Here is a 114816-nt window from a genome sequence, read left to right as displayed (position 1 = left end):
GATCACTACCAGGCACAGGATGCGATCGTGGCGCCCAAACCATTGCAGCCCAACGGTATACCGCTGTGGATCTCCGGCGGCGGCGAAAAGGTGACGCTGCGCATTGCCGCCCGGTACGGGCACTACACGAACTTCACCGGGGAACCCGACGCGTTCGCCCGCAAGTCCCAGATCCTGGCAGAGCACTGCCATAACCTGGGCACCGACTTCGACGCCATCGTACGGTCGGTCGAGCTGACCGCCGTCCTGGGAACGTGCGACACCGATGTCCAATCGCGGCTGCAGCGGATGCGTGATCGATGGGCAGAGGGCCTGCCTGCAGCCCTTGCTGATTCGATGGTCGCAGGTGTGCCGGACACGGCGCTGGGTACACCCGCGCAGGTGATCGAGCGGATCTCCACACTTCGTGAGCTCGGCTGTGAATACGCCATCGTGTGCTTTCCGGAAGCCGCCTATGACAGATCAGGCATCGAACTGTTCGCCCGAGAAGTGATCCCCGCACTTAGCTGAATGGTCGAGGTCCGCGAAAGTGATGTGCACAATGCCTATATCGGGGCGATCCGAGTGTGCAGAAGTCCCTTGTGGCACTTCATCTTCGAATGCGACGATCCGATTGCGGCCGAACACGGCAAGTCTGGACATACCGGCGCGACATAGTCGCGGAGACACGAAAGGTGTTCGGATGGAACTTATCTCGGTAACAGTCCGCTACTCCGGATTGCTGCGCGAATGCTGTGGTGATACGCAGGAGGACAAAGTCGAGATCCCCGCGGGAACCACCATTGAAATGCTCGCCACCGGCCTGATCTACCTTCATCCGCGTATAGCCCCATTTCGCAAACGCGTCCAGGCATCGGTCAATGACACCGTCTTGCCCTGCTCGACGGCACTGGCCGATGGAGACATCATTACGCTGGCGCCACGCCTCGACGACAGCGCAGAAGAACACTGCGGCAACGTGATCGACCTTCCAGCCGCGGCGGACGCATAGAGCCCGACCTTCTTCCCGGGAGGATCATGTTCGATTGCGGAATTCTCACCGCGATGGGGTACCCCCTTGACCGTCCGGATGCGTTATCAGCGCCGATGCAATTCGACGAGAGAAGTGCGCAGCGGCATGGTCGATTGCGGTCTGATGTCACTGCCGCTGCGGTGGTGATTGTGTCGTTGCTTGTTGTCCTAGGTTTCCTACTGAGAGGGTCAGTTTCTCAATGCGTTTCGGCATATTCATCCCACAGGGCTTCCCGATGGATCTCGTCGGCATCGACCCTGCGCGACACTGGGGGGTGATGCGCGACATCGCGGTTCACGCGGACCGCGGCGCGGCCTGGGATTCGCTCTGGGTCTACGACCATTTCCACACGGTTCTCAAGTCCAACGACGAAGGCAGCCACGAGGCTTGGTCGTTGATGGCTGCCTACGCCGCAATTACCGAGCGGATCAAGCTGGGCCAGATGTGCACCGTCATGAGCTACCGCAACCCCGTATATCTCGCCAAGGTCGCCGCTACCGCCGACATCATCTCTGGCGGCCGCATCCAAGTGGGTGCCGGCGCTGGATGGGTTGAACACGAAGTGTCGTCGTTCCTGCTGTCGCTGCTGGTCACCTACGTGATGCCGCTCGCGGCGTACTTCTCGTTGTTCACTCGGGCCTGGCAGCTGGCGCTGGGTGCCCTGGTTGCCCTGACCGCCAACCAGGTGGAGCCGGCTCCCGGAGCGCGCCGCGATCACCATCGGCTGGATCGGTACCGCGATGGTCTTGGTGGCCTGCGTCTTCTACACCCCGGACATCCCGTACCCAGTACACGAACTTCACCGGTGAACTCAACGCGATCGTCGTGACCAGCACCAGATAGGGAGTCTTCGAGGGCGGCGCCGGCGGCGCGTCGGCGGATTTCTTGCGTCGGCGCAACCGCCGGATCAGCCACGCCGTACCGACGATCATGGGTGGCCAGAGCAGATAGAACTGTTCCTCCACGCCCAGGGTCCAGTAATGCTGGAACGGCGAGGGCGCGCCACCGGCGAAATAGTCGACCTGTTGGACGATGAACCAGAAGTTGGGGACGTACAGCGCGCAGGCGATGGCGTCCTTCAAAGCGCTCTGGGCCTGCACCACGGGCAGCAGGAAGGCCGCGGCGATGGCGGTGATGACGCCGATCGTCGCCGACACCGGCAGCAGTCGCCGCGACCGTGCCCCGTAGAACTTCTTCAGCCCGACGGTGCCGGTGGTGCTTACCTGTTTCCACAACTGCCCGGTGATCACGAAGCCGGAGATCTCGAAGAAGATGTCCGGGCCGACGAAGCCGCCGCTGACACCGGGCATGGAGATGTGCCAGCCGACGATGGCCAGCAACGTGAAACCGCGCAAGCCCTCGATGTCGTCGCGGAATCCGCTCTGCGGTGTGTGCTTCGCCTGCGCGTCCGGCGACGGCAGCAAGCTACGAGCGGAGCTGACGTTCTCGGACTGGCGCACGAGTCTCCACTGTATATAAGTGGGCGCGAATACAAGCCTGAACGGCGGCAAGTGACCAAAGGGTGCCCGAACAGGGCCCTAATGCCCTCGCGGCGATCACGCGCTGAGCGGACCATCTCCCCTGGACAGGAGATGCGTGATGACCAAACCGATTCCGCCGCTCGACCTTTCATGGCTGCTGATCGAGTCACCGGGCAGCACCACCCACGTCGGTGCGATGCTGCTGTTCCAGAAGCCGCCCGGCCGCGAGTCGCTGGTGCGCGAGATTGTGGATTCCTACCGGGCCTGCTCGCCGGCACCGCCGTTCAATTACGTGCCGGAGCTACTGAACCGCGGCGGGCCCCACTTCCGCGAGGTGGACACGTGGGACCCGCACTATCACGTCGAGCACCTCGCGTTGCCCGACGGATCCAGCTATGACGACCTGCTGCGATTGGTCGCCGACCTGCACGAGGCGCAACTCGATCGCAGCCGGCCGCTGTTCCGCTGCTGGATCATCGACGGCCTGCCGGACCGGATGTTCGCGATCTACACCAAGACGCATCACTGCATCATCGACGGCGAGTCGGGCCTGAAGCGGTTGTACGACGGTCTCAACCTCTCCGACGAGCCGACCATCCCCAAACCCGCGTTTGCGCTCGACGCGCCCGCGCCGACGCCGCACCCGCCGACACCGCTGATCGGGCGTATCACCGACTCGATCCGCGGCGCCATCACCCAGGTGGGTGCGCTCAATCAGGTTTCGGTCACCGCGCTGCGCAAGGTGTTCGCCGGTCTGTTCACATCCCACCTCGAGGGCAGCCTGCCGTTCGCGGCCCACCACGCGCCCACCAACGAACCGCTCAAGATCGGGCGCAGCTTCGCCACGCTGACGCTGCCGCTGGACGAGATGCACGACGTCGGCCGCCATTTCGGAGCCACCCTCAACGACGTCGCCGCCAGCATCGTCGACGCGGGACTGCACGCGTATCTGCGCGAGACGGGGCGCGCCTTCGGACACCCGTTCATCGCGATGTGCCCGGTCTCGCTGCGCGACGGCGACGACGCGACGATCGGCACCCGGGTCTCGGCGCTGTTCGTGCGGCTCGGCGAGCCGGCCGCCGAGATGACCGAGCGGATTCATCAGGTGACGGAGTCGGTGGCCGCCGCCAAGAGGGAGCTGGCCGCCATGTCCAAAGAAGCGGCGATGACCTACGCCGTGGGACTGGTCGCGCTGGCGGGCCTGGGCTCCTCCACCCATCTGGACCGGGTCACGCATCCCGCCTGCAACCTGGTGATCTCGAACGTGGCAGGCGCGAAGGACGTCCGCTACCTCAACGGCGCGCGCCTGCTCGGCATCTACCCGGTCTCCGCGCTGGCCGCGTCGATCGGGCTCAACGCCACGCTGGCGTCCTACCACGACAGCATGGATTTCGGCTTCGTCGGCAACGCCGCGGCGATCGACGACATGTCCAGGCTGGCCCACTACACGCAGCAGGCCTACGAAGAGCTCAAGAAGGCGCTGATGACGAGCCCTCGGCAGGATCAGCCTTTGGTGGACACCGAGACGTAGTCGACGAGCATGGGCTGGCCGGAAACCGTTGCGCCGGTAGGACCTCCGCCGAACGCGTTCGGGAAGGACCCGCCCATCGCCACGTCCAATATGAGGAAGAACCCGTGGTGGGTGGCGTTGTTCCAGTCGGTTGCGGAGACCTGGTTGGAGTTGATGGTGAAGTAGTTGTTGCCGTCCAGGTAGTAGCGCAGCTGCTCGACGCTCGTGCTGCGATCCAATTCGACGGCGTAGGTGTGGTAACTCGTTCCCGCGTTCGGGACGGGGTGTTCGCCGGAGCTGATTCCGGTGGGCTCGTTGAACGGCGGCCCGCCTCCCCAAACATTGCCGTGCAGCGTCGACCACACCGAGCCGCGGCCGTTGATGGACTCCATGATGTCCAGTTCGCCGATCCATGGCCAGTTCGTGGCACCGACGGGCCGCGCCGCCTCGCCGAGCGCCCAGAACGCCGGCCAGTAGCCCTGACCGTTCGTGGTGTTGACGTTGGGCTGCTGAATCGACGCCTCGATGCGCATCACCCCGCCCGGCGGCGCCGCGAAGTCGGTGCGCACCGTCTCGATCCGGCCCGACGTCCAATGGCCGGCGGGGTCCCTGACCGGGCTGATCGCGAGGTGGCCGTTGCCGTCGAGATAGACGTTCTGGGTGCTGTCAGTCATCGTCTCGATCTCCCAGGTGCCCCACTGGGGTGCTGAGTTGCCGAATCCATACTGCGTGCCGAGGTCGTAAATCCAATTCGACCGGTTGACGGTCGAACCCGCGGCGCCGGTGAAATCGTCGCGGAAAATTTCCGTGAAGCCGTCGATACCGCCACCACCGCCCGTGCCGCCACCGCCGCCCGTGCCGCCACCGGTGGCACCAGTGTTGCCGCTGACGCCCGCCTGACCGGCCCTGCCGAGCAGGCCGGCCGCGCCACCCGCACCCCCGACGCCGCCGGTGCCACCCGTACCGCCGGCACCGACCGCACCTGAACCGTCTGCTGGGCCACCCAGCCCGCCGGTGCCGCCGACCCCGCCGGCGCCGCCCGTCCCACCGTTGCCGAACAGCAACCCACCGTGACCGCCGACCCCACCCGCCCCGCCGGTGCCGCCGATACCGCCGCCCTGACCCGCGAGGCCGGTGGGGCCGATCAGCCCAGCTCCCCCCGCCCCACCCGTCCCGCCAGTGCCGAACAATCCCGCCGCGCCGCCAGCGCCCCCGGTTTGTCCCGGCGCCCCGGACCCGCCGTCACCACCGTTGCCCCACAGGATCCCGCCCGGCCCGCCGGCCTGCCCGGTCCCCGCGGCTCCGTTGCTGCCCTTACCGATCAACGGGCGTCCTAACAACGCGTTGAAAGGCGCATTGATCACGCCCATCACGTCCTGCTCGAGGGTCTGCAACAACGAGCCATTGCCGGCCTCCGCGACCGCATAAGCCCTCGCCCCCGCACCCAGAGCCTGCACAAGCTGCCGGTGGTATCTCACGACCTGCGCACTGATTGCCTGATAGGCCTGCCCGTACTCGCCCCAGGCCGCGGCAACCGCCGCCGACACCTCATCCGCCCCGGCGGCCAGCAATTGCGTCGTCGGAAGCGCCGCCGCGACGTTCGTGGACTTCAGCGCCGAGCCAATGCCCGCCAAATCCGTTGCGGCCGAGACTAATTCCTCGGGAACGGCCAGAACGTACACCATCAGAAAGGTTCCTCTCTAGGGAAGGTCGAACGACAGCCGGGTCGGCGGCAGCGAGTTGCCAAGGATCAGCACTGAACTCTGGGAGTTCACGTCGTCGAAGGGGAAGCCGTAGGCGAAGCCGTCAATGCTGTTGGCGTGGAAGAACTCTGACCAGTTGTTCCATCGCCCGCCCGTCGGATAGTAGGCATCGACATTGGCCCATTGGTCCGGAGAATTCGCCACACCGCGGTTGAACGCGGCGTTGAGTTCTGCGAGGAACGCCCCCTGTTGGCCGACGCCGACGAACGGGCCATTGGCGGCAAAGGTCTGCGCCGTCGTCGGCATGACCATCGTGTAGCTCGTGGCGCTGCCCCCGTCGGGGGTCAGGTTGTAGACAAACAGGTTTCCGGCGTCGACGTTGCCGGTCACCGTGTAGCCGGGGCCGTCGTACAGGAATGGATGGGTTTGATACGTCGACCAGAAGTTGTTGATGGCAGGGTCGAGCCAGGAGGCCAAGGCGCCGGGCTGAGCGGTGCGCGGGGCGAGAATACGCAGCGGGTCGCCCGTGCCGTCGTTGATGATCAGTGACTGGAACTCGGCCGGGAGGGTGCTCGTGTACTGCTGGAACAGCTGAGCCCGTGACAGCGTGATGCCACGGGTGTCCGAGAACCCGGTGGAATCCTGCGTCAGCGTGAACGAGAACGGCAACCCGAACTGGTCCACCTGGGTTGTGTTGCCGCCAAAGGGAATTGCGCCATATTTGTACGTCAGCTCATACCAGTCGTAAACCGTGTTGTAATTGGGATCGGCAGGATTCGCGGGGTCAAGGCCCGCCCAGCCCATGTTGTCGGGGCTGATACCGATGTACAGCGGCTGCTTCATCGACAGAAATATCCGGCCGCCCTGAAACTCGGACGGAATCGAGAAGTTGCCCGTCTGGTCGAGAGTGAACGACATATTGGCGTAATTCACCCCGTTGTGCGTGAGGTGGTCGGGGGCGTTGGCGGCGTTGTGGTCGATCGCGTGGGCCACGCCGTTCTGGTCGATCCATGACCACTGGCCGGGTGACGTCTGCCCGAGTGCGGTGAGGTAGATCTGGCTATTGGGCAGACCGGTGTTGTTGACGAAAGGCCCGACCGCGAATCCGGTGGAGCCGCCGGTAGCGCCGTCAGCCCCGGTTGCACCGACGACGCCCGCCTGACCGGCGCTGCCAAACAATCCGGGCGCGCCACCCCCGCCCCCTAGCCCGCCGGTTCCGCCCTTCCCACCGGCACCGAACACGCCTGAACTAGTGGGCGGACCCCCGACGCCACCGGTCCCCCCACTGCCACCGGCACCACCATGGCCGCCGTTTCCGAACAGCAGCCCGCCCTGGCCGCCGATCCCGCCGGTTCCACCCGTACCGCCGAGACCGCCCGTCTGACCCACCGCACCGGTCTTGCCGACCAGTCCGACTCCGCCGGCCCCACCTGTTCCGCCAGCACCGAACAATCCCGCCGATCCGCCGGCACCGCCGTTTTGCCCCGCCGCCCCGGACCCGCCATCACCCCCGTTACCCCACAAGATCCCGCCCGGCCCTCCGGCCTGGCCGGTCCCCGGGGTTCCATTTCTGCCGTTGCCGATCAGCGGGCGCCCCAACAACGCGTTGAAGGGCGCATTGATCGCACTCAGGACGCCCTGCTCGAGGGACTGCAACGACGCGACATTGGCCGCCTCGGCGGTCGCGTAAGCGCCCGCCCCCGCGTTGAGGGCCTGCACAAACCGCTGCTGGAACGAAGCGACTTGCGCGCTGATCGACTGATAGGCCTGCCCGTGCTCACCTAGCAGCGCCGCAATGGCCGCCGACACCTCATCCGCGCCTGCGGCCAGCAACGTCGTGGTCGAACCCGCCGCCGCCGCGTTGGCGTTGGTGACCGACGAACCGATAAGCACCACGTCCGAAGCCGCCGCCAGAACCGTCTCCGGCATCACGCTGACAAACGTCATTCCGCACCTCCGAGCAACCATGCCGCAAAATCTTCGAACGAGGATGGCCGGTGCTTTCCTGCAGGTCAACAGGTTCCAGAGAATTGCGACGAATACCTGACGTAGCGTCCTGGGTGACGTCTCACATATATGCTTTGAACTGCGGTTATTAACCGCCAGGACGGCGTTTTTGTCTTACCTTGAGATGAAATTTCTGACGGTCCGGCGCATGCGTTGAAAACGGCCGAGAGCACTTATCTGCGTGCCGCCAGCTAATTACCGATTTGCGACTGCCGATGTCATGAGGGTCGGGTTTCAGGGAGCTTGTGCACCGGAGCCGCTTCGCGGGTGCGGATGCTCAGGGCTTGACGACGTCCGCTCACAGCGTTGGAACGAACCCGCCGTCGATGCGGTAATCGGACCCGTTGATGTTGCCGGCACGGTCGCTGGCGAGAAAGAGCACGAGGTCGGCCACCTGTTCCCGGGTGGTGAAGCGGCCCGTCGGGGTGTCTTCCATAATGTTGGCCAGCACGTCGTCTGCGGGTTCGCCGTTGGCGGCGGCCAATCCGTCGGCCAGGCCCCCCTCGATCCACTTCTCGGTCATCACCAGTCCCGGGCTGATCGAATTGACCCTAATATTCAACGGCCCCAACTCATTTGACAACGCCTTGGCGAGATTGGTGACGGCGGCCTTGGTGGCGCAATAGTCGTAGGTCACCGCGCCGGGGTAATAGGCGTTGATCGACCCGATGATCACAATGGAACCGCCACCGCGACGTTGGATCTCCGGCACTGCGGCGCGGGTGGGCCGCACGATGCCCATCATGTTCAGCTCCCAGGACGCCCGCCACTCGTCGTCGGTGATGCCGACGAAACCCGCCGGGCGGGGAGTGGCGCCGCCGACGTTGTTGACCAGGATGTCGACCCCGCCGCGACGGGCGGCGGCGGCGATCAACTCCTCGCCGCCCCGGGGGCGGGCCAGGTCGACCGATACGTACGTCACGTGACCGGCCTCTTCCAGGGCGAGCAGGTCCTTACCGGGGGTCCGCGACCCGGCCACCACGTGTGCGCCCGCGTCCACGAATGCCTTGGTGACTGCCAGGCCGATCCCCCGGCTGGCGCCCGTAACGACGGCGATCTTGTCCGTCAGATGAAGGTCCATGTCACCTGCTTCGGATAGCCCCGCGTCACAGAATATGTGCGATCGGGCATACCCGGGTGGGTTCTTCACTTCTTGCGATCGGTGTCCCGCGACGGCTGAACGCGCTTCGGTTCGCCCGGCATCTTCGGGTAGTTCGGCGGGTACGGCATGTCGCCCAGGCCGCGCTCCTCGTCGGCGTCCACCATGTCCAGCAGCGCGGCGATGGACTGGGCGTCATCGTCCATCCCGGCCCACGGATCGTCGCGGCGCGCGACGATGTCGGGGACGGTTGCCATCGTGTAGTCGTCCGGGTCGGCGCCTGCCAGCTCGTCCCAAGACAGCGGCATCGACACGGTCGCGACCGGGGTGCGCCGCACCGAATACGGCGAGGCCATGGTGCGGTCCCGCGCGTTCTGGTTGAAGTCGATGAAAATGCGCTCGCCCCGTTCTTCCTTCCACCACGACGTGGTCACCTGCTCCGGGGCACGGCGCTCGACCTCGCGGGCCAGCGCGATGCCCGCCCGGCGTACCGCGATGAAATCCCACTCGGTGGCGATCCGCAGAAACACATGTACGCCGCGTCCCCCGGAGGTCTTCGCGTAACCCGCCAACCCGAGTTCGTCGAGCAGCGGCCGCAACACGTCCACCGCGACCGTCCGGGCCTGCTCGAACCCGGTGCCCGGCTGTGGGTCCAGATCGATCCGCAACTCGTCGGGATGTTCGGTATCCGGGCACCGCACCTGCCAGGGATGCAGGGTGACGGTGCCCATCTGTGCCGCCCACACGATCGCGGCGGGGTGGGTGACCCTCAGTGCGTCCGCGGTCCGGCCGGACGGGAAGGTGACCCGGCACGTCTCCAGGTAGGCGGGATGGTGCTGCGGCACCCGCTTCTGGTAAATCTCCTCGCCGTCGATCCCGTCGGGGAACCGCTGCAGATGGGTGGGACGGTCGCGCAGCGGCGCAAGCATCGGGCCCTGGGACACCGACACGTAGTAGTCGATCAACCGGCCCTTGGTGCCGTTCGAGCCGAGCTTGGGGAAATAGACCTTGTCGCGATTGGTCACCCGCACGGCGATACCGTCGACGTCGAGTTCTTCTGCTGCAGCGGCCATATCCACAGTCCAGCATGCCGCAGGCCAGAATGAAGCAATGGACTTACCCGTCATGCCACCGGTTTCGCCGATGCTGGCCAAGTCAGTCAAGACGATCCCGCCGGATGCGTCCTATGAGCCCAAGTGGGATGGCTTCCGCTCCATCTGCTTTCGCGACGGTGACGACGTGGAGCTGGGCAGCCGCAACGAGCGGCCGATGACGCGCTACTTTCCCGAGTTGGTCGCGGCGGTCCGGGCCGAGCTGCCGCAACGCTGCGTGCTCGACGGCGAGATCGTGATCGCCACCAACCGGGGGCTGGATTTCGAGGCGCTGCAACAACGTATCCATCCCGCCGATTCGCGGGTGCGGATGCTCGCCCATCAGACACCGGCCTCCTTCATCGCGTTCGACCTGCTGGCGCTGGGCGACGACGACTACACCAAGCGCCCATTCGACGAACGGCGCGCCGCGCTGGTCGACGCGCTGGACGGCTCCGGGCCGTCGATCCACGTCACCCCCGCCACCACCGACCGGGCCGTCGCGCAGCGCTGGTTCGAGGAGTTCGAAGGCGCCGGCCTGGACGGCGTGATCGCCAAGCCGCTGACCGTCACCTATCAGCCGGACAAGCGGGTCATGTTCAAGATCAAGCACGAACGCACCGCGGACTGTGTGGTCGCCGGGTACCGGGTGCACAAGTCCGGCGACGATGCGATCGGCTCGCTGCTGCTCGGGTTGTACCAGGACGACGGGCAACTGGCCTCGGTCGGCGTGATCGGGGCCTTCCCGATGGCCGAGCGCCGGCGGTTGTTCACCGAGTTGCAGTCCCTGGTCACCGCCTTCGACGAGCATCCCTGGAACTGGGCTGCGCACGAGGCCGGCGAACGCACGCCCCGCAAGAACGAAGGGTCGCGGTGGAACGCGGGCAAGGATCTGTCGTTCGTGCCGCTGCGACCCGAGCGGGTGGTCGAGGTGCGCTACGACCATATGGAAGGCGCGCGGTTCCGCCACACCGCCCAGTTCAACCGGTGGCGTCCGGACCGTGACCCGTGCTCCTGCACCTACGAGCAGCTGGAACAGCCGCTGACGTTCAGCCTGGGCGACATCGTTCCCGGCCTCGGCGCAAAGTAGTACTCCAGCACGGTGTTCGAGTCGTACGGTAGAGCACATGCGGCCGTCGCAAAGACCGGACGTATCTCCGGTTGCCATACCCGCGGAGCTCCGCGCGCGGGTGATGCCGGCAGTGCTCGACGAGCTGGCACGTTGGGGTGTCGAACGATTCAGCGTGGAAGCGATGGCGGAGCGGCATCGGCTGGATGTTGCGACGATCTATCACTACTGGGGGAACCGTCAGCAACTGATCGTCGATGCCGCGGTCCGCGATGCCGAAGTCTTCCGTTCGACGTTGGACACCGGGTCACTGCGCGGTGACCTGCTTGCCCTCGCCCGCACGCTCGCCGCGGATGTCAACACCCCTATCGGCCGCACCTTCCATCGAGTGATGGTGATGGACAGCCGGGGCGGCCACCACGACGGCGAAACTCGAATGATGTTCTGGCAGAAGCGTTTCAGTGTCCTTCGATCCGTTATCGATCGGGCCCGGGAGCGTGGCGAGCTGCGCGACGGCGTGCACACCGTGGCGGCGATCCAGATCGTGACGGCACCCATCTACGTACGCAGCCTCTATATGGAGGATCCCGTCGACGACGGTTACTGCGTGGCCATCGCCGACCTGGCGTGGCATGCGCTGCGCCGGGAATAACCGTTCTGGGCACCCGCGGCCCTTAAGATGACGAAATGCTGCACGTCTCTGCGCTGTTCGTTCCGCGCACCGCCGCGTTCGACGAACAGGGCGCCATCAATGCCACGTCGATACCCATGGCGTGGTTCCAGGTCGATCAAATGCCTTTGTGGGCAACGGTCCCGGTCGTCCTGGTGGTTCACGCCCCGGCGGGCGGCGACTACGACCCGGAGATCCACGTCGTCTGCAAGGACCCGGCCGGAACTCCCCGAGGATCGCTGCGGGCGGCGTGGCACTGGCCGGACGACGGCAATCGCGCCTCCAAATACCGCTGCTTCACGCAGGAACTCTCCTTCCCGGTGGAGACTGAGGGCGAGTACACCCTCGGCGTCTACTACGACGCCGAGGGCAAATTCGAGCTGTCCACACCGGTCCCGATGTCGATCCTGTTGGCCGAGACGGGGCAGACGGGCGAACCGAGCGCCGAAAATTTCGGCGAGCCTGCCGAATAGGCTGGCGCGCGGGCGGATCGCCCTTAAGATGTCGTGATGCATGTAGCCGCTTTGCTCGTGGCGGGCTCCGCCAACATCGATGATTCCGCGATCGACGCAACCCGGGTGCCGATCACCAGCTATGAGGTCAACCAGACCCCGGTGTGGCTGACCGTCCCGCTGGTGCTCGTCGTTCACGCGCCGTCCGGTGGGGATTTCGATCCGGAGTTGTTCATCGTCTGCAAAGACCCGGCCGGGACCATCCGGGGCACGGTCCGCTCGGCCTGGCAATGGCCGGACGAGGACAAGCCTTCCAAGTACCGGTGTTTCACGCCGCAGCTGTCGTTCGCGATTGAGACCACGGGTGAATACACGATCGGCGTCTACGACGACGCCGAGGCGCTGCGGCCGATCGCCACCCCGATACCGCTGATGATCAACATGGCCGGGGGACGTCCGGGACGCAACGGCAGCTGAGCCGCGATCGTCACCCCCGCGGGGTGACGATCGGCTGCTGCCGCGGTTCGCCCGCTGACCGCGCGTGCGGCAAGCGGGCGGCCGCTGTGGCTTCCAGACCGGCCGGCGACGCACACCCGGGCAGCGCAGTACACACGAAGCGCCCGAACCCCAAGTGCCGCAATGCCTCCCGGCCGCATCGCCTACCGGCCGCCCCGCGGTCGGCCATCACTTGACCGCGGGGTCCCTAATCCTGTTGCGCTCCAGGGCAATTCGAGCGGTGAAGCCTAGTTTCCGCCCTTACCTCCGTCGGCACCTGCGCCACCTGCGCCACCGCTGCCACCGGTAGCACCGACGGGTGCGGTGCCGTTGGTGCCGGGGTTGGAGGGTTGCCCGGTGCTACCAGCGCCACCGTCGGCACCGCTGCCGCCGTGTCCACCATCGCCACTGCCACCACCGCTGCCGCCGGAGCCTCCGGTGCCTCCGGTCGCGTCGCCGCCGTCACCGCCTTGGCCGCCGGCGCCACCCTTGCCTCCCGCCGCGCCAGCGCTGCCGGAACCGAGTGCGGCGTTGCCGCCGTCGCCCCCGTCACCGCCGTCACCGGCGTTGCCGCCGATGCCGCCGACGGCTCCGGCGTTGGCGGCCGCACCACCCACACCGCCATTGCCGCCGCCGCCGCCGGCACCGCCCACGCCAGGCACGAAGCCGCCGGTTGAACCCGGGGCACCGGTGCCGCCGATACCGCCTTCACCGCCGCGGCCGCCTGCGCCGCCCGTGTTGCTCACCGTGCCGCCGGTGCTGCTGCCACCGGCGCCGCCGTTACCGCCACCCCCGCCTTTGCCGCCGGCGGGAGAGGTGCTGAACGGGGTGTTCAGGTTGCCGCCGTTGCCGCCCTTTCCGCCGTCACCGCCGGCGCCGCCGATCTCCACCTCATCACCGACTCCGCCGCTGCCACCGTTGCCGCCGTTGCCGCCGACACCGCCGGTCAGCCCGGCCCCGCTGATGTTGTTGTCGGCAGCGTTGCCTCCGTTGCCGCCGCTGCCACCCGCGCCGCCCGCGCCGCCGACAGGGCTGACCAGGCCTCCGGTGCCGGCGTTCCCGGCGTTGCCACCGTTACCGGCGTTGCCGCCCGCCCCGCCGTAGCCTGCGGTTCCGAAGCCGTTGCCGCCGTCGCCGCCGCTACCGCCGGCGCCGCCGGCCCCGCTTGCCCCGGCGGTTGCCTTACCGACTGCGTTGCCACCATTGCCGCCGGCCCCTCCGGCTCCCCCGCGACCCCCTGCGTCACCGGCTGCACTGAAGGTGGCGTCATTGCCGTCGGCACCGTTGCCACCGGCACCGCCGGCACCACCGGCGCCACCGGCGCCACTGGCGGCTTGGCCACTGCCCGTGCCGCCCCTACCGCCGTTGCCGCCGACGCCACCGTTGCCACCGTTAGGTGCGGTCACGTTGCCGATCCCAACATCGGTGCCACCGTCGCCACCATTACCGGCGTTACCGCCGGCCCCGCCGGCCCCGGCGACACCGAGTTTGCCGTAGCTGACCCCGCCGTTGCCTCCGGCCCCGCCGTTGCCGCCGTTGTCGCCGGCGTTGCCGGGGTTGCCTGCGCTGCCGTTCGAGCCGTTACCGCCGGCGCCACCGTTCCCGGCGGTGCCGCCGTTCCCGCTTCCACCGAAACCGGTCCCGTAGTAGCCGGCGTCACCACCGTTGCCACCTCGTCCACCGTTGGGCGCGTTGGTGCCACCCGTCCCGGTGTCGGTGCCGCCGTTCCCGCCCCTGCCGCCGTTGCCGCCGTTGCCGGCGTTGCCGCCCTTGCCGTCGTTGTCGGTGGAGCCACCGCCGTTGCCGCCGTCACCGCCGGTGCCACCGGCCATACCCGCCTTGCCGGCGCCGCCGTCGCTGCCGTTGGTGCCGTCGCCGCCGTTACCGCCGTCGCCGCCGATCGAGCCGCTGCCCGCCTTCGACCCGGTGCCGGCCTTCCCGGCGTTGCCGCCGACGCCCCCATTGCCGCCGTTGGGTGCCTCAGTGGCGGAAACACCGGGGGCCCCACCGCGGCCGCCGTCACCGCCGTCGCCGCCGGCGCCTGCGGTGCGGCCCACGCTGTTGGCGCCGGTGGCGTTGCCACCGTTCCCGCCGACGCCGCCGGCACCGCCTTTCACGCCGTTGGCTCCAATACCGCCGGTGCGGCCGGACGCGCCGGTACCACCGGCACCGCCGTCGCCGCCTGCGCCCCCACTACCCGCGATGTCACCGCTGCCCGCCTGGCCGGCATCCCCGCCCCGACCACCGTCACCGCCAGCAGCGGCGGCGGTGGACGAGCCGGCCGGGGTGCTCGCCCCGCCATCCCCGCCGCGACCACCGTTCCCGCCGTCGCCTGCGTTACCCCCGACACCGCCCTTGCCCAGGGCTGCGCCGCCGCTGCCACCGGTGCCGCCGCGACCACCGTTCAACCCTCTGGTGTCGGATGGTGCCGCCTGGGCGTCGGCGCCGTCGCCGCCGCTGCCGCCGTTACCTCCGATAGCGGCTTTGCCGTCTTTGGCACCTATGCCATTGCCGGACCCCGCCGCGCCGGTTTGACCGCCGGCGCCGCCTTGGCCGCCATTCGGCACGTCGGTGGTGGTGCTGGGTCCCGCTTGACCGCCGTTGCCGCCGTTGCCACCGTTGCCGGCGTTGCCGGCCTGACTGTCGGCGCCGTAGGTGAAGCCTCCGGAGCCACCACGCCCGCCGTCACCACCGCCGCCACCAACTGCGCCCGCGCCGCCGGCACCGGCGTTGCCACCGTTGCCGCCGGTGCCGCCGTTACCGCCGGCGGCGAAGTTTCCGCTCGCGGTCCCGCCATCACCGCCGATTCCGCCGTTGCCGCCGTTGACCCCCGGGTTGCCGATGGTGCCATCGATGCCGTTGGCGCCGTTACCACCGTTACCACCGTTGCCACCAATACCGCCGTAACCCGCGGTGGCGCCGGTACCGGCGCTGCCGGCGTTGCCACCGTTACCGCCTCTGCCACCGTCCGGTGCGTTCGCCGCACCGTTGCTGGCGCCCCCATTGCCACCGTTACCGGCGTTACCGCCATTACCGGCGTCGCCGCCGACGCTGCCCTTGCCGGTCGCGTTGCCGCCGTTGCCGCCATTGCCACCGGAGCCACCGTTCGCACCATTGACGCCGATGTCGCCGTCGGGCCCGTTGGAGCCATCGCCGCCATTGCCGCCATTGCCGCCGTAGGCGCCATTGCCGTTAGTGGTGGTGCCGGTACCGACCTTGCCGGCATCGCCGCCGTTTCCGCCGTTACCACCGCCCGAGCCGCTCAGGCCGTTGCCGCCATTACCGCCGGCGCCGCCGTCTCCCGCGTTGCCACCGATACCGCCGGGACCTGAGGCATCGCCCCCGGCGCCACCAGCGCCACCAGCGCCGGCGCCAGCGGCGAGAGTGCCGTTTCCACCGTTACCGCCGAGGCCACCGTCACCGCCGGACCCGGCGGTGTTCGTGGTGAGGCCGCCGGTGCTGTTTCCGCCCGCGCCACCGACCCCTCCGGCACCACCGGCGCCGGCCCGTCCGCCGTTGTCGTTGGCACCGTTGCCGCCGTTGCCGCCGTTGCCGCCGGAGCCGGCTGTCTCGGCTCCGTCTCCGACGCCCGCGTTCCCCCCGGCACCACCGTTACCGCCCGCGCCACCATTGCGCTCGGCTCCGAACACACCGCCGGCACCACCGTTACCGCCGGCACCACCGTTACCGCCGGCACCACCGGCGGCGCTGATCGCTCCGCCGGTCCCGGCTTTGCCCGCGGCGCCGCCGGCACCGCCGTTGCCTCCGTCACCGGGGCCACGTGCGGGACCCCTGGCGCCGTCGCCCCCATTCCCCGCGTCACCGCCGTTCCCGCCGGCCCCGCTGGCGCCGTTGGTGCCGCCGACACCGGAGTTTCCACCGTTGCCACCGGTGCCGCCCGCACCGCCGTCACCGCCGCTGTTGACCCAGGTCGAGGAACCTGACGTTTGGTAAGCAAGTCCGTCGGAGCCATGGCCGCCGCTACCGCCCGACCCGCCGACGCCCCCGTTGCCGGCGGTGGTGCCGGTACCGGCATTGCCGCCGTTGCCTCCGCTGCCGCCCGCGCCACCGGCCGGTGCGTAGCCCGAGGCGGCAATGGCATCTTTGCCGCCGTCACCGCCATTGCCTCCGCTGCCGCCCGCGCCGCCGCTGCCACCGACGCCACCGGTGCCGGGCGCGTTACCTCCGGCGCCACCCGTCCCGCCCTTGCCGCCGGCGATGCCCGGATTCGCCTCGGCGCCCTTGATGCCGTCGCTGCCGTCCCCACCGGCACCTCCGTCGCCGCCGATTCCGGCCTTGCCGATGGCCCCCCCGGCGCCGGCCTTACCTGCGTCGCCTCCGCCGCCGCCGTTGCCTCCGCTGCCGCCATTGGCGCCGCCGTCGCCTGCCCGGCCGCCCGCACCTCCGTTGCCCGCGTTACCGCCGACATTGCCCGGTTGGCTGAAGGCCGCGCCGCCGCTGCCGCCGGTGCCGCCCTGGCCGCCCTGGCCGCCGGTGCCACCGGCAAAGCCCGGGCCGCCGAAGGTGGAGTCGCCGCCGGCACCACCAGTGCCGCCGGCCCCGGCATTGCCGCCGGCGCCGGCCGTGCCACCGGTGCCGGCCGTCCCGCCCGCGCCACCGTTGCCACCCGCACCACCAGCGCCACCATTACCCGCCGGAATCAAATCTGGGAGCTTGGCGGTAGAGAAGGGAGTGCCAGCGCCACCAGCGCCACCCGTGCCGCCGGCGCCGCCGGCCCCAGCATTGTTCTTCGAAATTCCTCCGGTGCTGGCACCGCCGGCCCCGCCACTACCGGCGGCCCCGCCGGCGCCGCCGTTAGCGGCGGCTTGCGGCGACGCGCTCTGCGTCCACGTGCCGCCGGCACCACCATTACCGCCCCGCCCACCCGAGCCGGCGGTTGCGGCGTTGTCGCCGAATCCACCGGCGCCGCCAACCCCGCCGTTACCACCCGCGCCGCCGGCGTAGCTCGAATTAGCCGCAGCCGCGCCGCCGTTGCCGCCCGCCCCACCGTTGCCGCCCGCCCCGCCGCCGGCGCTCGCCACCCCGCCGCTGCCGGAGGTGCCGGCCGCCCCGCCGTCGCCACCCTTACCGCCGGCCCCGCCACCGCCACCGGTGGTGCCATTGCCGCCGTTGCCCGCGTCGCCGCCTTTACCGCCACCGCCGGCAGCACCGTTGACCCCGCCGGGCCCGGAATCGCCACCTCGACCGCCGACCCCGCCGGCCCCACCGCCGCCACCGCTGTCGCCGGCCAGACTGCCGGTGCCGTTGGCCCCGTTGGCGCCGTTACCGCCGGCACCACCTTGTCCACCGGCACCACCGTTGCCCGCGGCACCACCGCTGCCGGTGTGCCCGCCGTTACCCCCGGAACCGCCGGCGCCACCGACGGGCGCCGCGACACCGCCCACACCGGTATCGGCGCCGGCGTTACCGCCCGCGCCACCGGTACCGCCGGCGCCACCATGACCCGCAACCCCACCGGCACCAGCGCCACCACCGGCCCCGCCGTCACCGCCACTGCCACCGGCAAAGCCGGCCACTCCGGCAGCCCCGGCAGCACCGGCTCCGCCGTCACCGCCGACACCGCCGGTACCGCCGTGGCCATAGCCGCCCGCGACACCCCCGCTACCGCCTGCACCCGCGGCGCCGCCGGCTCCGGCGTTACCCCCGACACCTCCGGTGCCGCCGGCCGCACCAACCGCATTGACCCCGGCGCCGCCGCTGCCGCCAGCACCGCCGGTACCGCCGTCACCACCTACGCCACCGTTGCCGTTGATCCCACCGAAGGTGCTCGCACCACTGCCTCCGGCGCCGCCGAGCCCACCGGCCCCGCCGGCCGCACCTGGCCCGCCGACCACACCCGCGCCGCCGGATGTGCCCACTCCGCCTGCGCCACCCTTGCCACCCGCGCCGCCAACTCCGCCCTGACCATTGATGATGTCGTTGTCGATGCCACCGGCGCCGCCGTTGCCACCGGCGCCCCCGGCCTGGCCAGGCGCGCCTGCAGCACCGGCCCCACCGGCTCCACCATTGCCCGCGACCCCCTGCTCCGAGCCCGCACCGCCGTTGCCGCCGTTGCCGCCGCGCCCACCCGGGGTTATCGCATCACCGCCGGCACCACCATTGCCGCCGTTACCCGTCAGACTGCCGGCCGCTCCCCCGTTGCCGCCCGCCTGCCCAGGCGCACCCGAACCACCTCGGCCGCCGTTACCGAACAGGATCCCGCCATCACCACCGTTCTGCCCCGTCCCGTCCACCCCGTTCGCGCCATCGCCGGATATCGGCCGCCCGAGCAGGAACTGCGTCGGCGCGTTCACCACACCCATCACGTCGTTCAAGAAGGGTTGCAGCGGCGATGCGTTGGTTGCCTCAGCGCGCGCGTAGGCCGCCTCGCCCTCGGCGAGCGCCCACACCATGCGCTCGTGAACCTTCGCCGTCTGTGCGGTGATGGACTGGAACTCCTCGCCGAAACCGCCGAACAGGCGCGCGATCGCCGCCGACACCTCGTCCTGGGCCGCCGCGGCTATCGCGGTCGTCGACGGGGCCGCCCATGCGGTGGCCGATCTGATCGCCAGGCCGATGGCAGATAAATCCGTCGATGCTGCGGCAAGAGCTCCGGGAACTGCGACGAGGTAGGAAGACACGTGAACTCCAAAAATTATGTATTCAAGTCGGGGCGGACGGGGTTGCGGCATTGCATGGGTAACGAATCCCAGCAGCTATACAGAATCGGCAGTTGTCCCCTGAAAGACAGCTGCATTCTGTCGCGGCTCAAACATTCATCACGCCACCGGGCACTTTTATACAGGCATACGAACCCTCTTGCGCAGCGATGTGCGAAAAACTCCGTGAACCCATGTCGCACTGTGCAATCTGCACAGTGTGGGTGTGCAGTGTGCCCCGAAATCGCGAGTTGTGTTTCTCGGATCGGCTGCCGCGGCGGAATCCGTTGTCCGGCCTGCGTTTGTCCGCAGCGGGGCAGCAACCATCGACGCGTCGGCTGCCATCGGCGTTCCTATTTCGGCCGCGAGAAATCCGCTCCGAAATGACCACTAGTGAGTTCGCTGAAATTGACCTGAGCAATATCAGGATTTCGAAAAATAACCGCGGCGACAAGGCTTATGGGCACGGTAACGGAACCAGCACGTACTTACCCGTGAATTATGTCGTGGAAAACCCCGGGCTCCGTCCCACCACGCACCGACATCGGCATTTCCCCACCGGCGGAAAGCCGCAGCGAATTCGAAGTTCGGGCGCCGGCAAGGCGATGCCATCCGATTGACCTCGGAAATTGCGAATTCTCCGTGGTCCATCCGCACCGCACGTCCCGGCAGTGACGGTGCCGCAAATTTTCTCGACTGCCGCACCTCAATGCCATACCTTCATCCAGAAATGGCACAGCGGTCGGTGGTGGTCAGCACCCCTCCGACAAGCCCTCCAGGCTCGGGTGTGACATCAGCCGATCCAGGACGACCCGCTGGCCCTTGAGCAATTTGTCGCGCGCCTGCGCCACCGAAAACCAGCCGACGCGGTCCACCTCGGGAAACTCTCGCATCCTGCCCGAGCCGCGTGGCCACTCCATCTCGAAGGTGTTGCTGCGCGCATCTGTGACGTCGAGATCGGCCCGGACCGCGAAGGCCGTCACCACCTTGCCGCTGGGTTGCTTGACCGGTCCGAAGTCCAGGCGCGGGCCGGCGGGCACCGCCAAACCCAATTCCTCGGCGAACTCACGCTGCGCCGCCACCCACGGATCGTCGCCCGCGCCGTACTCGCCTTTCGGGATCGACCAGGCGCCGTCGTCCTTGCGCGCCCAGAACGGCCCGCCCGGATGCGCGATCAGCACCTCGACCACACCGGCTCGCTCCCGGTACAGCAACAGTCCGGCACTCAGCTTGGGCACCGGTTAGACCCCTACGGCCTGCTCCAGATCTTTCAGTGAGGTCTCCAGGTGCGCGAGCAACCGCTGCAGGTGCGGCACGCTGCGACGGCAGCCGACCAGACCGAAGTCGAGGTTGCCGCCGTTGTTGACCAGGGTGATGTTCAGCGCCTGACCGTCCGGGATGTTCGACAGCGGGTAACTTCCGTCGAGCTTGGCGCCGCCGTAGTACAGCGGGTCGCCCACCCCGGGCACGTTGGAGATGACGATGTTGAACGGTGGCGGCACCGCGGAGAGGAATCCCGGCACCCCAGCCAGCGTCAGCGGCGCCATATTCAGCGCCGACAACGCCATCACCTGGTACGACGGCAAGTCGGCAAGCACCTTCTTGTTGCGGCGCATCGACTCGGCGATGACCTCCAGCCGATCGGCCGGGTCCTCGACGTTGGTCGCGAGATTGCACAGGATGCTGCCCACCTTGTTGCCACCGCTGTCGGCGTCGGCTTCCGACCGCAGGCTGACCGGCACCATCGCCACCAGCGGCGTGTCCGGCAGCGCGTCCTGGTCCATCAGGTAGTAGCGCAGGGCGCCCGCGCACATCGCCAGCACGGCGTCGTTGACGGTCACGCCCGCGGCCTGCTTGACGCCCTTGATGCGGTCCAGCGAATAGGACTGGGCGGCGCACCGCCGGGCCCCGCCGACCTTCACGTTCAACATGGTGTGCGGCGCGGCGAACGGCAGCGTCAGCTGCTGCTCGAGCAGCGCGGCGCGCGCCAGCCGCAGCGTCGAAGGCGCCACTCCCACAACCGATCCCGCCATCTTGACCAAGGCGCTCAGTGGGTTTGACCCGCCGCCGTCGGTCGGGGGCTTCGGCGGCCGGGACGGTCGCGGGAGGTTCCACATCGCCTTCACCTCGGTGTCGTCCGGGTCGGTCGACATGGTGCGCTGCATCAGCTTCACCGCCGAGACCCCGTCGATCAGCGCGTGGTGCATCTTCGTGTACATGGCGAAGCGCCCGTCGTTGAGTCCCTCGACGACATGCAGTTCCCACAGCGGGCGGTGCCGGTCCAGCAGGCTGGTGTGCAACCGCGAGGTCAGTTCGAGCAGGTCACGCACGCGCCCCGGCGACGGCAGGGCCGAGCGCCGGACGTGGTAGTCGACGTCGACCTCGTCGTCATAGGCCCAGGCGACCCGCGCGATACCGCCGCCGATCGTCGCGGGGTGCTTACGGAACGTCGGCTGAAATTCGTCGTTGGCGATCAACTTCTCGTAGAACTCCCGGACAAATTCCGGACCCGCCCCCTCCGGCGGCTGGAACAGCGACAAACCACCTACATGCAGCGGATGCTCCCGAGATTCGGTGAACAGAAACATCGAGTCGGTGGGCATCATCAGTTCCATGCCCGCTATTACACCCCGAGATTCCGGTGCAAAGCGAAGGTGTTCTGAAAATCGGGGACGTTAGTCCCCGGTGGACACGGACCACGAGGAGGTGGCTATCAGCTCGCCCCGTTCCAGCCCGGCAGCGCGGTGTTCGTGCACGAGGGCATACTCCGGCGTCGACACCATGTCCATGAACGCTTGCGGAGTCGGGTACTCCACGATGAGAATGGCATCCCACCATGGCTTTTCGCCGACGCCGATGACGTTGGTCGGCGAGTTCCCGCCGTAGCGCACGACGCCACCGACCCGCGCCAGCAAGGGCGCGACCTTTCGGGTGTATCGCTGATAGGACTCCAGCCCACCCGTGGCCTTGAACTTCAGCAGATTGACCATCAGCACCGGGGCGTCGGCCGGCCGCGCCGCCAGCGCCGCGATCTGCTCGACCGAAGTCTCGGCGGTAGCTGTCATCTCAAATCCCCTGTCGTGTAACGAATTCTGGCTCCACCATGCGCCGGTCGGCATTTCCTTGTCTTGACATACCAGGACATCTTTTTGACAATTCGGGACATGTCGGTGGTGCGCGGGACCGCGCTCTCGAACTACCCGCGGCTGGTCGCGGAGCTGGGTGGCGACCCGGCCGCGCTGCTGCGATCGACGGGCGTCCGGGAACAGGATGTCGGCAACTACGACGCGTTCATCCCGATCCGGGCCGTCATCAGGGCGCTCGAAACGGCCGCTGAAGCCACCGCCACACCCGATTTCGGCCGGCGGCTGGCTCACGGCCAGGGCATTGAGATCCTCGGTCCGGTGGGGGTGGCGGCGCGCACGGCGGCAACGGTGGCTGACGCACTGGCCATCTTCAGCACATTCATGGCGGCCTACAGTCCCGCGATCGTCCTCTCCATCGCGCCGCTGACGGACCCGAAACTGTCCTTCATCGCGCTCGAGTTCCGGCTCGACGAGGCGATCGACTGCCCGCAGACGATGGAACTCGCTCTGGGCGTCTCACTCGGGGTGTTCCGACTCCTGATGGGAGCGGACTTCGCCGCCGTCTCGGTGCATCTGCCGCATGACCCGCTGACGCCGAGATCGGGCTATGCCCGATATTTCGGTACCACGCCCCACTTCGCCGAACGCCGTGGCGGCTTCACGGTGCGCACCGCCGACCTGGCCCGGCCGCTGAACCGTGACGACCTCGCCCACCGCGCCGTCGTCGACTACCTGAGCAGCATCACGCCCCTGGGCGCCGGCATAGAGGAATCGGTGCGCACCATCGTCCGGCAACTGTTGCCCACCGGGGCGGCGAGCCTGGAAGTGGTGGCCGCCCAGTTTCACTTGCACCCGAAGACGTTGCAGCGCAGGCTCACCGACCACGGCACCACCTTCGCGGCACTCCTCGACGAGGTACGCAAGGAGACCGCCGACCGCTATCTGCGCACCACTGGCATCAGCCTGTCGCACCTCGCCCGGGAATTGGGCTATGCGGAGCAGAGCGTGCTGTCACGCTCGTCGAGGCGGTGGTTCGGCACCGCCCCGGCGTCCTACCGCAGCCAGCTCAGAGGCCGACCGCCCGCTGCAGTTCCTTCAGTGCCGTCTCGAGGTGACTGAGCAGCCGCTGCAGGTGCGGAACGCTGCGGCGGCAACCCACCAGCCCGAAGTCGAGGCTGTCCGCCGTGCTGGTCAGCGTGATGTTGAGGGCCTGGCCGTTGAGCGTCAGCGACATCGGGTAGTTGCCGACCAGCCGGGCGCCGTTGAGGTACCGCGGCTCCCGCACCCCGGGCACGTTGGAGATGCAGACGTTGAACGGCGGCGGCGTGGCCTTGGCCAGGCCGGGCAGCGTGTTGAGTGCGGCCGGGCTCAGCAGCAGCAGCGACAGCGCCATCGCCTGGGCCCGCGGGAGTTGCGCCAGCACCTTCTTGTTGTCGCGCATCGAGGTGTGGATCGCCTGCAGGCGCTCGGCCGGGTCATCGAGGTGGGTGGCCAGGTTGCACAGCACTGCGCCAACCATGTTGCCGCCCAGATTGTCTCGCTCGTTTCGCAGGCTGACCGGCACCATCGCCACCAGCGGCGTGTCCGGCAGCGCGTCGTACTCGTCGAGGTAGCCGCGCAGCGCACCGGCGCACATGGCCAGCACGACGTCGTTCAGGCTCACTCCCGCAACGTCTTTGATCTCCCTGACCCGATCCAACTCCCACGACTGCGCGGCGCACCGGCGGGCTCCCCCGACAGCGACGTTGAGCATGCTGCGCGGCGCCCCGAACGGCAACGTGAGTTGCTGCTCGAGCAGAGCCGCGCGCGCCAGCCGCAGAGTCGACGGGCCCAGTCCCGCAACCGAACCCAGCGCAGAGCCGGCCTGTCGCAGCAGCCCGGGTGATTTCCGGTCGCGGGGCGCGCGCCGCGGCGCCGGGGACCACGCGGTGCGAAAGTCTGTGTCGTCGGCATCGGTGTTGAGCGACTGCCGCATCAGCGTCACTCCGGATACGCCGTCCACCAGGGCGTGATGCATCTTGGAGTAGACCGCGAACCGTCCGTCGCGCAGCCCCTCGATCACGTGCGTCTCCCACAGCGGGCGGTGACGATCAAGCAGATTGGCGTGCAGCCGCGAGGTGAGGTCGAGCAGGTCCCGGACGCGGCCCGGGGCGGGCAGGGCGGAACGGCGCACGTGGTAGCTGAGGTCGACGTCGTCGTCGGTCGACCACCCGAGGTTGGTCAGCGCCCCGTGCCACGAGCTGGGGCGCTTGCGGAACAGCGGCGCGATCTCCTGGGACTCGAGCATCGCCCGGTGGGTTTCCCGCGCGAAGGCGCGGCCCGCCCCCTTGGGTGGCTCGAACAGCTGCAGAGCACCGACGTGCAACGGGTGTTCGCGCGATTCGGCCGACAAGAACAGCGCGTCGATCGGTGACATCAATTCCATGGTGTGCTCCTCCGTCCCACGGAACACACTGTGCGTCACACGGCCACGGGAAGTCTTGACAGCAGAAGACAAATTCTTGACATTTCAAGACAAGGGCTGGCCGCGACGGCCGGTTATCCCACTGGCGTGACGCCCGCGGTGGACAGGGTGAAACCCCGGCCCGACCCGACCGTGCACGTGACACCGTTCGTATCCGAGCGGCAGGTGAAGGGGCCGACGCCGGCACTCTGCCCATAACCGAGCACCGGGGTGCCCTGTCCCGCATTGCCCAGGCAGGACTCGCCGTCGCAGGTCTTGAACGCCCCGGTGGGAGTCATGCGCACGGACCGGGGCGGCGCATCGGACTGGCAGTACGCCTCGTCGGTGATGCCACTGCCGCGTTGATAGTTCAACTCGCAGCCGATGTTGCGCGACGGCAGCAAAAACGAACACCACGTTGACGTGCAGACCGGGTTGTCGGCCGTGGCCGCAGGCATGCCGAGGCACGCGCCGACGACGATGATTCCGAGCGTGGTGACTGTGGCCCGATTCGTGGCTCGATACATGGTGGCCCCCCGACCCCAACGGCTGGTGCTTACGCAAGCTAACAGATCCACGGTGCCCGGGTGGCGGCTTTCGCGGGATAGGAGGTGACAGTTACTGTCAAGAAGTCATGATCTGCCACCCTGCTAACCGGAGGTGCCGATGGGGAGCGCGACCAAATTCCGTGTCATTCAGTGGGCCACCGGTGGTGTCGGCAAGGCCGCCATCGAATGCGTGCTCAACCATCCCGAGCTGGAGCTGGCCGGGTGCTGGGTCCACAGCGCCGACAAGAACGGGGTCGACGTCGGACGCATCCTCGGCACCGACCCGCTGGGCGTCACCGCCAGCACGAGTCTCGACGAGATACTGGCGATCGATGCCGACTGCGTGATGTACAGCCCCCTGGTTCCCAACGACGAAGAGGTCATCGCGATCCTGCGGTCCGGCAAGAACGTCGTCACCCCAGTCGGATGGGTTTACCCCGACATGGCGAACCCGCGCGTCCGGGCGATCGCCGACGCGGCGACCGAAGCCGGGGTCACGCTGCACGGCTCGGGCATTCACCCGGGCGGCATCACCGAACGTTTCCCGCTCATGGTGTCGTCGCTGTCCTCGGCGGTCACGCACGTGCGCGCCGAAGAGTTCTCCGACATCCGCACCTACAACGCGCCCGACGTGGTGCGCCACATCATGGGTTTCGGCGGCACCCCCGAAGAGGCGATGCAGGGCCCGATGGCCGGACTACTCGAAGCGGGCTTCAAGCAGTCGGTGCGAATGATCGCCGACACCATGGGTTTTCGTATCGATCCCAATATCAGGACGATCCAGGAGATTGCGGTCGCGACCGGCGACATCGACTACGAGCCGATGACCATCGCGCCCGGGACGGTGGCGGCACGACGGTTCCGCTGGCAGGCGCTGTCCGACGGAGAGCCGGTGATCACCGCCGCCGTGAACTGGCTGATGGGTGAGGACAACCTGGAGCCGGCGTGGGAGTTCGGCGATCAGGGGGAACGGTTCGAGGTGGAGATCACCGGCGATCCCAGTGTGAGCCTGACTTTCAAGGGCCTGCAGCCGCAGACGATCGCCGAAGGGCTGCAACGCAATCCGGGTGTGGTCGCTACCGCCAACCACTGCGTCAACGCCATCCCCTACGTCGTCCCCGCCGATCCCGGCATCAAGACCTACCTCGACCTGCCGTTGATCGCCGGCCGCGCATGACAGCTGTCGTGGGTGACGTCTCGTTCTGCCACCTCGTCGTCGGCGTCACCGACATGGATCGCGCCCTGGCCTTCTACCGTGACGTGCTGGGTATGGAGGTCGTCTTCGAATCCCTGATCTCCGGCGAGCCTTTCGACGCCGTGCTGCACGCGACGCGCAAGCAGGAGGGCCGCGTCGTCGGTGGCCTGCTGGGCGGGTTGATGCTCGAACTGCTGTCGCTGGGGAAGTCGTCGCCCACGCCGGCCCCTCGGGGAGTCACCGGGATTCACAATTTCGCGCTGTCGGTCACCGATCTCGACGACACGCACCGCCGGGTCAGCGAGGCCGGCTACCCACCCGAGCAGAAGCCGTTCGAAATCGGCGGAGTGCGAATGTTTTTCGTCAAGGATCCGGATGGGACCACGGTGGAGTTCATCGAACTTCCGGGTGGGGTGCGCAGCACCTACGAGATGCATCGCGGGGTGCCGCTGCGACTGGGGCCGGCGCAATGACCACGAGCTACTCGCATCCGGAATCGCTGCGTGGGCACGTCGCGATCGTGACCGGCGCTGCCCAGGGCGTCGGCAAGGGTGTGGCCGCCGCGTTGCTCGAGCGCGGCGCTTCCGTGCTGGTGGCGGATATTCTCGCCGACAAACTGGACGCGACGGCCGCTGAACTCGGTGAGATGGGTCCGGTCGAGATGGTGGTCGCCGATCTGCGCGACCCGGACAGTGCGCAGCGCATCGTGGCGGCCGCGGTGGACGCGTTCGGCACCGTGCACGGATTGGTCAACAATGCGATTGCCACCAATGAGCCCAAAAGGTTCGTCGACATCACCGTCGACGACCTGGCTCTGGGCTACGAGGTCGGACCGCGGGCCAGCTTCCTGCTCATGCAGGCCGTGCATCCGCTGATGGCCGCCGCCGGCGGTGGTTCGATCGTGAACCTGGGTTCGGGCACCGGCACCGGCGGTGAACCCAAGTGGGGTGGGTACGCGGCGGCCAAAGAAGGCATCCGCGGGCTGTCCAAGGTCGCGGCGCTGGAGTGGGGACGCGACAACATCCGGGTCAACGTCATCTGCCCGTTCGCCGAATCCGACGGCGTCAAGCTGTGGAAGCAGTTCGCGCCCGACGATTACGCCAAGGCGGTGCGGCGGGTCCCGATGAAGCGCATCGGCGACGTCCGCACCGACGTGGGCGCACTGGTCGCGTTCCTGCTCGGCGCCGATGCGACGTTCATCACCGGACAGACCATCCACGTCGACGGCGGAATCGGCTGCTTCCGATGAACCTGCGCGACCGCCAGCGCGCGCAGGTCCGCGCCGACATCAGGCGGGCAGCGTTCCGGCTGTTCGTCGAGCGCGGCTATGACACGGTGACCACGGAGGAGATCGCCACTGCTGCAGGCGTTTCGCCGCGCACCTTCTTCCGGCACGTACCGACCAAGGAAGAGTTGCTGTTGGGTCCCATCCGTCATGGCGGTGCCGAGGTGGTGAACCTGCTCGAACAGCGGCCGGACAGCGAGTCGCCGGACGTGGCACTGGTCAACGCCATCATCGCCCGTACGAGGTCATTCGGTGACGTGGAGAGCGAAGAGTGGCGCGATGCGCTGCTCGTGGCGCCCGGATTGCTGAGCAAGGTCACCCTCTACACCCCGGCCGACCGGGAGCGGGCGGTCAAGCTGATCGCCGAGCGGATGGGCACCGACCCCGACACCGACATCCGTCCCGGCCTGTTGGTGCAACTCGGTTTCGCCGCAGGCGATTTCGCCTTCCAGCGGTGGATACGTCAATCGGGGAACTCGCTGGACCGGTATGTCACCGAGGCGCTTCAGGCCATCAAGAGTCCGTACTGGGGTTCGCGATCCTGACCGGCGCGCCGTCCAGCCACGCGACGACGGCCTCGACGGTGTCGGCGTAGAAGGCGGCCAGCATCTCGCGGGTCACATAGCCGAGGTGAGGCGACAAGGTGACATTCGGCAGTCGCCGCAGCGGGTGTTCGGCAGGAAGCGGCTCGGTGTCGAAGACGTCGAGTCCGGCTCCGGCGATGCCGCCGGCCTGCAGCGCCCCGATCAGCGCCTGTTCGTCCACGATCGGCCCGCGGGAGGTGTTGACCAGGTAGGCGTTCGGCTTCATCAGGTCCAGTTCGGGCGCACCGACCAGGCCGCGCGTGCGTTCGGAGAGCACCAGGTGGATCGACACCACATCGGAGTCGGCGAACAAGGCCGCCTTGTCGACCAGGCGCGCCCCGGCCGCTGCCGCCGCCTCCTCGGTGAGGTTCTGGCTCCACGCGATCACGTTCATGTCGAAGGCTCTGGCGTACTTGGCCATTCGCCGACCGACACGACCGAGGCCGAGCAGCCCCAGCGTCTTGCCGTTGAGGGTCATCCCGGTCGTCGTCTGCCATGCTCCCTCGCGCATGCGCCGGTGTTCTTCGGCCAGATGGCGGACCGTCGCAATCATCAAGCCCCAGGCCAGTTCCGGTGTCGCATCTCGGACGGCCGCGAATCGGGGGTGGGCGAAGTTCGACTGCGCGACCAGGACGCCGTGTTCGGTCGCCGCGGCCATGTCCAGGTTCGGCAGGCTGCGGCCGACGATGGTGATGAGCTTGAGGTTCGGCAGCCGCTCGATCAGCGTGCGCGGAAACGCCATCCGCTCGCGCAGCGTGCAGAGCACCTCGAAGGGCCGCAGCTGCTCGGCAGCCTCCTCCTCGCTCAGGTGCCGGTCGAAAACGGTGACAGCCGAACGGTTTTGCACCGGCGACCAGTCCGCCAGCTGCAACGCGACGCTCGCGTAGTCGTCGAGGATCGCCACCCGCGGCTGCGCCATCAGCGCCGGTCCTGATGCGCGGCGGGCAATTGCGGTCCGCGCTGTGGCCCCGGGTAGTGTCGCCATGCCTCCCACATGCTGCGGTGCAAACCGGGCACGAGGCGCGGCACGGGCCCGTCGAACACCTGGGCGACCTGGTCATCGGAGTAGGACGGCCAGCCCGGCGTACCGGTCCGGACGAACTCGATCCAGCGCCGTTGCACGCAATCGCTCATCGCCTGATACCGACCGCGCCCGATCAGGGTGAGCAGCTGAAGAGCCGGCATGTCGGAGCCGAAGACCAACGGCACATCCATGGCATGGATGGCGCCCATCCCGATCACGTGCATGACCGCGGGGGCGAAGTCGATGCGGTAAAGGTAGGTCGGCGCGAATTGGGCGTGTCCCTCGGCGACCGCGATCATCGGTCGCACGAAGAAGCAGTCGGTGGCGAGCCGGGTCACGGCCCCCCGGCTCGGATAGTCCGGGTAGTGAGCCAGCACCCGGGCTTTGGCGGCGGGGTCGGTCGCGGCGAACATGCGGTCCACCCGCGCCGGTGTGGTGGGGACGATATCGACGAACCGCCGCACCGGACCCCAGCCAGCGTGACCCAGCTCGTCGCGCATCGACCCGATCAGCAGGGGCAGCCGCTCAGCCCGTCCGGCGGCGATCGCCGATGTCGGATCCTCGGGCAGGAAGTCGCCGTCGATGACCGGCGCCAGCGACATCCGGCACGGAACCTCACGCGCCGCCGTCAGCATCACCCGGATCGCCGCCTGGGTGATCGCCGGCGCCGGCGCCGAGCGCAGTACTTGCGCGGCCCCATCCGGGTCGGCACCGAGTGCCGCGACACACCGGCGCGCGGTGTCGGCCGCCTGCTGCGGCGTCCGGACCGCATCGGGTACCGGACTCTGCGCGATGGCCCGGTGGAACAGGCCCCGGGAGGCCGGCATGGTGAGGTGGGCGAGAACGGCACTCGCGCCGGCGGACTGGCCCCACAGCGTGACGTTGTCCGGGTCGCCGCCGAACGCGGCGATGTTGCGGCGCACCCACCCCAGGGCGGCCACCTGGTCACGCAGCCCGAGGTTCGACTGAAATTCCTTTGCGTACTGCGAGAAATCGACGAAACCCAGGCCGCCCAGCCGGTAGTTGATCGTCACCAGCACGATCCCGAACTTGGCCACCAGCGGCTTGGGGTCGTGCACGGGCAGGGCGGAGGTGCCCTCGAAATAGCCCCCGCCGTGGATGAACACCAGCACCGGGCGGGGCGTAGTACCCCGATCGACCGGAGCGCAGACGTTGAGGGTCAGACAGTCCTCGTCCTGCAGCTGCCGCTTCAGCAGGCCCAACGGTGAGCTCAGGCGGTGGGAGTGTGCGGCGTAGCCGAACCGGGTCGCGTCGAGTACGTCCGGCCAGGCCGCAACAGGCTCTGGTGCCCTGAAGCGCAACGGCCCCACCGGGGGCGCCGCATAAGGGATCGTGCGCCACAGGTCGACGTCGCGGAAACGACGGCCGCGCACCGTGCCGGACTCGACGGCGACTTCCAGGTCCATCGGCGCACCTCCCTGCCGTGGAGTGTGCCGCATGCGGGCGCGGCTATCCAGCGGCGGGGTGCTGGCCAATCAACGCGGCGCGCGCGAGGGTCTGCTGCGCCATCTTCACGTGTGCGGCATCGACGAGGACGCCGTTCACCCCGACGGCACCACGGCCACCGGCCTCGGCTTCCCGGTACGCCGCGACATTGCGCTGGGCGCGGGCGATCTCGTCGGCACTGGGCGCATAAACCTCGTTCGCGACCGGCACCTGCGTCGGATGAATCGCCCACTTGCCGGTGTAGCCGAGCAACGACGCCCGACGTGCGTCGCGCTGGTAGCCGCTGAGATCGCCGTAGTCGGGATAGGGCGCGTCAATGGCGTCGATGCCGGCGATACGGGCGGCGACGATCACTTTGTTGCGCGCGTAATGCCAGAAATCGCCCGGATATTCGCCTACCGGAACGAAGTTGGTGTCCACCCGGGCACCCTGCGACAGCGAGAAGTCCCCGACCCCGAAGATCAGTGCGTCCAGTCGGGGGCTGGCCGCTGCGATCGCCTCGGCGTTGGCGAGCCCCTCCACTTCCTCGATGAGCACCTCCAGGCGGATCTGCCTGTCGAGCCCCAGTTTCGCTTCGAGTTGGGACAGCAGGACGTCCACCCACCAGACGTCGCGGGCCGTGCGGGCCTTGGGGATGATGACGGTGTCGAGGTTCGTACCCGCCTTGCTGAGCACCTCGATCAGGTCGTCATGGCACCACCGGGTATCCAGTCCGTTGATCCGGATCGCGCGTGCGGTGGATCCCCAGTCGATATCATTCAGCGCAGCAATGGCTTTGGTGCGTGCCGCCTCCTTGAAGGCGGCGGGCACCGCGTCCTCGAGATCCAGGAAAACCAGGTCGGCCCCGCACTTCGCGGCCTTCTCGAACATGTGCTCGCTGCCGGCCGGTACGGCCAGCTCGGAACGGCGCAGAATCATGGTGACCTCCCTCATATCACGCCGCGCCGGCGCAGGTCGTCAATTTCGTTGCAGCTCAACCCGAGCAACTCGCCGTACACCTGGCCGTTGTGCTCGCCCAGACGCGGGCCGAGATGGCTGATCACCCCTGCTGCCGACGAGAACCTGGGCACCGGGGCCTGCACCGTCATCGCACCGAGTTCGGCGTCCGCAACGCCGACGAACACCTCTCGATGCGCCAGTTGCTCGTCGGCGACCAGGTCGGTGATGTCGTAGACCGGCGCCGCGGCCACCTCGTAGGACTCGAAGATGTCCATCGCCTCGGAAAGCGTCCGGGCGGCAACCCAATTCGCTACTACCTCGTCGACCTCACCGGCGCGGGCCAGCCGCCGCTGCGGGTCGGAGAAGTCGGCATCGCGCACCAGGTCGTCGCGCCCGATCGCCTGAAAGACCCTCAGCGCCAGCGCCGGTGAGCTCCCCGACATGGCCAGCCATCGGCCGTCCGCCGTTTGATAGGTGTTGCGCGGCGCCGAGATGTCCCACCGGTTACCCGAGCGCCGCGGCACCAGGCCCAGCTGGTCGTAGCCGAGGAGCGTCTGCTCGAGCAGACGGGCAAGCGGGTCAATGAGATTGACGTCGACGAGCTGACCAGGGCCGCCGTGCACGTCACGGTGGTAGAGCGCCATCATCACCGCGTACGCGGCGTTCAGCGACGCGACACCGTCGGCCAGCATGAACGGCGGCAGCGTCGGCGGGCCGCCGCCCTGCCCGGTGATGTGCGCGAAACCGCTCATCGCCTCGCCGAGCGTGCCGAAGCCCGGCCGTTCGCTCTTGGGCCCGGTCAACCCGTATCCCGTGATGTGCAGCATCACGATCCGGTCGTTGACCGCACGGAGTGCGTCGTAGTCCAGTCCCCAGGTGCGTAACGTCTGCGGCCGGGTGTTGACGATCACCACATCGGCGCGCTGAACAAGCCGGCGCACCAAATCCTGGCCTTCGGCGCAGCGCAGGTCGAGTGTGATCGCAAGCTTGTTGCGGGACAGCGATTTCCACATCAGGCCGACGCCGTTACGCTGATTGCCCCAGGACCGGATCGGGTCGCCGTGCACCGGCTGCTCGACCTTGATCACCTCGGCGCCGAACTCACCCAGATAGGTGGCCACCAGCGGGGCTGCGGCCAGGGTGGCCAGGTCGAGTACCCGCAGGCCGTCAAGCATGGGCGACCGCCGGGCGCTGCAGCCCGAGATGGCCCCGCAACGTCGACGACTCGTACGCAGTGCGGAACAGGCCGCGGCGTTGCAGCTCCGGCACCACCATGCGCACCACGTCCTCGAACGCGCCCGGCAGATGTGTTGCAGCCAGCACGAATCCGTCGCACGCGCCAGTGTGGAACCACTCGGCCATCTGATCGGCGACCTGCTCACCGGTGCCGACGAACCGCGGCCCCTGCAACAGGGTGGCCCGATGTCCCGCCAGGTCGCGCACGGTCACCGTATCGCCCCCGATGTGCGTGCGCAGGTTCTGCACCAGGCCACGGATGCCCGAGGACGCGGCGATGAGTTCCTCCGTGACCGGGTCGTCCAGATCATGTTGCGCGAAGTCGTAATTCATCAGCTCCGACAGCAGGGTCAGCGACGCCATCGGATGCACCAGGTCGTCGAGGAACATCGCCTCGCGCTCCTTGGCGTGCGACTCCGACTCGCCCACCACGGCGTAAGCCATCGGGCAGATCCGCACCGAGCCCGGATCGCGGCCGGCGTCGGCGATGCGGGCCTTCTGGTCGGCATAGTGGCCGCGGGCGACGTCGATGCCCGGGTCGCCGGTGAAGATCAATTCGGCCCAGCGCGAGGCGAATTCGCGTCCGCGTCCCGACGAGCCGGCCTGGATGATGACCGGGCGGCCCTGCGGCGGGCGCGGCACGGTCAGCGGCCCGCGCGCGGAGAAGTAGCGGCCGACGTGTCCCAGCTCGTGCACCTTGGCCGGGTCGGCATAGCGACCGGACGAGCGGTCGTGCAGCACGGCGTCGTCCTCCCAGGTGTCCCAGAGACCGGTCACCACGTCCATGAACTCGTCGGCGCGGTCGTAGCGCTCGTCGTGCCCCAAGTGGGCATCGACGCCGAAGTTCTGCGCCTCGCTGTCGTTGACCGAGGTGACGACGTTCCAGGCGGCCCGTCCCCCGGACAGGTGGTCCAGTGACGCGAAGGTCCGTGCGACGTGAAACGGCGCGTAGTAGGTGGTGGAGTAGGTCGCACCCAGGCCGATCTGGGACGTGGCCTGGGCCAGCACACCCAGGATCACCCCGAGGTCCAGCTTGACCGGGCGCGCACCGTGGCTGACGGCCTCGGCGACCGAGCCGCCGTACACCCCCGGCATCGCCAGCCGGTCGTCGAAGAACATCAGGTCGAAGCAGCCCTCTTCGAGCTGCCGACCGATTTTCGCGTAGTAGGACGCATCGAGATAGCGGTGCTCGGTCGCGGGGTGCCGCCAGGACCCCGCATAGACCGAGGTGCTGCCCGCTTGCATAAAGGCCACCAACGCCATCTTGTCGCTCCGCATGGTGTGGAAATCTAACATCTGATATTTCAGATATCAAATGCTGCGTTTGATATGCTTTGCCCGTGGCTTCCACTGTCGACATCGCCGGCACGGTCCGCGAGCGCGCCGCCCGTGAACTGCGGGACCGCATCCTCACCGGCGCCCTGCCGGCCGGTTCCCGCCTGGACCTCGACGCCATCACCGAAGAGTTCGCCACCAGCCGCACCCCGGTCCGCGAGGCGCTGCTGGAACTGTCCTTCGAGGGATTGGTCCGGGTCGCCCCACGGAGCGGCGTCACGGTGATCGGTATCAGCCCCGAGGACGTGCTGGACAGCTTCACCATCCTCGGCGTGCTGACCGGGCAGGCGGCGGCGTGGGCGGCGCAGCGCATTGAGCCGGACGAACTCACCGCGTTGCGCGCGCTGGCCGACGACGTGGCAGCCCGTTCCGGTGACGACAGCATCGGCGAAGCCAACTGGCACTTCCACCAGAAGATCCACCGCGCCGCACACTCGCCCCGGCTGATGGCCCAGATCAGGCAGGCGGCCCGGGTGGTCCCGACCAACTTCCTCACGCTGTTCCCCGAGCACGAAAAGCATTCGCTGGACGATCACCGGGAGTTGCTCGACGCGTTCGCCGACCGGGACGCCGCGCGGGCGCGGGAGATCGCCGAACGGCACGTCCTGGATGCCGGACGTTCGCTGGCCGACTGGCTCGAGCAGCGCGCGTAAGGGCGGCCACCCGCGGCGCACGACTGTGACTCAGGCGACGACCCGGCGGCGGGTCACGTCGCGCGATTCACGCTCGCGCTCTGGGTAGGGTTCCATGAGTGCCCGAGATCCCCGCGCAGTACCTGCTGTCGGCTGACGCACCGAGTCCGCGCACGCTGATCGACATCATCCGGGCCACCGCCGCGCGTTACCCCGACGCCGCGGCGATCGACGACGGCGAGGTGCAGCTCACCTACAGCGAGCTGATCGAGGACATGAGCGACAGCGTCGCCTGGCTGGCCGCGCGGGGTATCGGACGCGGCGACCGGATCGGTATCCGGATGCCCTCGGGCAGCTACTCGCTGTACACCGCGATCCTCTCCGTGCTGGCCGCCGGCGCCGCCTATGTGCCCGTCGACGCCGACGATCCCGACGAACGGGCCGAACTGGTCTTCCGGGAGGCCAACGTCGTGGCCGTCATCACCGACAAGGGCATCGAGCGCACCCAGGGCGCGTCCCGGGGCTGGCGCGCCGAGGCGCCGCTGCCGCGCGACGACGCGTGGATCATCTTCACCTCCGGCTCCACCGGCACCCCGAAGGGAGTCGCGGTCAGCCACCGCAGCGCGGCCGCGTTCGTCGACGCCGAAGCGCAGATGTTCGTGCGGGACAGCCCGATCGGGCCGGGCGACCGGGTGCTGGCCGGGCTCTCGGTGGCATTCGACGCGTCGTGCGAGGAGATGTGGCTGGCGTGGCGGCACGGCGCGTGCCTGGTTCCGGCGCCGCGATCGCTGGTGCGCAGCGGGATGGACCTGGGACCCTGGCTGGTCACCCGGGACGTGACGGTGGTCTCGACGGTCCCGTCGCTGGCGGCGCTGTGGCCCGCCGAAGCACTGGAAGCGGTGCGGCTGTTGATCTTCGGCGGCGAGGCATGCCCGCCGGACCTCGCCGAGCGGCTGGCGGTCGAGGGCCGCGAGGTGTGGAACACCTACGGCCCCACCGAAGCCACCGTCGTCGCGTGCGCCGCACGCCTCGACGGCGCCGGCCCGATCAGCATCGGGTTGCCACTGCGTGGGTGGGACCTGGCCGTGGTGGACGCCGAGGGCCGGCAGGTCGATTACGGCGAGACGGGCGAGCTGGTGATCGGCGGCGTGGGACTGGCCCGCTACCTCGACGCGGACAAGGACGCCGAAAAGTACGCGGCGATGCCGACACTCGGCTGGAAGCGGGCATACCGCAGCGGCGATCTGGTGCGGCTGGAAACGGACGGGCTGTATTTCTGCGGGCGCGCCGACGACCAGGTCAAAGTCGGAGGCAGGCGCATCGAACTCGGCGAGGTGGACTCCGCCCTGGTCAACCTGACCGGGGTCAGCGGTGGCGCGGCCGCGGTACGCCGGACCGGCGGCGGCACCGCCGTGCTGGTCGGTTACGTGGTCAGCGCCGACCCGTCCTTCGATATCGCCAAGGCGCGCAACGAACTTGCCCAGCACCTGCCCGCGGCGCTGGTGCCGCGGCTGGTGCTCATCGAGGAGCTGCCCACCCGCACGTCGGGCAAGGTGGATCGCGATGCGTTGCCGTGGCCACCGCCGGGCAGCACCGACGCCGAGGAGACGCCTGATCTGGCGGGCACGGCGGGGCGGCTGGCCGAGATGTGGCGGGATCTGCTGGGCGCCACCGTAACCGGGCAGGAGGCCGACTTCTTCGCCCTGGGCGGCGGGTCACTGGCCGCCGCGCAGCTGGTCTCCACCCTGCGGCAGCAATACCCACAGATCACCGTCGCCGACCTCTACGACCATCCCCGGCTCGGTTCACTCGCCGGGTTTCTCGACGAGTTCGGCCCGCCGCCGCAGGTCCATGAGCGCGTGGTGAAGCCGACTCCGCGCCTGACCCAGCTGATCCAGGTCGCGTTGACGGTGCCGCTGGCGACCGTCGCGGGACTGCAGTGGGTTACCTGGCTGGCGTTGGGGAACAACATTGCTCGTGCTCTGCATCTGGTGCCCTGGACCGTGGCGGTGAGCTGGTGGTGGGTGGCGATCGCGTTCGTGTTGTTCGTGACGCCGCTGGGCCGGATGGGCATCGCGGTGCTGTTCGCGCGGCTGTTGTTGTTCAACGTCGCACCGGGCAGCTATCCCCGGGGCGGGTCGGTGCACCTGCGGGTGTGGTTGGCCGAACGGCTCGCCGAAGCCAGTGGTGCTGAAAACCTGGCCGGCGCACCGTGGCTCGTCTACTACGCCCGCGCCCTGGGCGCCGAGATCGGCAAGGGCGTGGACCTGCATTCGGTGCCGCCGGTGACGGGCCTGCTGACCGTCGGCGAGCGCAGCGCCATCGAACCCGAGGTCGACCTGCGCGGACACTGGGTGGACGGGGACGTGTTCCACCTCGGCACCATCACGATCGGTAACGACGCGACGATCGGGGCCCGCACCACCCTGCTGCCCGGTGCGGTCGTCGGCAAGAACGCCGATGTGGCACCGGGATCGGGGGTCACCGACAAGATCAAGAACGGCCAATACTGGAAGGGCTCGCCGGCGGCCAAGTCCGGGCGGGTGAATCACCCGTGGCCAGACGAGCGGCCGGCGCGAAAGTCCTATTGGGTGGCCGGTTACGGGTTGACCTCGCTGGCGCTGGCCGGGTTGCCGCTGCTTGCCCTGGTGGGAGGGCTGGCCATCATCGCGTTCGCCGTCCGGCACACCCGCACCCTGTCGGAGGCGGTGCTGCCGGCCCTGGTGTGGACACCGTTGGCGGCGCTGGCCGGCTTCGTCGCGTACGCGCTGGTGACCGTCGTCGCCGTTCGGCTGCTGTCCATCGGGCTGCGCGAGGGCTATCACCCGGTGCGCAGCCGCATCGGATGGCAGCTGTGGACCACCGAACGGCTGATGGACGCGGCGCGCACCTACCTGTTCCCGATTTACGCCAGCCTGTTCACCCCGATCTGGCTGCGCATCCTGGGCACCCGGGTGGGACGGGGCACCGAGATCTCCACGGTCTTGCTCACCCCCAAGTTCGCCGTCATCGAGGACGGCGCATTCCTGGCCGACGACACCATGGTCGCCTCGTATGAGCTTGGCGGCGGCTGGATCTACGCCGCCGAGACCACGGTCGGCCGGCGGGCTTTCCTGGGCAACTCGGGCATCACGCAGCCGGGGCGCCGGGTTCCCGACGACGGTTTGGTCGCCGTCCTGTCGGCGACGCCCCCGAAGGCCAAGCGCGGCTCCTCGTGGCTGGGCAGTCCGCCGATGCGGCTGCGCCGACGGCCCGCCGAAGCAGACGAGGAGACGACGTTTCACCCGCCCCGGCGCTTGAAGGTGATGCGGGCCGCGGTGGAGATCTGCCGGCTGCTGCCGGTAGTGGTGACGGTGGCGATCGGGGTGACGGTGCTGGGCGCATTGCAGGCGCTGTCGATCACGTTCGGGATCGGCTGGGCGGCGCTGGCCGGTGGAGTGGTGCTGCTGGCCGCGGGTGCGGTCGCCGGCCTGGTGACGGTGGCGGCGAAGTGGGCGCTGGTCGGCCGGATCCGGGCGAGCGAGTTCCCGCTGTGGTCGTCGTTCGTGTGGCGCAACGAACTGGCCGACACGTTCGTGGAAACCGTTGCGGCGCCGTGGTTCGCGCGTGCCGCCGGCGGTACGCCGGTGATGAATCTGTGGCTGCGTGGCTTGGGCGCCGCGGTCGGGCGTGGTTCGTGGTGTGAGACCTACTGGTTGCCCGAGGCCGATCTGGTGGTGCTCGGGGAAGGAAGCACCGTCAACCGCGGGTGCGTGGTGCAGACCCACCTGTTCCACGACCGGATCATGCGAATGGACAGCGTCGTGCTGGAACCGGGCGCCACCCTGGGACCGCACTGCGTCGCGCTGCCCGCCGCGCGGGTGGGCGCCGGGGCCTCCGTCGGGCCCGCGTCGCTGGTGGTGCGCGGCGACGAGGTGCCGGGATCGACTCGCTGGCAGGGCAATCCGGTCCGGCCGTGGGTGAGCCGGAAGAAGGGCCGCAAGAATGCGGCGGACGTCAAGGACAACGCGGCGTGAAGTCCCCGGCGAAGAAGACCACGCCAAGCCAGGCGATGGACCCCTACCTGCCGCAGAACGGCAACTTCGGTTACACGGTGTCGCGTTACGAACTCGACCTCGAGTACAAGGTCTCGATCAATCGGTTGTCCGGAACCGCCACCATCACCGCGGTGACCTCGGCCGAGTTGGGGGAATTCACCCTCGATCTGTCCAGCGCGCTGTCGGTGTCCCGGGTTTCGGTCAACGGCAAGCGCGCCGCCCGCTTCAGCTGCCGCAGCGGCAAGTTGCGCATCGCGCTGGAGTCGAAGTTGCCGACCGGCGCCGCGATGTCGGTGGTGGTGCGTTACGGGGGCAACCCCAAGCCGCTCCGAACCCTTTGGGGCGACGTGGGATTCGAGGAGTTGACCGACGGCGCCCTGGTCGCCGGGCAGCCCAACGGAGCCGCGTCCTGGTTCCCCTGCAACGACCACCCCAGCGCCAAGGCCGCCTTCCGGATCCAGATCAGCACCGAGAGCGGATACCGCGCCATCGCCAACGGCAAGCTGGTGTCGTCGCGGGCGCGGGCGTCGCAGACCGTGTGGACCTATGAACAGCCGGAGCCGACGTCGACCTACCTCATCACCCTGCAGATCGGTGTGTACGAGTCGGTTCGGCTGGCCAGGACTCCGGTCGCGATCCGCGCGGCGTTGCCCGAACGCCTCAAGGACAACTTCGACCACGACTTCGCCCGTCAGCCCGACATGATGGCGGTGTTCATCGACTTGTTCGGGCCCTATCCGCTCGCCGACGGGTACACGGTCGTGGTGACCGACGATGCCCTGGAGATTCCGCTAGAGGCACAGGGCATTTCGATCTTCGGCGCCAATCACTGCACCGGCAACCGGGGCAGCGAGAGACTGATCGCCCACGAGCTGGCGCACCAGTGGTTCGGCAATTCGGTGACCGCGCGCCGGTGGCGCGACATCTGGCTGCATGAAGGGTTCGCGTCCTATGCGGAGTGGCTGTGGTCGGAGCGCAGCGGCGGGTCCAGCACCGTGGCCCTGGCCCGGTATCACCTCGGCCAGTTGCGGCAGAAGCCGCAGGATCTGCTGCTCGCCGATCCCGGGCCGCGGGACATGTTCGACGATCGGGTCTACAAGCGCGGCGCACTGACCCTGCACGCGCTGCGCGGACAGCTGGGCGACGACAAGTTCTTTGCGCTGCTCAAGGATTGGACGACCCGCTACCGGCACGGCACGGCGAGCACCGAGGACTTCACCGGGCTGGCGGCCAACTACAGCGACGAGTCACTGCGGCCGCTGTGGGATGCGTGGCTGTATTCGACCGAGGTCCCGTGATCACAGGTTAGCCAGGTCGTCGGGCACGTCCACCGCGTGCTCCTGCAGCACCTCGAGCGGAACCACGTCCAGCGTGCGCTCGTGGGTGGAGGCCAAAACCACCGGCGCGGCGCAGCCGTCGTTGTGGGCCCGTAGCCAGTTACGGGCCGTGACGCACCAACGGTCGCCGGGCAACAGCCCGGGAAATCGGTACTCCGGCACCGGCGTTGACAGGTCGTTACCGATCGATCGCTGGTGCTCGAGAAACTCGGCGGTCACGACGGCGCAGATGGTGTGCAGTCCGCGGTCTTCATCGCCGGTGGAACAGCACCCGTCCCGATAGAAGCCGGTGACCGGATCGGTGCCGCAGGGTTCCAATGGGCCACCCAGGACGTTGCGATCAGGCATGGCCTCAGTATCGCGCGTTGCGCCGTTAAACCCCAGCGCACATCGCGACACTGCGCGCGTCGACGAATTTCGGCGGCGGGAAGCGCTGCGGTAGGTTCAGCGGCGTGATACTTACGGGCGCTTTCCTGGCCGACGCGGCCGCCGTCGTCGACAACAAACTCAATGTGTCGGGTGGGGTGCTGTCTCGATTTGCGCTCGGCCCCGACCGCTCGGCCCGCTTCGTCCTGGTGGTGCTGACCCAGGCGGAGCCCGGCAACACCGATCGGACGCTGAAGATCGAGATGCGCCCGCCGACGGACGACGACCCGATCCGGTTGGAGTTCGAGGTGCCCGAAGCCTCGGTGGCCGAGTTCCCCGGGTTCGCGTTCTTCGAGCTCCAGCTGACCTTGCCCAGTGACGGCCGGTGGGTTCTGGTGGTGACCGGGGGCACCGGGGCCATTTCGCTTCCGGTGCTGGTCACCGAATTCACGCCGCCGCCGCAGGGTCCGGCGTTCGGGCTCTAGAGCGTCAGGTCAACGCGGGCAGCACCCGGTCGGTGAGTAGCTGCACCGACTTCCACGCCTCCTCGACGGGCATTCCGCCCACCAGGGGGTGCAGCACGATCGGGCCGTAGTAGTCCGCGGCCCGCACTTCGGCGATCAGCTGCTCCGGCGTGAGGAACCGGTAGCGCCCGGAAGCTTTGACCTCCTCGAGCGTCTGAACTCCGGGCAGGTGCATCAGCGATCGTTCGTCGGCCGACCACCCGCCATATGTCACTGCCTCCCAGAGGATGTGCCCGCCCAGTTCGGCCCAGGCCCGGTCCGGGTCCTCGTGCAGGTAGATCATTCCCCTGTTGACCGGACCCGGCATGATGACGAACGGTTTGACACCGGCTCGGGAGCACAGTTCGCGATAGTGGTCCGCCACGTCGGGCAGGTGATCGGCCAGGCTCAGCGGCAGCCCGAATCGGGCCGCGCGCCGCGCCGTGGCGAGCGAGCCTCCGCCCACGTACAACGGCGGGTGCGGCCTGGTCCAGGTTCCGGTGCAGACACCGTCTTCGGTGCCGGCCCACCGGGCCAGCATTTGTTCGACCAGGGCGTCCATCAGCTTGCCGCGCCGGGTGAAATCCACACCGAGTGCCTCGTATTCGACGGTGCGGTAGCCCAGGCCCACCGTGGTGTGCAGCCTGCCGCGACTCATGTTGTCGACGAGCGCGATGTCTTCGGCGAGGCGGACCGGATTCCAGAGCGGACCCAGCGCGCAGTCCACGCTGGCGATCATGGTCGTGGTCCGGGCCAGGAACAATGACGCGGCCATGATCGGGTTGCAGCTCCAGCCGTGCCCGGTCGCATGGTGTTCGTCGACGCTGACCGTGGTGATCCCGTGCGACTCACCCCACTGGGCCAGTTCCAGTGCGGCGTTCAGCAATTCGCTCTGTCTGCGCGGATTTCCCTGCGGCGAGGCGAAATTGAACCGCAGCACGGTCAGGATCATGCCGGTCACAGAGCCTGGGACTGCAGGAAGGCGGCGAAGTCCGGGAACAGCGCTCGGTCGACGATCTCGATGCGCGTGCCGCCGGCGTCGACGTAGTAGGCGAACATCGCCAGCGTCGAGCCCGGCACATCGGTGGTCATTTCGAAGGAGAACCCATTGTCCTCCAACGCTTTAGCGGTCTCGGTGAGGTTGTCGGCGAAATAACCGAGATGATGAACGGCGTTGCCGGGGGCCGCCACCCAGGGGGTACCGGGAACCTCCTGGATCAGTTCCAGGTACGGGGCCTGCAGCGAGTAGGTGAAGTTGGACGTCAATTCGCGGGTGCCGGCCCCGGTGCGGAAGGGCAGCGTGTAGCGCATGGGCTTGATCCACCGGTAACCGGCCAGCGCGGTGAACCGCGTCATCGCGGCGTCGAGGTCGGGTACCACGATTGCGGTGTGGTAGAGGTCCTCAGGCCGAAGTGCGTGCGCCATATTCCGTCCTCAGATGCAGTCCGATGCGCCGTCCACGACGAACACCGCACCGGTGGTGTAACTGCTGTGTTCGGTGCATAAAAAGGCTACCGTGGGCGCGATCTCGGAGACCGCCCCGAAGCGTCGCAGGGGGACATGCGCCAGTTCGGCCTCCACCAGTTCGGTGACCGAATGCATGGGTGCGGTCATCGGGGTGTCGACAGCGCCCGGCGCCACCGCGTTCACCCGGATACCCTGGGGCGCCCACTTCACCGCGAGGTTCCTTGTGACGCAGATGATTCCGGCCTTGGCGGCACCGTAGCCGGGCACCAATGGGACGGCGCGCAGTGCCGACATCGAGGCCAGGTTGACCACGCTGGCCCCACCCGTTGCCGTCGATGCTTTCAAGGCGCGGCGCAGCCCGACCGTAAGCCGGTACGGTCCGGTCAGATTGAGCGCCACCGACGCTTCGAATCCGTCCGGCTTGGATTCGTCGAGTCCTCCCGGGAAGTTCGCTCCCGCGTTGTTCACCAAGACGTCGAGTGCGGTGAATCGCTGGGCCAGCGCGTCAACGGAGTCCGGGTCGGTGATCTGCAATTGGTGATAGGTCATGCCGGACAGGTCGGCGTCGTACTCGCCCGCGCTGCCCCTGGTTCCGGTGATGCTCACCTCGGCTCCGGCGTCCCGGAACAGGGTGGCGATCGCGTGACCGATGCCGCTGGTACCTCCGGTGATGAGCGCCGTGGTGCCGGTGAAGTCGAAGCTGACCCGTGCGGTCATGAGTTTCTCGCTATCTGTTTCTTGAGCCAGCTTGTTTCCCAGAAGTTTTCACTGGCCGCCAGCAGGTCTTCATGCGCCTGCCTGAGCACCTCGCGCGCACCGGGGTGATCGCGGGACACCAGCTCGGCGAGGTGGATCGCGTGCAGCGGCCGCCCGGCGCACAGGTGACCCCGCGCGCGGTCGACCAGCGCGTCGGCACCGGCGAGTTCGACGATGTCGGCCGACACTTCGTCGAACCCGACCGGGTAGAGCTCGGTGGTCGAGCGGTGATGGAACCAACCGGAATAGTTCTCCCAGATAGCCCGCACGTCCCAGGCGACCTTGCCGTACCCCTGGCCCACTTCGGCGTCCGCGGGCAGCGTGATCTCGCGCATCAGCTGGCCCACGTCCTTTCCGGCGTTCATGCCGGCCACCGTTTCATCATGAATGTGCCTGATGGCGTCGCGCAGCCGCGTCAGCTCCGCGTCGATACGCTCCGCGCCGGCGATCGGGTCAAAGTGACCGGTGACCAGTAACTCGGGCCGCAGCTCACGCACCCGTTCCACCGAGGAGATCGCCGTCAGTGCGTCGCGGTACCGGTCGCCGCGGATGGTGACCAGGTTGGGAATGTGTCCGAAGATGGGTCCGAAAGTGTTCCCGCACAGGCAGATCCGTTCCTCCGGGAGCCACACCACCAGCGAGTCGGTGGTCTCGCCGCCGGGCACCGAGATCAGTTCCAGGCGGCGGCCGCCGACCTGAAGGGTGAGCGTGTCGTCGAAGTCGAGGTCGACGGTGGGAACACTCTGCCCGGGCAGCTTCCTGGTGCCCAGCCGCTGCTGAATGGCCCGGATGCCGGTGGCCAGTGTGTCCTGGAACGCGAACGCACTGCGGCTGGCGCGATAGGGGATGAGCCGTTCGTTGTCGTCGCGCCACAGCTTCCAGTTCGCCTGTGCGACAACGACGGTGTCAGGATCGCGGATGCTATCCAGGCCGCCGACGTGGTCGACGTGCCCCTGGGTGAAGATGATGTAGCGCACCGGCGAGGCGTCGACAGCATCGAAATTGGCCCGGTGTACCGGGCCCTCGAAGCCCATCCCGGTGTTGACGATGACCCGGCCCTCGTCGGTGGTGAGCAGGTAGGCGTTCGACAGGCCCGGCGAGCACCAGATTCCGGGGGCGATCGGCTCGGCGCGGTCGGCGGATGCCGGACGCATGGCATCGGCGCCCGGGCGGCTGCGGTACACCGGTTCGGTTGTCACAGGGTCTCCTTCACTCGGCGCGGACGTCGAACCTGTCGAAGTAGAAGTCGAATCGCTGACGCAGTTCGTCGGGCGAGATGCCGAAGTGGCGCTGCAGGTCGTATTGGATCCGGCCGTGCTTGCCGCGCGGGTTGCCGTCCAGGTACTTCTGGAAGTGTCGCTGCACCTTGTCGGTCAGTTCCGCGCCGGCACGCCGGTAAAGCTCGGTCAGCAACGGCATTTCGTTGCCGTTGAGCTGATGGAAGCTGATGTCGATGCTGCGTTCGGCCGCAACCAGCTCGCGGTCGCGCACGCACGCACTGAGTAAGCGGTGCACGCGGTCGCTCCAGTAGTCCAACAGCCAGGCGGGGTCGATGCTGGTCCGGCGCAGCCGGTCGGAGTAGGCCATCATGGTGATCGCCGATTGGATCACCGCGACGGGATCGCGGTGGGTGAAAGCCACCGTGGCGTCAGGAAAGGTCGCCATCAGCGGGCCGAGTTGCTCGCAATGCTGCGGGCTCTTGAGCACCCAGGTCCGCGGACCACGCAGAAACGTCAGTGCCTGCAGCACTTTTCGCAGGTACCGGTAATGCCGGTGCTGGTCCAGAGTCAGGTAGTAGTCACGCCAATCGGGCACTCGCGCATGCCATTCCAGGACGTAGGCGGCCAGGTCCAGATCCAGGATCTCGACCTCCTCCTCGATGGCCTCCGGGAAACGGTCGTGCATGGCCGCCACGACGGGCGCGCTGACCATCAGCGCGTCGTGTTCCTGCTTGCACCGGGTGTATCGCGGATCGACGCCGAAGATGTCGGGCCCCTCGCCGACGGCCGGGATCGGCTCCTGGCTCTCCCAGTACGGCAGCGCGCGCCGGCGGGGGTCGGCGGCGATGAGGTTCACCAGGTGGGTGGTGCCCGAGCGTGGCATTCCGACGACGATGATCGGTTTCTCGATCGGGATCGACTCGATCTCGGGGTAGCGCTTGATGAGGTCGGTCAGCGACAACCGGTTGCGCAGCAGCCGCACCACTCGTTGCCGCAGCGTGGAGCGGGAGAGTTGACGCAACCCGTCGTCTCCCTCGATGGCCGCGACGTGCACTCGCAGCCGGTCGGTGATGCCGTCGGTGTCGTCGAGGTCGTCCGCCCCGGCCTGGCCGCGGGCCTCGGCGAGCATCGTGTCGATGTCGAACTCGACGTGGCGGCTCTCGGTGAATTCCAGGATCTGGCGCTGGACGTCGGTCAGGCGGGGCGACGTCAGGTCGTCGAAGTCGATGACATCAGCGTTCGTCGATCCAGCGCCGGCCTCCACCGATCACCTCCCGCCCTTGCGTTGTCGAATATTCGATATAGCATTCGAAAATATGACAATCACGGTAGATGCAGACACGTCGCGCCGTCAACCCGCGTCTCCCCCGACAGAACGCGTGGTCGCCATCATGGAACTGGTGGGATCCCAGCCCGGGCGCAGTTTCTCCCTGGCCGAGATCTCCCGCGAACTGGGGATCAGCCGCGCCACCGGACATGCGATCGTCACTACCTTGGCCAGCCACGACTGGTTGGTGCGCGACGCTGCCGGCGCCTACTCGCGCGGCCCGGGCATCGCGTCGCTGACCGAGGCCGCCGACGAGCGCATCTACCACGGGATTCTGCATAAGCTCGCCGAATCTAGTTGCACGCAAACGTTTTTGGCTCGGCGCGAGCAGAACAGCCTGGTCGTGATAGACAGCGCGGGCGAATCACCGTCGGGCATGCGGATCGATCGGCAACTGCGCATGCCCTTGGTCGCACCGTTCGGCCGCGACTACGTCGCCTGGGGCTCCGCCGGTGCGCAGCGCGCGTGGCTGCAAGGCGTGGGCAAACCCTCGACGGCGTTGTCACGCCGAATGTCCACGGTGCTCAACGAGATCCGGGAACGCGGTTATGTCATCGAACGACTCAGCCGCGAGTACGTCCGCGTCTACACGGCGCTCCGGGCGCTGGGCGCTGACAGTGAACCCGACGCCATCACCGCGCGACTTGCGCGGGCATTCGCCGACCTGACGGTCATCGATGTGCTGTCCTCCGAATTGACCGGCAACGCGACGCACAATATCGCCACCATCTCGGCCCCGGTCTTCGACGCCGACGGTCTCGTCGCCATGTCGGTCACTGTCGCACCATTCGCCGAACTCACCGGCGCCGAAGTCCGTCGCCTCGGCGAGCTGGTCCGCGCTGCGGCCGAAAACATCGGGCAACACTTCACACAGACGCGGTGAGCGGTACCCTGCAGCGGGAATCGCGTCGCCCCGTTCAACAAGAAAGGCAGCTCCGGTGCTCGTCGTCACTACCAATGACATCCCCGGTTGGGAAATCCAGCGCGTCTGCGGCGAAGTCTTCGGTCTCACCGTGCGGTCCCGAAATGCCTTCGCGCAGTTCGGTGCCGGCTTCAAGTCGATGTTCGGCGGCGAGCTGCAGGGCATGACCAAGAACCTGGCCGAGAGCCGCAATGAAGCGATGTCCCGGCTGATCAACGAAGCGCGCGCCAAGGGCGGCAACGTCATCGTCGCGATGCGCTTTGACACGACGGAGCTCGGTGACGTGTGGACCGAGATCTGTGCCTACGGGACGGCGGTACAGGCCGTGCCGGTCACCGATGGCGCCCGCTACACCGCCTCACAGCTGGGGTACGGCGGCGGCGCCCCGCAGCCTCAGCAGTAGCCGGCCCGGACGTCGGCGGTGCTTATCTCGGGCGGGAGCGGTAGTTTCACCCAGTGATAGTCGGGGCCTTTCTGGCCGAAGCTGCTTCGGCGACGGACAACAAACTCAACGTTTCGGGCGGTGTGCTGCTGCGATTCGCCGTCGAGGCCGATCGGCTGGCCCAATTCCTGCTCGTGGTGCTGACGCAGGCGGAGACCGACAGCCCGGAGCGGCGCGTCGACGTCGAGATCCGCCCACCGACCGATGACGAGCCGCTGAACATCGAATTCGAACTACCCGAGGCAGCCACCATCGCCGAGCTCGGGTTCGCGATCTTTCCGATTGAAGTCACTCTGCCGGTCGACGGCCGCTGGGTTCTGGTGGTGACCGGCGGAGCGGGCATGATCTCGCTTCCGCTGATCGTCAGTGGTTAGGTAGAGCCGATGGGAACACCGAATTACCCCGGCAACCCCGAGCAGCAGCCACCCTGGGGACAGCAGCCCTACGGCTACCAGCCACCCCAGCCGCCATACCAGCCTGGCCAGCCACCGCCGCCCCCGCAGTATCCGTCCGTCCCCCAATATCCCGGCTATGGGGGCTACGGCGTCGATCCGCAGGCGCCGTTCGGGCGGGATCCGGCCACCGGGATGCCGCTGTCGGACAAGTCCGCCACCACCGCCGGACTGCTTCAGCTGTTCTTCGGTGCGTTCGGGGTCGGCCGCTTCTATCTGGAGTCCACCCAGATCGCGGTCATTCAGTTGTGCCTCGGCTTGGCCGGCCTTGTCCTCACCGTCCTGTGCGGCATCGGCATCTTCATCTTGGCCGGCGTCGGAATCTGGGGCTTCGTCGACGCGATCATGATCTTCACCGGCAGCGTCACCGACAGCTACGGCCGCAAACTGCGCTAGCTCGCTGATGTCGAAAGTGACGGCGGGATAACAATTTCCACCCTCAAATTGTCGCGGCCCGGTATGCCGCGGGACGTGTGCTGCGTTCCGAACTTACCGTCGCTGGGTGCAACGCCGAACCGCTCTGAAGCTGCCACTGGCGTTAGCGGCCGCCACGGCACTGACCCGGACGCCGCGGGCGTCCGCCGAGGCGGGCCGCTGGCCGGCCGACCGTGCGCACAACTGGTATCAGGCGCAGGGGTGGCTGGTCGGCGTCAACTACGTCACCTCGACCGCGATCAACCAGCTCGAGATGTTTCAGGCCGGCACCTACGATCCCCGGCGCATCGACAACGAACTGGGAGCGGCGCGGTTTCACGGGTTCAACACGGTGCGGGTCTTCCTGCATGACCAGCTCTGGGCGCAGGACCGGGCGGGCTTCCAGGGTCGGCTGGCCCAGTTCGTCGGCATCGCGGCGCGGCACGGCATCAAGCCGCTGTTCGTGCTGTTCGACTCCTGCTGGGATCCGTTTCCGCGGGTGGGTCGGCAGCGCGCGCCCACACCGGGCGTGCACAACTCCGGGTGGGTGCAGGGGCCGGGCGCCGAGCACATCGACGACCCGCGCTACGCGGCTGTCATGCAGGATTACGTCACCGGTGTGTTGAGCCAGTTCCGCAACGACAACCGGGTACTGGGTTGGGACCTGTGGAACGAACCGGACAATCCCGCGCGCGAGTACCGCAAGGTGGAGCGCAAGGACAAGCTGGACCGGGTCGCGGCCCTGCTCCCCCAGGTGTTTCGCTGGGCGCGCGCGGTCGATCCGGTGCAGCCGCTGACAAGTGGGGTCTGGCAGGGCAATTGGGGCGATCCCGGTGCGCGCAGCGCCATCGCCGGCATTCAGCTCGACAACGCCGACGTGATCACATTCCACAGTTACACCCCGCCGGGGGAATTCGAGGGCCGCATCAACGAACTCGAGCCGCTGGGGCGCCCGATCATCTGCACCGAGTACCTGGCTCGCTCACTGGGCAGCACGGTCGAAGGCGTGCTGCCGATTGCCAAGCGGCACAACGTCGGTGCGCTCAACTGGGGACTGGTCGCCGGCAAGACCCAGACCTATTTTCCGTGGAGTTCGTGGGACCATCCGGCGACGGCGGTACCCAAACAGTGGTTCGCCGACCTCCTGCAGCCCGACGGGCGGCCGTTCGCCGACAGCGAGGTACAGACGATCCGCAAGCTGATCACCGGGCGGGAACGCGAGTGATCAGCCCGGCAGATCGAGCGTCCCCATCGGCCGGTTGTAGGCGGATTCAACCATCGGGCGCCACTGCAGTTCGTGGATTCGCTTGTTCTCGGCCGATTCCAACCGCCAGGTGACCATCGGCAGGTAGTACGTGGCCGGTGCGCCCAGAATGTAGGTGGCGTTGCCCTCGACGTATGACTTGTTCCCCGGGTCGGTCAGGCTGAGCTTGCTGTAGTCCAGATGCGGGCCCCGCAGTTCACCGGTACCGCCGACGAAGTTGGAGGCCACTCTGTTGAAACGCGCCACCGAATTCGCCAGGTCACCCGGGCAGTCCGCCCAGAAATCGTATTGCCGGATCAAGACTTTCACCGTGTAACGGGTGTCGGCCGGGAATCCCCTGCCGCCATACGCCGCGTTGCATCCGCTGTTGGAGATGAAAGTGCAACCGCCGTATTTGTTCTCCGGGTCACCGGTGAGAATGAACGTGACGCTTGCGGGATCGATATCACTACCGGGGCCGTACCGGCGCAACCAATCGTCCTCCACCTGAGCGCCTTCGCTGTGACCGAGGACGATCTTGCGGCCCGCCGTGGAATGCAGGAGCTGATTGAGGATATCGGCGCCCTGATGGACGAAGTAAGCATTGGGCAGATTCGTATAAGGGACTTTGACTTTCACATTGGGTGCGGCGAAAAGCTCGCCACGCAACCAGTTCGACGGTAACGGGAAAAAGGCGGGGTTGATCGTCAATACTGTCGCAGCGACGGATTCGTCTGCAGCCCTGGCTTTTACCGGCGTCATTGCGGCGGCAACGACTATTGCTGCCAATGCGATAGACGTTATCAAGCGTCTCACCGGCGCCACCCCATGCGGGCATATATATCATCGCGGGCGTCAAAATCTTTGGGGCGACTGGTGAATCGTGACGGGAATGACGCCGGGCCGCGATCTTGCGCCGGTATCGATGCCTTGCCTTCCGCGCGATCAGGCGTCACGGTTTAGGCGGCCCGGCGCGCGTGAATCCCCTTGTCGCAATTCCGAGCGAGAGGGGTCCCCACCGTGTGCAGAAGGCGGCGCTGAACCATGGCCGACATCATCGACCTCATCTACGCCGATCACGACTGGATTCGGCGTCAGTTCTTCCGGCTCGACGACGCGAGAAGCGACGACGACCTTGCCGCAATCTGGGCCGTTCTCGGTGCCCGCCTCGACGTTCATGCCGAGGCAGAGGAAGCGGTGTTCTACCCGGCGCTGCTCAAACACGGTGGCCATGACCATCCCAGCAATCCCGAAGGCGACCCGGAGGACGAGACCGAGGACGCCATTACCGATCACAACGCGATTCGTGATGCCGTCCGTCGGTCACGCCGGCTCGAGCCGGGCAGCTCCGAGTGGTTCGAGGCCGTTCACGAGGCCCGCGAGCAGAACGGTAAACACCTCGACGAGGAAGAGCGGGAGGCAATGCCGGACTTCATTAAGAGCGCGTCGCTCGAACTCAGGAACGAGCTGGCTCTGCAATGGATGCGGTTCTACGCCGAACGCGAAGCGACCACCGGCGTCGACAACCGCGATAAGGACGCGACCGAGTACATCGATGAGCATTCGTGAGAAACCCCGGCCGGTGGCGGGGTTCCGCACAGCTGAATTACGGATGGTCTCCGATTCGGCAATTGGTGAGATTGGCGTCGCAGCGAAGGCCGACCGGGGGCGGCGGCTTCGGTGGCGGGTTATCTCCGTCCCAGATCGCGTTGGACACATTGCCCATTCCGCCGAGGAGTGCTCATGGATGGTTCCTTTCTCTGTCGGACTGAGATGAGCCTCGGTGGTTTGCGGAGTTCTCGCGTTTGACGGATCGGGAAGAGCGTCAGCCTCCTTTTACTTTCGCCGGTCGATGGGAACTGCCTCAGCCATTCAGACCTGGTTGGCCGGGGTTGCCGGAATCGGAAGGACTTCCGCCCGCGCCCTTCCCACCGGGGCCACCGGCCCCGCCGGCGCCGCCAAAGCCACCGATGACTCCCGTGCCGCCGTTGCCGCCATTTCCGCCGTCGCCGCCTGATCCGCCCAACTTGCCGTTGCCGCCCAGGCCACCGACTCCGCCCGTACCACCGCCACCTCCGGTGCCCCCTGCGGTGGCGGCACCACCATCACCGGCTCGACCGCCGGCTCCACCGGGGCCACCGACCGTGAAGAGATTGTCACCGTTGCCGCCGATGCCGCCGGTGCCGCCGGTGCCACCGACACCGCCGACGCCCCACTCTGTTCCGCCACCGGTACCGCCAGCTCCACCAGCGCCAGCGGTCCCGCCGTTGATGAAGATCGCTCCGCTGCCGCCGTTGCCGCCGGTGCCGCCCTTACCTCCGGCGCCGCCGACTCCGTTCCCGAATGCGAAGCCACCGTTGCCGCCCCGGCCGCCGACAACGCCGGTCTGGCCGCCAGCCGTCGTCGGGTGACCCGCGTTACCACCTGCCCCTCCGACGCCGCCGTTGCCGTATGTCCCGGTTGCTCCCGTGGCCCCGCCATCGGTGCCGGTACCACCTGCCCCGGCGAAACCACCCGAGCCGCCGGTGCCACCGGCACCGCCAGCCTGGGGGTTGATTGCATCACTGCCCGCCGCACCGGCACCACCGGTACCACCGGTGCCGCCCGCGCCGCCCTTGCCACCATTGCCGCCGCCGACCCCGTTCACGCCGGCGCCGCCGGCGCCACCCTTTCCGCCGTTGCCGCCTTGGGAGCCAAAGCCGCCGTTAGCTCCTGGGCTTCCACCATTGGCACCCGCGCCGCCCGTGCTTCCGTTGCCGCCGTCGCCGCCGGTACCGCCGTGGCCGTCGATGCCCGCGGCGCTGGCACCGTTGGAACCGGCCGACCCGGCCGCACCGCCAGCGCCGCCGTCGCCGCCATTCTGACGGATGCCGCTTGGGGGCAGCACGGAGTCACCACCGCGGCCCCCTGCGCCGCCGTAGCCACCGTCACCGTTACGTCCGCCGATACCCCCTCCGGCACCACCGTTACCGCCGGCGCCGCCGACGCCGCCGGTGCTGCCACCTGGGACACCAAAACCGCCGTTGCTGCCATTGGCGGCAGCTCCGCCGATGCCGCCGCCGCCGCCGGCCCCACCGTCACCCGCGATGCCGGCAGCACTGGTCGCTTGTCCGCCGGTGCCACCGCTCCCACCGGCACCGCCATTAGCGCCCAGCGTTCCACTGCCGTCGATACCCGCGCCGCCGAACCCGCCGGCTCCACCGGCGCCGCCGTCACCGCCGTTACCTGCGCCGCCCGACAAGTTCGTGCCTGCTGCGCCACCGGCGCCACCGGTGCCTCCGGCACCACCGACACCGGCCACGCCGTTGCTTGAGCCACCAGCCCCACCCAGCCCGCCGGCACCACCTGCGCCGCCGTCGCCGTTGACGCCCCCGGGGCCGCCGGCGTTGCCGCCAGTACCACCGGCACCACCGGTGCCGCCCTTGCCACCGGCTACACCGGAACTGAACCCGCCGCTGAGGCCGTCGCCGCCCTTGCCGCCCGTACCGGCATTACCGCCATCACCGCCGAGACCCGCCGCCCCGGCACCGCCGCCAGCCGCGCCCCCGACACCGCCGTTGCCACCTGCGCCACCAGCACCGGCCGTGGTCAGGCTCAGGCCACCCACGCCGCCCGCCCCGCCGGCCCCGCCATCGCCACCGTTGCCGTTGACACCCCCGGCACCGGCGCTGCCACCGGCGCCACCGGCGCCACCGGCCCCACCGGCAAATCCAGCCTGGCCTCCCACGCCAGCTCCGTTATCACCCACACCACCAGCACCGCCCGCGCCGCCAGTGCCGCCGGTACCGGCGTTGCCCGCTATGCCGCCGGTGCCGCCGCTACCCGCGGCGCCCCCTGCACCCGCATTACCGCCTGCGCCACCCGTGCCGCCGTTACCACCGGTGACGAATTGACCGACTCCGCTGCCGCCGTTGCCGCCCTTGCCGCCGATGCCGCCGTTGCCACCGATGCCGCCACTGCCGTTAGTGCCGCCGGTACCGGCACCGGCGTTGCCACCGGCCCCACCAGCACCGCCCTGGCCACCCGCGGCACCCGCATCGCCGATGACTCCGGCCCCGGATCCGGCCGCCCCGAAACCACCCGCACCGCCGACACCACCAGTGCCACCAGTGCCGCCGTCACCGGACTTGCCGGCCGCACCGGTCACCGAACCGGCACCACCGGCACCCGCTGCACCGCCCTGGCCACCGGCGCCACCGTCGCCACCCTGACCGCCATAGAGGCCCTGGTTGGCACTGTTATCAATCCCGGCCGCACCCGCGCCGCCGTGACCACCCACACCGCCGGTGCCACCAATACCGCCGGCGCCCTGGACCCCGCCGGTCCCAGCACCGGCAGCGCCACCGACACCACCGGCACCGCCCTGACCACCCGCGGCACCCGCATCGCCGATGACTCCGGCCCCGGACCCGGCCGCCCCGAAACCGCCCGCACCGCCGAAACCACCGGTGCCGCCGGTGCCACCCGAGCCGGACTTACCGGCCGCACCGGTCACCGACCCGGCGCCACCAGCTCCGGCGTCACCGCCGACTCCGCCGGCGCCACCGGTGCCGCCGGCCCCACCGACCACCCCAGCCAACCCACTGTTATCCCGGCCGCCGCCGCCGAACCCGCCGGTGCCACCGACACCACCGTCACCACCGGCCCCGCCGGCGCCCTGCACCCCGCCGGTCCCGGCACCCGCAGCGCCACCCACACCACCGGTGCCACCCGCCCCGCCGGCGCCACCAGCAAACCCGGACCCGCCCTCAGGGGCCCCACCAATACCGAAACCACCGGCCCCGCCGACACCACCAGTGCCACCGGCGCCACCAGAGCCCGACTTACCCGCCGCACCGGTCACCGACCCGGCGCCACCACCCCCGGCGTTACCGCCGACACCACCAGTGCCGCCGGTGCCGCCGACCCCACCAGTGGCGCCTTGCACCGCGCTATCGATACCGGCCCCGCCGGTGCCGCCCTTACCGCCCACACCGCCATCACCACCGAGACCACCAGCGCCCTGGACCCCGCCGGTCCCGGCACCGGCAGCGCCACCGGCACCACCAAAGCCGCCCTGGCCACCCGCAGCACCCTCACCGCCGGTGCCGCCGCCGGCCAACCCGGCCGACCCGTAGCCACCCGTCCCGCCGACACCACCAGTGCCACCGACACCACCATCACCGGACTTGCCGGCCGCCCCCACGGTCGAGCCGGCGCCACCGGCACCCGCGGCGCCACCGACACCGCCGGCACCACCGTCACCACCCTGACCGCCGTAAAGACCCTGATAGGCGCTGTTATCGATGCCGGCAGCGCCCGCGCCTCCCGTACCGCCCGTACCACCTGTGCCACCGATACCGCCGGCGCCCTGGACCCCGCCAGCACCGGCACCGGCAGCGCCACCCACACCCCCGGTGCCACCAGCCCCGCCCGCGGCACCAGCAAACCCGGACCCGCCCTCAGGGGCCCCACCAATACCGAAACCACCCGCCCCGCCGACACCGCCAGTGCCACCAGTGCCGCCGTCACCGGACTTACCCGCCGCACCGGTCACCGACCCGGCGCCACCGACCCCGGCGTTGCCGCCGACGCCACCCGCACCGCCGGTGCCGCCGACCCCACCCGCAGCGGCTTGCACCGCACTGTTATCGACACCGGCGCCGCCGGTGCCGCCCTTGCCGCCCACACCGCCATCACCACCGAGACCACCAGCGCCCTGGACCCCGCCGGTCCCGGCACCCGCAGCCCCACCGGCACCACCAAAGCCGCCCTGGCCACCCGCAGCGCCCTGACCACCGGTCCCGCCGCCAGCCGCCCCGGCCGCGCCGAAGCCACCGGTCCCGCCGACACCACCAGTGCCACCGACACCGCCATCACCGGACTTGCCGGCCGCCCCCACGGTCGAGCCGGCGCCACCAGCACCCGCGGCGCCACCGACACCGCCGGCACCACCGTCACCACCCTGACCGCCGTAAAGACCCTGATAGGCGCTGTTATCGAGCCCGGCCGCACCCGCACCGCCGTGACCGCCCACACCACCGCCGCCCCCGGCACCACCAGCACCCTGGACCCCGCCGGTCCCGGCACCCGCGGCGCCACCAGCACCACCGGCACCGCCTTGGCCACCGGCGGCACCCGCCTCTCCGGTGCCTCCGGGCGTGGCCGCATTCGCCCCGAAACCGCCGGCACCGCCGCCGCCACCACCACCGCCGGCACCACCGTTACCGGACTTGCCCGCCGCACCGCTCACCGAGCCGGCGCCACCAGCACCGGCGTCACCACCCTGGCCACCGGCTCCACCAGTGCCGCCGATGCCACCGGCCACCCCGGCCAACGCACTGTTATCCGCCCCGGCGCCCCCGGCGCCCCCGCCGCCACCGACACCACCGTCACCACCGACACCACCAGCACCCTGGACCCCGCCGGTCCCGGCACCCGCAGCGCCACCGACACCACCGGTGCCACCGGCCCCGCCCGCGGCACCAGCAAACCCGGCCCCGCCCTCGGGGGCCCCACCGATACCGAAGCCACCGGCCCCGCCGACACCACCGGTGCCACCGGTGCCACCGGAACCCGACTTACCCGCCGCACCGGTCACCGACCCGGCGCCACCAGCACCGGCGTCACCACCGACACCGCCGGCACCACCGGTGCCGCCGATGCCACCGGCCACCCCGGCCAACCCACTGTTATCCCGCCCGGCGCCACCGAACCCACCGGTGCCACCCACACCACCATCACCACCGGCACCGCCGGCGCCCTGCACCCCACCGGTCCCGCCACCGGCGGCGCCACCCACACCCCCGGTGCCACCCGCCCCGCCGGCGCCACCGGTGAACCCGGACCCGCCTTCGGGGGCGCCACCGATACCGAAGCCACCGGCCCCGCCGACACCGCCAGTGCCACCGGTGCCACCGGAGCCGGACTTGCCGGCCGCACCCACGGTCGAGCCGGCGCCACCGACCCCGGCGTTACCGCCGACCCCACCCGCACCGCCGGTGCCGCCGACCCCACCCGCAGCGCCTTGCACCGCGCTATCGACACCGGCCCCGCCGGTGCCGCCCTTGCCGCCCACACCGCCATCACCACCGAGACCACCAGCGCCCTGGACCCCGCCGGTCCCGGCACCCGCAGCCCCACCGGCACCACCAAAGCCGCCCTGGCCACCCGCAGCGCCCTGACCACCGGTGCCGCCGCCAGCCGCCCCGGCCGCGCCGAAGCCACCGGTCCCGCCGACACCACCGGTGCCACCGACACCGCCATCACCGGACTGACCCGCTGCACCCACGGTCGAGCCGGCGCCACCAGCACCGGCGGCGCCACCGACACCGCCGGCACCACCGTCACCACCCTGACCGCCGTAAAGACCCTGATAGGCGCTGTTATCGAGCCCGGCCGCACCCGCACCGCCGTGACCGCCCACACCACCGCCGCCCCCGGCACCACCAGCACCCTGGACCCCGCCGGTCCCGGCACCCGCGGCGCCACCAGCACCACCAGCACCGCCCTGGCCACCCGCGGCACCCACCTCACCAGTGGCCCCGGGCGTGGCCCCAACCGCCCCGAAACCACCGCCACCACCAACACCACCAGCGCCACCGGCACCGCCAGAGCCCGACTGACCCGCCGCACCGGTCACCGACCCGGCGCCACCAGCCCCGGCGTCACCACCGACACCGCCGGCACCACCGGTGCCGCCGACCCCACCAGCGACACCGTGCACCGCACTGTTATCCACACCCACGCCACCGGCACCACCGGTGCCGCCCACACCGCCGCCGCCCCCGGCACCACCAGCACCCTGGACCCCGCCGGTCCCGGCACCCGCAGCGCCACCAGCACCACCGGCACCGCCTTGGCCACCGGCGGCACCCGCCTCTCCGGTGCCTCCGGGCGTGGCCGCATTCGCCCCGAAACCGCCGGCACCGCCGCCACCACCACCACCGCCGGCACCACCGTCACCGGACTTGCCCGCCGCACCGCTCACCGTGCCGGCGCCACCAGCACCGGCGTCACCACCCTGGCCACCGGCCCCACCGGCCCCGCCGATGCCACCGGCCACCCCGGCCAACGCACTGTTATCCGCCCCGGCGCCCCCGGCGCCCCCGCCGCCACCGACACCACCGTCACCACCGACACCACCAGCACCCTGGACCCCGCCGGTCCCGGCACCCGCGGCGCCACCGACACCACCGGTGCCACCGGCCCCGCCCGCGGCACCAGCAAACCCGGCCCCGCCCTCGGGGGCCCCACCGATACCGAAGCCACCGGCACCGCCGACACCACCGGTGCCACCGGTGCCACCGGAACCCGACTTACCCGCCGCACCGGTCACCGAGCCGGCGCCACCAGCACCGGCGTCACCACCGACACCGCCGGCACCACCGGTGCCGCCGATGCCACCGGCCACCCCGGCCAACCCACTGTTATCCCGCCCGGCGCCACCGAACCCACCGGTGCCACCCACACCACCATCACCACCGGCACCGCCGGCGCCCTGCACCCCACCGGTCCCGCCACCGGCGGCGCCACCCACACCCCCGGTGCCACCCGCCCCGCCGGCGCCACCGGTGAACCCGGACCCGCCTTCGGGGGCCCCACCGATACCGAAGCCACCGGCCCCGCCGACACCGCCAGTGCCACCGGTGCCACCGGAACCGGACTTGCCGGCCGCACCCACGCTCGAGCCGGCGCCACCGACCCCGGCGTTACCGCCGACCCCACCCGCACCGCCGGTGCCGCCGACCCCACCCGCAGCGCCTTGCACCGCGCTATCGACACCGGCCCCACCGGTGCCGCCCTTGCCGCCCACACCGCCATCACCACCGAGACCACCAGCGCCCTGGACCCCGCCGGTCCCGGCACCCGCAGCCCCACCGGCACCACCAAAGCCGCCCTGGCCACCCGCAGCGCCCTCACCACCGGTCCCGCCGCCAGCCGCCCCGGCCGCGCCGAAGCCACCCGTCCCGCCGACACCACCAGTGCCACCGACACCGCCATCACCGGACTGACCCGCTGCACCCACGGTCGAGCCGGCGCCACCAGCACCGGCGGCGCCACCGACACCGCCGGCACCACCGTCACCACCCTGACCGCCGTAAAGACCCTGATAGGCGCTGTTATCGAGCCCGGCCGCACCCGCACCGCCGTGACCGCCCACACCACCGCCGCCCCCGGCACCACCAGCACCCTGGACCCCGCCGGTCCCGGCACCCGCAGCGCCACCAGCACCACCAGCACCGCCCTGGCCACCCGCGGCACCTACCTCACCAGTGGCCCCGGGCGTGGCCCCAACCGCCCCGAAACCACCGCCACCACCAACACCACCAGCGCCACCGACACCGCCAGAGCCCGACTGACCCGCCGCACCGGTCACCGACCCGGCGCCACCAGCCCCGGCGTCACCACCGACACCGCCGGCACCACCGGTGCCGCCGACCCCACCAGCGACACCGTGCACCGCACTGTTATCCACACCCACGCCACCGGCACCACCGGTGCCGCCCACACCGCCGCCGCCCCCGGCACCACCAGCACCCTGGACCCCGCCGGTCCCGGCACCCGCAGCGCCACCAGCACCACCGGCACCGCCTTGGCCACCGGCGGCACCCGCCTCTCCGGTGCCTCCGGGCGTGGCCGCATTCGCCCCGAAACCGCCGGCACCGCCGCCACCACCACCACCGCCGGCACCACCGTCACCGGACTTGCCCGCCGCACCGCTCACCGAGCCGGCGCCACCAGCACCGGCGTCACCACCCTGGCCACCGGCTCCACCAGTGCCGCCGATGCCACCGGCCACCCCGGCCAACGCACTGTTATCCGCCCCGGCGCCCCCGGCGCCCCCGCCGCCACCGACACCACCGTCACCACCGACACCACCAGCACCCTGGACCCCGCCGGTCCCGGCACCCGCAGCGCCACCGACACCACCGGTGCCACCGGCCCCGCCCGCGGCACCAGCAAACCCGGCCCCGCCCTCGGGGGCCCCACCGATACCGAAGCCACCGGCCCCGCCGACACCACCGGTGCCACCGGTGCCACCGGAACCCGACTTACCCGCCGCACCGGTCACCGACCCGGCGCCACCAGCACCGGCGTCACCACCGACACCGCCGGCACCACCGGTGCCGCCGATGCCACCGGCCACCCCGGCCAACCCACTGTTATCCCGCCCGGCGCCACCGAACCCACCGGTGCCACCCACACCACCATCACCACCGGCACCGCCGGCGCCCTGCACCCCACCGGTCCCGCCACCGGCGGCGCCACCCACACCCCCGGTGCCACCCGCCCCGCCGGCGCCACCGGTGAACCCGGACCCGCCTTCGGGGGCCCCACCGATACCGAAGCCACCGGCCCCGCCGACACCACCAGTGCCACCGGTGCCACCGGAACCGGACTTGCCGGCCGCACCCACGCTCGAGCCGGCGCCACCGACCCCGGCGTTACCGCCGACCCCACCCGCACCGCCGGTGCCACCGACCCCACCCGCAGCGCCCTGGACCGCGCTATCGACACCGGCCCCACCGGTGCCGCCCTTGCCGCCCACACCGCCATCACCACCGAGACCACCAGCGCCCTGGACCCCGCCGGTCCCGGCACCCGCAGCCCCACCGGCACCACCCGTGCCACCCGCCCCGCCGGCGCCGCCGGTAAACCCGGCCCCGCCCTCCGGGGCCCCACCAATACCGAAGCCACCGCCACCACCGACACCACCGGTGCCACCGGTGCCGCCGGAGCCCGACTTACCCGCGGCACCGACCGTCGAGCCGGCACCACCCACCCCGGCGTTACCGCCGACACCACCAGCACCACCGGTGCCGCCGACCCCACCAGTAGCCCCCTGCACCGCACTATCGACACCGGCCCCGCCGGTCCCGCCCTTACCGCCCACACCGCCATCACCACCGAGACCGCCGACGCCCTGGACCCCGCCGGTCCCGGCACCGGCAGCGCCGCCGGCACCACCGGCACCGCCCTGACCACCCGCAGCACCCACCTCACCGGTGCCTCCAGCCGTGGCCGCATTCGCCCCGAAACCGCCGGCACCGCCGCCGCCACCACCACCACCGACACCGCCCGAGCCGGACTTACCGGCCGCACCGCTCACCGAGCCGGCGCCACCAGCACCGCCGTCACCACCCTGGCCGCCAGCACCACCGGTGCCGCCAACCCCACCGGCGGCGCCTTGCACCGCACTGTTATCCACACCCACGCCACCGGCACCACCGGTGCCGCCCACACCGCCGCCGCCGCCGGCCCCGCCCGCGCCCTGGACCCCGCCCACACCAGCACCTGCAGCGCCACCGGCACCACCAGCACCGCCGTGGCCACCGGAGGCACCCGCATCGCCGGTGCCTCCGGCCGTGGCCGCATTCGCCCCGAAGCCGCCCGCACCGCCGCCACCACCGGCGCCACCGGTGCCACCGGCGCCCGACTTACCCGCCGCACCCACGGTCGACCCGGCGCCGCCAGCACCCGCGTCGCCGCCGACACCACCGGCACCACCAGTGCCGCCGACACCACCAGCGGCCCCTTGCACCGCAGTGTTATCCACACCCACACCACCGACACCACCGGTGCCACCCACACCACCGCCGCCACCGGCACCACCCGCGCCTTGAGACCCGCCAGCACCGGCACCCGCGGCGCCACCGGCACCACCGGCACCGCCGTGGCCACCGGCGGCACCCGCATCGCCGGTGCCTCCGGCCGTGACCGCATTCGCCCCGAAGCCACCCGCACCGCCGCCACCACCAGCGCCACCCGTACCACCCGAACCCGACTTACCCGCTGCACCGGTCACCGACCCGGCGCCACCAGCACCGGCATCGCCACCCTGGCCGCCGGCACCACCGGTCCCGCCGGTCCCGCCGGCCACACCGGCCAGCGCGCTGTTGTCCACCCCCGCGGCACCGGCACCGCCATGACCACCCACACCACCGCCGCCACCGGCACCACCCGCGCCCTGCACCCCGCCAGCACCAGCACCCGCGGCGCCACCGGCACCACCAGCACCGCCGTGGCCACCGGCGGCACCCGCATCGCCGGTGCCTCCGGCCGTGGCCGCATTCGCCCCGAAGCCGCCCGCACCGCCGCCACCGCCAGCGCCACCCGTGCCGCCCGAGCCCGACTTACCCGCCGCTCCGGTCACCGACCCGGCGCCACCGGCACCGGCGCTGCCGCCGACACCGCCGGCACCACCGGTTCCGCCGACACCACCAGCCACCCCGGCCAACGCACTGTTGTCCACACCCGCGCCACCGACGCCACCGGTGCCACCCACGCCACCATCACCACCAGCCCCGCCGACTCCCTGTCCGCCGGCGTTACCCAGCAGCAGGCCACCCGAGCCACCTGCGCCCCCCGCCCCCGCAGCGCCTCCCGCGCCGCCGTCCCCGCCAGTGCCCCCGGCAATACCAAGCCCAACGCCACCGCCGCCAGCACCGCCGCCACCACCTGCGCCGCCAGCCCCGCCGGCCCCACCCGTGCCACCCGCGCCGAACAACAGCGATCCGCTGCCACCGCCGACACCGCCAGCGCCACCACTGCCAGCCACGCCACCCGTACCGCCCACGGCGCCTGGTGCTGCGCTATCCATGCCAGCCCCACCGTGGCCGCCGACTCCGCCGGCGCCGCCGGCCCCACCGGCCCCGAAGAACAACGAGCGCGCCACACCACCGACGCCACCGGCCCCGCCGTTACCGGCGATGCCGCCCGAGCCACCACCGATACCCCCGGCGCCACCGACACCGCCGGCGCCGCCTGCACCCCACAACCAGCCGCCGCTGCCACCGGCGCCACCAACTCCGCCCGCCATGCCGACCGCACCGGCGCCACCGGCGCCACCGACACCGCCGGTACCGACGAGGCCGGCAGCACCACCAGCTCCGCCATTGAGTCCTGTTGATCCGGACCCACCATTGCCGCCGTTGCCCCACAGGAGACCGCCGGCACCGCCGGCCTGCCCTGTTCCCGGCGCTCCATCAACACCATTACCGATCAGTGGACGACCGAGTAGCGCCTGAGTAGGAGCGTTGATTACCCCCAAGATCTGCTGCTCTACGGCCTGCAGCGGCCCCGCATTAGCCGCCTCAGCCAACCCGTATGTACCCGCGCTCGCAGTCAGCATCCGGATGAAGTCGTCATGGAACACGGCCACCCGCGCGCCCGCCACCTGATACTCCCGACCAAGCGAACCGAAGAGCTCCGCGATCGCCGCCGACACCTCATCACCCGCCGCCGGCAGCACCTCCGCCGTCGCCCCCCAAGCCGCCAGGTTGGCTTGCCTCAGGCCCGCACCCATCGTGGCTAGATTTCCAGCAGCCGCACTCAGGGAATCCGTAGAAGCGAAAACGAAAGACATCAGACAACCCCTTAGTCGCGGCCAGAATATGAAGAGACGAGGCCAGGAGAAATGGCACTCAGAGCGCACCCTACTCATGATTTTTTAGTTGCGATATAGATCACAAGATTTTCATCTGTGCTGCTAGATAGCCATGTTATGCACTATCTTTTCGAGCGTCTCAGATGAGCCGCGGATGTCTTGGGTGGGTCTTTTGTGACCGATTTCGGCGCCACCAAGATTGGCGATTTGCCGTATTCATTGAGCCTTGTTTGTCGCCCGTGAGAGTAATTTTTATCAAATACTTTGGAAATGTCGCGGATACGACATTTCCGTCTCAAGCCTCGCGGGCGCCCCGTTTATATGAGGTGCGCACGCAGAGACGCTGCGTCGGGTCCAGGAACCTCACCCTGCTCGGGAGGACTGGTCGACGCGGTGGCCGGCATGGGGGGGACAGTGATGGCGTGTCAGCAAGCCGTCGAGCTGACGTAGCTACGACCGTCGACACCAGCCGAGTCCCGGATCAAGCGAAGGGTAAGTGTTCACGACACAGTGATAGACGAGGTCATTGGTGACACCTGGGCAGACGACGGATGAGCCGCGTCCGCAGCTCCTAGCACCACCGCCGAATTCGGACTTCTGGCCGCCACCTCACCGGCTCCGAGCCCTGCTCGGTGAAAACCCATCACCCTGAGCAGCCAGCCCATCGACCCGGCCACAGGGACGGGCCTCACCAACAGAAAAACCCCGGCCGATGGCCGGGGAATCTGTAACCGATGACGCGACTCATCACATGGCGGTGGCGGAGGGATTTGAACCCTCGGACGGTTTTAGCCGTCACACGCTTTCGAGGCGTGCTCCTTAGGCCGCTCGGACACGCCACCGCCGAGCAGCTTACCGAACCACCCGCCGCTCACCCCAATCGCTGCCGGGCGAAGAACTCCTCGAGCGGCGCGGCGCACTCCGAGGCCAGCACCCCACCACGAACTTCGGGCCGATGATTGAGCCGGCGATCGCGCACCACATCCCACAGCGAGCCGACCGCGCCGGTCTTGGGCTCCCAGGCGCCGAATACCAGCCGAGCCACCCTGGCCAGCACCAACGCCCCAGCGCACATGGTGCACGGTTCGACGGTGACCGCCAGCGTCGCGCCTTCCAGCCGCCACCCGTCGCCCAGCTCGCGCGCGGCCTGCCGCAACGCCAGGATCTCCGCGTGGGCGGTGGGATCGCCGTCGGCTTCGCGGGCATTGACCGCCTGAGCCAACAAGGCCCCGTCGGGTCCGACGACGACGGCGCCGATCGGCACGTCACGAGGTCCGGCGGTCCTAGCGACCGCCAACGCGGCGCGGATCAGCTCCTCGTCGGAAGCCATCACCGACCGGCGAATCACCGACCGAGACGGTCGATCACCGCCGACAGCTGCTCGGCGAACCCCATCTCGCGAGCGATGCGGCCGAGTTGCTCGTCGGCATAGAGGTCGGTCTCGTCGAGGATGACCCCCAGCACCGCCTCGGGCAGCCCGATATCGGACAGCAACCCCAGGTCGCCCTCCTCGAACGGTTCGGCCTCCTCGAGATCTTCGGGATCGATCTCGGCATCCAGGCTGTCCAGCACCTCGGCGGCGATGTCGTAATCCAGCGCGGCGGTGGCATCAGAGAGCAGCAACCGGGTCCCGGATGGCGCCGGACGCACGATGACAAAGAATTCATCGTCGACGTCCAACAAGCCGAAGACGGCGCCCGAACTTCGCAGCTCCCGCAGTTCGGTCTCGGCGGCCGACAAACTGGTCAGCGCTCTAGGGCCCAGTGGCGCACAGCGCCACTTGCCCTCTTCGCGTACGACCGCGACGCCGAAGCCGTCGGGGGTGTCCGTGGACGGGCCTGCTGCTGAAGCCCGTTGTGCTCCCATGGCCGCCTACGCTAGTCCCTGACCTGGCCGGTGGCCAGATGAAGCGGTCCCAAGCGATCCGTCGCCGGTCGACCTGTGCCAACCTTGCACTGTGGCGAAGACACCGGTGTGCATTCTGGGGCTGGGTCTGATCGGCGGTTCGATTATGCGGGCCGCTGCCGGGGCGGGCCGTGAAGTATTCGGCTACAACCGTTCGGTGGAAGGCGCGCACGGCGCCCAGGCCGACGGGTTCGACGCCTCCACCGACCTCAGCGCCACCCTGGCCCGTGCCGCCGCCAAGGACGCCCTGATCGTGCTGGCCGTGCCCATGCCGGCGCTGCCCGGCATGCTGGCCCACATCGGCGACCTGGCCCCGGACTGCCCCCTGACCGATGTCACCAGCGTCAAGAAGGCGGTACTCGACGAGGTTATTGCCGCCGGCCTGCTAACGCGCTTCGTCGGGGGCCACCCGATGACCGGCACCGCGCACTCGGGCTGGACGGCCGGCCACGGCGGCTTGTTCAACCGGGCGCCCTGGGTGGTCAGTGTGGACGACCACGTCGACCCACACGTCTGGACGATGGTGACGGAGCTGGCCCTGGACTGCGGGGCGGTGGTGGTGCCCGCGAAATCCGACGAGCACGACGCCGCGGCGGCCGCCATCTCGCATCTGCCGCACCTACTCGCCGAGGCGCTGGCGATCACCGCCGCCGAGGTTCCGCTGGCGTTCGCACTGGCCGCGGGCTCGTTCCGGGACGCGACCCGGGTGGCGGGCACGGCGCCGGACCTGGTGCGGGCGATGTGTGAGGCCAACACCAGCCAGCTGACGCCAGCCACCGACCGGATCATCGAACTACTCGGACGCGCCCGCGAGTCACTGGCGCACAACGGCTCGGTAGCCGACCTGGTCGATGAGGGTCACGCCGCGCGCACGCGCTACGAGAGCTTCCCGCGCTCCGACATCGTCACCGTCGTCGTGGGCGCCGACGGATGGCGCCAGCAGCTAGCCGCGGCCGGCCGGGCCGGCGGGGTGATCAGATCCGCTCTGCCAACCCTGGATAGTCGACGATGAACCCGTCGGCGTCCACGACCACGGTGGTGTCAGCCACCGGCGACCGCAGTTTGATCGCATCCAGCCGGCCCTCACTGGTGTAGCTGACGGTCGCCGCGTCGACGGTCATCTCCGGCACATTCACGTAGACCATCGGCAGGACTACGGAGTCCGCCCGCTCGTGAATACCGAGCCGCCGGATAGGCAGTGCGTTGAAGAACGGACTGAACACCAGGTCGACGTCCAGGGCGCCGTTGTACCCGGAGCGTCGCTCCCCCTGATGATCGGTGATCAACCACATGTTCTCTTCGTCACGCGCGATGGCGAGCTGGCGTTCCCGCTCGGCGAGCGTCACCGTCAGGCCGAACCGCTTGGTCGCGCCCTTCTCGTCGGTCTGCAGTTCGTAGAAGGCCCCGAAGGCGGGATTGGTTGCGGTGGCCGCGGCCACGATACGGCCGTTGGCCTTGATTCTCTTGCCTGACAACTGGATTCGCACAGATTCCATGCGCGAAATGTCCTGCGCACGCCAGGTCAGCATCTGCGGCCAGGCGCTAGGAGTCGGTTCAGAGGGGGCTGCGGTCACGCCTCTACCGTAGGACCTGTTGGTCCACGGCGGCAGGTTTGTCCCCAACTGAGACATCACAGCACCGATTGCTACAGCTCAGCCGCCCGCTGCCCGGCGCCGAAGCCCACACCGCCACCGCCATCAGCCCGTCCAGGATCAGCGCCAACGCGGCCACCATCAGCGCACCGACGAGTGCGATGTGAAACTGGCGCTCTTTGATGCCGTCGATCAGGTAGCGGCCCAGTCCACCGAGGCTCGCGTAGGCGGCGACTGTGGCGGTGGCCACCACCTGCAGGGTCGCGTTGCGCAGGCCGCCCAGGATCAACGGCAACGCGTTGGGCACCTCGACCCGCAGCAGCACCTGGTGTTCGGCCATGCCAATGGCGCGTGCGGCGTCGACTACCAGCCGATCGACACCGGCGACGCCGGCGTACGCGCCGGCCAGCACTGACGGGATGCCCAGCAGCATCAGCGCCACAATCGGGGGCCCCAGTCCCAGCCCGTACACCAGCACCCCGAGCAGCAGCACGCCCAGCGTCGGCAACGCGCGCAGTCCGTTGACCGCGCCCACCACGAGTAACTGCCCGCGCCCGGTGTGCCCGATGACCAACCCCACCGGGAGGGCGATGACGGCCGAGGCGACCACGGCCAGTGCCGTGTATTCCAGGTGTTCGCCGATGCGGGCGGCCAAGCCGGCCGGGCCGGTCCAGTTGCTCGCGGTGGTGAGGAAGGACACCGCCTGTGCGACGAAGTTCATCGGGCGCCACCGACGATCGGGGACCGGAGGCGGCGGCCGTGCTCCCACGGCGTCGCCAGACGGCCGAGGATGCTGATCGTCGTGTCGACAACCACCGCGAGCGTGAACATCGCGATGATGCCGGCGACGATCTGCTCGCTCTTGTTCATCTGGAATCCCGCGGTGAACCAGGTGCCGAGCCCGCCGATGCCGATCACCGAGCCGACCGACACCATCGCGATGTTGGTCACCACCACCACCCGAAGGCCGGCCACCAGTACCGGAACAGACAGCGGCAGTTCAACTTTCAGCATCCGGGCCACCGGCCCGTAGCCGACCGCGACGGCCGCCTCGCGCAACTGCGCCGGTACCGCGTCCAGCGCCTCGAGAACCGCCCTGACCATCAGGGCGGTGGTGTAGGCACTCAGCGCGACGATCACATTCACTTCGTCGAGGATCCGTGTTCCGATGATCAGCGGCAGCACGACGAACAGTGCCAGGGACGGAATGGTGAAAACGACGCTCGCGGTCAGCGTCGTCAACCGGCGCGGCACCGGCGCGCGCTGCACCAGCAGACCGATCGGCACCGCAATTGCCAGCCCGATCAACACAGGCAGCAGCGACAGCCGCAGATGGACGACGGTCAGCGCCCACGCGGTGCCCAGATGCGTCAGCAGGTAGTTCATCGGGTTAGCCCTGCACCCGTCTGCGCGCCTGGGCCGCGGCCAGCACGTCAGTGGCCAGGACGCCTCCGACGACCTTCTCCGCGCGGTCGACGGCGACACCGACCGACGACGGCGACGACAGCGCCGCATCGAGGGCCTGGCTGAGGTTGCCGTCGACGTGAAACACCGAACCCACCGATGTCATCGCCTCGGTCAAAGGTTGGCCGCCGCGGTGCCGGCGCAGTCCGTCGGCATCGATCCAGCCTTGCGCCGCGCCGCCGTCGTCGACGACCAGCGCCCACCCATCCGGGAGTGCGGCACTCGCCAGTCCGGCAGCCGGGATCCGCTGGATCTCATGCAGCGGCAGTCCGGTCGCGTCGAGGAGTTGCAGCCACCGGTAGCCGCGCCCGAGGCCGATGAACCTGGCGACGAAGTCGTTGGCCGGCCGGGCGAGCAACCGTGCCGGCTCGTCGTATTGCTGTAGAACACCACCTGATCCGAACACGGCGACGCGGTCGGCGAGCCGGAGCGCCTCGTCGATGTCGTGGGTGACGAAAACGATGGTTTTGCGCAATTCGCTTTGCAGCCGCAGAATTTCGTTCTGCAAAGTGTGGCGGACCACCGGGTCGACGGCGGAGAATGCCTCGTCCATCAACAGAATCGGCGGGTCGGCGGCCAGTGCCCGTGCCACTCCTACCCGCTGTTGTTCGCCGCCGGAAAGTTGCGCGGGATACCGCGACGCGAGCTTCGGATTCAGCCCGACACGTTCGAGTACCTGGTAGGCAGCGGCGCGGGCCGCGCGCCGGGACTGACCGCAGAGCACCGGCACCGTGGCCACGTTGTCGATAACCCGTTGGTGGGGCATCAAACCCGCGCTCTGGATGACGTAGCCGATGCCGCGGCGCAGTCGCACCGGGCTGACCGACGAGACGTCCTTGCCGTCGACGGTCACGGTGCCCGACGTGGGATCAACCATCCGGTTGATCATGCGTAGCGCGGTGGTCTTCCCGCAGCCGGACGAGCCGACGAAGACCGTCAGCTTGCCTTCCGGCACATGCAGACTCAACCGGTCTACCGCCGTTGCGCCGCCGGCGAAAACCTTGCTGACGTTGTCGAAGGTGATCACATCAGCGCTCGATCGGCCGATCGAAACCGTTGTCGTGCACCCATTTCCGGGCCGCTTCGTCGGGATCGACGCCACCGTTGCCGAAGACCGCCGCGTTGAGTTTGGCGATACCGCCGGTGGTCAGCTTCGCCGAGACCGCATCGAGCACCTCCTTGAGGCGGTCCGACTTCTTCTGCGAATTAACCAGCGGCACAATGTTTCCGGCCAGAAAGTTGTGCTCAGGATCCTCCAGCGCCACCAGGTGATCCTGCACCACGGCCGGCGAGGTACTGAAAATGTTGGCGGCGGTCGCCGATCCGTCCACCAACGCCCGCACCGTCACCGGGCCGCCGCCGTCGTTGATCGTCATGAAGTTGCCGGAACTGATATCGAGTCCGTACTTCTGCTTGAGCCCGATCAGCCCGGACGGACGGGTCGCGAAGGCTGACGGCGCGGCGAAACGCACCTCGGCGGAATGCGCAGCGAGGTCCCCGATCGTCTTGAGGCTCCACTTGGCGGCGGTGGCGGCGGTGACTGTGACGGTGTCGGTATCCGAAGCAGGCGACGGAGTGAGAATGGAGAGGTCACCGGGCAGCCGCTGATAGAGCTGCAACTCGACCGCGTCGAGAACGGTGGCCTTTGAGTCCGGCTCGAAGTAGAGCAGCAGATTGCCGATGTACTCCGGAACCAGGTCGATGGAATGGTCTTTGAGCGCCGGGATATACGTCTCCCGGCTGCCGATGCCCATTCTCCGTCCGACGTCGAAGCCGTTGGCATGCAGTGCCTGCGCGTAGATTTCGGCGACGATCTGCGATTCCGGGAAGTCGCCGGATCCCACCACGATGGACCTGGGGCCACCCGCGCCGGATCCGAACGGATCGGGATTGCCGCACGCCGCAATCGGGTATCCGAGCAGCAACACAATCGCGGCGAGTGTTGCCCGCCGCAGCATTTCCACCCTGACGAGACTACGTTGCCGCGATGCCGCCGCAGCCGAGCATGCGAGGAGTTTTCCTGTGGTTTGGTTTCATTCCGTGCCGTATGGGTCAAAGATGGACTCATGACCAGCACCTCTCCTGGCTCGCTTCCGCCGGATGCACCTCGGCCCGACCACTCGCCGTCCCGCAAGACGCCGCCGCCGCAGTCCCGTCCACTGCCCAAGGACAAGGCCTCCGCCTTCACCCGCGCCGGTGCGCTGTGGTCGTCGCTGATCGTCGGGTTCCTGATCCTGATCCTGCTGCTGGTCTTCATCGCGCAGAACACGGCGTCCACCGCGTTCACCTTCCTCGGCTGGCACTGGACGCTGCCGCTGGGAGTGGCGATCCTGCTGGCCGCCGTCGTGGGCGGGCTGATCACCGTTGCCGTGGGTACGGCCCGGATCGTTCAGCTGCGCCGCGCGGCCAAGAAGAACCTGACCGCCGCGCACCGCTAGGTGAGCCTGGCGATCTCGGCGAGTCCGCGCGAGATCAGCGGCGCCACCACCTCGGGAGCGTCGGCGGACGCCTCCTGCCCGTCGGCTTCCTCGGACATGCGCCGACGAAAGTCGATGCCCGCGGCGATGATGGCGAGCTTGAAGTACGCCAGGGCCATGTAGAACTCCCACTGGCCCAGCGGCTGCCCGGACACCAGTGAATACCGGTCGGCCAGCTCATCGGCCGACGGCAGCAGCGGAGACGTCCAAGCGGCCGGAGTGTCGATGATCAGGTCCAGTGCCGGGTCCCGGTAGACGCACATCAGGGCCGCGTCGCTGATCGGATCCCCCAGAGTCGAAAGCTCCCAGTCGACGACCGCACGCACGATGGTCGGGTCCTCCGAATCGAGGATGGTGTTGTCGATCCGGTAGTCGCCGTGCACGATCGACGTCCGGCTCTGCTGCGGAATGGCTTGCTGCAGCGCCGAATGCAACCGTTCGACGTCGTCGTCGCGGCGGTCTTCTGGTAACCGCACCAGCTCCCATTGCGAGCCCCACCGGCGTACCTGGCGTTCCAGGTAGCCGTCGGGCCTGCCGAAGTCGCTGAGCCCGACGGAGGCCGGGTCGATGCTGTGCAGGTCGACGAGCACCCGGATCAGCGAATCCACGCAGCCGTCGATGGCGCGGCGCCCCAGCGATTCCAGCTGTGAGCGCCGGCGCACCACCTGCCCGTCGACGAATTCGACGATCTGGAATGGCGCACCCAGCACCGTGTCGTCCTCACACAGGGCGATCGCACGCGCCACCGGCACCGCGGTGTCCTGCAGCGCGGCCACCACCTTGAACTCACGGGCCATGTCGTGCGCCGAGGGCGTCAGGCCGTGCAGTGGCGGACGCCGCACCAGCCAGCTCGTCGCATCGTCATAGACGCGGAAGGTCAGATTGGAGCGGCCGCCGGAGATGAACTCACCGCGCAGCTCGCCGGTGCGCGGGACGTCCAGCGAACGCAGATACCCGTCCAACGCCGCCAGCTCGAGGCCGTCAAGTCGGTCCACCGAAGTCACCGCACTTGTTTACCATTCACTCCTCAGGATCAAATCGTTCGCTCCTCCGCACGCCGCTACACGGCGCGCATCGTCGACTCACCCGCGCAGGTTTCGGGGCAGCAGATCCCACACATGCTCCGTCGCGTTGACCGTCGCCACCGTCGCCTGCCCGGTCCGGGAGAACAGCAGCCGGGTCACCGAGGCATAGTCGATGGGAAACGACAGCAACCGCGCGGTCCCCAGAATCTCGTGCAGCACCACATTGATCACACCGCCGTGGCTGAACGCGGCGATGGTCTCGTCGGGGTCGGCGGCAGCCACCAGGTCGTCGATCGCGCCGCGAACCCGGGCACGGAAGGCGTCCTCGTCGACGGCAGACGGCAGGTGTCCCTGCGCCATGCGAGCCCATTCCTGCGGGAACTCGGTTCGGATCTGTTCGATCGGAATGTAGGACGTCAGGTCCCGGTCGTATTCAGCCAGCCGGTCCTCGATATCGATGCTCAGGTCGCGAGCCTTCGCCAGCGGCTCGGCGGTCTGGATCGCGCGGCGTTGCGGGCTGCTGACGACACGAGAGATGGGAAACCGGGCTAGCGCCTCAGGCAGCCGCGCCACCTGCTGCAATCCGGTCTCGGACAGGTCGGGATCGGCACCCTCGCCGTGTTCGCTGCGCAGCGGCAATGCGTGGCGGACCAGAAGGAGTTGCATCTGCCCAGCCTCGCACGCGGGCGTTCGGGGTCTTGCCGGCCTTATGGAGAATGCTATTCTCCATAGAGAGAGCGGGGTGTGCGGAGCATGGTGGCTGCGAGTAGGACCGAACTGGATGCCGGCGTTCTGGGACGCTGGCTCGACTCCAAGGACGCGGCGGGGCACGGCGAACAGACCGTCCTCAACCAGCTCAGCGGCGGCTCGCAGAACACGCTGTATCTGGTTGAGCGCGGCCCGGAGCGGATGGTGCTACGGATGCCCGGCCCGCGCGCAGACGCCGCGCGCCTTGACGGCCTGCTCCGCGAGATCCGGCTGGTGCGGGCCCTGTCGGGCACCGACGTGCCGCATGCGGAGTTGATCGCCGCCGACGACACCGGCTCGGTGCTGGGTATGCCGTTCTACGTGATGAGCGCGATCGACGGCTGGAGTCCGATGGACGGCGGCTGGCGGGCGCCGTTCGACACCGACCTCGCGGCTCGTCGCGAGCTGGCGTTCCAGCTCGTCGAAGGCGCCGCCAAGCTGGGCCGGGTGGACTGGCGCGCCCAGGGCCTGGAAGGTTTCGGCCGCCCGGACGGCTTCCACGAACGACAGGTCGACCGCTGGCTGGCCTTCCTCGACTCGTACAAGGTGCGGGAGCTGCCGGGACTGGACGAGGCCGCGGAGTGGCTACGGCGCAACCGGCCCGCGCACTACACGCCCGGCATCATGCACGGCGACTACCAGTTCGCGAACGTGATGTTCGCGCACGGGGCACCGGCCCGGCTGGCCGCGATCGTGGACTGGGAGATGACGACCGTCGGCGACCCGCTGCTGGACCTGGCGTGGGCGCTGCTCGGCTACGACGGGGAGGAGCCGCGCGCCGGCGGGTTCTACCTCGACATGGCCGGCATGCCGCGGCGCAGCGAATTGCTGTCGCACTACGAGTCGATCAGCGGACTGTCTACCGAGAACATCGACTACTACCTGGTGCTGGCAAACTGGAAGCTCGGCATCGTGCTGGAGAAGACATACGCCGCGGGCGTTCGGACCGGGAAGGTGGACCCCAAGATCAAAGACGCATTCGGGTCGATGATCCCGCAGCTGATCGCCACCGCCGCAGAATTGGCACGGTCCTGAAATGGGTTACGCTGACCAGCTTTTCGACCTCACTGACAGGGTGGTGCTGATCACTGGCGGTAGCAGGGGCCTGGGCCGGGAGATGGCCTTCGGCATGGCGCGCTGCGGTGCCGACGTGGTGATCGCCAGCCGCAACATGGACAACTGCGTGGCCGTGGCCAAGGAGATCGAGGCCGAGACGGGCCGCACCGCCATGCCGTACCAGGTGCACGTCGGCCGGTGGGACCAACTCGACGGGCTGGTGGAGGCCACCTACGACGCCTTCGGCAAGGTCGACACCCTGGTCAACAACGCCGGCATGTCGCCGCTGTACGGCAAGCTGTCCGAGGTCAGCGAGAAGCTCTACGATTCGGTGTTCAACCTGAATCTCAAAGGGCCATTTCGCCTTTCGGCGTTGGTGGGGGAACGGATGGTGGCCGCCGGAGGCGGCTCGATCATCAATGTGAGTTCGGCCGGCTCGCTGCGACCGAGCCCGGACATCATTCCCTACGCCTCGGCCAAGGCCGGACTCAACGCGATGACGGAGGGCTTCGCGCGCGCATTCGGCCCAACGGTGCGGGTGAACACACTCATGGCCGGGCCGTTCCTGACCGACGTCAGCAAGGCCTGGAACCTCGAGGAGCGTGACACCAACATGTTCGGGCACCTGTCGCTGCGACGCGCCGGCAATCCCCCCGAAATCGTCGGCGCCGCTCTCTTTCTGGCGTCGGACGCGTCCAGTTTCACCACCGGCTCCATCGTGCGGGCCGACGGCGGCATTCCCTGACGAGAGGAGCACTTCGATGGCATGGGACTTCTCCACTGAGCCGGAGTTCGAAAAGAAGCTCGAGTGGGTCCGCGCGTTTGTGCGCGACGAAGTGGAACCGCTCGAAGTGCTCTTTCCCGGCTGTGAATTCCTGCCGCTGAATGAGGAACGCCGCCGCATCGTCGATCCACTCAAGCAGCAGGTCCGCGATCAGGGTTTGTGGGCACCGCATCTGGGTCCCGAACTCGGGGGGCAGGGCTTCGGCGCGGTCAAGCTGACCCTCATCAACGAGATCCTGGGCCGCAGCCCGTGGGCGCCCATCATCTTCGGAACGCAGGCCCCCGACACGGGCAACGCGGAGATCCTGGCCCGCTTCGGCACCCAGGAACAGAAGGACCGGTACCTGGCCGGCCTGTTGTCCGGAGAGATCTTCTCCTGCTTCTCGATGACCGAACCGCAGGGCGGCGCCGATCCGCGGGTCTTCACCACCCGGGCGGTGCGTGACGGTGACGACTGGGTGATCACCGGCCAGAAGTTCTTCTCCTCCAACGCTTCTGTCGCATCGTTCTTCATCGTCGTCGCCATCAGCGACCCGGATGTGCCGGTGCACCACGGCGCGTCCACGTTTCTGATCCCGGCGGGGACACCGGGCCTGACCATCGAAGCCAACCACCACCTCGTCGGGTCCGACCCGCACGAACCGGGCCATGCGCTGGTGCGCTACAACGACGTGCGGGTCGGCCCCGACGCGCTGTTGGGTGAACCGGGCCAGGGCTTTCTGATTCTGCAGACGCGCTTGGCCGGCGGACGTTTGCACCACGCCATGCGCTCCATCGGGATGGCGCAGCGGGCCATCGAGATGATGTCGCGCCGGGCGAAAAGCCGTTTCACACAGGGTAGTTCGCTGGCGGACAAGCAACTGGTGCAGGAGTTCATCGCCGACTCGCACACCGAGTTGATTCCGTTCCGGCTGACGGTACTGCACGCCGCCTGGCTGATCGACAACGGCGACGAACGCGCGGCCCGCGCCGAGATCGGGGTCTGCAAGATCCTGGCCTCCCAGGTGCTGAAATCCATTGCGCTGCGGGCTATTCAGGTCCACGGCGCGCTCGGGCTCAGCGATCAGCTGCCGCTGGTCAACGTGCTGCTGGGCGGCATCGCGCTCGGTCTGGCCGATGGACCGACCGAGGCGCACAAGGTCAACCTGGCCCGGATGCTCTTGAAGGGTTACGAAGCCGAAGAAGGCGAGTGGCCCAGCGAGATGCTCGACGTCCGGCGTGAGGCGGCCCGCAAGAAGTACGCCGGCGTGATCGATCGTGTTCCGGCACTGCCTGATTCGCCGTGAGCGACCGGGTGACCGCGGCCGTCGAGCGTGCCCTCGACGACCGGCAGCGTGCCGCTGCCGAGGAGGTGGAACGGATCCTGGCCGCCGCGGTACGGGTGATGCAGCGGGTGGCGCCCGAACCGCCCCGCGTCAGCGACATCGTCGCCGAGGCCGGGTCGTCGAACAAAGCGTTCTACCGGTACTTCGCCGGCAAGGACGAGCTCATCCTGGCGGTGATGGAACGCGGGGTGGGAATCGTGGTGTCCTATCTGCAGCACCAGATGGCCAAGGAGACCCGGCCGCAGGACCGGGTGGCCCGCTGGATCGAAGGCACACTGGCGCAGGTCGCCGATCCGCATCTGATCAGCATGAGCCGCGCGGCGGCCGGGCAGGTGTCGAACTGGCTGGCCGCCGACCGGGAGATGATGCGGCCGCTGCGTGAGCTGCTGGTCGAGCCGGTGACCGCGCTCGGCAGCACCGACGTCGAGCGTGACGTCGAGGCGGTTTACGGTGGCACGGTCGCGGTGATGCGACGGTACGTCGGGTCGGCCGACCGGCCGGGCCGGGAAGACATCGAGCACCTGGTGAAGTTCTGCCTGCTCGGGCTGGGAGTCCGTTGATGCGCGCCATTCTCTGCAATGCCTACGGCCCACCGGAGGACCTGGTGCTCGCCGAGGTTGCCGACCCGGTGCCCGCCCCGGGTCAGGTGCTGGTGCGGGTGCACGCGGCGGCGGTGAATTTTCCCGATGTGCTGTTCATCGCGGGCAAGTACCAGGTCAAGATTCCGCCGCCGTTCATCCCCGGCAACGAGATCGCCGGCGAGGTGGTGGCCGTCGGGACCGGCGCATCGTTGCACCCGGGCCAGCGGGTATTCGGCACCACCTTCGGAGCGTTCGCCGAGTTGGCGGTGCTGGATGCCACGACGGCCGAAGCGGTGCCCGACGGCGTCGATTTCGGCTCTGCCGCGGCTTTCGGGGTGACCTACCGGACGGCGTACCACGCGCTGCGTTCGGTCGCCCAGGTCGCCCCGGGTGATTGGGTGGTGGTGCTGGGGGCGGCGGGAGGAGTCGGCCTGGCCGCGGTAGATCTGGCAGTCGCGATGGGCGCCCGGGTGCTGGCGGCGGCATCCACTCCGAAGAAACTGGACCTGTGCCGCGAGCGCGGCGCCGAGGCCACCGTCGATTACGACAATGAGGACCTGAAGCTACGCATCCGGGAGCTGACCGGCGACAGCGCGCGCGTCGTCCTGGACCCGGTGGGCGGCTCCTACGCGGAGCCCGCGTTGCGGGGGCTGGCCCGCGGCGGCATGTTCGTCACGCTCGGCTACGCGGCCGGATCCATCCCGGCCATTCCGCTGAATCTGGTGATGCTCAAGGACATCACCGTGCGCGGCATGGAGATCCGCACCTTTATGGGCGACTATCCCGACGAGTGCGCCCGCGACCTCGCCGAACTGTCGCAGTTGTTCGCCGACGGAAAGATCCGGCCCTACATCGGTGCGCGGTTCCCGCTGGCGGAAACCGCTGCGGCACTGCGCTTCGTGGCCGACCGCAAGGTGCTGGGCAAGGTGATCATCGACGTCGCTTGAGGGTTACCCCTCCATCGCGAGCAGACGCAGAATCGTCCGGGAGCGTCCGCTCCAGGACGATTTTGCGTCTCCTCGGCCCAGTCACGGGACCACGATGTTGAAGTTGGGGTCGGGGTTGTCGAGCACCGCCAGCAACGACTGCAGCGCGCCCTGGTCGCCCGACACCTCGAGCCCCGGCGACGTGAAGTCACCCATCGCCACGCCGAGAAGCCGGAACTTGGTGTCCAGCTTGACCGTAACGGTCGCGGACGCCGGGTCGGCGGGCACCCGCCGCTGCACCAGCACACCATTGCGCAGTGCCAGCCGGTAATTGGCGTCCAGATCGGCGAACGTGATGTCGATCGCGATGTCCAGATCCCAGCTGCCCGGCCCGTTCACCCGGATGGCCAAGCCGTCGAAGATCTGCTCCGGCGTCAGCTGGGACAGCAGGCTCAGCGATGTCGCCTGGGTCGCGGTCCCGAAATTGCCCACGCGCAGTTCGGTGGCCCCGCTCATGAAGAAGTTGCGCCACGTCGCGTTCTCGGCACCGTAGCCCAACTGCTCCAAAGTGTCCGCATACAGCTCACGCGCCGCGGCGTGATGCTCGTCGGTGAACATCGCGTGATCCAAAAGCGTTGCCGCCCAGCGGAAATCGCCTGAATCAAAAGCGGCGCGGGCCAATTCGACCACCCGGTCCAGGCCGCCGAGGGCCTCGACATAACGGGGCCCCAGCGCTTCGGGCGGGTGCGGCCATAACCGGCCCGGGTTGCCGTCGAACCATCCCATGTAGCGCTGGTAGACGGCCTTGACGTTGTGGCTGACCGACCCGTAGTAGCCGCGGGCATGCCAGGCCTGGTCCAAGGCCGGTGGCATCTGGAACATTTCGGCGATCTCCACGCCGGTGTACCCCTGGTTGAGCAACCGCAGAGTCTGGTCGTGCAGGTAGGCGTACAGGTCGCGCTGCAGCGAAAGGAACTCGACGATGTGCTCGCGTCCCCAGGTCGGCCAGTGATGTGAGGCGAATACCACGTCGGTGCGATCGGCGAACGCGTCGATCGCCTCGGTCAGGTAACCCGACCAGGCATGCGGGTCGCGCACCAGGGCCCCGCGCAGCGTCAACAGGTTGTGCAGGTTGTGCGTCGCGTTCTCGGCCATGCACAACGCCCGGAATTGCGGGAAATAGAAGTGCATCTCGGCGGGAGCCTCGGTGCCCGGCGCCATCTGAAACTCGATCTGCACACCGTCGATGGTGTGCGTCTCTCCCGTCTTCTTGATATCGATGGTCGGAACGATCAGGCCGACCTCCCCGGTCGACGGTGTCTGACCGAGCCCGCAGCCCACCTGCCCGGACGGCCCGCGATCCAGCACCGTGCCGTACATATACGTGGCGCGGCGCGTCATCGCCGGTCCGGCATAGACGTTCTCCTGTACGGCGTGTGTGGTGAAGCCCTCCGGCGCCAGCACCGCCACCTTCCCGGCATCCACGTCGGCCTGCGACGCAACTCCGAGCACACCCCCGAAATGGTCGACGTGGCTGTGGGTGTAGATGACCGCCACCACCGGCCGGTCGCCGCCCCGGTGCGCGCGATACAACTCCAGCGCTGCCGCGGCCACTTCCGTGGACACCAGCGGATCGATGACGATGACTCCGGTGTCGCCTTCGATGAAACTGATGTTGGAGAGGTCGAGTCCCCGAACCTGATAGATCCCCGGCACCACCTCGTAGAGGCCCTGTTTGGCGGCCAGCGTCGACTGCCGCCAGAGGCTGGGATGTACCGACGTGGGTGCGGGCCCGCCGAGGAACGAGTACACGTCGTTGTCCCACACCACGCGACCGTCGGCGGCTTTGATGACGCACGGCGTCAGCGCGGCGATGAAACCACGATCGGCGTCGTCGAAATCCCTTGTGTCATCGAACGGTAACGCATGCCGGCCATGTGCCGACTCGATTGTCGCGGTAGGAGGCTTGTGATCCACCGGCACCACCTTTCCATCAAAGCAGCCATTCGGAGTGAGACTCGCCTGCAAATTGTTTTCGTTGGACCCTAGCCATTCCGTCCGGAGAAGTCGCATACTGCCGGGGCGGTTCGCAATGACGATGGACCGCTACAACGGCAAAGGAGCACAGGTGAAGCGTGGACTGACGGTCGCTGTGGCCGGAGCGGCCATTCTGGTCGCGGGTCTTTCCGGATGTTCGGACAACAAGTCGAACACGAGTAGCGGTTCCTCGAGCGCGAGTTCAAGCGGAGGCGGCGGCGCCTCCGGCACGAAGGTCATCATCGACGGTCAGGACCAGCACGTGACAGGCACGACCGTGTGCACCACCGCGGCCGGCAACGTCAACATCGCGATCGGTGGGTCGGCGACCGGCATCGCCGCCGTGCTGACCGACGCCAATCCGCCTGAGGTCAAGTCGGTGGGCCTCGGCAACGTCAACGGCGTGACCCTCGCGTACACCTCCGGCACCGGCCAGGGCAAGGCCGAGGCGACCAAGAACGGAAACGCCTACAAGATCACCGGCACCGCCACCGGGGTGGACATGGCCAACCCGATGTCACCGGTGAACAAGCCCTTCGAAATCGACGTCACCTGCTCCTGACTTAATGCGACGATGCGGGCGGTTGCCGACCATTGACCGGCAACCGCACCGCGAATTCCGTGCAGCCGGGTCGGCTGTTCACGGTAATGGTCCCGTTATGCGCTTTGACGACGGCGGAGACGATCGCCAAACCCAATCCAGTGCTGCCGCCTTTGCGTGAGCGTGAACTATCGCCACGCGCGAATCGCTCGAACACCTCCGACTGTTGCGCCACCGGGATTCCGGCACCGTTGTCGGTGACCTGCAGCAGCGTGTGTGTCGGCCCGGTGCTCAGCCGGGTGGTGACGACGGTGCCCGGTGCGGTGTGAATGCGAGCGTTGGCCAACAGATTGGCCATCACCTGATGCAGGCGTGCCTCGTCCCCGATCACCGTCACCGGTTCCGGCGGCAGATCGAGCTCCCACTGGTGATCCGGTCCGGCGATGTGGGCGTCGCTGACGGCATCGACCGCCAGGCGGGACAAGTCGACCGCTTCGCGCTCGAGCGGCCGGCCGGAGTCCAGCCGGGCCAGCAGCAGCAGGTCCTCGACCAACCGGGTTATCCGCTCGGTCTCCGAGGCGACCCGGCTCATGGCATGTGCCACCGCTTCGCGGTCGTCACCCATGCGTTGGGCGAGTTCGGTATACCCGCGGATCGCGGCCAGCGGTGTACGTAGCTCGTGGCTGGCGTCGGCGACGAACTGGCGGACCCGGGTCTCGCTCGCCTGCCGGGTCGACAGTGCGGCGGAGATGTGATCGAGCATCCGGTTGAGCGCCGAACCCAGTTGCCCGACTTCGGTATACGGGTTGGCGTCGGCTTCAGGCACCCGGACCGGCAACTCCACCTCACCACGGTCCAGCGGCAGATCGGCCACCTTGGTGGCGGTTTGGGAAACCCGCCGCAACGGCGCGAGCGCCCGCCGGATGATGACCACCCCGGCGGCGGTCGCGGCGGCCATCGCGATCAGCGTGACGATGCCGAAAATGACCAGCATCCGGAATTCGGTGGCATCGATGTTGGACATCGACAAGCCGGTCACGATCACATCGGCACGGTTTCGGCTGGGGGCGGCGACGACCCGGTACCGGCCCAGGCCGTCGAGGTTCAGGGTCACCGGTGAGCGGCTCCCGGCGATCTGCTCAAGTTGATGCTGGGCTGCCGGCGTCAGAGCGTCGCGCGCACCGCTACTGGTCAGGTACCCGGCGTCGACGGTCCTGCCGTCACTGACCACCGCCGCGACCATGCCGGCCGGCTGGCCCGGCGCGTCCAGAAACCTGGGGCCGGGTCCGGTCTTGACGACGCGCGGTTCGTGCCGGCGGGGCGGTTCGGGGTATAGCAGCGACGAGCGGTAGGAGGTGCCGCTGAGTTGACTGTCCAACTGCGCCAGCAGGTGGTGGCGCAGCGCGAGTTCGGTTGCGGCAGTGATGCCGACACACACGAGGGCGAGGACCACGACCTGCCCGACGATGAGGCGCAGCCGAAGCGACCAGACCCGCGGGCTCCTAGCGCGCCGGCTTGAGGACATACCCTGCGCCGCGCAGCGTGTGGATCATGGGTTCGCGACCGTTGTCGATCTTCTTGCGCAGGTAGGAGATGTACAGCTCGACGATGTTGGACCGGCCACCAAAGTCGTAACTCCATACGCGGTCCAGAATCTGCGCCTTGCTCAGCACCCGCTTGGCGTTGCGCATCATGAACCGCAGGAGTTCAAACTCGGTGGACGTCAACGAAATCGGTTCACCTGCCCGGGTCACCTCGTGGCTGTCTTCGTCGAGGACGAGATCGCCGACGACGAGTTGGGCTCCGCTGTCCACGGTGGTCACGCCGGTGCGCCGCAGCAGGGCGCGCAACCGCAGCACCACCTCTTCGATGCTGAACGGCTTGGTGACGTAATCGTCTCCGCCGGCGGTCAATCCGGCGATACGGTCTTCCACGGCGTCCTTGGCCGTCAGCAGCAGCACCGGCAGACCGGGATTCTCCTGACGCAACCGGTGCAGGACGTCCAAACCGCTCATGTCGGGCAGCATTACGTCGAGGACGACGACGTCGGGGCGTTCGGCACGGGCGGCGGCGATGGCCGATGAGCCGTCGCCCGCCGTGGCGATGTTCCAGCCTTCGTAGCGCAGGGCCATCGACACCATCTCGGCCAGCACAGGTTCGTCGTCCACCACCAGCACGGTGACCGGTTGGCCGTCGGCGCGGCACATGACCACGCGTTCAGTTCGGGGAGCCGCCACGAGTTCCAGTATCCGCACCCGACTAGGCCGAGGCTATGGCATCCCTATGCCCCAGCTGTGAAACGAAAGAATCCCGTGACCGCAGTTGCGGTCACGGGATCTTCCCGGTGTGCCGTGATCAGTACCAGTTTCGCCTGCCGGCGACGGGGCGGCCAACGGAGCCCATGGCCCACATGACCGCACCGACAACGAGCAGGACCACTCCAAGCACTGTCAACAAATGCACTCCGAAGACGAAACCGAGGATCAGCAAGAGGGCGCCGACGACAATCATGACAACTTTCCTTTACTTAGCAGGGACATAACTGACCGAGTGCATTGCACTGGGCTGCGGCAAACGGGGGGCGTGGCAATCTTTCACTTTCGGATTTACGCCCATGTAATTCAATGGCCCCGCTATCACCGTGACTGCGACGGTTCCCAGTGAGGCACAACTGGTTTCCTCACCCTTGAAATAGTCACGCTGCCAGGCCGCGAGGACCCCTATGAGCAGCCACACCAGGACAATAACCCCGAGAATCCCGCGACCGCGATACATAGAGACCTCCGTTGTTCCCGAAACAAATTTGGCGTCCCCAGAGCTTTGCCCGTTGTACTCGTGCCTAAACATGAAAATGGCGGGAGAATCAGCCCCCATTCGGCCGCTATCAGCCGCCTTGCGCCGCCAGCCAGGAAGCGGCGCGCCTATTCGAGGCGCGGGACAGCCACGCGTCCTGAATCAGCTCTGTCAACTCGGTCAGGCCGATCTCGGCCAGCCGGCTGGCGCGCACCAGCACCGAGGGGTGCCCGTCGAAATGGGAAGAGCTGAAAAACGGCGAGTCAGGGTCCTGGATCAGGGCGAGCTTGTCGCTCTCCGACTCCACCCACAGCATGATCACGTCAGCCCAGCGCTCTCCGGTGTCGGGATCGGTGCAATCCGGCTGCGGGGTACGGAAGAAGACGAACGACTTCCCGCCCACCTGATAGATCGGGTTGCCCTTCGGCCCCTCCAGCCGCTTGACGTGTGGCATCGACGCGGCAATCCGACGCACGTCGCCGACCTTCGCGGGCCGATCAGCCATACCGGCGACGATACCGGCCAATACTTGACGGTCCGCAGCTGTAGCATGGGCAGCCGGTTAAAAGGTTGCAGTAGAGGGGGATAACGGCACGGTGACTGATACCTTGTTCGCCGATGTCTCGGAATACCAAGTGCCGGTTAATGACTCATATCCGTACCAGGTGTTATCGATTCGCGTCAGCGACGGCACCTATCGGGATCACAACTTCGCGCGTAACTATGCGTGGATGCGTGCCGCAATAGACAGTCGCCGAATGACGTTCGGCATCGTCTATACCTACGTCCGCCCCAATTGGCAGTCCAATGCCGACACCGTGCGCGCGATGATCGATGCCGAAGGCGGCCTGCACCCGCGGGTCGCGCTGATGCTCGACGTCGAATCCGGGGGTAATCCGCCGGGTGACGGGTCGGCCTGGATCAATGCGCTGTACTGGAATCTGGCTGACTACGCAGGCTCGGCGGCCCGAATCATCGGGTACGCCAACGCCTATGACTTCTACAACATGTGGCGGGTGCGCCCGGCCGGCCTGCGCGTGGTCGCGGCGGGATACGGGTCGAATCCGAATCTGCCCGGCCAGGTCGCCCACCAGTACACCGACGGCAACGGCTACAGCCCGAATCTTCCGCAGGGCGCGCCACCGTTCGGCCGCTGTGACATGAACTCCGCCGACGGGCTCACCCCGCAACAATTCGCCGCCGCGTGCGGCATCGCAACGAGCGAAGGATGGTTGATGGCTCTTTCCGACGACGAACAGACCGAACTGCTGAACAAGGTGCGCGACATCTGGGATCAGTTGCGCGGACCCGACGGCGCGGGCTGGCCGCAGCTCGGGCAGAACGGTCAGGGACAGAATCTGACTCCGGTGGACGCGATCGCGGCGATCAAGACGTACGTCGAGGGCCCGCGGTCGGGTCAGTCGGCGACAGCTACCTGAGGCGTAAGAATACGGTCTATCCGGTAGCTCCGGCGTCGCCGAAGAAGAGCCCGCCGGTTCCCCCGGCGCCGTTCTGGCCGTTTGGTCCGATCACACCCTGGGACGGCGCCGCAGCGCCGCCGAGTGCCCCCGCACCGCCGGCGCCTCCGTTGCCGATCAGCCGCGCGGGGCCACCAGCCCCACCATTGCCGCCGGCACCACCTGCGCCGCCGCTCTCGCCACCTCCGTCTTCGGTAGCCGACGAGCCACCCGCACCGCCGGCGCCTCCGACGCCGCCACTGCCGTAAAGCCACCCGCTTGCGCCGCCGTCACCGCCGGCGCCGCCCCCGGCACCCAGCCCGTAGTCGCCGTTCGGATTCGCGACGGCCCGCCCGCCGAGTCCACCCTGGCCGCCGGGTCCGCCATCGCCGATCAGCCGACCACCGCTACCGCCGTTGCCTCCGGCGCCTCCGACACCGGCTCCGAGGTCGCCGGCGTTGCCGCCGTTGCCGCCCGCCCCGCCCGCTGCGCCGATACCGAACAATCCGCTGTCACCACCGGTGCCCCCCGAGCCCCCGGCGCCACCCGTCAAACCCACAAACACGTTTCCAGCGCCGTCGACGTAACGGCCGACTCCGCCGTCACCACCCGCCGCGCCGGTACCGGCTCTGCCATAGAGCCATCCGCCGTTACCGCCGTTACCGCCGGCGCCACCGGCGCCGGCCGTACCGATGCCGGGCGCGGTGGGGTTGTCATTGAAGTTGGGGCTGAACAGACCGGCTCGACCGCCAGTGCCGCCCGTCCCGCCGGCTCCGCCGTCACCCAGCAACCCGGCGTCGCCGCCGGCACCTCCGACGCCGCCGACTCCGCCGGAGAATCCACCGGGCTGCCCGCTCGTGATGAACGCGGCATCCGCGCCGGCTCCGCCGTGCCCGCCCGCTCCACCATCGCCCGCGACCCAGCCGCCGCGCCCTCCGGCGCCGCCGGTGCCGCCGGCACCGCCGTCTGCAATGCCGACCGGCCCCCCGGCCCCACCGTTACCGCCGACGCCCCCCTCACCGAACAGTCCCGCCGCTCCGCCGGCACCGCCGTTCCCGCCGACGCCGCCCCGACCACCCAACGCGGCCAGGTTTCCGTCGCCACCCAGTCCGCCGTGTCCGCCGGCCCCGGCGTTGCCAAACAGCAAGCCTCCGGCACCACCGGCGCCGCCGTCGCCACCGCTACCCCCGTTAAGGCCGAAGCCCGGGCTGGGAAATGGACTGATGCCTCCCGCGGCCCCGCCGACTCCACCCGAACCACCGGCACCACCGGCGCCCCACAGCCCGGCCGCGCCACCAGCACCACCGGCACCACCATTGAAACCATTGGCCTTCAAGGCCCCGGCCGCTCCGCCCCCGCCGCTGCCGCCGGATCCACCGTTGCCGTACAGCCAGCCGCCGTGCCCTCCCGCGCCGCCGGACGCGTTGGCTCCCCCGGCGCCGCCGGCGCCACCGTTTCCGATCAGCCCTGCCGCACCGCCGGCACCCCCTGCCGAGTTGGCCGCGGTTTGCGAAAAGCCTTTTCCGCCATTGCCATACAGCAGTCCTCCGGCGCCGCCGTGGGGATTAGCTGCCGTACCGTCCGCACCGTTGCCGATCAACGGTCTGCCGAGCAAAGCCTGGGTGGGTGCATTGATGACGCCGAGAAGGGCCTGCTGCAACGTTTGGACTGCGGCCGCTTCGGCGGACGCATAGCTTCCCGCGGCTCCGCTCAATGTCTGCGCGAAGTTCTGGTGAAAAGTCGCCGCCTGACTGCTCAGCGCCTGATACCGCTGGGCGTGCCCGGAGAAGAGCGTGGCGATAGCCGCCGACACCTCGTCGGCGCCCGCGGCAAAGATTGCGGTCGTCGGCAGCGCCGCCTTGAGATTCGCCGCGTCGAGGGTTGCCGCTACAGCCGCGAGATCGGTCGCCGCGTTGGCCATAATGTCCGGAGCAGCAGACAGATACGACATATTCGCCCCTTTGTCACCGGCGCTTCGAGACGTTTACGTTCTGTCGTGGTGACGATACCGATGAGGCGCGCTACGTCAAAGCCTTTTGAAGCAGTCCGCAATCACTGTCCGACAACGTGAAAAGCGTTACTAGAAGGCAGTTCTGGGATGCCGCGGCGACGTATCTCGTCACCGAGGCGGCCGGGGAGGTTGAGAATCCCGCACAAGCCGCCGGTGCCGCCGACGCCACCCACTCCGCCCGCCACCGCACACTCCCGCCGCGCCGCCACTGCCTGCGCCTCCGGACGCCCCACCGGACATCCCATGCCGCCGCCGGCATCCCCGGGAGCTGCCACTAGATCCGGCAACGCGCACCCCCCTGTGACTCGGTTTCATCGTTGTTCGCGAATTTTGACGCGCGCGTTACTGAGACCGCTCACGTCCCGGCGACGCCGGCCGTTCCGTCCGCGCCGCGCTCCCCGAAGACGGTTCCGCCGCGCCCGCCTGAGCCGCCGGCACCTCCGGGCCCGCCACTGACATTTCCACTGAGCCCGCCGGTTCCCCCCGACCCGCCAGGTCCGCCGGCGCCGAGCAATCCGGCCGCACCGCCCGCACCGCCTATGCCGCCCGTCCCACCTGTGGACCCCTGCAGGGTGATTGGCGTGCGAATGTAGGTGCCAGGTCCGCCGGCACCGCCGGCGCCACCGGCCCCACCATGGCCGTACAACCAGCCGCCGCCGCCCCCGGCTCCGCCATTGCCGCCGACTCCGGCGACGCCTTGGTAGACGACGGTCGCGGGCATCGGCCCGTTGGTGATTTCAATTGCGGGCGTGCCCGGAACAACAAAGATGTTGTCCGGGCCGGGGAATCCGCCGGCGCCACCAGCACCACCGGCTCCGCCCGCACCGAACAAGCCGGCGGCGCCACCCGCACCCCCCTGCCCTCCGACACCCGCAGTCGCCGCAGCAACTGTGATGGTGGTGCCGTCGTCCAGGTAAGGATTGCCGGCGTTGCCACCGAGACCGCCGGTTCCGCCGTTTCCGTACAACCACCCGCCGTGCCCGCCGGCGCCTCCGTTGCCCCCGCTGCCCGCTTCTTGCGCTCCGGCGATACCGACGCCGGAACTGCCACCGAGTCCGCCCGCGCCGCCGGCGCCACCACTACCGAGCAGCCCGGCCGCGCCGCCGGCGCCTCCGGCGCCGCCGCTGCCGGGCGCACAGATGCCGGTCCCGGCCGCACCCGCTCCGCCCTGGCCGCCGGCGCCGCCATTGCCGAACAGCCACCCGCCGTGGCCGCCCTCGCCGCCGGCCGCGTTGCTGCCGCCGGCGCCGCCCCGACCACCGTTGCCGATCAACCCGGCCGGACCACCCGCCCCGCCCGCGACCCCGGTCGCGGTCTGCGAATAGCCATCGCCGCCGTTGCCGTACAACAACCCGCCGGGGCTGCCGTTCGGTGTGGCCGCCGTGCCGTCGACGCCATCACCGATCAGGGGACGGCCGAACAGCGCCTGGGTTGGTTGGTTGATCAGGTTGAGCGCTTGCTGCAATGGCCCGGCGTTGGCCGCTTCGGCGGCCGCGTACGACGACGACGCCGAGCCCAGCAAGCGCACGAACTGCTGATGGAATTCCCCGACGTCGATGCTTATTGCCTGGTAGTGCCGGGCGTGGGCGGCGAACACACCGGCGATCGCAGCCGAGACTTCGTCCGCGCCGGCAGCCAGCACCGCGGTCGTCGGCCCCGAGGCGGTATTGTTTGCCGCAAACAGCGCCGATCCGATTCCTTGCAGGTCCGTCACCGCCGAACTGATGAAGTCCGGCACCACAGCGAGATACACCATGGGCGCACGATAACTGCGGCACCCCAGGTGGGGGGTAAATCCCGGCGAACTCCTATTTCGGCCGCTGCGCGGAAACGAACAGGGTCGGCGGCGTGGCGACGTCAGCACCGTCGGCGACATTGCGGCCGTAGCGCGCCATCAATCCGGCGAAGTCGACGGACGAGGCCTGCCAGCCGCGATCACGCAACCACTCGGGCAGCGCCGTCCGTTCCTCGGCGTACCAGAGGTCTTCCACGGCCGGCATGTCGGCGTCGGTGACTTGCGCCGCCACCTCGCGCATGCGCTGCATCTCTTCCCGCTGGCGCTGCACCAGATCCGGGTCGATGAATCCCTCCCCGGGGACGTTGGACGCCAACCAGCTGCCCGGTGCGCTGAGTGCATCAATCCGCTCGAAGAGCAGATCCTGGGCTTGGGCGGGCAGGTAGCGCACTAACCCCTCGGCGGACCAGGCCGACGGTTGCTGCGGGTCGAACCCTGCTTCCTGCAACGCCTGCGGCCAGTCCTGACGCAGGTCGATCGGGACATTGACCAATTGCGCCGTCGGGGTGGCACCGTGCCGTTCCAGAGTGGCGGTCTTGAACTCCAGCACCTTGGGCTGGTCCAGTTCGTAGACCACAGTGCCGGCTGGCCAGGGCAGCCGCCACGCCCGGGCGTCGAGTCCGGCGGCCAGGATCACCACCTGGCGAACCCCGGAGTCCGCGGCCGACAGGAAGTACTCGTCGAAGAACGCCGTCCTCGTCGCCATGAAGTCGACCAGCATCTGTGCCCGCGCCTGCACCTGCGGGTCGATCTCGGATGCCTGCGCCAGCAACCGCGGGTCGGCGTAGAGGCTCCACATGCCGTCGCCGACGGCATCCAGGAAAACCCGCGCGAAGGGGTCCCGGATCAGCGGGTTTTCGCTCTCGGTTTCGGCGGCGCGGGCGGCGGCCACGCCGAGCGCAGTCGATCCGACGCTTTGGGTGATCTCCCACGAGTCGTTGTCAGTGCGCGGCATGCCGGTCCCCTCGCCAGAAGTAGTGAGTTTCGCAAACTATTCTTCCCGCCGCGGGGGCCGCACGCCGCTCCCCTACCCTTTTTCCCAGAGGGTCTACAGGTTGCAAGGGAGCAGCATGGCACGCACGCCGCAAGAAGTCTTCGCCCATCACCGCAAGGCACTCGTCACGGGTGACCTCGACGAGATCGTCGCCGAACAGCGCGCCGACGACGGCGTTGACACATTCGTGTTCCGCGACGGCATGATCGGGGCACAGACCGTCCGCTACACCCTGCGCGCGACCGCATGAACGGGGTGGATCTGGACGCCGTCGCCCGGTGGATGTCCGGGCAGGGGCTTGGCGAGGGCCCGCTGCAGGACGTAACCGCGGTGACCGGCGGGACGCAGAACGTCATGCTGCGCTTCACCCGGTCCGGACGGACCTACGTGCTGCGCCGCGGGCCGCGGCACCTACGACCTCGCAGCAATTCCGTCATCCTGCGCGAGACGAAGGTGCTGGCCGCACTGGCCGGCTCGGACGTGCCGCACCCTCAGCTGATCGCCACCTGCGAGGACGTCGACGTCCTCGGAGATGCGGTCTTCTACCTGATGGAGCCGATCGAGGGTTTCAACGCCGGTGAAGGACTGCCCGAGTTGCACACCACCAATCCCGAGGTGCGTTACGGCATGGGGCTGTCGATGGCCGACGCGCTGGCCAAGCTCGGCGCCGTCGACCATGTCGCCGTCGGGTTGGGCGACTACGGCAAGCCGGACGGATTCCTGGAACGCCAGGTGCCGCGCTGGCTTTCGGAACTGGAGTCCTACCAGGAGTACGACGGCTACCCCGGTCCCGACATCCCCGGCATCGACGACGTGTCCCGATGGCTGGAAACCCACCGTCCGGCGCAGTGGACACCCGGCATCATGCACGGCGACTACCACGCGGCCAACGTGATGTTCTCCCGCACCGGGCCGGACGTGGTGGCGATCGTCGACTGGGAGATGAGCACCATCGGTGACCCACTGCTGGACCTGGGCTGGCTGCTGGCCACCTGGCGGCAGTCCGACGGGTCGAGCGTGTTCAGCCACGCCCTGGGCGGCACCGACGGCTTGGCCGGCACCGGCGAGCTACTGGAACGTTATGCCACCAACACGAGTCGCGATCTGTCGCACATCACCTGGTACACCGTGCTGGCCTGCTTCAAGCTCGGCATCGTCATCGAAGGCACCCTGGCGCGCGCCTGCGCCGGCAAGGCCGAGAAGGAAGTGGGCGATCAACTGCACGCCGCAACGGTGCACCTGTTCGAGCGGGCACTGACGATGATCGAGACGCGGGACTAGCGCGCGAGGGTCTCCTGCCGGCGCGCACCGAGGTCGCGCTCGGTGCCGCTACCGCCGGGCCCACCCTCGCCGAACGACCTGCCGTTGCGCGGGCGACCGGCAGTGATGGCGCCGGAGGCGCCGCCCGAGCCGTTTCGTCTGCCGGCCATCGGCGCGGTGCCGGCCACCGGCGCCGCCGCGACCGGCCGGACCGTGCCCGCGCCGGCACCGGCACCCCGGCCCGGCGCGACCCCGCCGCGGTTGCCGGGCAGCAATCCGATGGACCTGCCGCCCCGCGCCGACGCCGGCCCGAGGCCGGCGCCACCGGCGGGTCCGATCAGGGACTGCACCGGCGTGGTGGCGCCGGGCGTCGACTGGGTGACGGGCTGCAGCGGCTTGGCGTTCGCGCCCTCGGCGGTGGCGTAGGCGTTCGACGAGGCGTTCATCGCCTGGACGAACTGGTCATGCAGCTTGGCGGCCTGCGCCCCCATCGCCTGATACTGCTGGGCGTGCGCGCCGAACACGTTGGCCATCGCCGCCGATACCTCGTCGGCCCCGGCCGCCATCACACTCGTGGTGGGGATCGCCGCTGCGGCGTTGGCCGCGTCGAGCGTCGAGCCGAGGCTGGCCAGATTCGACGCCGCCTCTGTCAGCAACTGGGGCTGTGCAAATAAGAACGACAAGACGGCATCCTTCGTGCTTTTCGACGTCTGGAATGCCGAGAATGCTATTGAAAATGCGCAGGTAGACCAAGCATTGAGATCTGCTGGCTGCCGAATCGTTATATGACCGTTATATCTGACGGCGGCGCTGTAAAAAGCCTGGACAGGCGTCTGGGCCCGAGCCGACGAAAAACCCCGGCCAAGCGCCGGGGCGTTCACACGAAGCGCGCCCGAAGGGATTCGAACCCCTAACCTTCTGATCCGTAGTCAGATGCTCTATCCGTTGAGCTACGGGCGCCTGTGTTCAGTTGTGGTCTAGCTGGTGGTGCGTGGCGGAGGCGAGAGGATTTGAACCTCCGGTTCCCTTTGAGGGGAACAACTCATTAGCAGTGAGCCCCATTCGGCCGCTCTGGCACGCCTCCATGGCCTTCCAAAGGGTACCCGACCCCGGATACCGAAGCCGCCGGAGGCATAGCGTACACAGCCGCGACATATGCTGTCGAAGTGACCGCCCGCCTGCGGCCCGCGCTGGCCGGGCTGCCTGTTTACGTTCCCGGCAAGACCGTGCCCGGCGCCATCAAGTTGGCCAGCAACGAAACTGTGTTTGGCCCGCTGCCCAGCGTCAAGGCGGCCATCCAGAACGCGACCGACCTGATCAACCGTTACCCCGACAACGGCTGTGTGCAGCTCAAAGGGGTGCTGGCGGAGCACCTGTCGACCGCGGGCCGCGAGTTCACGCCCGCGCACGTCGCCATCGGCTGTGGCTCGGTGAGCCTGTGCCAGCAACTCGTCCAGATCACCGCGGCGGCCGGCGACGAGGTGGTGTTCGGCTGGCGCAGCTTCGAGCTGTACCCGCCGCAGGTGCAGGTCGCCGGCGCCACCCCGGTCCCCATACCGCTGCGCGAGCACACCTTCGACCTCGATGCGATGCTGGCCGCGGTCACCGATCGCACCCGGCTGATTTTCGTCTGCAACCCGAACAACCCGACCTCCACCGTCGTCGAACCCGATGCGCTGACCCGCTTCGTCGAAGCCGTACCGCCGGACATCCTGATCGTCATCGACGAGGCCTACGTCGAGTACATCCGCGACGGCATGGCACCCGACAGCCTGGGCCTGGTCAGCACCCACGACAACGTGGTGGTCCTGCGCACGTTCTCCAAGGCGTACGGCCTGGCAGGCCTGCGGATCGGCTATGCCGTCGGCCACCCCGAGGTGATCACCGCGCTGGACAAGGTCTACGTCCCGTTCACCGCGACCAGCGTCTCGCAGGCCGCCGCCATCGCGTCACTGCAGGCCGCCGATGAACTACTCGAACGCACCAACGCGGTGGTCGCCGAACGCCGGCGGGTCAGCGCGGCCCTGCGTGATGCCGGCTTCGAGCTGCCGGTCTCCCAGGCCAACTTCGTCTGGCTGCCGCTGGGCGATCGCACCGCGGACTTCGTGCAGCGGGCCGCCGACGCGCTGATCGTCCTCCGGCAGTACGGCACCGACGGCGTGCGCGTCACGATCGGCGCGGCGGAGGAGAACGACGCCCTGCTGCGGTTCGCCCGCGGCTGGATCTGACCTCACCTTGGCGCGAGCGTGAAGCTGGCCGCACGCTGGGCGCCGAACGTGAAGCTGGCCGCACACTCGGCGAAGAGGGCGGCCGGGCTAAGCGGGATTGCGGCCGGTGAAAGCGATCAGCCGCGTCAGTGGGTCCGCATCCTCGGGCACCTCGACCGGGTCGTCGAATCCGGCCGCGCCGCGTTGTTCCGGCCTGATCACGGCGTGCGCCAACCCGAGCACATACTCCGCCAGTGAGTCCGGGGCCTCGACGTCATGCCCGACGGCGCGGGCGTAATCCCAGGCGTGCACCAGGAATTCGAGGGAGAAGACGGCGACGGCAACCCGCGCGGGCATCGACCCGCCCCCGAACGCGACCTCACCATCCAGGCCGTGCCTGTGCCAGGCGTCCAATGCCGGACGTGCGGTGCTGACGACCAGCTGCTCCACCGACTCGGTGTCCTGTGGCACCGTGAACTGCGCGCCGACCATGCCGCCCAGGCTGGTGATCGATCTGATCAGGTGCGCGGTGAGATCCTTGACGTTGTACTCCGAGCACGGCGTCTGCTTGGACTTGTCCGAACCGGCGACGGTATGCAGCACCTGCTGCAGCACGCCCAGGGTCAATTCGGCGCTGCGCAGCTCGTCGGTAGGCGGGGATTCGGGGCCGGGCACCAAGTCGTCGGGCATACCAGCCACGCTACGGTCTCGATATGGGCGAAACATACGAATCAGTCACCGTCGAGATCAAGGACCACATTGCGCAGGTGACCCTGATCGGCCCGGGCAAGGGCAACGCCATGGGGCCCGCCTTCTGGTCGGAGATGCCGGATGTCTTCGCGACCCTGGACGCCGATCCCGACGTGCGCGCCATCGTCATCACCGGGTCCGGGCGGAACTTCAGCTACGGCCTGGACGTGCCGGCCATGGGCGGGTCGTTCACCCCGTTGCTGTCCGGTGAAGCGCTGGCCGGCCCGCGTGCCGTCTTCCATCGCGAGGTCAAGCGCATGCAGGGCGCCATCACCGCTATCGCCGACTGCCGCACCCCGACGATCGCCTCGGTGCACGGGTGGTGCATCGGCGGCGGTGTCGACCTGATCTCGGCGGTCGACATCCGCTATGCCAGCGCCGACGCGAAGTTCTCGGTTCGTGAGGTCAAACTGGCCATCGTCGCCGACGTCGGCAGCCTCGCCCGCCTGCCGCTCATCCTCAACGACGGGCACCTGCGTGAACTCGCGCTGACCGGCAAGGACATCGACGCGGCCCGCGCCGAGAAGATCGGTCTGGTCAACGACGTCTACGACGACGCCGAGGCCACGCTCGCGGCGGCCCACGCCACCGCCGCCGAGATCGCCGCCAACCCGCCGCTGACCGTGCACGGCATCAAGGATGTACTCGACCAGCAGCGCACCTCGGCGGTGTCGGAAAGCTTGCGCTACGTCGCCGCCTGGAACGCCGCGTTCCTGCCGTCGAAGGACCTGACCGAAGGCATTTCGGCGACATTCGCCAAGCGGCCGCCACAGTTCACCGGCGAGTAGCGCTGCGCCACAGGGCACCGGCCAGCCACCCGGTCGAGATCATTGATCCCAGGATCATGAACAGGCCCAGCGCCACCGAGTAGGCACCGAAGACGAGCAGCTTCACCTCGACATAGCGTGAGCGGCCGGCCATGCCCTCAAAGTTAGGCTGTCGACAATGACCTCTACACCCGATGGCCGGATTCGTGTGCCGGCCGACCTGGACACCGTGACGGCGATCGGCGAAGAAGACCACTCCGAAATCGGCCGGGACGCCGTCGAACGCATCTGGCAGGCCGTACGGCACTGGTACCAGGCCGGACTGCATCCCGCTATCCAGCTCTGCATCCGGCGCAACGGGACGGTCGTGCTGAACCGGGCGATCGGCCACGGCTGGGGCAATGCGCCCACCGACGAGCCTGACGCCGAGAAGATCCCTGTCACCACCGGCACTCCGTTCTGCGTGTACTCGGCGGCTAAGGGGATTACCGCGACCGTGGTGCACATGCTGGTCGAGCAGGGCGTCTTCGCGCTCGACGACCGTGTCTGCGAATACATCCCCAGCTACACCAGCCACGGCAAGGACCGGACGACGATCCGGCACGTGCTCACCCACAGCGCGGGAGTCCCGTTCCCCACCGGCCCCAAGCCTGACTTGCGCCGCGCCGACGACCACGAGTACGCGCAGGAGCAACTCGGCAAGCTGCGGCCGCTGTACCCGCCCGGCCGCATGCACATGTATCACGCGCTGACCTGGGGGCCGCTCCTGCGGGAAATCGTCTACGCGGCCGCCGGCAAAGACATCCGGGAAATCCTGGCCACCGAAATCCTGGACCCGCTCGGCTTCCGGTGGACCAACTTCGGCGTCGCGCCCCAGGACATCCCGCTGGTCGCGCCCAGCCAGCCGACCGGCAAGCCGCTCCCGCCGGCCATCGCAGCGATCTTCCGCAAGGCGATCGGCGGCACCGTGCACGAGATCATCCCGTACACGAACACCCCGGCCTTCCTCTCCACCGTGGTGCCCTCGTCCAACACCATCTCCACCGCGGACGAGCTGTCCCGGTTCGCCGAAATCTGGCGTCGCGGAGGCGAACTGGACGGGGTGCGCATCATGAGCCAGGAACGGATGTACGGCGCGGTGCAGGAATGCCGCAGGCTGCGGCCCGACGTCGCGGTCGGGCTGATGCCGGCCCGCTGGGGCACCGGGTACATGCTGGGCACCGACCGGTTCGGCCCGTTCGGCCGGCACGCACCACAGGCGTTCGGCAACCTCGGACTGGCCAACATCGCGATCTGGGCGGACCCGGCGCGTGACATGGCCGCCGGCCTGATCAGCAGCGGAAAGCCCGGGAAGGACCCCGAACTCAAGCGTTACAAGGCGTTGATGGACACCATCGCGGCGACCATCCCGTCGCGCTGAAGGCGTTTTGCCGGGTAGTTCGGCGGGCAACACCTATGGATGGAATCGGAACGTTTTCGTCAGCTCCTGGACACGCCCGGCCCATTCGTATCGGTGTACTTCGAAGACACACACAACACACCCGACGCCGACCAACAACTCGAGCTCAAGTGGCAGGCATTGCGTGAGCAGCTCGACAGACAGGGCGTCACCGAAGCGCTGACCGCCGAGATCGAGCGCGCGGTGCTACTGCGGCCTCCCGTCGGCTGGAGCGGCCGCGGCGTCGTCGCCGGCGCCGACGGCGTCGTCGTCAACGAGCACCTGCTGCGTCCGACCGCGACGACGGTGGTCCGGGTCTCGGAGCTGCCGTACATCGTCCCGATCGTCGAGCACGGCTTCCTGACGCCCGCCTACCTGCTGGTTGAGGTCGATCACGCGGGCGCCGACATCACCACCCACGTCGACGGCGTGTTGGAGGCGGAGGCGGTCGACGGGGGCGGCTATCAGGTCCACAAGGCCTCGGGCGCCGAATCCGCCGGATACGGCGACGCTCAACGACGCACGGACGAGGCAGCCCGCAAAAACATCCGCGCGGTGGCCGATCGCGCCGCCGAGTTGGTGGATGCGATGACGGCCGACGCGGTGTTCGTGGTCGGCGAGGTGCGCTCACGCTCCGACTTGATGAAGGCATTCGCCGAGCGGGTGCGCGACCGCGCGGTGCCGCTGGAGGTGGGCGCCCGAAACAGCGGATACGAGCCCGCCGAAGTACAGAGCCACATCGACGCCTGGTTCAGCAAGCGACGTCTCCGCGAAATCGATTACGCCGCACAGCGTTTCGATGCAGAGCTGGGCCGGCAGTCCGGACGTGCCGCGCAGGGCCTGGACGCCGTGTGCTCTGCACTGCGCCAGGGCGCGGTGGAAACGCTGATTGTCGGCGAGATCGGGGACGCCACGGTGGTCGCGGACGAAGGGCTCACGACCGTGGCGCCCAATGCGGACGTGCTGTCCGAGCAAGGCGCCGCACCCACCAAGACGCTGCGCGCCGATGAGGCGCTGCCGATGTTCGCGGTGGCGGTCGGGGCGGCGCTGGTGCGCACCGATGAGCGGATCGCGCCGGACGACGGTGTGGCGGCGGTGCTGCGGTACGCGCCGACGCTGCACTGAGGAGGCTTTGAGTCCTGGGGCTTGAGTCTGCGCCCAGGGCGGCCGGTACTCGTGATACTTCGCCCTCTGCGCAGGGTCAACGCAGTCAGGTGAGCGGTGGCGGAGGGATTTGAACCCCCGGACGGTTTTAGCCGTCTCTCGCTTTCAAGGCGAGTGCATTAGGCCGCTCTGCCACGCCACCGCAGATAAGGGTAGCGGTGCTTGTAGCGTGGCCAGCATGCGCGCCATCGTCGCCGAAACCGCCGAGCGGCTGCTCTGGCAAGACGTTCCCGACGTATCCGCCGGGCCGGGTGAGGTACTGATCAAGGTCGCGGCCGCGGGCGTCAATCGAGCCGACGTGCTGCAGGCCGCGGGCAAGTACCCGCCGCCCCCGGGGGCGAGCGAGACCATCGGCATGGAAGTCAGCGGGACCATCGCCGACGTGGGCGCCGATGTGACGAAATGGTCTGTTGGACAAGAGGTTTGCGCGCTGTTGGCCGGTGGCGGATATGCGGAGTACGTCGCCGCCCCGGCCGGACAGGTGATGCCGATACCGGCGCCGCTGGACGTCATCGACGCCGCGGGCGTCCCGGAAGTGGCCTGCACGGTCTGGTCCAACCTGGTGATGACGGCGCACCTGGGCCCCGGCCAGGTGGTGCTGCTGCACGGCGGAGCCAGCGGCATCGGCAGCCACGCGATCCAGGTGGCGCGCGCGCTGGGCGCCCGGGTGGCGGCCACCGCCGGCTCCGCGGAGAAGCTGGCCATGTGCCGGGACCTGGGGGCCGAGATCGCCATCTCCTACCGGGACGAGGACTTCGTCGCCCGGCTGATGCAGGAGACCAGGGGCGCGGACGTGATCCTCGACATCATGGGTGCGGCCTATCTGGACCGCAACATCGACGCCCTGGCCACCGACGGGCAGCTAGTGATCATCGGCATGCAGGGCGGAGTGAAGGCCGAACTGAACATCGGCAAACTCATGGCCAAACGCGCCCGCGTCATCGGCACCACGCTGCGCGCCCGTCCGGTCAGCGGGCCCAACAGCAAGAGCGCCATCGTCGACGCGGTCACGACGTCGGTGTGGCCGATGTTCGCCAGCCAGCGAGTGCGGCCGATCATCGGCAGGCGCCTGCCGATCCAGGAAGCGGCCGAAGCTCACCGCCTGCTGCAGTCGGGCGAGACGTTCGGGAAAATCCTGCTGACGGTGTAGCGCTGGTCGAAATTCAGCCCAGCGACGCCAGCGCGCGCACCAGTTGGTCGACTTCGGCCATCGTCGAGTAGTGCGCCAAGCCGACGGTCACCGCGCCGCCAATGTCGTTGACGCCCAGCACGTCCAGCACTCGGGAACTCGCGTTCGCGATGGCCAGAATCCCGTTGTCCGCCAGCCGCTGCACCACCCGGTCGGCGGGAACCTCGTTGACGGCGAAGCTGATCACCGGTATCCGCGATTCCGGGCGGCCCAGCAGGATCACCAGCGGAAGTGACCGCAGCGACACCATCAGGTAGTCGTAGATCCGGTTCAGGTATGCCGACGCGGACTGCGTCGACACCGACAGGCGCTCCCGCCGGTTGCCGCGGGCCGACTCGTCGAGCGAGGCGAGGTACTCGATGCTGGCGACAACGCCGGCCAGCAAACCGAACTGGTGTCCGCCCACCTCCAGCCGCTCGGGTCCGGTGGCGTACGGGTTGGTGGAGACCGAGCTGAAGGTGTTGATCAGCGCCGGCTCGCGGAACACCATCGCTCCGATCGGCGGCCCGCCCCAATTCACGGCGTTCACCGCCACCACGTCGGCTTCGGTCTCTTTGATGTCGATCAGCCGGTAGGGCGCGGCGGCGGAATGGTCGACCACCACCAGGGCACCCACATCGTGCGCGAGCTTCGTCATCGCCCGCAGGTCGGTGACGGCGCCCAGCGTGCCGGACGCCGACGTGACGGCGACCAGCCGGGTGGACTTGTTGATCAGGCTTTCCCACTGCCAGGTCGGCAGCTCGCCGGTCTCGATGTCGACCTCGGCCCACTTGACCTTGGCGCCGTAGCGATGGGAGGCGCGCAGCCACGGGGCGATGTTCGCCTCGTCGTCCAGCCGGCTGACGACGACCTCGTACCCCAGGCCGGCGCGGGCGGACGAAGCCTCGGCGAGCGAGGCAAGCAGCACGGCACGATCGGCACCCAACACGACACCGCTGGGGTCGGCGTTGACCAGATCGGCGACCGCCTCGCGGGCCGCTTCCAGGACCGCGGCGCTGCGCCGCGCCGACGGGTGCGCCCCAGCGGTGCTGGCGCCGGACCGACGGAACGCCGTGGACACCGTGGTTGCCACGGAATCCGGAATGAGCATGCCTGTCGGCGCATCGAAGTGCACCCATCCGTCACCGAGCGACGGGTGCAGTCCGCGCACCCGGGCGACGTCGTAGGCCATGCCAGCCACCTTAGAGCTAACGCAAATTCCACAAATGGGTGTCGGTAGCGGGTGCGCCATAGACGTTCCAGCCGTTACCGGCCTCCCGAGTCAACTCACCCGGGCAGCCATACTAGTCGAGTGAGCTTGTGCTTCGGAACGCTGATCGCATTGGTACTGCTGATCGCACCGGGTGCCATCGTCGCACGTATCGCGCAGTTGAACTGGCCGATCGCCATTGCGGCCGGACCAGCGCTGACGTACGGCGTCGTGGCGCTGGCGATCATCCCTTACGGAGCGCTCGGCATCCCGTGGAACGGGTGGACGGCGCTGGCGGCGCTGGCCGTCGTCTGCGTGCTGGCCACCGTGCTGCAGCTGCTGCTGGCCCGGTTCCGGGACAAACAGGCCGAAGCACGCGCGATCAACCCCGGCCCGGCGATCGTCGTCGCGGCCGGTGTGCTGTTGGGCGTCGTGCTGATCGGCTGGGCGGCCTTCACCGGCATCCCGCACTGGCAATCCATCCCGAGCACGTGGGACGCGGTGTGGCATGCCAACGAAGTGCGCTGGATCCTCGACGTCGGCCAGGCGTCGTCCACCCACATGGGCGAGCTGCGCAATGTCGAGACCCATGCGGTGCTCTATTACCCCTCGGTCTTCCACGCCCTGACCGCCGTCTTCTGCCAGCTGACCGGCGCGGCCGCGGCCACCGGCTACACGCTGAACTCGCTGGCGGCGGCGATCTGGCTATTCCCGGTCAGCGCGGCCGTACTTACCTGGCGCGCCCTGCGCACCCACACCACCGAATGGCGCACCGCGGTCACCGCCGCCACCGCCGCAGCGCTCTCGGCGTCGTTCACGGCGGTGCCCTACGTCGAGTTCGACACCGCGGCAATGCCCAACCTGGCGGCCTACGGCGTCGCCATCCCGGCCATGGCCCTGATCACGTCGACGCTGCAACACCGGGACCGCATCCCGGTGGCCATCCTGGGGCTCGTCGGCGTCTTCTCTGTGCACATCACCGGCGGCATCATCACGGTCATCCTGGTGGGCGCCTGGTGGCTCTTCGAGGCACTGTGGCACCCGGTGCGTGGCCGAGTCCGCGACTTCGCGGTGCTGGCCGGCGTCGGGCTGGCCTCCGGGCTGATCATGCTGCCGCAGTTCCTGAGCGTCACGCAGCAAGAAGACATCATCGCCGGGCACTCCTTCCTGACGTATCTCAGCAAGCGACACGGCCTGTTCGACGCCGTGTTCATGCACTCACGGCATCTCAACGACTTCCCCTACCAATGGGGACTGAGCTTCCTGTGCGCCGTCGGCGGGTTCGTCATGCTGGCCAAGAAGATGTGGTGGCCGCTGGCCGTGTGGCTGCTGTTCATCGTGATCAACGTCGATGCGGGCACTCCCCTGTGGGGTCCGTTGGGCCGGGTGGCCGGGGCGGTCGGCGAGTTCTTTTACAAGGACCCGCGCCGCATCGCCGCGGCCACGACCCCGCTGTTCAACCTGATGGCGGCCGTCGCGCTGGTGACGCTGGTAGCGGCGGCGGTAGCCCTGGTGAAGCGGTTCGTGCAGCCGCGAAAGCCGATGCCGTCGCGCTTCTGGGCGGCGGCCACCGCGGTGCTGCTGATCGGCATCAGCCTGGCCAGTGCGTGGCACTACTTCCCCCGGCACCGGTTCCTGTTCGGTGACAAGTACGACTCGATCATCGTCGACCAACGCGACCTCGAAGCCATGGCTTACCTGGCGAAACTGCCGGGTGCCCGCGACACGATGATCGGCAATTCCAACGTCGACGGCACCTCGTGGATGTACGCGGTGGCCGGTCTGCATCCGCTGTGGACCCACTACGACTATCCCGTGCAGATGGGCCCCGGCTACCACCGCTACATCTTCTGGGCGTACGCCAAGAAGGGCGACTCCGATCCTCGGGTGGTGGAGGCGATCAAGGCCCTCAACATCCGCTACGTCCTGGCCAGCGGCCCGACGATCCGAGGGTTCAAAGTTCCCGACGGACTATATTTTCTGGACAAGTCGCCGTACTGGACCATGATCTACGACAACGGCGGCGCCCAGATCTACGAATGGCACGGCGACACTCCGGTGCACCCCTAGACGACACACGAGGACGGTGATTGCGTGGGTAACGGCAACGACGACCATGCCGAAGACAGTGACGGCATCGAGGTCATCGGCGGCGTCGATCCGCGGTTGATGGCGTTGCATGAGGACGCGGATGATTCCGACGAGCGCTCGCTGACCGACCTGGTCGAGCAGCCCGCCAAGGTGATGCGGATCGGCACCATGATCAAGCAACTGCTCGAGGAGGTCCGGGCCGCACCGCTCGACGAAGCCAGCCGCACGCGGCTGCGCGACATCCACGCCACCAGCATCCGCGAACTCGAGGACGGCTTGGCGCCGGAACTGCGCGAGGAGCTGGAACGACTCACCTTGCCGTTCAACGAGGACTCCGCGCCCTCGGACGCCGAGATACGGATCGCGCAGGCGCAGTTGGTCGGCTGGCTGGAAGGGCTCTTCCACGGCATTCAGACCGCGCTGTTCGCCCAGCAGATGGCGGCCCGGGCGCAACTCGAGCAGATGCGACAGGGCGCGCTGCCCCCGGGGATCAGCAAGCCGGGCCCGCACGGGCACGGCACCGGACAGTACCTGTAAGCCGTGCCGAGCGGTCCACACATCGAAACCCGCGACGCGTGGGTCGAATTCCCGATCTTCGACGCCAAGTCGCGTTCGCTGAAGAAGGCGTTCCTAGGCAAGGCCGGCGGCGCGATCGGCCGCAACGCTTCCAACGTGGTGGTGATCGAGGCGTTGCGCGACATCACCATGTCGCTGGAACTGGGCGACCGCGTCGGCTTGGTAGGCCACAACGGTGCGGGCAAATCGACTCTGCTGCGCCTGCTTTCGGGCATTTACGAACCCACGCGCGGCTGGGCGAAGGTGACCGGCCGGGTGGCGCCGGTGTTCGATCTCGGTATCGGCATGGACCCCGAGATCTCGGGCTACGAGAACATCATCATCCGGGGCCTGTTCCTGGGACAGACCCGCAAGCAGATGCTGGCGAAGGTCGACGAGATCGCCGAATTTACCGAGTTGGGCGATTACCTGTCGATGCCGCTGCGCACCTACTCCACGGGCATGCGGGTGCGGTTGGCGATGGGCGTGGTCACCAGCATCGACCCGGAGATCCTGTTGCTCGACGAGGGCATCGGCGCGGTGGACGCCGACTTCCTGAAAAAGGCGCAGTCGCGGCTGCAGAGTTTGGTGGAGCGTTCCGGAATCCTGGTGTTCGCAAGCCATTCCAACGAATTCCTGGCCCGCCTGTGCAAGACCGCCATGTGGATCGACCACGGGGTGATCCGGCAGAGCGGCGGCATCGAAGAGGTGGTGCGCGCCTACGAGGGTGACGACGCGGCACGGCACGTGCGCGAAGTGCTCGCCGAGACCGCGCGTGAGTGAGCGCGTCTTCGCCGTCGTGGTGACCCACCGGCGGCCCGAGGAACTCGCCCGCTCACTGGAGATGCTGTCCACCCAGACCCGGCCGCCGGACCGGATCATCGTCATCGACAACGACGCTTCCGGCGACGCGCGTGTTAGCGATCTCGTTGCGGCACAAGCGATTCCGTCGACCTACCTCAATTCCCAGCGGAACCTGGGCGGTGCCGGCGGTTTCGCGCTGGGCATGCTGCTGGCGCTGGCGCACGGGGCGGATTGGATCTGGCTGGCCGACGACGACGGGCGCGCCGCGGACACCGAGGTGCTGGCGACGTTGCTGGCCTGTGCCGAGAAGCACGGTCTTGCCGAGGTGTCTCCGATGGTCTGCAACATCGACGACCCCGAGGCACTGGCGTTCCCGTTGCGCCGCGGACTGGTGTGGCGCCGACGGGCCGGCGAACTGCGCACCGAAACCGGCCAGGATCTGCTGCCCGGCATCGCGTCACTGTTCAACGGCGCGCTGTTCCGCGCGTCGACGCTGGAGGCGATCGGGGTACCGGATCTGCGGCTTTTCATCCGCGGCGACGAGGTGGAGATGCACCGCAGGCTGGTGCGCTCCGGCCTGCCGTTCGGCACCTGCCTGGACACGGTGTATCTGCACCCGTGCGGGTCCGAGGAGTTCAAGCCGATCCTCGGTGGCCGCATGCACACCCAGTACCCGGATGACACCAACAAGCGTTACTTCACTTATCGCAACCGCGGTTATGTGCTGTCCCAGCCAGGACTGCGCAAGCTGCTTTTCCAGGAGTGGGTCCGGTTCGGCTGGTTCTTCCTGGTGACCCGTCGCGATCCCCAGGGGCTGCGGGAGTGGGTCCGGCTGCGCCGGCTGGGACGGCAGGAAAGATTCGGGCGGCCAGGAGGTTCGGCATGACGTTCATCGACGCGGCGGCTCAGTCCAAGACCTTCGGCCGCGCCCGCCGTGATCTGGCCGACGGGTTCCGGCGTCACGAACTGTGGCTGCACCTGGGCTGGCAGGACATCAAGCAGCGCTACCGCCGTTCGGTGCTGGGTCCGTTCTGGATCACGATCGCGACCGGTACGACGGCCGTCGCGATGGGCGGGCTGTACTCCAAACTGTTCCATCTCAACCTGTCCGAGCACCTGCCCTACGTCACGCTCGGGCTGATCGTCTGGAACCTGATCAACGCGGCCATCCTGGAAGGCGCCGACGTCTTCGTACACAACGAGGGCCTGATCAAGCAACTGCCGACTCCGTTGAGCGTGCACGTCTACCGGCTGGTGTGGCGGCAGATGATCCTGTTCGCGCACAACATCGTGATCTACGTCGTCATCGCGATCATCTACCCCAAGCCGTGGTCATGGGCTGACCTGTCGGTGCTGCCCGCCCTGGCGCTGATCATGCTCAACTGCATCTGGGCTTCGCTGTGTTTCGGCATCCTGGCCACCCGCTACCGCGACATCGGGCCGCTGCTCAACTCGGTGGTGCAGCTGCTGTTCTTCATGACGCCGATCATCTGGAACGACAGCACCCTTCGACAGCAGGGCGCGGGCCGCTGGTCGAAGATCGTCGAACTCAACCCGCTGCTGCACTACCTCGACATCGTGCGGGCGCCGCTGCTGGGCGCACCCCAGGAATTGCGGCACTGGGCTGTGGTGGTGGTGCTGACGATCGTGGGCTGGGTGATGGCGGCGTTCGCGATGCGGCAGTACCGGGCGCGGGTGCCGTACTGGGTTTGAGATGTCGCGCGTCTGACGGCGTGACCCGGACTTGTCTGCGCCTGCTCCCGTAGGAAGAGCAGATTTCATCCTCTGATTCGGCTATCTGGCCGAGGGACATGCTGCGGTGACTCCCCTTCGCGCCTGCTGTCCCGGAACCTGGAGGCACACCCGGCTAGGCTGCCGCCGATAGATTGGGCAGATGAGTCATCCTGCACCTGACCGCGTCGATGCCAGTCTGCTGACCGGAGTTTCCGAGACGGCCCTGCTCACTCTGAGCGGCCGGGCCTTCCAGGCCGCGCACCCGGACGCGATCATCGACGACCCGATGGCCATCACGCTCGTCGACGCGATCGACTTCGATTTCGACAAGTTCGGACGCCGCAAGGGCCAGGAGATGGCGCTGCGCTCACTGGCCGTCGACAAATGCGCCCTCGCGTATCTGGCCGAGCATCCCCGCGCCACCGTCGTCGCCCTTGCCGAAGGTTTCCAGACCAGCTTCTGGCGACTGGACAGCGCACTGCCGGAGGCTCAATTCCGTTGGGTATCAATTGATCTGCCGCCGGTGATCGAGTTGCGGCGGCGGCTGCTGCCGCGCTCACCACGTATCACCGAGATCGCGCAGTCAGCCCTGGACTACTCGTGGATGGACCAGATCGACGACTCCGACGGCGTGTTCATCACCGCCGAGGGGCTGCTGATGTATCTGCAGCCGGACGAGGCGCTGGGCCTGATCACCGCGTGCGCCAAGCGATTCCGCGGCGGTCAGATGTTCTTCGACGTGCCCCCGACCATCGTCAAGAAAGTCGCACGCAAGGGCCTGCGTTCGTCCAAGCACTATCGGGTGCCGCCCATGCCGTTCAGCCTGTCGCCGCGCCAGCTGGCAGCTCTGGCGAACACCGTGCCCGGCATCCGCGCGGTCCACGATGTGCCGATACCCGCCGGGCGCGGCTGGTTCTTCGGGCGTTTCTACCCGGCGCTGTGGCAGTTTCCGCCACTCAGGGAGTTCCGCGGTGCCTACACCTTGCTCGAATTCGGCTGATTATCAGCGGGTTTCGCGGGTCACCACCAGCTCGTCGCCGCCGGTGGCCCAGGCGCGCTGGAAGACGTCAAGTGACACGACCTCGTCGGCTCGGGTTCCGCTGTCGTTGAGGTGCACGGTGCCGTTGACCAGGTCGACGCCGGTGACGACGACGGCGTGGTCGCTCATCGGGTTGCCGCGGCCGTCCTTGGTCTGAACCGGCAGGCCCCAGATCATCTCGGCGTTCACCCCGGCAATCACCTTGTGGCCGTCGGCCAGGTAGCGCCCCAGTGCTTCCAGTCCGGAGTCCAGCCCGGTGGCGGCGGCCTCGTCCAGGCTGGTGGCCACGCCGTAGATGCCGTACTGCCCTAACAAGGCGGGAATGTCGCCGGGGTCGGTGCCGTACCCCGCGCGGTACATCGGTCCGGGGTGGACGCGACTGCGCATCTGCTGTGCCACCGCGAGGATCTCGCTTTCGGACGGCTGGCGCCCAGTCAACTCCCCGATCACGTCGGCCGCGGCCATCAGGGCGCAGTCGTCGACGGATTGTTTGCGCCAGTACTGAGCGGCCGCGGCCGGGTTGCCGTACATGCGGGGCGCCTCGGTGTGCGGCGTCGAGGAAGCGGCGTGGGCCAGGCCGGTCGCCAGGCCCAGCGTGACCGCGACGGCGGCGATGGCCAGCGTCACCTTGACGACGGAACTACGGACATTCTCGATAGAGCGCATGGGAGAAGGCTCGGTTGTCGTTCTCTCGGGAAGCTCTGCAGATTCTTGGGGCTCGCTCCACCCGGCACTACCGGCGGCGGGTCTCCTCTAATTGGTGGACGGAATTTCATCCCCCGAACCGGCCTGCTGGCCGAAGAACTTGCGGTGCCCAGTGACCGATGGTGGGAGCCGGAGCAATCGGCTCGGCTCACCACACTCACGTCGAGGGGAACCACGCCATGTCGTTCATGTTGGTTGGCCCGGAAGCACTCGCGACCGCAGCAGCGGACGTGGCAGGCGTCGGTGCGTCGGTCGATTCGGCGAGCGCAGCGGCGGCGGCGCCGACTACGGCGGTGCTGGCGGCCGCCTCCGATGAGGTCTCGCAGCACATCGCCGCGATCTTCAGCGGTCACGGCCAGGCGTATCAGGCGCTCAGCGAACAGGTCTCACGCTTCCACCGCCACTTCGTCCAGGCCTTGGCCGGGGGTGGGGTTTCGTACACCAGCGCGGAGGCCGCAAATGCCTCGCCCCTGCAACCTGCCGCGCAGGCGGCGTTCAGCGTGATGAATGCCCCCACCCAAGCCCTCTTGGGACGCCCGCTGATCGGCAACGGCGCCGACGGCACCGCACCTGGCCAGGCCGGCGGCGCAGGCGGGCTGCTGTACGGCAACGGCGGTGCCGGTGCCGGGGGGGCCGCTGGTCAACCCGGCGGGACCGGCGGCTCGGCAGGCTTGTGGGGCCAGGGCGGGGCCGGCGGCGCGGGCGGCGCAGGGGCGGTCGGCGGCAACGGCGGAAACGGCGGTCTGCTGTACGGCGGCGGCGGCGCGGGTGGGGTAGGCGGAACGGGTGGCGGCGGAGGCGTCGGCGGCATCGCCCCCCTGATCGGCAACGGCGGAACCGGCGGTGCGGGCGGACTCGGTGCTGCCGGCGGTGCCGGCGGAAATGCCCTGTTGTTCGGTAGCGGCGGCGACGGCGGGGCAGGCGGTAACGCCGCAGCCGGCATCAATGGCGGCATTGCCGGGCGAGGTGGAGACGGCGGTTACGCCGGGTTGTGGGGCGACGGTGGCAACGGCGGATCCGGCGGCGCCGGTACGGCCGGTGCGGCCGGAGCCAATCCCGCCACCACGGGAGCCACGGCGCCGAACGGAACGCCGGGCGCAGCCAACAGCGTGACGACCAACAACGATGCACACGCCACGGGCACCGCGGGTGACACCGGCGGGACAGGCGGCGCGGGGTGGGCCGGCGGCACCGGCGGTCTGGGTGGCAACGCAACGGCCGTCAGCACCGACCCGATGGGACAGAACTCCATCACCGCCACGGGCGGTCAGGGTGGTGCCGGCGGAACAGCCGGGTCCGGCGGCGCGGGCGGGGCCGGCGGCGCCGGCGGCAATGCGTCGGCGACCAGCAGCAACACCAGCACGTTGCCCACCAGCGTCACCGCGGACGGAGGCAACGGTGGCCGTGGCGCCGCGGGCGGTGCCCCTGGCGGAGCAGGCGGCGCCGGCGGAGCCGGTGGCAACGCGGTGACAACGACCCGGTCCTTCGACTTCAACCAGGCCAACGGCGGCAACGGGGGCGACGGCGGCACGGGAGCCGCCGGGGCCACCGGCGGGGCCGGCGGGAGTGGCGCCGCCGGAGGCAACGGTGGTCGAGGCGGCCTGTTCATCGGCGACGGCGGCGCCGGCGGTGCGGGCGGGATGGGTGGCGCCGGCGGTACCGGCGCCCACGGCGGCACGGGGGGCAACGGCGGCGTCGGGGGTACCAGCAACACGCAGAACGCCGGCGACGGGGGTGACGGGGGCGACGGAGGGGCCGGCGGAACCGGCGGCACCGGTGGAGCGGGCGGCACGGGCGGCCAGGGCGCCGCGGGTGGTCTCCTGGCGGGCAACGGCGGCACCGGGGGCGCGGGCGGGGCCGGCGGGACCGGGGGTTCTGGTGGGACAGGCGGCACCGGCGGCCATGCCGGCTCGTCCGGCGGCACCGGCGGTCTTGCCGGTTCCCGGGGTGACGGTGGCGTCGCGGGCACCGGCGGGGCCGGCGGCACGGCCGGTAGCGGTGGTGGCGGGGGTACCGGCGGCGTGCTTCTGAGCGTTGCGGGTGCGGGCGGCGCCGTCGGCGGCACCGGATCCCAGGGCGGATCCGGCACACCGGGCGGTAACGGGTAACGGAAGCTGGCAGCGATTTCTGCCGCAAGAACCCCACAAGAATCCTTTTAGAATCCTCCAAGGCCCCGCCCGGAAGCTATCGCGGTGCCTCACACACTCGTCCGCCCCGACAGCGGGATCCTGCAGCTGCGGCTCGACCGGCCCGTACTGCTGCGCCCGATCCCGTTCCACGCGATCTGCGAACAGCACCTGCTGCCGTTCTACGGCGTCGTGCACATCGGCTACCTGCGCGGCGACCAGCGATTGAGCCAGGCTGAACTCACCCGCGTGGTCGAGGCGTGCGCGATCGGCGTCCAGGTGCAGGACAAGATGACGACCCGGATCGGCCTGTGGTTGCACCACCAGCTCGCCCCGCGCGGGTTGGGCGTGCTGGTGGAAGGCGGTTACGCCTGCACCCCGGTCCGCGAGGGCGCCGCCCTGGCCGGGCCCACCACCACCATGGCCTTCTACGGAACGATGCGCGACAACGCCAACCAACAGCGCGAATTCATCACTCTCGCAACAAGAAAGAAGATCAGTAACCATGCCTGAGATCGCCTTCGCCGGCCCCGCCCAGACCGCGACCATGCACCGTGACGACGCACCCGTGGGACGTACGGCTCAGTTCCACCTGCGCAAGCGGTTCGGCGGGCTGAACTGCTGCCGCCGCTCCTGGTCCGACAACGGCAAGCGCCTTTTCTTGCACGGCTACGCACTCAGCTTCGAGATCGAGTTCGCCTGCGCCGAAACCGAATCCGGCGATCAGGTGCTCGGTGCCGAATGCTTGGCGGACATTCGTGCCGCCCTGCAGGGCCAGTACGCACACACCACCTTGATCACCGCCAACGACCCACAACGCGACCTGTTCGAGCTGCTGGCCGAACGTGACCTGGTGGACATGCGGATCGTGGACAGCGCCGGCCTGGAAGCCTCCGCCGCCTGGGTGTTCGAGACCGTCGAGAAGATCGTCGCACGGGCGACCGAGGGTCGGGTCTGGGTGTCGCGGATCGACGCCCAGGAGAGCGGCAGCCGGGTGCTCACGCTGACCGCGTTGCCGGTAAAGGACTGGACGTGAGGGCGATTGCCGCCCTGCTCATCGTCGGAACCGGACTGGTTTGCGCCGGCCACGGAACGGCCTATGCCGCACCCGATCTCGATTCGTTCCTGACCAACCTGCCGTCGACCCTGGCGGCGGCCGGTTCGGCGGAGCAGCTGCGCGCCGCGCTCGGTTCCGCCCCGCCCGAGGTGTCGCGGGGACCCGGTGACACCTTGGACTTTCCCGCGCGGGACGCGCACTGGTTGACCGCGGCCTGGCACCTCGACCGCGTCTATGCGGTTGCCTCCGATCCGCATCAGCAGAGCTGGCAGTTGATGCGGTACGGGCAGGATGTGCCCGACCAGAACGGCACCCGCATCGCGGTCGTCCCGATCACATTCGGCTCCTGGACCGTCCGCCCGCAGCTCGCCGGGCGCCCGGACGGCCCGCTGCCGAGCGTGGTCGCCGGGGCGTCTCCGGCCTACGACGTCGCCACGTATGCCGCGCAGGTCGTCGGAATCGACCTCGACATGTAATCGCATGCAGCCCGGGGTGGAGAATGCGACCCGTGAGCGCCTCTGTGGTCGGCTGCGTCGGAACCCTGATCGTGCCGACGCGTGGCGCCGAGGGCGCCGGTGAGGTGCTGCTGACGGTGCGCGGCTCCAAGGAGACGTTCCTGGCCCGCTCCGACGAACCTCTACCCAAGGGCACCCAGGTGCTCGTCGTACAGACGCACGGGCCACGAACCGTCGTCGTCGAGCCCTGGCACGACCCCACTTTCACCTGAAGATCGAAAACACAAGGAGTGCAACGATGCTCGGATACCGGGTGCCCGCGCCTGATGAGGCGATGCTGATTTCGGGCGGTAAAGCCAAAGGCAATGCACCATTTCGCGTCGTGACCGGGCACGGCGCCTTCGTCATCCCGTTCTTTCGCAAGGCTGCCTTCCTGACCCTGGCGATGTGCGAGGCGGAGGTCGCCGAGAAGTGCGTCACGCAGCAGGGCATCACCCTCAACGTCCGGGCCGTCATCGCGTTCAAGGTGGGCAACGACACGGAGAGCATCATCGCCGCCGCGCAACGATTCCTGTCCGAACAGGACCAGATGTCGGTTCTGACGGGGCGGATCTTCGCCGGGCACCTGCGCTCGATCATCGGCTCGATGACCGTCGAGCAGATCATCCGGGAACGCCAGAAGCTGGCCACCGAGGTGCTCGACGGCTCCAAGGAGGAGATGGCGCGCATCGGCCTGAACGTCGACGCGCTGCAGATCCAGTCCATCGACGACGACGGGCTGGGCTACATCAAGGCGATGTCGGCCCCGCACAACGCCGCCGTGCAGCAGCAGGCCCAGATCGCCCAGGCTCAGGCCAACCAGAAGGCCGCCGAGGCCGAACAGGAGTCCCAGCGCAAGCAGGCCGAGTTCGCCCGGGAGACCGCCATCGTGAAGGCCCAGTACAAGGCCGAGGTGGACAAGGCGCAGGCCGAAGCGGCACAGGCGGGGCCGCTGGCCGAAGCGGAGGCCCAGCGTGAGGTGCTGGCCATGCGCACCGAACTGGCCCAGCGGGCGGCGGAACTGCGCCAGCAGGAACTGGTCGCCGAGGTGGTCAAGCCCGCCGAGGCGGAAGCCGAACGGGTCCGGATTCTCGCCGTGGCCGACGCCGAGAAGATGAAGATTCAGGCCGAGGCTGCCGCATCGCACAACCGGGTGGCCCTGGACCGGATGATCATCGATCAACTCCCCGAGATCGTGGACAAGGCGGCGCGCGGGCTGGCCGGATCGAATCTGACCGTGCTCAACGGCGCCGAAGGAATCAGCCAGGTGACCAGTGGGCTGGTGTCGCAGGGTCTGGCTATTTTCGACGCCGTGCGAAACGGGTTGTCGCAATACGACGACGAGGAGGCAGGCCCGGCGTGATACACGCCGGTAAACGCGTGAGAGATAAGAGTGACGGCCGGCCTGTTGTGGTGTAACACTGAAACGCCCTGGTGTTCGGTGAAAGGTCGGCGGACGTGAGCGAGGAAGCCCAGTCAAGGGATGCGGCGGCAGCATTGCGCGAGAACCTCGCCGCCGAACTGGCCCGGCTCAAGCAGCGGCACGACCGCCTCGAGATCGAGGTAAAGAACGACCGCGGCATGGTCGGTGACCACGGCGACGCCGCGGAGGCCATCCAGCGCGCCGACGAGCTGGCGGTGCTGGCCGAACGGATCAACGAGCTGGACCGGCGGCTGAAGTCCGGACCGTCCAGCTCGGAAGCCTCTGACACGCTGCCCGGCGGCACCGAGGTCACCCTGCGCTTCGCCGACGGTGAGGTGGTCACCATGTACGTGATCTCGATCGTGGAGGAAACCCCGGTCGGCCATGAAGGAGAGACGCTCACCGCACGCAGCCCGCTGGCGCAGGCGCTGGCCGGCCATCAGGCGGGTGACACGGTGACATACTCCACGCCGCAGGGCCCCAGCCAGGTCGAGCTGCTCTCGGTGAAGCTGCCCACCTAAACTTCTACTCGATGATCCCGCCAGAGCCAGGTGCTGAGCCGGCAGAGCCGCACCAGCATCTGCATCTGACGACCCAGGCGATGCGCTTCATCATCACCGGCTCTTTCTCGGCCGTCGTCGACTTCGGGCTGTACCTGATCCTGTACAAGTTCGTCGGTGTTCAGGTCGACCTGGCCAAGGCCACCAGCTTCATCGTCGGCACCATCACCGCCTACCTGATCAACCGGCGCTGGACCTTCCAGGCGTCACCGAGCACCGCCCGGTTCATCGGCGTCATGGCGCTGTACGCGCTCACCTTTGCGGTGCAGGTCGGGCTGAACCATCTGTGCCTGGAACTGCTGCACTACCGGGGATGGGCCGTGCCCGTCGCATTCGTGGTCGCGCAGGGCACCGCGACGGTTATCAATTTCATCGTGCAGCGCACCGTGATCTTCCGCATCCGCTGACCTGGTCAGTGGGCGCGGTACCCTCTTTGACGATGTCGAGCAGCGAAATGACCACGACCCCGACCCGGCTGACCGGGTGGGGACGAACGGCGCCGTCGGTCGCGGAGGTGCTGCGCACCCCCGACGTCGAGGTGATCGCCAAGGCAGTGATCCGGGCGGCCGAATCTGATGGTCGGGGCGTGATAGCCCGCGGGCTGGGCCGGTCCTACGGCGACAACGCGCAAAACGGCGGCGGCCTGGTGATCGACATGTCCGCACTGGACAAGATCCACTCGCTGAACGCCGAAACCAAGCTCGCCGACGTCGACGGCGGGGTCAACCTCGACCAGCTGATGAAGGCGGCGCTGCCGCTGGGGCTGTGGGTGCCGGTGCTGCCGGGCACCCGCCAGGTGACCATTGGCGGTGCCATCGGGTGCGACATCCACGGCAAGAACCACCACAGCGCCGGCAGCTTCGGCAACCACGTCCGGTCCATGGACCTGCTGCTGGCCAGCGGCGAGATCCGGCGGGTGACGCCGGACGGCGACGAAGCCGAGTTGTTCTGGGCCACCGTCGGCGGCAACGGGCTGACCGGGATCATCCTGCGCGCCACCATCGAGATGACACCCACCGAGACGGCCTACTTCATCGCCGACGGCGACGTCACCGCCACCCTCGACGAAACGATCGCCCTGCACAGCGACGGCAGCGAGGCCAACTACACCTACTCCAGCGCCTGGTTCGACGCGATCAGCGCGCCGCCGAAACTGGGCCGCGCCGCGGTGTCCCGCGGGTCGCTGGCCACCCTCGACCAGCTGCCCGACAAGCTGGCCCGTAATCCGCTGAAATTCGATGCGCCGCAACTGTTCACGTTCCCCGACATCTTTCCCAACGGGCTGGCCAACAAGTACACTTTCGGGCCGATCGGCGAACTGTGGTACCGCAAATCCGGCACCTACCGGAACAAGATCCAGAATCTGACGCAGTTCTATCACCCGCTGGACATGTTCGGGGAATGGAACCGTGGCTACGGCCAGGCCGGCTTTCTGCAGTACCAGTTCGTGGTTCCCACTGAAGCCGTCGACGAGTTCAAGCGCATCATCCGCGACATTCAGGCCAGCGGCCATTATTCGTTCCTCAACGTGTTCAAGCTGTTCGGGCCGGGCAATCAGGCCCCGCTGAGCTTCCCCATTCCGGGCTGGAACATCTGCGTCGACTTCCCGATCAAGGCCGGCCTCAACGAGTTCGTCAGCGAACTCGACCGCCGGGTCCTGCAGTTCGGCGGCCGGCTCTACACCGCCAAGGACTCCCGGGTGAGTGCCGAGAATTTCCACGCCATGTATCCCCGGATCGACGAATGGATCGCCGTGCGCCGCAAGGTCGATCCGTCCGGGGTGTTCGTCTCGGACATGGCCCGACGTTTGGAGTTGCTGTAGATGGTGTGCCAATGGTTCTAGATGCCGTGGGTAACCCCCAGTCCATCCTGCTGCTCGGAGGCACCTCCGAGATCGGGCTGGCCATCTGCGAGCGGTACCTGCAGAACGCCAAGGCGCGAATCGTGTTGGCCGCCATGCCCGAAGACCCGGGCCGCGACGCCGCGGTGGCGCAGATGAAGGCGGCCGGCGCACGCTCGGTCGAGCTGGTCGACTTCGACGCCCTGGAACCCGACACCCATCCCAAGGTGATCGACGAGTGCTTCAGCAACGGTGATATCGACGTGGCGATCGTCGCGTTCGGGTTGCTGGGTGACGCCGAGGAGCTGTGGCAGAACCAGCGCAAAGCCGTGCAGATCGCCGAAATCAACTACACCGCAGCGGTTTCGGTGGGTGTGCTGCTGGCCGAGAAGATGCGCGCGCAGGGGTTCGGGCAGATCATCGCAATGAGCACGGTGGCCGGCGAGCGGGTGCGCCGATCCAACTTCGTCTACGGGTCCACCAAGGCCGGTCTCGACGGCTTCTACCTGGGCCTGTCAGAGGCGCTGCGGGAGTACGGGGTTCGGGTACTGGTGATCCGGCCAGGTCAGGTGCGGACCAGGATGAGCGCCCACGTCAAGGAAGCACCACTGACCGTCGACAAGGAGTACGTCGCCAACCTCGCGGTGAACGCGTCGGCAAAAGGTAAGGAATTGGTTTGGGCGCCAACAGCATTCCGTTACGTGATGATGGTGTTGCGCCACATCCCGCGGAGCATCTTCCGCAAGCTGCCCATCTGAGCATGCGCAACGCGCTGGCCACCCTGGGCCAGATGGCGCTGGCGGCTGTGGTGGCCGTCGCGGTGTCGGTGGTCTCGCTGGCCGCGATCTCCCGGGTGCAATGGCCCGCCTTCCCGTCGTCGAACCAGTTGCACGCACTGACCACGGTCGGACAGGTGGGGTGCCTGGTCGGACTGGTCGGCGTCGGCTGGCTGTGGCGCTCGGGCCGGCTGCGCCGGCTGGCCCAGCTCGGCGGGCTGGTGTTCGTCTCCGCCTTCACTGTGGTGACGCTGGGCATGCCGCTCGGCGCCACCAAGCTGTATCTGTTCGGCATCTCGGTGGACCAGCAATTCCGCACCGAGTATCTGACCCGGCTCACCGACAGCCCGGCGCTGCACGACATGACCTACATCGGGTTGCCGCCGCTCTACCCGCCGGGCTGGTTCTGGATCGGCGGCCGCGCGGCGGCGCTCACCGAGACGCCGGCGTGGGAGATGTTCAAGCCGTGGGCGATCACGTCGATCACCATCGCGGTCGCGGTCGCGCTGGTGTTGTGGTCGCGAATGGTGCGGTTCGAATACGCCCTGCTGGTGACCATCGCGACCGCCGCGGTGACGCTGGCCTACAGCTCGCCGGAGCCCTACGCGGCGATGATCACCGTGCTGTTGCCGCCGATGTTCGTGCTGACGTGGTCGGGCCTGCGCGCCGCCGGGCGGTCTTCTGATGCCGACCCTTCCGCCGACGGTGCGGCCAGCCGCACACTCGAAGCCGACGGTGCGGCTGGCCGCACACTCGGCACCCAGGGCGGCTGGGCGGCCGTCGTCGGCGCCGGTATCTTCCTTGGCTTCGCCGCCACCTGGTACACGCTGCTGGTCGCCTACAGCGCCTTCACGGTGACGCTGATGGCACTCGGTCTGGCGGTATCCCGGTGGCGCTCCGGCGGCGGCCGGGCCGCGCTGGACCCGCTGCGCCGATTGGTCGTCATCGGCCTGATCGCGGCGGCGATCGCGTCCACCACCTGGTTGCCCTACCTGCTGCGAACGTTGAGCTCACCGACCAGCAACAGCGGCAGCGCTTTCCACTACCTGCCCGCTGACGGCGCCGAGCTGACCTTCCCGATGCTGCAGTTCTCGCTCCTGGGCGCCGGCTGCATGCTGGGCACGCTGTGGCTGGTGGTGCGGGCACGGTCGTCGGTGCGCGCCGGCGGCCTGGCGATTGGTGTGCTCGCGGTCTACGCGTGGTCCGTGCTGTCGATGTTGACCACCCTGGCGCGCACCACCCTGCTGTCCTTCCGGCTGCAG

103 protein-coding genes, 4 tRNA genes and 1 pseudogene (2 of these 108 only partly in view) are annotated in these 114816 nt (G+C 68.6%); 56 read left to right on the top strand and 52 right to left on the bottom strand.

All coding sequences use genetic code 11. From position 1 onward, the window contains the following. From QXK92_RS27065 to QXK92_RS27055, 3 genes and pseudogenes are all read left to right on the top strand, one after another. Positions 1–510, top strand: partial view of an LLM class F420-dependent oxidoreductase gene (locus tag QXK92_RS27065; protein ID WP_306246945.1) — the 3' portion only. The gene continues 477 nt to the left of window position 1, outside the view; the window shows 510 of its 987 coding nt (coding positions 478–987); the start codon falls outside the window, past its left edge; its stop codon occupies positions 508–510. 172 nt (positions 511–682) lie between these two features. Beyond that, positions 683–991: a MoaD/ThiS family protein gene (locus QXK92_RS27060; RefSeq protein WP_306246943.1), complete on the top strand. Its 309-nt coding sequence runs from the start codon at positions 683–685 to the stop codon at positions 989–991. A 220-nt stretch (positions 992–1211) separates the two neighbouring features. Next, positions 1212–1574, top strand: a pseudogene (locus QXK92_RS27055) (LLM class flavin-dependent oxidoreductase); the annotation flags it as partial. Between the two features lie 67 nt (positions 1575–1641). Here the strand turns inward: QXK92_RS27055 and QXK92_RS27050 are convergent. Next, positions 1642–2472, bottom strand: a complete 831-nt coding sequence (locus tag QXK92_RS27050) for an acyltransferase (RefSeq protein ID WP_306246941.1) — start codon at positions 2470–2472, stop codon at positions 1642–1644. A 139-nt stretch (positions 2473–2611) separates the two neighbouring features. Between QXK92_RS27050 and QXK92_RS27045 the strand changes: the two genes are divergently transcribed. Then, the gene (locus QXK92_RS27045; RefSeq protein ID WP_306246939.1) at positions 2612–4024 is read left to right on the top strand and encodes a wax ester/triacylglycerol synthase family O-acyltransferase; all 1413 of its coding nucleotides are present in this window, start codon (positions 2612–2614) and stop codon (positions 4022–4024) included. Here the strand turns inward: QXK92_RS27045 and QXK92_RS34170 are convergent. The 4 genes from QXK92_RS34170 to ligD form a co-directional block, all read right to left on the bottom strand. Beyond that, positions 3997–5688: a PE domain-containing protein gene (locus QXK92_RS34170; protein WP_371934605.1), complete on the bottom strand. Its 1692-nt coding sequence runs from the start codon at positions 5686–5688 to the stop codon at positions 3997–3999. The two genes, QXK92_RS27045 and QXK92_RS34170, sit on opposite strands and share 28 nt — an antisense overlap. A gap of 15 nt (positions 5689–5703) precedes the next feature. Continuing rightward, positions 5704–7653, bottom strand: a complete 1950-nt coding sequence (locus QXK92_RS27030) for a beta-1,3-glucanase family protein (RefSeq protein ID WP_306246937.1) — start codon at positions 7651–7653, stop codon at positions 5704–5706. A gap of 358 nt (positions 7654–8011) precedes the next feature. Then, positions 8012–8794: an SDR family oxidoreductase gene (locus tag QXK92_RS27025; RefSeq protein WP_306246935.1), complete on the bottom strand. Its 783-nt coding sequence runs from the start codon at positions 8792–8794 to the stop codon at positions 8012–8014. A gap of 65 nt (positions 8795–8859) precedes the next feature. Beyond that, on the bottom strand, positions 8860–9885 hold the full coding sequence (gene ligD / locus QXK92_RS27020) for a non-homologous end-joining DNA ligase (RefSeq protein WP_306246933.1): 1026 nt from the start codon (positions 9883–9885) through the stop codon (positions 8860–8862). 37 nt (positions 9886–9922) lie between these two features. On the opposite strand from ligD, the gene QXK92_RS27015 reads away from it, so the two are divergent. Genes QXK92_RS27015 through QXK92_RS27000 form a run of 4 tightly spaced genes read left to right on the top strand, consistent with a single transcriptional unit; the run spans position 9923 to position 12571 of the window. Next, positions 9923–10993, top strand: coding sequence for an ATP-dependent DNA ligase (locus QXK92_RS27015; RefSeq protein ID WP_306246932.1), 1071 nt, complete (start codon positions 9923–9925; stop codon positions 10991–10993). A 37-nt stretch (positions 10994–11030) separates the two neighbouring features. Next, entirely contained in the window at positions 11031–11624 is a 594-nt protein-coding gene (locus tag QXK92_RS27010; RefSeq protein ID WP_306246930.1) for a TetR/AcrR family transcriptional regulator, read from the top strand. 35 nt (positions 11625–11659) lie between these two features. Continuing rightward, entirely contained in the window at positions 11660–12115 is a 456-nt protein-coding gene (locus QXK92_RS27005; RefSeq protein ID WP_306246928.1) for a hypothetical protein, read from the top strand. Positions 12116–12151: 36 nt separating this feature from the next. Then, positions 12152–12571, top strand: coding sequence for a hypothetical protein (locus tag QXK92_RS27000; RefSeq protein WP_306246926.1), 420 nt, complete (start codon positions 12152–12154; stop codon positions 12569–12571). A gap of 266 nt (positions 12572–12837) precedes the next feature. On the opposite strand, the gene QXK92_RS26995 is transcribed toward QXK92_RS27000, so the two are convergent. From QXK92_RS26995 to QXK92_RS26980, 4 genes are all read right to left on the bottom strand, one after another. Then, a complete protein-coding gene (locus tag QXK92_RS26995; RefSeq protein ID WP_306246924.1) occupies positions 12838–19230 on the bottom strand; it encodes a PE family protein in 6393 nt (2130 codons plus the stop codon). A gap of 770 nt (positions 19231–20000) precedes the next feature. Next, complete coding sequence (locus QXK92_RS26990) at positions 20001–20486, bottom strand: NUDIX domain-containing protein (RefSeq protein WP_306246922.1); 486 nt, start codon at positions 20484–20486, stop codon at positions 20001–20003. Between the two features lie 3 nt (positions 20487–20489). Next, on the bottom strand, positions 20490–21863 hold the full coding sequence (locus QXK92_RS26985) for a wax ester/triacylglycerol synthase family O-acyltransferase (protein WP_306246920.1): 1374 nt from the start codon (positions 21861–21863) through the stop codon (positions 20490–20492). Between the two features lie 60 nt (positions 21864–21923). Further along, on the bottom strand, positions 21924–22313 hold the full coding sequence (locus QXK92_RS26980; RefSeq protein ID WP_306246919.1) for a DUF1330 domain-containing protein: 390 nt from the start codon (positions 22311–22313) through the stop codon (positions 21924–21926). Positions 22314–22412: 99 nt separating this feature from the next. Here QXK92_RS26980 and QXK92_RS26975 point away from each other — a divergent pair, with 99 nt between their 5' ends. Next, positions 22413–23453 carry an AraC family transcriptional regulator gene (locus tag QXK92_RS26975; RefSeq protein ID WP_306246917.1) on the top strand — a complete coding sequence of 347 codons (1041 nt, stop codon included), beginning with the start codon at positions 22413–22415 and terminating at the stop codon, positions 23451–23453. Here QXK92_RS26975 and QXK92_RS26970 read toward each other — a convergent pair. Further along, the gene (locus QXK92_RS26970; RefSeq protein WP_306247952.1) at positions 23401–24750 is read right to left on the bottom strand and encodes a wax ester/triacylglycerol synthase family O-acyltransferase; all 1350 of its coding nucleotides are present in this window, start codon (positions 24748–24750) and stop codon (positions 23401–23403) included. The genes QXK92_RS26975 and QXK92_RS26970 overlap by 53 nt on opposite strands. A gap of 122 nt (positions 24751–24872) precedes the next feature. Continuing rightward, the gene (locus tag QXK92_RS26965) at positions 24873–25304 is read right to left on the bottom strand and encodes a hypothetical protein (RefSeq protein ID WP_306246915.1); all 432 of its coding nucleotides are present in this window, start codon (positions 25302–25304) and stop codon (positions 24873–24875) included. Positions 25305–25443: 139 nt separating this feature from the next. Between QXK92_RS26965 and QXK92_RS26960 the strand changes: the two genes are divergently transcribed. From QXK92_RS26960 to QXK92_RS26945, 4 genes are read left to right on the top strand one after another with little or no spacing between them, the layout of a single operon-like run. Then, positions 25444–26502: a dihydrodipicolinate reductase gene (locus QXK92_RS26960; RefSeq protein WP_306246913.1), complete on the top strand. Its 1059-nt coding sequence runs from the start codon at positions 25444–25446 to the stop codon at positions 26500–26502. Then, positions 26499–26993, top strand: a complete 495-nt coding sequence (locus QXK92_RS26955; protein WP_306246911.1) for a VOC family protein — start codon at positions 26499–26501, stop codon at positions 26991–26993. Before QXK92_RS26960 ends, QXK92_RS26955 begins: the two co-directional genes overlap by 4 nt. Then, positions 26990–27769, top strand: a complete 780-nt coding sequence (locus QXK92_RS26950; RefSeq protein WP_306246909.1) for an SDR family NAD(P)-dependent oxidoreductase — start codon at positions 26990–26992, stop codon at positions 27767–27769. The genes QXK92_RS26955 and QXK92_RS26950 overlap by 4 nt, the downstream gene beginning before the upstream one ends. Further along, a complete protein-coding gene (locus QXK92_RS26945; protein ID WP_306247950.1) occupies positions 27757–28350 on the top strand; it encodes a TetR/AcrR family transcriptional regulator in 594 nt (197 codons plus the stop codon). The genes QXK92_RS26950 and QXK92_RS26945 overlap by 13 nt, the downstream gene beginning before the upstream one ends. On the opposite strand, the gene QXK92_RS26940 is transcribed toward QXK92_RS26945, so the two are convergent. From QXK92_RS26940 to QXK92_RS26920, 5 genes are read right to left on the bottom strand one after another with little or no spacing between them, the layout of a single operon-like run. After that, a complete protein-coding gene (locus QXK92_RS26940; RefSeq protein WP_306246908.1) occupies positions 28319–29308 on the bottom strand; it encodes a D-2-hydroxyacid dehydrogenase family protein in 990 nt (329 codons plus the stop codon). The two genes, QXK92_RS26945 and QXK92_RS26940, sit on opposite strands and share 32 nt — an antisense overlap. Further along, positions 29308–30840, bottom strand: coding sequence for a carboxylesterase/lipase family protein (locus QXK92_RS26935; RefSeq protein ID WP_306246906.1), 1533 nt, complete (start codon positions 30838–30840; stop codon positions 29308–29310). The genes QXK92_RS26940 and QXK92_RS26935 overlap by 1 nt, the downstream gene beginning before the upstream one ends. A 43-nt stretch (positions 30841–30883) precedes the next feature. Next, positions 30884–31813, bottom strand: coding sequence for a CoA ester lyase (locus QXK92_RS26930; RefSeq protein ID WP_306246904.1), 930 nt, complete (start codon positions 31811–31813; stop codon positions 30884–30886). Then, positions 31810–32994: a CaiB/BaiF CoA-transferase family protein gene (locus tag QXK92_RS26925; protein ID WP_306246902.1), complete on the bottom strand. Its 1185-nt coding sequence runs from the start codon at positions 32992–32994 to the stop codon at positions 31810–31812. The genes QXK92_RS26930 and QXK92_RS26925 overlap by 4 nt, the downstream gene beginning before the upstream one ends. Beyond that, on the bottom strand, positions 32987–34333 hold the full coding sequence (locus QXK92_RS26920; protein WP_306246900.1) for an LLM class flavin-dependent oxidoreductase: 1347 nt from the start codon (positions 34331–34333) through the stop codon (positions 32987–32989). Before QXK92_RS26920 ends, QXK92_RS26925 begins: the two co-directional genes overlap by 8 nt. A gap of 62 nt (positions 34334–34395) precedes the next feature. Here QXK92_RS26920 and QXK92_RS26915 point away from each other — a divergent pair, with 62 nt between their 5' ends. The 3 genes from QXK92_RS26915 to QXK92_RS26905 all read left to right on the top strand — a co-directional run bounded on the left by QXK92_RS26915 (position 34396) and on the right by QXK92_RS26905 (position 40357). Continuing rightward, entirely contained in the window at positions 34396–35043 is a 648-nt protein-coding gene (locus tag QXK92_RS26915; protein ID WP_306246898.1) for a GntR family transcriptional regulator, read from the top strand. A 98-nt stretch (positions 35044–35141) separates the two neighbouring features. Beyond that, positions 35142–39038, top strand: coding sequence for a Pls/PosA family non-ribosomal peptide synthetase (locus tag QXK92_RS26910; RefSeq protein ID WP_306246896.1), 3897 nt, complete (start codon positions 35142–35144; stop codon positions 39036–39038). 35 nt (positions 39039–39073) lie between these two features. After that, a complete protein-coding gene (locus QXK92_RS26905) occupies positions 39074–40357 on the top strand; it encodes a M1 family metallopeptidase (protein ID WP_306247948.1) in 1284 nt (427 codons plus the stop codon). Here QXK92_RS26905 and QXK92_RS26900 read toward each other — a convergent pair whose 3' ends face one another. After that, entirely contained in the window at positions 40358–40744 is a 387-nt protein-coding gene (locus QXK92_RS26900) for a DUF2237 family protein (RefSeq protein WP_306246894.1), read from the bottom strand. 104 nt (positions 40745–40848) lie between these two features. Here QXK92_RS26900 and QXK92_RS26895 point away from each other — a divergent pair, with 104 nt between their 5' ends. Next, positions 40849–41247, top strand: coding sequence for a hypothetical protein (locus QXK92_RS26895; RefSeq protein ID WP_306246892.1), 399 nt, complete (start codon positions 40849–40851; stop codon positions 41245–41247). A gap of 4 nt (positions 41248–41251) precedes the next feature. Here the strand turns inward: QXK92_RS26895 and QXK92_RS26890 are convergent, their stop codons facing one another. From QXK92_RS26890 to QXK92_RS26870, 5 genes are read right to left on the bottom strand one after another with little or no spacing between them, the layout of a single operon-like run. Beyond that, a complete protein-coding gene (locus QXK92_RS26890) occupies positions 41252–42217 on the bottom strand; it encodes an LLM class flavin-dependent oxidoreductase (protein WP_306247946.1) in 966 nt (321 codons plus the stop codon). A gap of 5 nt (positions 42218–42222) precedes the next feature. Beyond that, positions 42223–42690, bottom strand: coding sequence for a VOC family protein (locus tag QXK92_RS26885; protein WP_306246890.1), 468 nt, complete (start codon positions 42688–42690; stop codon positions 42223–42225). A 9-nt stretch (positions 42691–42699) separates the two neighbouring features. Beyond that, entirely contained in the window at positions 42700–43449 is a 750-nt protein-coding gene (locus QXK92_RS26880) for an SDR family NAD(P)-dependent oxidoreductase (RefSeq protein ID WP_306246888.1), read from the bottom strand. Next, positions 43446–44642 (bottom strand): MBL fold metallo-hydrolase, encoded by a 1197-nt coding sequence (locus tag QXK92_RS26875; protein ID WP_306247945.1) that lies wholly within the window; start codon positions 44640–44642, stop codon positions 43446–43448. Before QXK92_RS26875 ends, QXK92_RS26880 begins: the two co-directional genes overlap by 4 nt. A gap of 55 nt (positions 44643–44697) precedes the next feature. Further along, positions 44698–45972, bottom strand: coding sequence for a sulfotransferase (locus QXK92_RS26870; RefSeq protein ID WP_306246886.1), 1275 nt, complete (start codon positions 45970–45972; stop codon positions 44698–44700). A gap of 52 nt (positions 45973–46024) precedes the next feature. Here QXK92_RS26870 and QXK92_RS26865 point away from each other — a divergent pair, with 52 nt between their 5' ends. The 5 genes from QXK92_RS26865 (at position 46025) to QXK92_RS26845 (ending at position 49490) form a co-directional block, all read left to right on the top strand. Further along, positions 46025–46918: a helix-turn-helix domain-containing protein gene (locus tag QXK92_RS26865; RefSeq protein ID WP_306246884.1), complete on the top strand. Its 894-nt coding sequence runs from the start codon at positions 46025–46027 to the stop codon at positions 46916–46918. Positions 46919–46973: 55 nt separating this feature from the next. After that, on the top strand, positions 46974–47360 hold the full coding sequence (locus QXK92_RS26860) for a YbjQ family protein (protein WP_306246882.1): 387 nt from the start codon (positions 46974–46976) through the stop codon (positions 47358–47360). Positions 47361–47413: 53 nt separating this feature from the next. Next, positions 47414–47773: a hypothetical protein gene (locus tag QXK92_RS26855; RefSeq protein ID WP_306246880.1), complete on the top strand. Its 360-nt coding sequence runs from the start codon at positions 47414–47416 to the stop codon at positions 47771–47773. 9 nt (positions 47774–47782) lie between these two features. Continuing rightward, complete coding sequence (locus QXK92_RS26850) at positions 47783–48247, top strand: TM2 domain-containing protein (RefSeq protein WP_306246879.1); 465 nt, start codon at positions 47783–47785, stop codon at positions 48245–48247. Positions 48248–48353: 106 nt separating this feature from the next. Next, positions 48354–49490: a cellulase family glycosylhydrolase gene (locus QXK92_RS26845; RefSeq protein WP_306246876.1), complete on the top strand. Its 1137-nt coding sequence runs from the start codon at positions 48354–48356 to the stop codon at positions 49488–49490. Here QXK92_RS26845 and QXK92_RS26840 read toward each other — a convergent pair whose 3' ends face one another. Continuing rightward, positions 49491–50297: a PE-PPE domain-containing protein gene (locus QXK92_RS26840; protein WP_306246874.1), complete on the bottom strand. Its 807-nt coding sequence runs from the start codon at positions 50295–50297 to the stop codon at positions 49491–49493. Between the two features lie 255 nt (positions 50298–50552). Between QXK92_RS26840 and QXK92_RS26835 the strand changes: the two genes are divergently transcribed. Beyond that, on the top strand, positions 50553–51077 hold the full coding sequence (locus QXK92_RS26835; protein WP_306246872.1) for a hemerythrin domain-containing protein: 525 nt from the start codon (positions 50553–50555) through the stop codon (positions 51075–51077). Between the two features lie 295 nt (positions 51078–51372). Here the strand turns inward: QXK92_RS26835 and QXK92_RS26830 are convergent, their stop codons facing one another. From QXK92_RS26830 to QXK92_RS26815, 4 genes are all read right to left on the bottom strand, one after another. Continuing rightward, entirely contained in the window at positions 51373–62856 is an 11484-nt protein-coding gene (locus QXK92_RS26830) for a PE family protein (RefSeq protein ID WP_306246870.1), read from the bottom strand. 773 nt (positions 62857–63629) lie between these two features. Further along, positions 63630–63719: transfer RNA gene (locus tag QXK92_RS26825), tRNA-Ser, on the bottom strand. A 29-nt stretch (positions 63720–63748) separates the two neighbouring features. Next, positions 63749–64207, bottom strand: coding sequence for a nucleoside deaminase (locus QXK92_RS26820; RefSeq protein WP_306247943.1), 459 nt, complete (start codon positions 64205–64207; stop codon positions 63749–63751). 14 nt (positions 64208–64221) lie between these two features. Beyond that, complete coding sequence (locus QXK92_RS26815; protein ID WP_306246868.1) at positions 64222–64743, bottom strand: tRNA adenosine deaminase-associated protein; 522 nt, start codon at positions 64741–64743, stop codon at positions 64222–64224. A 106-nt stretch (positions 64744–64849) separates the two neighbouring features. Between QXK92_RS26815 and QXK92_RS26810 the strand changes: the two genes are divergently transcribed. Next, the gene (locus QXK92_RS26810; RefSeq protein WP_306247941.1) at positions 64850–65794 is read left to right on the top strand and encodes a prephenate dehydrogenase; all 945 of its coding nucleotides are present in this window, start codon (positions 64850–64852) and stop codon (positions 65792–65794) included. On the opposite strand, the gene QXK92_RS26805 is transcribed toward QXK92_RS26810, so the two are convergent. From QXK92_RS26805 to QXK92_RS26785, 5 genes are read right to left on the bottom strand one after another with little or no spacing between them, the layout of a single operon-like run. Beyond that, positions 65757–66356 (bottom strand): putative glycolipid-binding domain-containing protein, encoded by a 600-nt coding sequence (locus QXK92_RS26805; protein ID WP_306246866.1) that lies wholly within the window; start codon positions 66354–66356, stop codon positions 65757–65759. The genes QXK92_RS26810 and QXK92_RS26805 overlap by 38 nt on opposite strands. Before the next feature lie 4 nt (positions 66357–66360). After that, the gene (locus tag QXK92_RS26800; RefSeq protein WP_306246864.1) at positions 66361–67095 is read right to left on the bottom strand and encodes an ABC transporter permease; all 735 of its coding nucleotides are present in this window, start codon (positions 67093–67095) and stop codon (positions 66361–66363) included. Next, a complete protein-coding gene (locus tag QXK92_RS26795) occupies positions 67092–67760 on the bottom strand; it encodes an ABC transporter permease (RefSeq protein ID WP_306246862.1) in 669 nt (222 codons plus the stop codon). Before QXK92_RS26795 ends, QXK92_RS26800 begins: the two co-directional genes overlap by 4 nt. A 4-nt stretch (positions 67761–67764) precedes the next feature. Then, entirely contained in the window at positions 67765–68865 is a 1101-nt protein-coding gene (locus QXK92_RS26790) for an ABC transporter ATP-binding protein (protein ID WP_306246860.1), read from the bottom strand. 1 nt (position 68866) lies between these two features. Beyond that, a complete protein-coding gene (locus QXK92_RS26785) occupies positions 68867–69796 on the bottom strand; it encodes an ABC transporter substrate-binding protein (RefSeq protein ID WP_306247939.1) in 930 nt (309 codons plus the stop codon). A 108-nt stretch (positions 69797–69904) separates the two neighbouring features. Between QXK92_RS26785 and QXK92_RS26780 the strand changes: the two genes are divergently transcribed. Next, positions 69905–70276, top strand: a complete 372-nt coding sequence (locus tag QXK92_RS26780) for a lipopolysaccharide assembly LapA domain-containing protein (RefSeq protein ID WP_306246858.1) — start codon at positions 69905–69907, stop codon at positions 70274–70276. On the opposite strand, the gene QXK92_RS26775 is transcribed toward QXK92_RS26780, so the two are convergent. Continuing rightward, positions 70273–71319 carry a phosphotransferase family protein gene (locus QXK92_RS26775; RefSeq protein WP_306246856.1) on the bottom strand — a complete coding sequence of 349 codons (1047 nt, stop codon included), beginning with the start codon at positions 71317–71319 and terminating at the stop codon, positions 70273–70275. The genes QXK92_RS26780 and QXK92_RS26775 overlap by 4 nt on opposite strands. A gap of 78 nt (positions 71320–71397) precedes the next feature. Further along, on the bottom strand, positions 71398–72006 hold the full coding sequence (locus tag QXK92_RS26770) for a histidine phosphatase family protein (RefSeq protein ID WP_306246854.1): 609 nt from the start codon (positions 72004–72006) through the stop codon (positions 71398–71400). Positions 72007–72093: 87 nt separating this feature from the next. On the opposite strand from QXK92_RS26770, the gene QXK92_RS26765 reads away from it, so the two are divergent. The 5 genes from QXK92_RS26765 to QXK92_RS26745 are packed head-to-tail and all read left to right on the top strand — an operon-like array spanning position 72094 to position 76779. Beyond that, positions 72094–73122 (top strand): phosphotransferase family protein, encoded by a 1029-nt coding sequence (locus QXK92_RS26765; protein WP_306246851.1) that lies wholly within the window; start codon positions 72094–72096, stop codon positions 73120–73122. 1 nt (position 73123) lies between these two features. Beyond that, positions 73124–73888 (top strand): SDR family NAD(P)-dependent oxidoreductase, encoded by a 765-nt coding sequence (locus QXK92_RS26760; protein ID WP_306246849.1) that lies wholly within the window; start codon positions 73124–73126, stop codon positions 73886–73888. 16 nt (positions 73889–73904) lie between these two features. Further along, positions 73905–75212 carry an acyl-CoA dehydrogenase family protein gene (locus tag QXK92_RS26755; RefSeq protein WP_306246847.1) on the top strand — a complete coding sequence of 436 codons (1308 nt, stop codon included), beginning with the start codon at positions 73905–73907 and terminating at the stop codon, positions 75210–75212. Beyond that, complete coding sequence (locus QXK92_RS26750; protein WP_306246845.1) at positions 75209–75811, top strand: TetR/AcrR family transcriptional regulator; 603 nt, start codon at positions 75209–75211, stop codon at positions 75809–75811. The genes QXK92_RS26755 and QXK92_RS26750 overlap by 4 nt, the downstream gene beginning before the upstream one ends. Next, complete coding sequence (locus tag QXK92_RS26745) at positions 75811–76779, top strand: NADPH:quinone oxidoreductase family protein (RefSeq protein ID WP_306246843.1); 969 nt, start codon at positions 75811–75813, stop codon at positions 76777–76779. The genes QXK92_RS26750 and QXK92_RS26745 overlap by 1 nt, the downstream gene beginning before the upstream one ends. Before the next feature lie 81 nt (positions 76780–76860). On the opposite strand, the gene QXK92_RS26740 is transcribed toward QXK92_RS26745, so the two are convergent. Next, on the bottom strand, positions 76861–78741 hold the full coding sequence (locus QXK92_RS26740) for an alkyl/aryl-sulfatase (protein ID WP_306246841.1): 1881 nt from the start codon (positions 78739–78741) through the stop codon (positions 76861–76863). Between the two features lie 145 nt (positions 78742–78886). On the opposite strand from QXK92_RS26740, the gene QXK92_RS26735 reads away from it, so the two are divergent. Further along, positions 78887–79357, top strand: a complete 471-nt coding sequence (locus QXK92_RS26735) for a lipoprotein LpqH (protein WP_306246839.1) — start codon at positions 78887–78889, stop codon at positions 79355–79357. Between the two features lies 1 nt (position 79358). On the opposite strand, the gene QXK92_RS26730 is transcribed toward QXK92_RS26735, so the two are convergent. The 5 genes from QXK92_RS26730 to QXK92_RS26710 all read right to left on the bottom strand — a co-directional run bounded on the left by QXK92_RS26730 (position 79359) and on the right by QXK92_RS26710 (position 82634). After that, the gene (locus tag QXK92_RS26730; RefSeq protein ID WP_306246837.1) at positions 79359–80861 is read right to left on the bottom strand and encodes a cell wall metabolism sensor histidine kinase WalK; all 1503 of its coding nucleotides are present in this window, start codon (positions 80859–80861) and stop codon (positions 79359–79361) included. Continuing rightward, positions 80839–81543: a two-component system response regulator TcrX gene (gene tcrX, locus QXK92_RS26725; RefSeq protein ID WP_306247938.1), complete on the bottom strand. Its 705-nt coding sequence runs from the start codon at positions 81541–81543 to the stop codon at positions 80839–80841. Before tcrX ends, QXK92_RS26730 begins: the two co-directional genes overlap by 23 nt. 148 nt (positions 81544–81691) lie before the next feature. Beyond that, positions 81692–81847 carry a DUF6131 family protein gene (locus QXK92_RS26720; RefSeq protein WP_167544975.1) on the bottom strand — a complete coding sequence of 52 codons (156 nt, stop codon included), beginning with the start codon at positions 81845–81847 and terminating at the stop codon, positions 81692–81694. Positions 81848–81859: 12 nt separating this feature from the next. Then, positions 81860–82111, bottom strand: a complete 252-nt coding sequence (locus QXK92_RS26715) for a hypothetical protein (protein ID WP_306246835.1) — start codon at positions 82109–82111, stop codon at positions 81860–81862. Positions 82112–82220: 109 nt separating this feature from the next. Continuing rightward, positions 82221–82634, bottom strand: a complete 414-nt coding sequence (locus tag QXK92_RS26710; RefSeq protein ID WP_306247936.1) for an MmcQ/YjbR family DNA-binding protein — start codon at positions 82632–82634, stop codon at positions 82221–82223. A 91-nt stretch (positions 82635–82725) separates the two neighbouring features. On the opposite strand from QXK92_RS26710, the gene QXK92_RS26705 reads away from it, so the two are divergent. Then, positions 82726–83568: a hypothetical protein gene (locus QXK92_RS26705; protein WP_306246833.1), complete on the top strand. Its 843-nt coding sequence runs from the start codon at positions 82726–82728 to the stop codon at positions 83566–83568. Positions 83569–83584: 16 nt separating this feature from the next. Here the strand turns inward: QXK92_RS26705 and QXK92_RS26700 are convergent, their stop codons facing one another. From QXK92_RS26700 to QXK92_RS26680, 4 genes are all read right to left on the bottom strand, one after another. Then, on the bottom strand, positions 83585–85537 hold the full coding sequence (locus QXK92_RS26700) for a PE family protein (protein WP_306246831.1): 1953 nt from the start codon (positions 85535–85537) through the stop codon (positions 83585–83587). A 101-nt stretch (positions 85538–85638) separates the two neighbouring features. Then, complete coding sequence (locus tag QXK92_RS26695) at positions 85639–85884, bottom strand: hypothetical protein (protein WP_306246830.1); 246 nt, start codon at positions 85882–85884, stop codon at positions 85639–85641. Positions 85885–85952: 68 nt separating this feature from the next. After that, complete coding sequence (locus QXK92_RS34165; protein ID WP_371934604.1) at positions 85953–87353, bottom strand: PE family protein; 1401 nt, start codon at positions 87351–87353, stop codon at positions 85953–85955. Between the two features lie 52 nt (positions 87354–87405). Beyond that, the gene (locus QXK92_RS26680; protein WP_306246828.1) at positions 87406–88347 is read right to left on the bottom strand and encodes a class I SAM-dependent methyltransferase; all 942 of its coding nucleotides are present in this window, start codon (positions 88345–88347) and stop codon (positions 87406–87408) included. Between the two features lie 115 nt (positions 88348–88462). Between QXK92_RS26680 and QXK92_RS26675 the strand changes: the two genes are divergently transcribed. Continuing rightward, on the top strand, positions 88463–88636 hold the full coding sequence (locus tag QXK92_RS26675; RefSeq protein WP_306246826.1) for a hypothetical protein: 174 nt from the start codon (positions 88463–88465) through the stop codon (positions 88634–88636). Beyond that, on the top strand, positions 88633–89667 hold the full coding sequence (locus tag QXK92_RS26670; RefSeq protein WP_306246824.1) for a phosphotransferase family protein: 1035 nt from the start codon (positions 88633–88635) through the stop codon (positions 89665–89667). Before QXK92_RS26675 ends, QXK92_RS26670 begins: the two co-directional genes overlap by 4 nt. Here QXK92_RS26670 and QXK92_RS26665 read toward each other — a convergent pair. The 3 genes from QXK92_RS26665 to QXK92_RS26655 form a co-directional block, all read right to left on the bottom strand. Further along, complete coding sequence (locus tag QXK92_RS26665; RefSeq protein ID WP_306246822.1) at positions 89664–90329, bottom strand: PE family protein; 666 nt, start codon at positions 90327–90329, stop codon at positions 89664–89666. The genes QXK92_RS26670 and QXK92_RS26665 overlap by 4 nt on opposite strands. 204 nt (positions 90330–90533) lie before the next feature. Beyond that, positions 90534–90606, bottom strand: a tRNA-Arg gene (locus QXK92_RS26660). 32 nt (positions 90607–90638) lie between these two features. Continuing rightward, positions 90639–90730: transfer RNA gene (locus tag QXK92_RS26655), tRNA-Ser, on the bottom strand. Positions 90731–90812: 82 nt separating this feature from the next. On the opposite strand from QXK92_RS26655, the gene QXK92_RS26650 reads away from it, so the two are divergent. After that, positions 90813–91874: a pyridoxal phosphate-dependent aminotransferase gene (locus tag QXK92_RS26650; RefSeq protein WP_306246819.1), complete on the top strand. Its 1062-nt coding sequence runs from the start codon at positions 90813–90815 to the stop codon at positions 91872–91874. Between the two features lie 87 nt (positions 91875–91961). Here the strand turns inward: QXK92_RS26650 and QXK92_RS26645 are convergent, their stop codons facing one another. Next, positions 91962–92552, bottom strand: a complete 591-nt coding sequence (locus QXK92_RS26645) for a TIGR03086 family metal-binding protein (RefSeq protein WP_306246817.1) — start codon at positions 92550–92552, stop codon at positions 91962–91964. Between the two features lie 14 nt (positions 92553–92566). On the opposite strand from QXK92_RS26645, the gene QXK92_RS26640 reads away from it, so the two are divergent. Next, a complete protein-coding gene (locus tag QXK92_RS26640) occupies positions 92567–93391 on the top strand; it encodes a crotonase/enoyl-CoA hydratase family protein (protein ID WP_306246816.1) in 825 nt (274 codons plus the stop codon). Here QXK92_RS26640 and QXK92_RS26635 read toward each other — a convergent pair. Further along, positions 93378–93524, bottom strand: a complete 147-nt coding sequence (locus tag QXK92_RS26635; RefSeq protein ID WP_306246815.1) for a hypothetical protein — start codon at positions 93522–93524, stop codon at positions 93378–93380. The two genes, QXK92_RS26640 and QXK92_RS26635, sit on opposite strands and share 14 nt — an antisense overlap. 24 nt (positions 93525–93548) lie before the next feature. Here QXK92_RS26635 and lipE point away from each other — a divergent pair, with 24 nt between their 5' ends. Both lipE and QXK92_RS26625 read left to right on the top strand, forming a co-directional pair. After that, on the top strand, positions 93549–94790 hold the full coding sequence (gene lipE, locus QXK92_RS26630) for a lipase LipE (RefSeq protein ID WP_306246814.1): 1242 nt from the start codon (positions 93549–93551) through the stop codon (positions 94788–94790). Positions 94791–94829: 39 nt separating this feature from the next. Further along, complete coding sequence (locus QXK92_RS26625) at positions 94830–95933, top strand: hypothetical protein (protein WP_306246812.1); 1104 nt, start codon at positions 94830–94832, stop codon at positions 95931–95933. Between the two features lie 94 nt (positions 95934–96027). Here QXK92_RS26625 and QXK92_RS26620 read toward each other — a convergent pair. Continuing rightward, a tRNA-Ser gene (locus tag QXK92_RS26620) sits at positions 96028–96114 on the bottom strand. Positions 96115–96150: 36 nt separating this feature from the next. Between QXK92_RS26620 and QXK92_RS26615 the strand changes: the two genes are divergently transcribed. Next, positions 96151–97122, top strand: a complete 972-nt coding sequence (locus QXK92_RS26615) for an NAD(P)H-quinone oxidoreductase (RefSeq protein ID WP_306246810.1) — start codon at positions 96151–96153, stop codon at positions 97120–97122. A gap of 13 nt (positions 97123–97135) precedes the next feature. On the opposite strand, the gene QXK92_RS26610 is transcribed toward QXK92_RS26615, so the two are convergent. Next, positions 97136–98332 (bottom strand): cysteine desulfurase-like protein, encoded by a 1197-nt coding sequence (locus QXK92_RS26610; protein ID WP_306246808.1) that lies wholly within the window; start codon positions 98330–98332, stop codon positions 97136–97138. 120 nt (positions 98333–98452) lie between these two features. Between QXK92_RS26610 and QXK92_RS26605 the strand changes: the two genes are divergently transcribed. The 6 genes from QXK92_RS26605 to QXK92_RS26580 all read left to right on the top strand — a co-directional run bounded on the left by QXK92_RS26605 (position 98453) and on the right by QXK92_RS26580 (position 104534). Continuing rightward, complete coding sequence (locus QXK92_RS26605; RefSeq protein ID WP_306246806.1) at positions 98453–100420, top strand: DUF6541 family protein; 1968 nt, start codon at positions 98453–98455, stop codon at positions 100418–100420. Between the two features lie 99 nt (positions 100421–100519). Continuing rightward, entirely contained in the window at positions 100520–100978 is a 459-nt protein-coding gene (locus tag QXK92_RS26600; protein ID WP_306247933.1) for a bacterial proteasome activator family protein, read from the top strand. 3 nt (positions 100979–100981) lie between these two features. After that, positions 100982–101779, top strand: a complete 798-nt coding sequence (locus QXK92_RS26595) for an ABC transporter ATP-binding protein (protein WP_306246803.1) — start codon at positions 100982–100984, stop codon at positions 101777–101779. Next, positions 101772–102686, top strand: coding sequence for a glycosyltransferase (locus tag QXK92_RS26590; RefSeq protein WP_306246801.1), 915 nt, complete (start codon positions 101772–101774; stop codon positions 102684–102686). The genes QXK92_RS26595 and QXK92_RS26590 overlap by 8 nt, the downstream gene beginning before the upstream one ends. Then, a complete protein-coding gene (locus QXK92_RS26585) occupies positions 102683–103513 on the top strand; it encodes an ABC transporter permease (protein ID WP_306246799.1) in 831 nt (276 codons plus the stop codon). Before QXK92_RS26590 ends, QXK92_RS26585 begins: the two co-directional genes overlap by 4 nt. 181 nt (positions 103514–103694) lie before the next feature. Continuing rightward, positions 103695–104534: a class I SAM-dependent methyltransferase gene (locus QXK92_RS26580; RefSeq protein ID WP_306246798.1), complete on the top strand. Its 840-nt coding sequence runs from the start codon at positions 103695–103697 to the stop codon at positions 104532–104534. A gap of 3 nt (positions 104535–104537) precedes the next feature. On the opposite strand, the gene QXK92_RS26575 is transcribed toward QXK92_RS26580, so the two are convergent. Then, positions 104538–105239 carry a hypothetical protein gene (locus QXK92_RS26575; RefSeq protein ID WP_306246796.1) on the bottom strand — a complete coding sequence of 234 codons (702 nt, stop codon included), beginning with the start codon at positions 105237–105239 and terminating at the stop codon, positions 104538–104540. 218 nt (positions 105240–105457) lie between these two features. On the opposite strand from QXK92_RS26575, the gene QXK92_RS26570 reads away from it, so the two are divergent. From QXK92_RS26570 to QXK92_RS26520, 11 genes are all read left to right on the top strand, one after another. After that, entirely contained in the window at positions 105458–107386 is a 1929-nt protein-coding gene (locus QXK92_RS26570) for a PE family protein (RefSeq protein WP_306246794.1), read from the top strand. An 84-nt stretch (positions 107387–107470) separates the two neighbouring features. Further along, positions 107471–107917, top strand: coding sequence for a GTP cyclohydrolase I (locus QXK92_RS26565; RefSeq protein WP_306246792.1), 447 nt, complete (start codon positions 107471–107473; stop codon positions 107915–107917). Further along, complete coding sequence (locus QXK92_RS26560; RefSeq protein ID WP_306246791.1) at positions 107910–108440, top strand: 6-carboxytetrahydropterin synthase; 531 nt, start codon at positions 107910–107912, stop codon at positions 108438–108440. The genes QXK92_RS26565 and QXK92_RS26560 overlap by 8 nt, the downstream gene beginning before the upstream one ends. After that, complete coding sequence (locus tag QXK92_RS26555; protein ID WP_306246789.1) at positions 108437–108937, top strand: hypothetical protein; 501 nt, start codon at positions 108437–108439, stop codon at positions 108935–108937. Before QXK92_RS26560 ends, QXK92_RS26555 begins: the two co-directional genes overlap by 4 nt. A gap of 32 nt (positions 108938–108969) precedes the next feature. After that, positions 108970–109188 carry an NfeD family protein gene (locus QXK92_RS26550; RefSeq protein WP_306246787.1) on the top strand — a complete coding sequence of 73 codons (219 nt, stop codon included), beginning with the start codon at positions 108970–108972 and terminating at the stop codon, positions 109186–109188. A gap of 26 nt (positions 109189–109214) precedes the next feature. After that, entirely contained in the window at positions 109215–110318 is a 1104-nt protein-coding gene (locus QXK92_RS26545) for a flotillin family protein (RefSeq protein WP_306246784.1), read from the top strand. Between the two features lie 95 nt (positions 110319–110413). Next, positions 110414–110899, top strand: coding sequence for a GreA/GreB family elongation factor (locus tag QXK92_RS26540; protein ID WP_306246781.1), 486 nt, complete (start codon positions 110414–110416; stop codon positions 110897–110899). 80 nt (positions 110900–110979) lie between these two features. Next, the gene (locus tag QXK92_RS26535; protein WP_306247931.1) at positions 110980–111345 is read left to right on the top strand and encodes a GtrA family protein; all 366 of its coding nucleotides are present in this window, start codon (positions 110980–110982) and stop codon (positions 111343–111345) included. Positions 111346–111377: 32 nt separating this feature from the next. Further along, complete coding sequence (locus QXK92_RS26530; protein ID WP_306246779.1) at positions 111378–112760, top strand: FAD-binding oxidoreductase; 1383 nt, start codon at positions 111378–111380, stop codon at positions 112758–112760. 11 nt (positions 112761–112771) lie between these two features. After that, positions 112772–113536: a decaprenylphospho-beta-D-erythro-pentofuranosid-2-ulose 2-reductase gene (locus QXK92_RS26525; RefSeq protein ID WP_306246776.1), complete on the top strand. Its 765-nt coding sequence runs from the start codon at positions 112772–112774 to the stop codon at positions 113534–113536. 2 nt (positions 113537–113538) lie between these two features. Beyond that, positions 113539–114816, top strand: partial view of a galactan 5-O-arabinofuranosyltransferase gene (locus QXK92_RS26520; RefSeq protein WP_306246773.1) — the 5' portion only. Its footprint extends 681 nt past the window's final position; the window shows 1278 of its 1959 coding nt (coding positions 1–1278); it begins with the start codon at positions 113539–113541; the stop codon falls past the right edge of the window.

Source organism: Mycobacterium sp. TY815, from assembly GCF_030755135.1.
Lineage (GTDB): Bacteria > Actinomycetota > Actinomycetes > Mycobacteriales > Mycobacteriaceae > Mycobacterium.
The sequence above is the reverse complement of the archived record's forward strand: the minus strand, read 5'-3'. Positions and strand labels throughout refer to the sequence as shown.

Excerpts from the sequence above, each read along its gene's own strand:
- QXK92_RS27060 (WP_306246943.1), top strand. The coding sequence starts at position 683 with ATGGAACTTATCTCGGTAACAGTCCGCTACTCCGGATTGCTGCGCGAA.
- QXK92_RS27045 (WP_306246939.1), top strand. The coding sequence starts at position 2,612 with ATGACCAAACCGATTCCGCCGCTCGACCTTTCATGGCTGCTGATCGAG.
- QXK92_RS34170 (WP_371934605.1), bottom strand. The coding sequence starts at position 5,688 with ATGGTGTACGTTCTGGCCGTTCCCGAGGAATTAGTCTCGGCCGCAACG.
- QXK92_RS27030 (WP_306246937.1), bottom strand. The coding sequence starts at position 7,653 with ATGACGTTTGTCAGCGTGATGCCGGAGACGGTTCTGGCGGCGGCTTCG.
- QXK92_RS27025 (WP_306246935.1), bottom strand. The coding sequence starts at position 8,794 with ATGGACCTTCATCTGACGGACAAGATCGCCGTCGTTACGGGCGCCAGC.
- ligD (WP_306246933.1), bottom strand. The coding sequence starts at position 9,885 with ATGGCCGCTGCAGCAGAAGAACTCGACGTCGACGGTATCGCCGTGCGG.
- QXK92_RS27015 (WP_306246932.1), top strand. The coding sequence starts at position 9,923 with ATGGACTTACCCGTCATGCCACCGGTTTCGCCGATGCTGGCCAAGTCA.
- QXK92_RS27010 (WP_306246930.1), top strand. The coding sequence starts at position 11,031 with ATGCGGCCGTCGCAAAGACCGGACGTATCTCCGGTTGCCATACCCGCG.
- QXK92_RS27005 (WP_306246928.1), top strand. The coding sequence starts at position 11,660 with ATGCTGCACGTCTCTGCGCTGTTCGTTCCGCGCACCGCCGCGTTCGAC.
- QXK92_RS27000 (WP_306246926.1), top strand. The coding sequence starts at position 12,152 with ATGCATGTAGCCGCTTTGCTCGTGGCGGGCTCCGCCAACATCGATGAT.
- QXK92_RS26985 (WP_306246920.1), bottom strand. The coding sequence starts at position 21,863 with ATGGAACTGATGATGCCCACCGACTCGATGTTTCTGTTCACCGAATCT.
- QXK92_RS26980 (WP_306246919.1), bottom strand. The coding sequence starts at position 22,313 with ATGACAGCTACCGCCGAGACTTCGGTCGAGCAGATCGCGGCGCTGGCG.
- QXK92_RS26975 (WP_306246917.1), top strand. The coding sequence starts at position 22,413 with ATGTCGGTGGTGCGCGGGACCGCGCTCTCGAACTACCCGCGGCTGGTC.
- QXK92_RS26970 (WP_306247952.1), bottom strand. The coding sequence starts at position 24,750 with ATGTCACCGATCGACGCGCTGTTCTTGTCGGCCGAATCGCGCGAACAC.
- QXK92_RS26965 (WP_306246915.1), bottom strand. The coding sequence starts at position 25,304 with ATGTATCGAGCCACGAATCGGGCCACAGTCACCACGCTCGGAATCATC.
- QXK92_RS26960 (WP_306246913.1), top strand. The coding sequence starts at position 25,444 with ATGGGGAGCGCGACCAAATTCCGTGTCATTCAGTGGGCCACCGGTGGT.
- QXK92_RS26955 (WP_306246911.1), top strand. The coding sequence starts at position 26,499 with ATGACAGCTGTCGTGGGTGACGTCTCGTTCTGCCACCTCGTCGTCGGC.
- QXK92_RS26950 (WP_306246909.1), top strand. The coding sequence starts at position 26,990 with ATGACCACGAGCTACTCGCATCCGGAATCGCTGCGTGGGCACGTCGCG.
- QXK92_RS26940 (WP_306246908.1), bottom strand. The coding sequence starts at position 29,308 with ATGGCGCAGCCGCGGGTGGCGATCCTCGACGACTACGCGAGCGTCGCG.
- QXK92_RS26935 (WP_306246906.1), bottom strand. The coding sequence starts at position 30,840 with ATGGACCTGGAAGTCGCCGTCGAGTCCGGCACGGTGCGCGGCCGTCGT.
- QXK92_RS26930 (WP_306246904.1), bottom strand. The coding sequence starts at position 31,813 with ATGAGGGAGGTCACCATGATTCTGCGCCGTTCCGAGCTGGCCGTACCG.
- QXK92_RS26925 (WP_306246902.1), bottom strand. The coding sequence starts at position 32,994 with ATGCTTGACGGCCTGCGGGTACTCGACCTGGCCACCCTGGCCGCAGCC.
- QXK92_RS26920 (WP_306246900.1), bottom strand. The coding sequence starts at position 34,333 with ATGCGGAGCGACAAGATGGCGTTGGTGGCCTTTATGCAAGCGGGCAGC.
- QXK92_RS26905 (WP_306247948.1), top strand. The coding sequence starts at position 39,074 with ATGGACCCCTACCTGCCGCAGAACGGCAACTTCGGTTACACGGTGTCG.
- QXK92_RS26900 (WP_306246894.1), bottom strand. The coding sequence starts at position 40,744 with ATGCCTGATCGCAACGTCCTGGGTGGCCCATTGGAACCCTGCGGCACC.
- QXK92_RS26890 (WP_306247946.1), bottom strand. The coding sequence starts at position 42,217 with ATGATCCTGACCGTGCTGCGGTTCAATTTCGCCTCGCCGCAGGGAAAT.
- QXK92_RS26885 (WP_306246890.1), bottom strand. The coding sequence starts at position 42,690 with ATGGCGCACGCACTTCGGCCTGAGGACCTCTACCACACCGCAATCGTG.
- QXK92_RS26880 (WP_306246888.1), bottom strand. The coding sequence starts at position 43,449 with ATGACCGCACGGGTCAGCTTCGACTTCACCGGCACCACGGCGCTCATC.
- QXK92_RS26875 (WP_306247945.1), bottom strand. The coding sequence starts at position 44,642 with ATGCGTCCGGCATCCGCCGACCGCGCCGAGCCGATCGCCCCCGGAATC.
- QXK92_RS26865 (WP_306246884.1), top strand. The coding sequence starts at position 46,025 with ATGACAATCACGGTAGATGCAGACACGTCGCGCCGTCAACCCGCGTCT.
- QXK92_RS26850 (WP_306246879.1), top strand. The coding sequence starts at position 47,783 with ATGGGAACACCGAATTACCCCGGCAACCCCGAGCAGCAGCCACCCTGG.
- QXK92_RS26835 (WP_306246872.1), top strand. The coding sequence starts at position 50,553 with ATGGCCGACATCATCGACCTCATCTACGCCGATCACGACTGGATTCGG.
- QXK92_RS26830 (WP_306246870.1), bottom strand. The coding sequence starts at position 62,856 with ATGTCTTTCGTTTTCGCTTCTACGGATTCCCTGAGTGCGGCTGCTGGA.
- QXK92_RS26820 (WP_306247943.1), bottom strand. The coding sequence starts at position 64,207 with ATGGCTTCCGACGAGGAGCTGATCCGCGCCGCGTTGGCGGTCGCTAGG.
- QXK92_RS26815 (WP_306246868.1), bottom strand. The coding sequence starts at position 64,743 with ATGGGAGCACAACGGGCTTCAGCAGCAGGCCCGTCCACGGACACCCCC.
- QXK92_RS26800 (WP_306246864.1), bottom strand. The coding sequence starts at position 67,095 with ATGAACTTCGTCGCACAGGCGGTGTCCTTCCTCACCACCGCGAGCAAC.
- QXK92_RS26795 (WP_306246862.1), bottom strand. The coding sequence starts at position 67,760 with ATGAACTACCTGCTGACGCATCTGGGCACCGCGTGGGCGCTGACCGTC.
- QXK92_RS26785 (WP_306247939.1), bottom strand. The coding sequence starts at position 69,796 with ATGCTGCGGCGGGCAACACTCGCCGCGATTGTGTTGCTGCTCGGATAC.
- QXK92_RS26780 (WP_306246858.1), top strand. The coding sequence starts at position 69,905 with ATGACCAGCACCTCTCCTGGCTCGCTTCCGCCGGATGCACCTCGGCCC.
- QXK92_RS26770 (WP_306246854.1), bottom strand. The coding sequence starts at position 72,006 with ATGCAACTCCTTCTGGTCCGCCACGCATTGCCGCTGCGCAGCGAACAC.
- QXK92_RS26765 (WP_306246851.1), top strand. The coding sequence starts at position 72,094 with ATGGTGGCTGCGAGTAGGACCGAACTGGATGCCGGCGTTCTGGGACGC.
- QXK92_RS26760 (WP_306246849.1), top strand. The coding sequence starts at position 73,124 with ATGGGTTACGCTGACCAGCTTTTCGACCTCACTGACAGGGTGGTGCTG.
- QXK92_RS26755 (WP_306246847.1), top strand. The coding sequence starts at position 73,905 with ATGGCATGGGACTTCTCCACTGAGCCGGAGTTCGAAAAGAAGCTCGAG.
- QXK92_RS26745 (WP_306246843.1), top strand. The coding sequence starts at position 75,811 with ATGCGCGCCATTCTCTGCAATGCCTACGGCCCACCGGAGGACCTGGTG.
- QXK92_RS26730 (WP_306246837.1), bottom strand. The coding sequence starts at position 80,861 with ATGTCCTCAAGCCGGCGCGCTAGGAGCCCGCGGGTCTGGTCGCTTCGG.
- tcrX (WP_306247938.1), bottom strand. The coding sequence starts at position 81,543 with ATGTGCCGCGCCGACGGCCAACCGGTCACCGTGCTGGTGGTGGACGAC.
- QXK92_RS26720 (WP_167544975.1), bottom strand. The coding sequence starts at position 81,847 with ATGATTGTCGTCGGCGCCCTCTTGCTGATCCTCGGTTTCGTCTTCGGA.
- QXK92_RS26715 (WP_306246835.1), bottom strand. The coding sequence starts at position 82,111 with ATGTATCGCGGTCGCGGGATTCTCGGGGTTATTGTCCTGGTGTGGCTG.
- QXK92_RS26710 (WP_306247936.1), bottom strand. The coding sequence starts at position 82,634 with ATGGCTGATCGGCCCGCGAAGGTCGGCGACGTGCGTCGGATTGCCGCG.
- QXK92_RS26700 (WP_306246831.1), bottom strand. The coding sequence starts at position 85,537 with ATGTCGTATCTGTCTGCTGCTCCGGACATTATGGCCAACGCGGCGACC.
- QXK92_RS34165 (WP_371934604.1), bottom strand. The coding sequence starts at position 87,353 with ATGGTGTATCTCGCTGTGGTGCCGGACTTCATCAGTTCGGCGGTGACG.
- QXK92_RS26680 (WP_306246828.1), bottom strand. The coding sequence starts at position 88,347 with ATGCCGCGCACTGACAACGACTCGTGGGAGATCACCCAAAGCGTCGGA.
- QXK92_RS26675 (WP_306246826.1), top strand. The coding sequence starts at position 88,463 with ATGGCACGCACGCCGCAAGAAGTCTTCGCCCATCACCGCAAGGCACTC.
- QXK92_RS26670 (WP_306246824.1), top strand. The coding sequence starts at position 88,633 with ATGAACGGGGTGGATCTGGACGCCGTCGCCCGGTGGATGTCCGGGCAG.
- QXK92_RS26640 (WP_306246816.1), top strand. The coding sequence starts at position 92,567 with ATGGGCGAAACATACGAATCAGTCACCGTCGAGATCAAGGACCACATT.
- QXK92_RS26635 (WP_306246815.1), bottom strand. The coding sequence starts at position 93,524 with ATGGCCGGCCGCTCACGCTATGTCGAGGTGAAGCTGCTCGTCTTCGGT.
- lipE (WP_306246814.1), top strand. The coding sequence starts at position 93,549 with ATGACCTCTACACCCGATGGCCGGATTCGTGTGCCGGCCGACCTGGAC.
- QXK92_RS26625 (WP_306246812.1), top strand. The coding sequence starts at position 94,830 with ATGGAATCGGAACGTTTTCGTCAGCTCCTGGACACGCCCGGCCCATTC.
- QXK92_RS26615 (WP_306246810.1), top strand. The coding sequence starts at position 96,151 with ATGCGCGCCATCGTCGCCGAAACCGCCGAGCGGCTGCTCTGGCAAGAC.
- QXK92_RS26610 (WP_306246808.1), bottom strand. The coding sequence starts at position 98,332 with ATGGCCTACGACGTCGCCCGGGTGCGCGGACTGCACCCGTCGCTCGGT.
- QXK92_RS26600 (WP_306247933.1), top strand. The coding sequence starts at position 100,520 with ATGGCGTTGCATGAGGACGCGGATGATTCCGACGAGCGCTCGCTGACC.
- QXK92_RS26585 (WP_306246799.1), top strand. The coding sequence starts at position 102,683 with ATGACGTTCATCGACGCGGCGGCTCAGTCCAAGACCTTCGGCCGCGCC.
- QXK92_RS26580 (WP_306246798.1), top strand. The coding sequence starts at position 103,695 with ATGAGTCATCCTGCACCTGACCGCGTCGATGCCAGTCTGCTGACCGGA.
- QXK92_RS26575 (WP_306246796.1), bottom strand. The coding sequence starts at position 105,239 with ATGCGCTCTATCGAGAATGTCCGTAGTTCCGTCGTCAAGGTGACGCTG.
- QXK92_RS26570 (WP_306246794.1), top strand. The coding sequence starts at position 105,458 with ATGTCGTTCATGTTGGTTGGCCCGGAAGCACTCGCGACCGCAGCAGCG.
- QXK92_RS26560 (WP_306246791.1), top strand. The coding sequence starts at position 107,910 with ATGCCTGAGATCGCCTTCGCCGGCCCCGCCCAGACCGCGACCATGCAC.
- QXK92_RS26545 (WP_306246784.1), top strand. The coding sequence starts at position 109,215 with ATGCTCGGATACCGGGTGCCCGCGCCTGATGAGGCGATGCTGATTTCG.
- QXK92_RS26535 (WP_306247931.1), top strand. The coding sequence starts at position 110,980 with ATGCGCTTCATCATCACCGGCTCTTTCTCGGCCGTCGTCGACTTCGGG.
- QXK92_RS26530 (WP_306246779.1), top strand. The coding sequence starts at position 111,378 with ATGTCGAGCAGCGAAATGACCACGACCCCGACCCGGCTGACCGGGTGG.
- QXK92_RS26525 (WP_306246776.1), top strand. The coding sequence starts at position 112,772 with ATGGTTCTAGATGCCGTGGGTAACCCCCAGTCCATCCTGCTGCTCGGA.